This is a genomic window from Luteimicrobium sp. DT211, from assembly GCF_049844995.1.
Lineage (GTDB): Bacteria > Actinomycetota > Actinomycetes > Actinomycetales > Cellulomonadaceae > Luteimicrobium.
Window position 1 is genome coordinate 626,531 of the sequence record NZ_JBNCMC010000002.1, and the last position, 112,969, is coordinate 739,499.

At 73.3% G+C, this 112,969-nt stretch carries 98 protein-coding genes and 3 tRNA genes (2 of these 101 cut by a window edge); 37 read left to right on the forward strand and 64 right to left on the reverse strand.

Annotation, left to right across the window (positions count from 1 at the left end):
• The 4 genes in view from ACLQ14_RS07020 to ACLQ14_RS07035 are tightly spaced (at most 25 nt apart) and all read right to left on the reverse strand, a layout consistent with a single transcriptional unit that may run on beyond the window.
• Nucleotides 1–425: the 5' portion of a histidine phosphatase family protein gene (locus ACLQ14_RS07020; RefSeq protein WP_425811294.1), read on the reverse strand. 295 nt of this gene lie to the left of the window's left edge; only the first 425 of its 720 coding nucleotides appear in the window; its start codon is at nt 423–425; the stop codon falls past the left edge of the window.
• On the reverse strand, nt 422–1,171 hold the full coding sequence (locus ACLQ14_RS07025) for a zinc ribbon domain-containing protein (RefSeq protein ID WP_425811295.1): 750 nt from the start codon (nt 1,169–1,171) through the stop codon (nt 422–424). The genes ACLQ14_RS07020 and ACLQ14_RS07025 overlap by 4 nt, the downstream gene beginning before the upstream one ends.
• 20 nt (nt 1,172–1,191) lie before the next feature.
• On the reverse strand, nt 1,192–2,118 hold the full coding sequence (locus ACLQ14_RS07030; RefSeq protein WP_425811297.1) for a Nif3-like dinuclear metal center hexameric protein: 927 nt from the start codon (nt 2,116–2,118) through the stop codon (nt 1,192–1,194).
• Between the two features lie 25 nt (nt 2,119–2,143).
• A complete protein-coding gene (locus tag ACLQ14_RS07035) occupies nt 2,144–3,796 on the reverse strand; it encodes a bifunctional 3'-5' exonuclease/DNA polymerase (protein ID WP_425811299.1) in 1,653 nt (550 codons plus the stop codon).
• Between the two features lie 169 nt (nt 3,797–3,965).
• Here ACLQ14_RS07035 and ACLQ14_RS07040 point away from each other — a divergent pair, with 169 nt between their 5' ends.
• The gene (locus tag ACLQ14_RS07040) at nt 3,966–4,454 is read left to right on the forward strand and encodes a YybH family protein (RefSeq protein WP_425811301.1); all 489 of its coding nucleotides are present in this window, start codon (nt 3,966–3,968) and stop codon (nt 4,452–4,454) included.
• 10 nt (nt 4,455–4,464) lie between these two features.
• Here the strand turns inward: ACLQ14_RS07040 and ACLQ14_RS07045 are convergent, their stop codons facing one another.
• The 6 genes from ACLQ14_RS07045 to ACLQ14_RS07070 form a co-directional block, all read right to left on the reverse strand.
• Complete coding sequence (locus ACLQ14_RS07045; protein ID WP_425811303.1) at nt 4,465–5,274, reverse strand: HpcH/HpaI aldolase family protein; 810 nt, start codon at nt 5,272–5,274, stop codon at nt 4,465–4,467.
• Nucleotides 5,259–6,044 carry a 2-oxo-hept-4-ene-1,7-dioate hydratase gene (hpaH, locus tag ACLQ14_RS07050; RefSeq protein WP_425811305.1) on the reverse strand — a complete coding sequence of 262 codons (786 nt, stop codon included), beginning with the start codon at nt 6,042–6,044 and terminating at the stop codon, nt 5,259–5,261. The genes ACLQ14_RS07045 and hpaH overlap by 16 nt, the downstream gene beginning before the upstream one ends.
• 31 nt (nt 6,045–6,075) lie before the next feature.
• On the reverse strand, nt 6,076–6,792 hold the full coding sequence (locus ACLQ14_RS07055) for a GntR family transcriptional regulator (protein ID WP_425811307.1): 717 nt from the start codon (nt 6,790–6,792) through the stop codon (nt 6,076–6,078).
• Complete coding sequence (locus tag ACLQ14_RS07060; protein ID WP_425811309.1) at nt 6,774–8,270, reverse strand: fumarylacetoacetate hydrolase family protein; 1,497 nt, start codon at nt 8,268–8,270, stop codon at nt 6,774–6,776. The genes ACLQ14_RS07055 and ACLQ14_RS07060 overlap by 19 nt, the downstream gene beginning before the upstream one ends.
• A 64-nt stretch (nt 8,271–8,334) precedes the next feature.
• Nucleotides 8,335–9,279, reverse strand: coding sequence for a patatin-like phospholipase family protein (locus ACLQ14_RS07065; RefSeq protein ID WP_425811311.1), 945 nt, complete (start codon nt 9,277–9,279; stop codon nt 8,335–8,337).
• A gap of 157 nt (nt 9,280–9,436) precedes the next feature.
• Nucleotides 9,437–10,147: an IclR family transcriptional regulator gene (locus ACLQ14_RS07070; protein WP_425811313.1), complete on the reverse strand. Its 711-nt coding sequence runs from the start codon at nt 10,145–10,147 to the stop codon at nt 9,437–9,439.
• Between the two features lie 151 nt (nt 10,148–10,298).
• On the opposite strand from ACLQ14_RS07070, the gene ACLQ14_RS07075 reads away from it, so the two are divergent.
• A complete protein-coding gene (locus tag ACLQ14_RS07075; RefSeq protein ID WP_425811315.1) occupies nt 10,299–12,236 on the forward strand; it encodes an FAD-binding monooxygenase in 1,938 nt (645 codons plus the stop codon).
• A 33-nt stretch (nt 12,237–12,269) separates the two neighbouring features.
• A complete protein-coding gene (locus tag ACLQ14_RS07080; RefSeq protein ID WP_425811317.1) occupies nt 12,270–13,751 on the forward strand; it encodes an NAD-dependent succinate-semialdehyde dehydrogenase in 1,482 nt (493 codons plus the stop codon).
• On the opposite strand, the gene ACLQ14_RS07085 is transcribed toward ACLQ14_RS07080, so the two are convergent.
• Together ACLQ14_RS07085 and ACLQ14_RS07090 are read right to left on the reverse strand one after the other, a co-directional pair.
• The gene (locus tag ACLQ14_RS07085) at nt 13,729–14,700 is read right to left on the reverse strand and encodes a DUF389 domain-containing protein (protein WP_425811319.1); all 972 of its coding nucleotides are present in this window, start codon (nt 14,698–14,700) and stop codon (nt 13,729–13,731) included. The two genes, ACLQ14_RS07080 and ACLQ14_RS07085, sit on opposite strands and share 23 nt — an antisense overlap.
• A 54-nt stretch (nt 14,701–14,754) precedes the next feature.
• Complete coding sequence (locus tag ACLQ14_RS07090; protein ID WP_425811321.1) at nt 14,755–15,819, reverse strand: NAD(P)H-dependent flavin oxidoreductase; 1,065 nt, start codon at nt 15,817–15,819, stop codon at nt 14,755–14,757.
• 151 nt (nt 15,820–15,970) lie between these two features.
• Between ACLQ14_RS07090 and ACLQ14_RS07095 the strand changes: the two genes are divergently transcribed.
• Nucleotides 15,971–16,303: an EthD family reductase gene (locus ACLQ14_RS07095; RefSeq protein ID WP_425811323.1), complete on the forward strand. Its 333-nt coding sequence runs from the start codon at nt 15,971–15,973 to the stop codon at nt 16,301–16,303.
• 7 nt (nt 16,304–16,310) lie between these two features.
• Here ACLQ14_RS07095 and ACLQ14_RS07100 read toward each other — a convergent pair whose 3' ends face one another.
• From ACLQ14_RS07100 to ACLQ14_RS07115, 4 genes are all read right to left on the reverse strand, one after another.
• On the reverse strand, nt 16,311–19,943 hold the full coding sequence (locus ACLQ14_RS07100) for a discoidin domain-containing protein (RefSeq protein WP_425811325.1): 3,633 nt from the start codon (nt 19,941–19,943) through the stop codon (nt 16,311–16,313).
• Nucleotides 19,944–20,072: 129 nt separating this feature from the next.
• A complete protein-coding gene (locus ACLQ14_RS07105; RefSeq protein ID WP_425811327.1) occupies nt 20,073–21,452 on the reverse strand; it encodes a glutamate decarboxylase in 1,380 nt (459 codons plus the stop codon).
• A 73-nt stretch (nt 21,453–21,525) separates the two neighbouring features.
• Nucleotides 21,526–22,413: a hypothetical protein gene (locus tag ACLQ14_RS07110; RefSeq protein WP_425811329.1), complete on the reverse strand. Its 888-nt coding sequence runs from the start codon at nt 22,411–22,413 to the stop codon at nt 21,526–21,528.
• An 88-nt stretch (nt 22,414–22,501) separates the two neighbouring features.
• Nucleotides 22,502–22,575 (reverse strand) — tRNA-Val (locus ACLQ14_RS07115).
• A 170-nt stretch (nt 22,576–22,745) separates the two neighbouring features.
• Here ACLQ14_RS07115 and ACLQ14_RS07120 point away from each other — a divergent pair.
• From ACLQ14_RS07120 to ACLQ14_RS07130, 3 genes are read left to right on the forward strand one after another with little or no spacing between them, the layout of a single operon-like run.
• Nucleotides 22,746–23,771, forward strand: coding sequence for an ABC transporter ATP-binding protein (locus ACLQ14_RS07120; protein WP_425811331.1), 1,026 nt, complete (start codon nt 22,746–22,748; stop codon nt 23,769–23,771).
• Nucleotides 23,768–25,144, forward strand: a complete 1,377-nt coding sequence (locus tag ACLQ14_RS07125) for an ABC transporter permease (protein ID WP_425811334.1) — start codon at nt 23,768–23,770, stop codon at nt 25,142–25,144. The genes ACLQ14_RS07120 and ACLQ14_RS07125 overlap by 4 nt, the downstream gene beginning before the upstream one ends.
• Nucleotides 25,145–25,147: 3 nt before the next feature.
• Nucleotides 25,148–27,970, forward strand: a complete 2,823-nt coding sequence (locus ACLQ14_RS07130) for an alkaline phosphatase family protein (protein WP_425811336.1) — start codon at nt 25,148–25,150, stop codon at nt 27,968–27,970.
• Between the two features lie 97 nt (nt 27,971–28,067).
• Here the strand turns inward: ACLQ14_RS07130 and ACLQ14_RS07135 are convergent, their stop codons facing one another.
• The 3 genes from ACLQ14_RS07135 to ACLQ14_RS07145 are packed head-to-tail and all read right to left on the reverse strand — an operon-like array spanning nt 28,068 to nt 29,463.
• Nucleotides 28,068–28,541, reverse strand: a complete 474-nt coding sequence (locus ACLQ14_RS07135; protein ID WP_425811338.1) for a hypothetical protein — start codon at nt 28,539–28,541, stop codon at nt 28,068–28,070.
• Nucleotides 28,538–29,014 carry a peroxiredoxin gene (locus tag ACLQ14_RS07140; protein ID WP_425811340.1) on the reverse strand — a complete coding sequence of 159 codons (477 nt, stop codon included), beginning with the start codon at nt 29,012–29,014 and terminating at the stop codon, nt 28,538–28,540. The genes ACLQ14_RS07135 and ACLQ14_RS07140 overlap by 4 nt, the downstream gene beginning before the upstream one ends.
• Before the next feature lie 35 nt (nt 29,015–29,049).
• Nucleotides 29,050–29,463 carry a DUF3052 domain-containing protein gene (locus ACLQ14_RS07145; protein ID WP_425811342.1) on the reverse strand — a complete coding sequence of 138 codons (414 nt, stop codon included), beginning with the start codon at nt 29,461–29,463 and terminating at the stop codon, nt 29,050–29,052.
• Nucleotides 29,464–29,892: 429 nt separating this feature from the next.
• Between ACLQ14_RS07145 and aceE the strand changes: the two genes are divergently transcribed.
• Both aceE and ACLQ14_RS07155 read left to right on the forward strand, forming a co-directional pair.
• Complete coding sequence (gene aceE / locus ACLQ14_RS07150) at nt 29,893–32,646, forward strand: pyruvate dehydrogenase (acetyl-transferring), homodimeric type (protein WP_425811344.1); 2,754 nt, start codon at nt 29,893–29,895, stop codon at nt 32,644–32,646.
• A gap of 149 nt (nt 32,647–32,795) precedes the next feature.
• Nucleotides 32,796–33,212 (forward strand): hypothetical protein, encoded by a 417-nt coding sequence (locus ACLQ14_RS07155; protein WP_425811346.1) that lies wholly within the window; start codon nt 32,796–32,798, stop codon nt 33,210–33,212.
• Between the two features lie 139 nt (nt 33,213–33,351).
• On the opposite strand, the gene ACLQ14_RS07160 is transcribed toward ACLQ14_RS07155, so the two are convergent.
• Genes ACLQ14_RS07160 through ACLQ14_RS07175 form a run of 4 tightly spaced genes read right to left on the reverse strand, consistent with a single transcriptional unit; the run spans nt 33,352 to nt 37,401 of the window.
• Entirely contained in the window at nt 33,352–34,359 is a 1,008-nt protein-coding gene (locus ACLQ14_RS07160; protein WP_425811348.1) for a sugar phosphate isomerase/epimerase family protein, read from the reverse strand.
• The gene (locus ACLQ14_RS07165) at nt 34,356–35,513 is read right to left on the reverse strand and encodes a Gfo/Idh/MocA family protein (protein ID WP_425811350.1); all 1,158 of its coding nucleotides are present in this window, start codon (nt 35,511–35,513) and stop codon (nt 34,356–34,358) included. The genes ACLQ14_RS07160 and ACLQ14_RS07165 overlap by 4 nt, the downstream gene beginning before the upstream one ends.
• Nucleotides 35,510–36,628, reverse strand: a complete 1,119-nt coding sequence (locus tag ACLQ14_RS07170; protein ID WP_425811352.1) for a Gfo/Idh/MocA family protein — start codon at nt 36,626–36,628, stop codon at nt 35,510–35,512. Before ACLQ14_RS07170 ends, ACLQ14_RS07165 begins: the two co-directional genes overlap by 4 nt.
• Nucleotides 36,625–37,401 carry a sugar phosphate isomerase/epimerase family protein gene (locus tag ACLQ14_RS07175; protein ID WP_425811354.1) on the reverse strand — a complete coding sequence of 259 codons (777 nt, stop codon included), beginning with the start codon at nt 37,399–37,401 and terminating at the stop codon, nt 36,625–36,627. Before ACLQ14_RS07175 ends, ACLQ14_RS07170 begins: the two co-directional genes overlap by 4 nt.
• Before the next feature lie 133 nt (nt 37,402–37,534).
• Here ACLQ14_RS07175 and ACLQ14_RS07180 point away from each other — a divergent pair, with 133 nt between their 5' ends.
• Nucleotides 37,535–38,728: an ROK family protein gene (locus ACLQ14_RS07180; protein WP_425811356.1), complete on the forward strand. Its 1,194-nt coding sequence runs from the start codon at nt 37,535–37,537 to the stop codon at nt 38,726–38,728.
• Nucleotides 38,729–38,734: 6 nt separating this feature from the next.
• Here ACLQ14_RS07180 and ACLQ14_RS07185 read toward each other — a convergent pair whose 3' ends face one another.
• Entirely contained in the window at nt 38,735–39,424 is a 690-nt protein-coding gene (locus ACLQ14_RS07185; RefSeq protein ID WP_425811358.1) for a hypothetical protein, read from the reverse strand.
• Nucleotides 39,425–39,559: 135 nt separating this feature from the next.
• Between ACLQ14_RS07185 and ACLQ14_RS07190 the strand changes: the two genes are divergently transcribed.
• From ACLQ14_RS07190 to ACLQ14_RS07205, 4 genes are all read left to right on the forward strand, one after another.
• Nucleotides 39,560–40,747 (forward strand): PucR family transcriptional regulator, encoded by a 1,188-nt coding sequence (locus ACLQ14_RS07190; RefSeq protein ID WP_425811359.1) that lies wholly within the window; start codon nt 39,560–39,562, stop codon nt 40,745–40,747.
• Nucleotides 40,748–40,856: 109 nt separating this feature from the next.
• Nucleotides 40,857–41,807 carry an ACP S-malonyltransferase gene (locus tag ACLQ14_RS07195; protein ID WP_425811360.1) on the forward strand — a complete coding sequence of 317 codons (951 nt, stop codon included), beginning with the start codon at nt 40,857–40,859 and terminating at the stop codon, nt 41,805–41,807.
• A 124-nt stretch (nt 41,808–41,931) separates the two neighbouring features.
• Entirely contained in the window at nt 41,932–42,180 is a 249-nt protein-coding gene (locus tag ACLQ14_RS07200) for an acyl carrier protein (RefSeq protein WP_284294147.1), read from the forward strand.
• A 156-nt stretch (nt 42,181–42,336) separates the two neighbouring features.
• Nucleotides 42,337–43,581, forward strand: coding sequence for a beta-ketoacyl-[acyl-carrier-protein] synthase family protein (locus tag ACLQ14_RS07205; RefSeq protein WP_425811362.1), 1,245 nt, complete (start codon nt 42,337–42,339; stop codon nt 43,579–43,581).
• A gap of 560 nt (nt 43,582–44,141) precedes the next feature.
• On the opposite strand, the gene ACLQ14_RS07210 is transcribed toward ACLQ14_RS07205, so the two are convergent.
• Nucleotides 44,142–44,642 carry a DUF3145 domain-containing protein gene (locus ACLQ14_RS07210; RefSeq protein WP_425811364.1) on the reverse strand — a complete coding sequence of 167 codons (501 nt, stop codon included), beginning with the start codon at nt 44,640–44,642 and terminating at the stop codon, nt 44,142–44,144.
• A 142-nt stretch (nt 44,643–44,784) separates the two neighbouring features.
• Nucleotides 44,785–45,273: a peptide deformylase gene (gene def, locus ACLQ14_RS07215; RefSeq protein ID WP_425811366.1), complete on the reverse strand. Its 489-nt coding sequence runs from the start codon at nt 45,271–45,273 to the stop codon at nt 44,785–44,787.
• Between the two features lie 175 nt (nt 45,274–45,448).
• On the opposite strand from def, the gene ACLQ14_RS07220 reads away from it, so the two are divergent.
• The 7 genes from ACLQ14_RS07220 to ACLQ14_RS07250 all read left to right on the forward strand — a co-directional run bounded on the left by ACLQ14_RS07220 (nt 45,449) and on the right by ACLQ14_RS07250 (nt 53,840).
• Nucleotides 45,449–46,468 carry a LacI family DNA-binding transcriptional regulator gene (locus ACLQ14_RS07220; RefSeq protein ID WP_425811368.1) on the forward strand — a complete coding sequence of 340 codons (1,020 nt, stop codon included), beginning with the start codon at nt 45,449–45,451 and terminating at the stop codon, nt 46,466–46,468.
• A 127-nt stretch (nt 46,469–46,595) separates the two neighbouring features.
• Entirely contained in the window at nt 46,596–47,924 is a 1,329-nt protein-coding gene (locus ACLQ14_RS07225; protein WP_425811370.1) for an ABC transporter substrate-binding protein, read from the forward strand.
• Between the two features lie 76 nt (nt 47,925–48,000).
• On the forward strand, nt 48,001–48,990 hold the full coding sequence (locus ACLQ14_RS07230; RefSeq protein WP_425811372.1) for a carbohydrate ABC transporter permease: 990 nt from the start codon (nt 48,001–48,003) through the stop codon (nt 48,988–48,990).
• The gene (locus tag ACLQ14_RS07235; protein WP_425811374.1) at nt 48,990–49,892 is read left to right on the forward strand and encodes a carbohydrate ABC transporter permease; all 903 of its coding nucleotides are present in this window, start codon (nt 48,990–48,992) and stop codon (nt 49,890–49,892) included. The genes ACLQ14_RS07230 and ACLQ14_RS07235 overlap by 1 nt, the downstream gene beginning before the upstream one ends.
• Before the next feature lie 16 nt (nt 49,893–49,908).
• The gene (gene yicI / locus ACLQ14_RS07240; RefSeq protein ID WP_425811376.1) at nt 49,909–52,191 is read left to right on the forward strand and encodes an alpha-xylosidase; all 2,283 of its coding nucleotides are present in this window, start codon (nt 49,909–49,911) and stop codon (nt 52,189–52,191) included.
• Nucleotides 52,192–52,258: 67 nt separating this feature from the next.
• Nucleotides 52,259–53,686, forward strand: coding sequence for a GH1 family beta-glucosidase (locus ACLQ14_RS07245; protein ID WP_425811378.1), 1,428 nt, complete (start codon nt 52,259–52,261; stop codon nt 53,684–53,686).
• Between the two features lie 80 nt (nt 53,687–53,766).
• Nucleotides 53,767–53,840, forward strand: a tRNA-Ile gene (locus tag ACLQ14_RS07250).
• A gap of 225 nt (nt 53,841–54,065) precedes the next feature.
• On the opposite strand, the gene ACLQ14_RS07255 is transcribed toward ACLQ14_RS07250, so the two are convergent.
• Both ACLQ14_RS07255 and ACLQ14_RS07260 read right to left on the reverse strand, forming a co-directional pair.
• Nucleotides 54,066–54,296: a hypothetical protein gene (locus ACLQ14_RS07255; protein ID WP_425811380.1), complete on the reverse strand. Its 231-nt coding sequence runs from the start codon at nt 54,294–54,296 to the stop codon at nt 54,066–54,068.
• Nucleotides 54,297–54,321: 25 nt separating this feature from the next.
• Nucleotides 54,322–54,696 carry an SHOCT domain-containing protein gene (locus ACLQ14_RS07260; RefSeq protein WP_425811382.1) on the reverse strand — a complete coding sequence of 125 codons (375 nt, stop codon included), beginning with the start codon at nt 54,694–54,696 and terminating at the stop codon, nt 54,322–54,324.
• A 225-nt stretch (nt 54,697–54,921) separates the two neighbouring features.
• On the opposite strand from ACLQ14_RS07260, the gene ACLQ14_RS07265 reads away from it, so the two are divergent.
• From ACLQ14_RS07265 to ACLQ14_RS07275, 3 genes are all read left to right on the forward strand, one after another.
• A tRNA-Asn gene (locus tag ACLQ14_RS07265) sits at nt 54,922–54,994 on the forward strand.
• Between the two features lie 166 nt (nt 54,995–55,160).
• Nucleotides 55,161–55,940: a class E sortase gene (locus ACLQ14_RS07270; protein WP_425811384.1), complete on the forward strand. Its 780-nt coding sequence runs from the start codon at nt 55,161–55,163 to the stop codon at nt 55,938–55,940.
• A gap of 173 nt (nt 55,941–56,113) precedes the next feature.
• On the forward strand, nt 56,114–57,715 hold the full coding sequence (locus ACLQ14_RS07275) for a DUF222 domain-containing protein (RefSeq protein WP_425811386.1): 1,602 nt from the start codon (nt 56,114–56,116) through the stop codon (nt 57,713–57,715).
• Between the two features lie 155 nt (nt 57,716–57,870).
• Here ACLQ14_RS07275 and dnaG read toward each other — a convergent pair whose 3' ends face one another.
• Complete coding sequence (gene dnaG, locus ACLQ14_RS07280; RefSeq protein WP_425811388.1) at nt 57,871–59,847, reverse strand: DNA primase; 1,977 nt, start codon at nt 59,845–59,847, stop codon at nt 57,871–57,873.
• Nucleotides 59,848–59,857: 10 nt separating this feature from the next.
• Entirely contained in the window at nt 59,858–60,841 is a 984-nt protein-coding gene (locus ACLQ14_RS07285) for a helix-turn-helix domain-containing protein (RefSeq protein WP_425811390.1), read from the reverse strand.
• A 74-nt stretch (nt 60,842–60,915) separates the two neighbouring features.
• On the opposite strand from ACLQ14_RS07285, the gene ACLQ14_RS07290 reads away from it, so the two are divergent.
• Complete coding sequence (locus tag ACLQ14_RS07290; RefSeq protein WP_425811392.1) at nt 60,916–61,368, forward strand: VOC family protein; 453 nt, start codon at nt 60,916–60,918, stop codon at nt 61,366–61,368.
• A 122-nt stretch (nt 61,369–61,490) separates the two neighbouring features.
• On the forward strand, nt 61,491–61,634 hold the full coding sequence (locus ACLQ14_RS07295) for a hypothetical protein (protein ID WP_425811394.1): 144 nt from the start codon (nt 61,491–61,493) through the stop codon (nt 61,632–61,634).
• A gap of 25 nt (nt 61,635–61,659) precedes the next feature.
• Here ACLQ14_RS07295 and ACLQ14_RS07300 read toward each other — a convergent pair whose 3' ends face one another.
• The 7 genes from ACLQ14_RS07300 to ACLQ14_RS07330 all read right to left on the reverse strand — a co-directional run bounded on the left by ACLQ14_RS07300 (nt 61,660) and on the right by ACLQ14_RS07330 (nt 70,675).
• Nucleotides 61,660–62,532, reverse strand: a complete 873-nt coding sequence (locus tag ACLQ14_RS07300; protein WP_425811396.1) for a DUF1295 domain-containing protein — start codon at nt 62,530–62,532, stop codon at nt 61,660–61,662.
• Nucleotides 62,533–62,578: 46 nt separating this feature from the next.
• Nucleotides 62,579–63,877, reverse strand: coding sequence for a deoxyguanosinetriphosphate triphosphohydrolase (locus tag ACLQ14_RS07305; protein ID WP_425811398.1), 1,299 nt, complete (start codon nt 63,875–63,877; stop codon nt 62,579–62,581).
• A gap of 34 nt (nt 63,878–63,911) precedes the next feature.
• On the reverse strand, nt 63,912–64,814 hold the full coding sequence (locus tag ACLQ14_RS07310; protein WP_425811400.1) for a carbohydrate kinase family protein: 903 nt from the start codon (nt 64,812–64,814) through the stop codon (nt 63,912–63,914).
• Nucleotides 64,811–66,685, reverse strand: coding sequence for an alpha-amylase family glycosyl hydrolase (locus tag ACLQ14_RS07315; RefSeq protein WP_425811402.1), 1,875 nt, complete (start codon nt 66,683–66,685; stop codon nt 64,811–64,813). Before ACLQ14_RS07315 ends, ACLQ14_RS07310 begins: the two co-directional genes overlap by 4 nt.
• Nucleotides 66,682–67,614 carry a sugar ABC transporter permease gene (locus ACLQ14_RS07320; protein ID WP_425811404.1) on the reverse strand — a complete coding sequence of 311 codons (933 nt, stop codon included), beginning with the start codon at nt 67,612–67,614 and terminating at the stop codon, nt 66,682–66,684. The genes ACLQ14_RS07315 and ACLQ14_RS07320 overlap by 4 nt, the downstream gene beginning before the upstream one ends.
• 1 nt (nt 67,615) lies before the next feature.
• Nucleotides 67,616–69,250, reverse strand: a complete 1,635-nt coding sequence (locus ACLQ14_RS07325; RefSeq protein WP_425811406.1) for an ABC transporter permease subunit — start codon at nt 69,248–69,250, stop codon at nt 67,616–67,618.
• Between the two features lie 81 nt (nt 69,251–69,331).
• Nucleotides 69,332–70,675, reverse strand: coding sequence for a sugar ABC transporter substrate-binding protein (locus tag ACLQ14_RS07330; RefSeq protein WP_425811408.1), 1,344 nt, complete (start codon nt 70,673–70,675; stop codon nt 69,332–69,334).
• A gap of 179 nt (nt 70,676–70,854) precedes the next feature.
• On the opposite strand from ACLQ14_RS07330, the gene ACLQ14_RS07335 reads away from it, so the two are divergent.
• Nucleotides 70,855–71,889 (forward strand): LacI family DNA-binding transcriptional regulator, encoded by a 1,035-nt coding sequence (locus ACLQ14_RS07335; protein ID WP_425811410.1) that lies wholly within the window; start codon nt 70,855–70,857, stop codon nt 71,887–71,889.
• A gap of 143 nt (nt 71,890–72,032) precedes the next feature.
• Nucleotides 72,033–73,778: a glycoside hydrolase family 13 protein gene (locus tag ACLQ14_RS07340; RefSeq protein ID WP_425811412.1), complete on the forward strand. Its 1,746-nt coding sequence runs from the start codon at nt 72,033–72,035 to the stop codon at nt 73,776–73,778.
• Between the two features lie 101 nt (nt 73,779–73,879).
• Here the strand turns inward: ACLQ14_RS07340 and dusB are convergent, their stop codons facing one another.
• The 5 genes from dusB to ACLQ14_RS07365 are packed head-to-tail and all read right to left on the reverse strand — an operon-like array spanning nt 73,880 to nt 78,815.
• Nucleotides 73,880–75,061, reverse strand: coding sequence for a tRNA dihydrouridine synthase DusB (gene dusB / locus ACLQ14_RS07345; RefSeq protein ID WP_425811414.1), 1,182 nt, complete (start codon nt 75,059–75,061; stop codon nt 73,880–73,882).
• Nucleotides 75,062–75,095: 34 nt separating this feature from the next.
• On the reverse strand, nt 75,096–75,704 hold the full coding sequence (locus ACLQ14_RS07350; RefSeq protein ID WP_425811416.1) for a response regulator: 609 nt from the start codon (nt 75,702–75,704) through the stop codon (nt 75,096–75,098).
• Entirely contained in the window at nt 75,701–76,957 is a 1,257-nt protein-coding gene (locus ACLQ14_RS07355; RefSeq protein ID WP_425811418.1) for a sensor histidine kinase, read from the reverse strand. The genes ACLQ14_RS07350 and ACLQ14_RS07355 overlap by 4 nt, the downstream gene beginning before the upstream one ends.
• A gap of 50 nt (nt 76,958–77,007) precedes the next feature.
• The gene (locus ACLQ14_RS07360) at nt 77,008–77,820 is read right to left on the reverse strand and encodes an ABC transporter permease (protein WP_425811420.1); all 813 of its coding nucleotides are present in this window, start codon (nt 77,818–77,820) and stop codon (nt 77,008–77,010) included.
• Complete coding sequence (locus ACLQ14_RS07365) at nt 77,817–78,815, reverse strand: ABC transporter ATP-binding protein (protein ID WP_425811422.1); 999 nt, start codon at nt 78,813–78,815, stop codon at nt 77,817–77,819. The genes ACLQ14_RS07360 and ACLQ14_RS07365 overlap by 4 nt, the downstream gene beginning before the upstream one ends.
• Nucleotides 78,816–79,021: 206 nt before the next feature.
• On the opposite strand from ACLQ14_RS07365, the gene ACLQ14_RS07370 reads away from it, so the two are divergent.
• Together ACLQ14_RS07370 and ACLQ14_RS07375 are read left to right on the forward strand one after the other, a co-directional pair.
• The gene (locus ACLQ14_RS07370; RefSeq protein ID WP_425811424.1) at nt 79,022–79,633 is read left to right on the forward strand and encodes a SigE family RNA polymerase sigma factor; all 612 of its coding nucleotides are present in this window, start codon (nt 79,022–79,024) and stop codon (nt 79,631–79,633) included.
• The gene (locus tag ACLQ14_RS07375; protein WP_425811426.1) at nt 79,630–80,985 is read left to right on the forward strand and encodes a hypothetical protein; all 1,356 of its coding nucleotides are present in this window, start codon (nt 79,630–79,632) and stop codon (nt 80,983–80,985) included. The genes ACLQ14_RS07370 and ACLQ14_RS07375 overlap by 4 nt, the downstream gene beginning before the upstream one ends.
• 78 nt (nt 80,986–81,063) lie before the next feature.
• On the opposite strand, the gene ACLQ14_RS07380 is transcribed toward ACLQ14_RS07375, so the two are convergent.
• Nucleotides 81,064–82,449, reverse strand: a complete 1,386-nt coding sequence (locus tag ACLQ14_RS07380; protein WP_425811428.1) for a glycine--tRNA ligase — start codon at nt 82,447–82,449, stop codon at nt 81,064–81,066.
• Between the two features lie 176 nt (nt 82,450–82,625).
• Here ACLQ14_RS07380 and ACLQ14_RS07385 point away from each other — a divergent pair, with 176 nt between their 5' ends.
• The gene (locus ACLQ14_RS07385) at nt 82,626–83,021 is read left to right on the forward strand and encodes a Fur family transcriptional regulator (protein ID WP_425811430.1); all 396 of its coding nucleotides are present in this window, start codon (nt 82,626–82,628) and stop codon (nt 83,019–83,021) included.
• Here the strand turns inward: ACLQ14_RS07385 and ACLQ14_RS07390 are convergent.
• Genes ACLQ14_RS07390 through ACLQ14_RS07405 form a run of 4 tightly spaced genes read right to left on the reverse strand, consistent with a single transcriptional unit; the run spans nt 83,014 to nt 86,452 of the window.
• Nucleotides 83,014–83,610 (reverse strand): GNAT family N-acetyltransferase, encoded by a 597-nt coding sequence (locus tag ACLQ14_RS07390; protein ID WP_425811433.1) that lies wholly within the window; start codon nt 83,608–83,610, stop codon nt 83,014–83,016. The two genes, ACLQ14_RS07385 and ACLQ14_RS07390, sit on opposite strands and share 8 nt — an antisense overlap.
• Complete coding sequence (locus ACLQ14_RS07395; RefSeq protein WP_425811435.1) at nt 83,607–84,449, reverse strand: isoprenyl transferase; 843 nt, start codon at nt 84,447–84,449, stop codon at nt 83,607–83,609. The genes ACLQ14_RS07390 and ACLQ14_RS07395 overlap by 4 nt, the downstream gene beginning before the upstream one ends.
• Entirely contained in the window at nt 84,449–85,237 is a 789-nt protein-coding gene (gene recO, locus ACLQ14_RS07400) for a DNA repair protein RecO (RefSeq protein WP_425811437.1), read from the reverse strand. Before recO ends, ACLQ14_RS07395 begins: the two co-directional genes overlap by 1 nt.
• 36 nt (nt 85,238–85,273) lie before the next feature.
• Entirely contained in the window at nt 85,274–86,452 is a 1,179-nt protein-coding gene (locus ACLQ14_RS07405) for an epoxide hydrolase family protein (RefSeq protein WP_425811439.1), read from the reverse strand.
• Between the two features lie 105 nt (nt 86,453–86,557).
• On the opposite strand from ACLQ14_RS07405, the gene ACLQ14_RS07410 reads away from it, so the two are divergent.
• On the forward strand, nt 86,558–87,535 hold the full coding sequence (locus tag ACLQ14_RS07410; RefSeq protein WP_425811441.1) for a helix-turn-helix transcriptional regulator: 978 nt from the start codon (nt 86,558–86,560) through the stop codon (nt 87,533–87,535).
• 12 nt (nt 87,536–87,547) lie between these two features.
• Entirely contained in the window at nt 87,548–88,135 is a 588-nt protein-coding gene (locus tag ACLQ14_RS07415) for a tetratricopeptide repeat protein (RefSeq protein WP_425811443.1), read from the forward strand.
• Nucleotides 88,136–88,162: 27 nt separating this feature from the next.
• Here ACLQ14_RS07415 and ACLQ14_RS07420 read toward each other — a convergent pair whose 3' ends face one another.
• The 8 genes from ACLQ14_RS07420 to ACLQ14_RS07455 form a co-directional block, all read right to left on the reverse strand.
• Entirely contained in the window at nt 88,163–88,708 is a 546-nt protein-coding gene (locus tag ACLQ14_RS07420; protein WP_425811445.1) for a DinB family protein, read from the reverse strand.
• Nucleotides 88,709–88,715: 7 nt separating this feature from the next.
• Nucleotides 88,716–90,467, reverse strand: a complete 1,752-nt coding sequence (gene leuA, locus ACLQ14_RS07425) for a 2-isopropylmalate synthase (RefSeq protein ID WP_425811655.1) — start codon at nt 90,465–90,467, stop codon at nt 88,716–88,718.
• A gap of 330 nt (nt 90,468–90,797) precedes the next feature.
• Nucleotides 90,798–92,663 (reverse strand): hypothetical protein, encoded by a 1,866-nt coding sequence (locus tag ACLQ14_RS07430; RefSeq protein WP_425811447.1) that lies wholly within the window; start codon nt 92,661–92,663, stop codon nt 90,798–90,800.
• 143 nt (nt 92,664–92,806) lie between these two features.
• A complete protein-coding gene (locus ACLQ14_RS07435) occupies nt 92,807–94,408 on the reverse strand; it encodes a prolyl oligopeptidase family serine peptidase (protein ID WP_425811449.1) in 1,602 nt (533 codons plus the stop codon).
• An 82-nt stretch (nt 94,409–94,490) separates the two neighbouring features.
• Nucleotides 94,491–95,429 (reverse strand): GTPase Era, encoded by a 939-nt coding sequence (era, locus tag ACLQ14_RS07440; protein WP_425811451.1) that lies wholly within the window; start codon nt 95,427–95,429, stop codon nt 94,491–94,493.
• Entirely contained in the window at nt 95,426–96,763 is a 1,338-nt protein-coding gene (locus ACLQ14_RS07445) for a hemolysin family protein (protein WP_425811453.1), read from the reverse strand. Before ACLQ14_RS07445 ends, era begins: the two co-directional genes overlap by 4 nt.
• 7 nt (nt 96,764–96,770) lie before the next feature.
• The gene (ybeY, locus tag ACLQ14_RS07450) at nt 96,771–97,223 is read right to left on the reverse strand and encodes an rRNA maturation RNase YbeY (RefSeq protein WP_425811455.1); all 453 of its coding nucleotides are present in this window, start codon (nt 97,221–97,223) and stop codon (nt 96,771–96,773) included.
• Complete coding sequence (locus ACLQ14_RS07455) at nt 97,220–98,311, reverse strand: PhoH family protein (RefSeq protein ID WP_425811457.1); 1,092 nt, start codon at nt 98,309–98,311, stop codon at nt 97,220–97,222. The genes ybeY and ACLQ14_RS07455 overlap by 4 nt, the downstream gene beginning before the upstream one ends.
• A gap of 130 nt (nt 98,312–98,441) precedes the next feature.
• On the opposite strand from ACLQ14_RS07455, the gene ACLQ14_RS07460 reads away from it, so the two are divergent.
• Nucleotides 98,442–99,752, forward strand: coding sequence for an ammonium transporter (locus tag ACLQ14_RS07460; RefSeq protein ID WP_425811459.1), 1,311 nt, complete (start codon nt 98,442–98,444; stop codon nt 99,750–99,752).
• A 34-nt stretch (nt 99,753–99,786) separates the two neighbouring features.
• On the opposite strand, the gene ACLQ14_RS07465 is transcribed toward ACLQ14_RS07460, so the two are convergent.
• Nucleotides 99,787–100,131 carry a histidine triad nucleotide-binding protein gene (locus ACLQ14_RS07465; protein ID WP_425811461.1) on the reverse strand — a complete coding sequence of 115 codons (345 nt, stop codon included), beginning with the start codon at nt 100,129–100,131 and terminating at the stop codon, nt 99,787–99,789.
• A gap of 237 nt (nt 100,132–100,368) precedes the next feature.
• On the opposite strand from ACLQ14_RS07465, the gene ACLQ14_RS07470 reads away from it, so the two are divergent.
• A complete protein-coding gene (locus ACLQ14_RS07470; protein WP_425811463.1) occupies nt 100,369–102,048 on the forward strand; it encodes a sodium:solute symporter family protein in 1,680 nt (559 codons plus the stop codon).
• Nucleotides 102,049–102,065: 17 nt separating this feature from the next.
• Complete coding sequence (locus ACLQ14_RS07475) at nt 102,066–102,440, forward strand: hypothetical protein (RefSeq protein ID WP_425811465.1); 375 nt, start codon at nt 102,066–102,068, stop codon at nt 102,438–102,440.
• 79 nt (nt 102,441–102,519) lie between these two features.
• On the opposite strand, the gene ACLQ14_RS07480 is transcribed toward ACLQ14_RS07475, so the two are convergent.
• From ACLQ14_RS07480 to ACLQ14_RS07495, 4 genes are all read right to left on the reverse strand, one after another.
• Nucleotides 102,520–103,308, reverse strand: a complete 789-nt coding sequence (locus ACLQ14_RS07480; protein WP_425811467.1) for a 16S rRNA (uracil(1498)-N(3))-methyltransferase — start codon at nt 103,306–103,308, stop codon at nt 102,520–102,522.
• Nucleotides 103,309–103,315: 7 nt separating this feature from the next.
• Nucleotides 103,316–104,434, reverse strand: a complete 1,119-nt coding sequence (gene dnaJ / locus ACLQ14_RS07485) for a molecular chaperone DnaJ (RefSeq protein ID WP_425811469.1) — start codon at nt 104,432–104,434, stop codon at nt 103,316–103,318.
• Between the two features lie 75 nt (nt 104,435–104,509).
• Nucleotides 104,510–105,538 carry a heat-inducible transcriptional repressor HrcA gene (hrcA, locus tag ACLQ14_RS07490; protein ID WP_425811471.1) on the reverse strand — a complete coding sequence of 343 codons (1,029 nt, stop codon included), beginning with the start codon at nt 105,536–105,538 and terminating at the stop codon, nt 104,510–104,512.
• 61 nt (nt 105,539–105,599) lie between these two features.
• Nucleotides 105,600–107,117, reverse strand: coding sequence for an MFS transporter (locus tag ACLQ14_RS07495; protein WP_425811473.1), 1,518 nt, complete (start codon nt 107,115–107,117; stop codon nt 105,600–105,602).
• A gap of 86 nt (nt 107,118–107,203) precedes the next feature.
• On the opposite strand from ACLQ14_RS07495, the gene ACLQ14_RS07500 reads away from it, so the two are divergent.
• Nucleotides 107,204–108,091, forward strand: a complete 888-nt coding sequence (locus ACLQ14_RS07500; RefSeq protein WP_425811475.1) for a DUF3097 domain-containing protein — start codon at nt 107,204–107,206, stop codon at nt 108,089–108,091.
• Between the two features lie 12 nt (nt 108,092–108,103).
• On the opposite strand, the gene ACLQ14_RS07505 is transcribed toward ACLQ14_RS07500, so the two are convergent.
• The 4 genes from ACLQ14_RS07505 to lepA form a co-directional block, all read right to left on the reverse strand.
• A complete protein-coding gene (locus ACLQ14_RS07505; protein WP_425811477.1) occupies nt 108,104–109,177 on the reverse strand; it encodes a hypothetical protein in 1,074 nt (357 codons plus the stop codon).
• Nucleotides 109,178–109,372: 195 nt separating this feature from the next.
• Complete coding sequence (locus ACLQ14_RS07510; protein WP_425811479.1) at nt 109,373–109,849, reverse strand: DUF4190 domain-containing protein; 477 nt, start codon at nt 109,847–109,849, stop codon at nt 109,373–109,375.
• Between the two features lie 113 nt (nt 109,850–109,962).
• Nucleotides 109,963–111,240, reverse strand: coding sequence for a radical SAM family heme chaperone HemW (gene hemW / locus ACLQ14_RS07515; RefSeq protein WP_425811480.1), 1,278 nt, complete (start codon nt 111,238–111,240; stop codon nt 109,963–109,965).
• Between the two features lie 7 nt (nt 111,241–111,247).
• A protein-coding gene (lepA, locus tag ACLQ14_RS07520) for a translation elongation factor 4 (protein ID WP_425811482.1) crosses the window boundary here: on the reverse strand, nt 111,248–112,969 show its 3' portion. Its footprint extends 183 nt past the window's final position; only the last 1,722 of its 1,905 coding nucleotides appear in the window; the start codon falls outside the window, past its right edge; its stop codon occupies nt 111,248–111,250.

A 112,969-nucleotide genomic window follows, 5' to 3' on the forward strand; every position in this document is an offset into this window, starting at 1 on the left:
CACCCGGGGTCGCGCTCCTCGACGTCGGGGAAGCGCAGGCCCTCGTACGCGCCGAAGTGGATCTCCGCGAAGCGCGCGTCGGTCCGCACGGGAACCCCGAGCCGGCGCCCGACGGCGGCTGCGGTCTCCTGCGTCCGCACGATCGGGGACGCCACCACCGCGGACGCGCGGGGCAGGTCCGTCCACGCGGTGCGCCCGATCCGGTGCACGAGGTCCGCGGCCTGGGCGGCCTGCACGCGCCCGGCGGCGGTGAGCGACGGGCCGGGCTCGCCGGAGCCCGAGAACGCGCCCGCCACGGTCATCTCCGTCACGCCGTGGCGCACGAGAGCCACGGTGAGCGGCTCGGCGTCGTCGAAGCGGACGGTCACGCCGGACGGCCGCCGGGGCGCGGCGTCACCGGCAGCGGCCTCGGACGCGCTGCTCACGCGGGCTGCCCGGCGGGCTCGACGCGGACCAGGATCCGGCCGCACTCCTCGCAGCGCACGATCTCGTCGGGCCCCTTGCCGGCGATCGCCCGCAGGTCCCCGGGGTTGAGCTCGAGGCGGCAGCCCTCGCAGCGGCGACCGCGCAGCGCGGCAGCGCCGAGGCCCCCGCTCTGCGCGCGCACCCGGTCGTAGAGCGCGAGCAGGCCGGCGTCGAGGCCGTCGACCGTCTTCTCGCGGTCCGTGCGCACCTGCACGACCGTCTCGTCGATGTCCCCGACCTCTGCCGCGCGCTCCGCCTCGGCCGACTCCTTCTCGGCTACCAGCTGGGCGTGGGCCGACTCGAGCTCCGCGAGCGCCGACTCGTGCGCCTCGAGGCGCTCCATGACGTCGAGCTCGACCTCCTCGAGCGTCCCCTGGCGCCGGGCGAGGCTCGCGAGCTCGGCGACGAGCGCCTGCGCGTCCTTCGCCCCCACGGCGCCCGAGTCGAGGCGCTGCTGGTCGCGGGCCGCGCGCGTCCGGACCTGCTCGACGTCCTGCTCGGCCTTCGCGACCTCGCGCCGCAGGTCCTCGGCGGCCGTCCGCGACTGGACGAGCGACGTGTGGACATCGGCGAGCCGGCTCTCCACCTCGGCGACCTTCGCGATCGCGGGGGACGCCGCACGACGGTGCGCGAGCTGCTGAAGCCGCGTGTCGAGGGCCTGGACGTCGAGGAGGCGGAGCTGGTCGGACGCAGGAGCAGTGGCCACAACGGTCCTTTCGGGACGGATCAGGGCGACGGGAACCGGGCGGTCCAGGGGTCCGTCGGGCGCGTGCTGACGCGCACGTCCAACTTACCCGCGCCGGAGGCGCCGCCGGTCTCCCCCAGCAGGCGCACGAGGTCCCGGGCCGCGTGCGCGAGCCACGGCCACTCGGACGCGAAGTGCGCGACGTCGACCAGGAACGGCCGCGCGTCGCCGGGGTCGCGACCGGCCGCGCGGGCCTCGTGCTCCGCCCGCTCGCGGAGCTCCGACGCGGGATGGTGCCGGAGGTCCGCCGTCAGGTACACGTCGGCGCCGGACGAGCGGACGGCGTCGAACAGCGAGTCCCCCGCTCCCCCGACGACGGCGACGCGCTCGACGACGGCGTCCAGGTCGCCCGCGACGCGGACCCCCTGCGCGGTGGCGGGCAGCACGGCGGCGACCCGCTCGGCGAACGCGCGCAGCGGGACCGGCGCCTCGAGCCGCCCGACCCGCCCGATCCCGATCGCGGGCAGCGTGTGGTCGCGCGCGTCCGCGGGCACGAGGGGTTCGCCGCCGACGACCCCGACCAGCTCGGCCAAGGCCTCGGCCACCCCGCCCCGCGCCGCGTCGGCGTTGGTGTGCGCCGTGTACACGGCGACGCCCCGCCGGATCGCGCGGTGCAGGAACGCGCCCTTGAACGTCGTCGCCGCGACCGAGTGGACGCCGCGCAGCAGCAGCGGGTGGTGCGTGACGAGCAGGTCCGCGGCCCACTCGACCGCCTCGTCGAGGACCGCCTCCACCGGGTCGACGGCGAACAGCACCCGGCTCACGGGCTGCTCGGGGTCGCCCGCGACCAGCCCGACGGCGTCCCACGACTCCGCCGTGTGCGGCGGGTAGAGCGCGTCGAGGACGCGCACGACGTCGGCGAGCCTCACACGGTCGGGCGCGGCGGACGTGGCCTGAGGTGCGGTCATGGCCGCAGGCTACCGGCGCCGGGCCTCAGCCGCCGTCCTTGGCGTCGCCGTACGAGGCGGCCACGCCCACGGAGACCGGGAAGTCGACCGGGTAGTCCCCGAACAGCAGCCGCCCCGACGCCGCAGCGGCGTCGCGGACCTCGGCCGCCACGGCGTCGGCAAGGGCCGCGGGCGTGTGCACGACGAGCTCGTCGTGCAGGAAGTACACGAGGTGCGGCCGGCTCGTGAAGGGCGCGGCCGCGAGACCGGGCGTGTCGTCGTCGACGACGCCGAGCGCCCAGAGGCGGCGCCGCACCTCGGCGATCCAGCACAAGGCCCACTCGGCGGCGGTGCCCTGGACGACGAAGTTGCGGGTGAAGCGGCCCCACGCCCGGGTCTGGGCGCGCGCCTTCGACTCGGCGCCCGCGTCGGCGTCGTCGCTCTGGGCGAGCACCTGGGTCTCGTGCCACGAGGCGCCCGGCCGGGGCGAGGTGCGGCCGAGCAGGGTCGTGACGACGTCGCCCCGCTCCCCCGTGCGCGCGGCGTCCTCGACGAGCGCGAGCGCCTGCGGGAAGGCGCGCGCGAGCCGGGGCAGCACGGCCGCGCTCGCGCCCGTCGTCCCGCCGTACATGGCGCCGAGCATCCCGACCTTCGCGTGCGCGCGGGAATCGACGACCGCCGTGTCGACCATGCCCTGGTAGAGGTCCGTGCCCCGGCCCGCCTCGGCCATGCGGTCGTCGTGCGCGAGTCCCGTGAGCACGCGCGGCTCGAGCTGGGCGGCGTCGGCGACGACGAAGAGCCAGCCGGGGTCGGCGCGGACGGCGTCGCGCACCTGCTTGGGGACCTGGAGCGCGCCGCCGCCGCTCGACCCCCAGCGCCCCGTGACGACGCCGCCGACGACGTACTCCGGCCGGAACCGCCCGTGGTCGACCCAGGCGTCGAGCCATGCCCAGCCGTTCGCGGAGAACAGGCGCGAGAGCTTCTTGTAGGCGAGGAGAGGCTCGATCGCGGGATGGTCGACCTGACGCAGCTCCCAGGACCGCGTCGACGTCACTGCCAGTCCGGTGCGGCGCAGGGCGCGCAGGACGTCCGGCATGGAGTCGGGGTTGAGCGTGGGCGCGTCGAGCGCGGCGCGGACGTCGGCGGCGAGCCGCTCCATACGCTCGGGCCGCGCTCCCGGCCCCGGGCGGGGGCCGAGCTGGTCGCGCAGCACCTCGTCGTGGCGTCCCGCGTCCCACGGGACGCCGGCCCGGTGCATCTCGGCGGCAGCGAGCGCGCCCGCGGACTCGGCGGCGAGGAGCAGCCGCAGCCGGCCCGGCGCGCCGCTCGTCGCGACCGCGTCGAGCTGGGCGTCCAGCTCGGCGCGGCAGGCGGGCCCGTCGAGGACGACGTCCCGGCCACCGCCCGGCCCGGCCCCGCGCGGTGCCGGGTCGAGCTCGAACAGCGTCCCGCCGTCGTCGTCCGGGGGCTGGGTGCCGCCAGCCGGAACCGGCTGGAGCGTGTCCCACGGGTCGGCCTGGCGGCGCGCGAGCGCCGAGCTCGCGGACCACGCCGAGCCCCGCAGCACCCGGTGCGCGAGCCGGAGGTCGTGGCAGCGGTCGACGCGGACGCCCGCGCGCAGGAGCCCCGGGTACCAGAGGTTGGTGTCGGCCCACGTCCAGCGCGGGCGTGCGGCCTGCGCGGCCTCGGCTGCGGTCACGCCGCCGACGTGGACGGCGGCACCTGAGCCCGACGAGCTCGACGGTGGGGACGCGACGACGACATGCACGCCTCAGTGTCCCGCCCGCGTCCCACACGGGCGGGCGGTCACGTGCGGCGGCGGTCGCACGTCACCCTCGTGAGCCCACGACGACATCGAGGAGACGACCATGACCGAGCTGACGACCACCGAGCCGACGAGGGCGGGCGACGCGCGCGACCGGTGGCTGGACCGCGTGGAGATCGACGCGCTCCGCGCGGAGTTCACGGACGCCGTGATGGTCCACGACTTCGACCGACTGGCGTCGCTCTTCACGCCCGACGGCGCGGTGCGGATGCCCGACGTCCCCGCCGAGGCCGTCGGCGTGGACGCGATCCGGCGGTCGGTCGAGCGGATGCAGGGGATGTGGGAGTTCTTCGTCCAGGTGTCCACGCCGGGCGCCGTCGTGCCCGACCCCGACGACCCGGACGCCGCGTCCGGCCGCACGTTCCTGCGCGAGCTGGGCCGGCTGCGCGACGGCACCTCGCACGCCAACCACGGGATCTACCACGACCGCTACCGCCGGACGTCCGACGGCTGGCGCTTCGCGGAGCGCGTCTACGAGCTGCGCTACGTGGACGACACGCCGCTGCCCGGTAGGACGACCATCGCTCCGTGACCGGCCCGGCTCAGTAGCCGGCGCGGCCGGGGTCCTCGCCGCCCACGAACCGGGTCGCGAGCGCCTCCGACCCGCGCGCGAGCAGCGCGACGTCGGCCCCGACGAGGACGAACGACGCCCCCGCCTCGAGGTAGGAGTCGGCGACGGTCGGGTCGAACGCATTGACCCCGACGGGCACGCCCTGGCCGCGCACGGCGTCGAAGGCGCGCAGGACGGCGGCGACGACGTCCGGGTGCGTCTGCTGCCCCAGCAGCCCCATCGACGCCGCGAGGTCCGAGGGTCCGACGAACACGCCGTCCACGCCGTCGACCGCGGCGATCTCCGCGGCGGTGTCGACCGCCGCGGCGGTCTCGACCTGCACGAACAGCGACACGTGCTCGTCGGCGTCGGCGAGGTAGCCGTCGACCCGGTTCCAGCGGGCCGAGCGCGCCAGCGCCGAGCCCACGCCGCGCCGTCCGCGGGGCGGGTAGCGGACCGCCTCGACGACGGCCTCCGCCTCGGCGGCCGAGGAGACCATGGGCACGAGGAGGTTCTGCGCGCCGAGGTCGAGCACCTGCTTGATCGTCACCGCGTCGCCCGCGGGCACCCGCACGACGGGCGTGACGGGGTACGCCGCGACGGCCTGGAGCTGCGCGAGCACCGACTCGAGCCCGTTCGGCCCGTGCTCCATGTCGACCAGCAGCCAGTCGAGCCCGGCGCCCGCGCAGATCTCCGCGACGAGCGGGCTGCCCGTGCAGACCCACATCCCCGCGAGGGGTCGGTCGGCGGCCGCGAGCGCCGCGCGGAACGTGGGCGGCAGCGGGGTCACAGGAAGCGGCATGTCAGGGTTCCCATCGGTCCGTAGTCGCACAGGACGCTGTCGCCACGCTCGACCCACACGGGCCGCGTGAACGAGCCCGCGAGGACGATCTCGCCCGCCTCGAGGCGCGCCCCGTGCTGGTGCAGCTTGTTGGCGAGCCAGGCGACGCCGTTCGCGGGGTGGCCCAGGACGCCCGCGGCGACGCCGGTCTCCTCGATCGCCTCGTTGCGGTACAGCAGCGCGGACACCCACCGCAGGTCCACCCGGTCCGGCGCGGTCGGCACCCCGCCGAGGACCATCCCCCCGTACGCGGCGTTGTCGGCGATCGTGTCGACGATCGTCCTGCCCTCGAGCTCGATGTGGGAGTTGAGGATCTCGAGCGCGGGCGTCACGTACTCCGTGGCACGCAGGACGTCGAACACGGTGCAGCGGGGGCCCTCGAGCGGCGCCGACAGGACGAACGCGAGCTCGACCTCGATCCGCACGTTGGAGAAGGCGTCGAACGGGATCGTGGCGCCGCTGTCCCACACGGTGTCGTCGAGCATGACGCCGTAGTCCGGCTCGGTGATGCCGGTGGCGGCCTGCATGGCCCGCGACGTGAGGCCGATCTTGCGGCCGACGAGCCGGCGTCCGGCCTCGAGGGCACGGTCGCGCCACACCCCCTGGATCGCGTACGAGTCCTCGACCGTCGCGTCGGGGTAGCGCGCCGTGATGCGCGGGACGACGCCGCGGTCGCGCTCCGCCGCGGCCAGCTCGTCCGCGATGGCGGCGATCGTCTCCGTGGGCAGCATCCGTCCTCCGGGTTGTGGGGTGTTCTGTGGCTCAGCCGCGGTCGCCCGCGGCGACGACCTCGAGCGGCGCGGCCTCGCCGGGGTGCTCGTGGTGCAGGTACGCCTCGAGCGTGCCCCGGCGATGGCCGCGGACGGCCTGCTCGACGTCGTCCAGCGGCGCTCCGCTCTCGATGAGCCCGAGGATGTGCTCGTGCTCGCGCACGGACTCGCGCGCGCGCTCGGGCACGAAGGCGAAGATCGTGTCGCGCAGGTGCCCCAGCCGGGCCCACTCGGCCTCGACGATCTCGGTGAGCCGCGGGTTGGCGCAGCGCGAGTACAGGATGTGGTGGAACTCCTGGTTGAGCGCCGAGAACGCGCGCGGGTCGAACCGGGTCAGCGACGCCGTCATCACCTCGTTGAGCGCGCGGGCGCGGCCGAGGTCGGCGGCCGTGAGATTCCTGGCGGAGAGCGCGGTCGCGGCGCTCTCGACGATCCCGATGGCCTGCATCGCGAACCGGTACTGGGTGTCGTCGACCATCGAGACGCGCGCGCCGACGTTCCGCTCGTACGTCACGAGCCCCTCGGCCTCGAGCTGCCGGACGGCCTCGCGGACCGGCACGACGCTCATGTCGAGCTCCCGGGCGATCGTCCCGAGCACGAGCCGGAACCCGGGCGTGAACTCCTGGTTCGCGATCCGCTCGCGCAGCCAGCGGTACGCGAGCTGCGACTTGCTCGCGCCCTCGACGTCGGTCACCGCTCCGCGCGCCACGCCTCGTACCTCGCTCTCCACTCGGCGTCCATCGGGAAGAGGCCCTGCACCGGGTGCCCCTCGGCGACCCGCGCGGCGATCCAGCCGTCCTCGTCCTCCTGGGCGAGCGCCGCGTCGGCGACCTCCTCGGCGAGCGCGGGCGGCACGACGATCACGCCGTCCGCGTCGCCCACGACGACGTCGCCGGGCTGCACGGTGGTCCCGCCGCAGGCGATCGTGACGTCCGCCTCCCAGGGCACGTGCTTGCGGCCGAGCACGGCCGGGTGCGGGCCTGCGGCGAAGACGGGGATCCCGACCGCGGCGACCGCGTCGGCGTCGCGCACTCCCCCGTCGGTGACGATGCCGGCCGCCCCGCGGGCGTGGGCCCGCAGGGCGAGGACGTCGCCGAGCGTGCCGGCGTCGGGGTCGCGCCGGGCCTCGATGACGAGCACCTCTCCGGGCTCGACGGCGTCGAACGCGCGCTTCTGCGCGTTGTAGCCGCCGCCGTGGCTCGCGAACAGGTCCTCCCGGCCGGGGACGAAGCGCAGCGTCCGGGCCGTGCCGACGAGCTTCGCGCCCGGTCGCAGGGGGCGCACGCCGTCGACCGTCACCAGGTTGAGCCCGCGCTTACGAAGCTGGGCCGAGAGGCCGGCGACGGGCACGCGCTCGAGCTTGTCGCGCAGCTCGGGTGTCAGCGCGGGCGCGACGGGCGGCAGGCCCGCGGCCTCGCGGGACCCCCACGCCTCGGCGCGCTGGACGTCGTCGGCGGCGGGCAGGGAGCCGAGCGCGGCGTCGAACGGGACCTCGCCCTGCGTCACGGTCGTCACCAGGCGTCCGGTGCTCGGTGCGCCGGGAGCCGTCGGGGCGTCGACCTCGACCTCGACGACGTCGCCGGGCCCGACGACGCTCGACCCGGCGGGCGTGCCCGCGAGGATCACGTCGCCGGGCTCGAGCGTGAGGTGCTGGGACAGGTCGGCCACGACCTGGGCGAGCGGGAACAGCAGGCCGGCGGTCGTGTCGTCCTGCGCCGGGCGCCCGTTGACCCAGGAGCGCACGCGCAGCCCGGCCGGGTCGAGGGTGCGGGCGTCGAGCAGGCGGGGGCCGAGCGGCGTGAAGCCGTCGCCGCCCTTGGACCGCACGTTCGAGCCCTTGTCCGCGGCGCGCAGGTCGTACAGGCCGAGGTCGTTGGCGGCGGTCACCCACCCGACGTGGTCCCAGGCCGTGGCGGCGGCGACGCGGCGGGCCTCGGTCCCGATCACCAGCGCGACCTCTCCCTCGAACGCCAGGAGCTCGGTCCCGGCGGGCCGCTCGACGGTGCCGCCGCCGGCGGCCACGGAGCTCGACGGCTTGAGGAAGTAGGACGGCTGGGCGGGCCGGCGGCCGCGCTGGTCCGCGCGCGAGGCGTAGCTCAGGTGGACCGCGATGATCTTGCCCGGGCGGCCGGGGAGCGTCGCGAACCGCGGGTCGGAAGGTGCCGTCTCTGCCACGTCCGCGATCATATACGATCCATTGCCAGGCCGCCTTTCGCGACGTTGCGAATCGCATGCCTCCTCGATCCCGCGGTCAGGCCCAGAACGTCCTGAGCCGCGTGGCCAGCGCCTCCCCCTGCGCGTGACCGGCGCGCGCGGCGACCGGGCGGAGCGACGGGTCCATCGCGTTGGCGCCGAACAGCCGCTCCGCGTCGTCGTCGGGGACGATCGTCTCGACGGCGCTGCCGCCGGCGCGCAGCTCGGCGACCTGGGTGGCGAGGCCCGAGCCCCACGCGTGCGGATGGCGCGACCGGCCACCGAACGGCGACAGCACGAGAACCCGCGCGCACCCGGCCGCGAGGTCGGCGTTCTCGTTACGGCGGTAGCCGCCGTCGATGTACCGGTCGTCCCCGATCCGGTACGGGAGGCCGCTGGAGCAGCTGGCGGCGACGGCGTCCGCCAGGCCTATCCCGCTGCGCCGGTCGAGCACGACCGGCTCGCCGGTGCGGGCGTCGACCGCGGTGAGCAGCACGGCACGTTCCGGCCAGTCCTGCCGGGACAGCCGCGCGGCGACGGTGGCGCGCCACCGCTCCGACCAGGAGCCGTCCGACGCCGCGTCCAGCTCGAGCGCGGCCGCCCCCATCCGGCGGCGCATGTCGGCCACGTCCGAGGCGGCGTCGATGATGGCCTGCGTCCGGGCCATCTGGTCCGCGGCCGACCGGACCGAGCCTGGGGCGGGACGCGCCCCGGGCGCCTCCGGCCGGCCCGCCGAGGGCTGTCGCGGGGGCGCGGGCGCGAGGGCGGCGGCGACGAGCTCGGCCGGCGTCGCGCCGCCGAGCTGGGCCGCGGCTGTCGAACCGGCGGACGTCCCGACGGTCAGGTCGGCCGTGGTCACGTCGAGCCCGGCGTCGAACAGGCCGGCGACGACGCCGATCAGCCAGGCGTTGCCGGTCGAGCCGCCGCCGCCGAGGACGAGCGCGCGCTCGCCGCCGGGAAGCCGACCCGTGGCGTCGACGGGCGAGGAAGAGGTGGTGTTCATGGGAGTCGCCTTTCGCGATCTGCGTGGTGAGGCGCTCCCGACGGCGACTAGACCTGTCGCGTGATCGTGGGCTGCAGGGGAGCACCCGGTGCGGACACTGCGTTCACGGGTCTCACCTCCTGCGGTCGGGTCACGATCGCCCCGACGCTAGCACGGGTCATCCGCCGAGCGACTCCCGGATCGTCGCGGCCGACCGCTGCAGACGCGCCGCCAGCGCCGCCGGGTCGCGCGGGTCGGCGACGTGCACGACGGCGAGCGCCGCAGGCCGCTGACCCCGTGCCACGAGCGGGACCGCGACGGACGAGACGCCGGGGATCACCTCGTCGTGGCTGGTCGCGTACCCCCGGTCGCGCACCTCGGCGACCCTCGCGCGGACGTCGGTCGACGCGCCCTCGGGCCAGGCGTCGTCGGGCAGGAGCGAGAGCACGGCCCGGCCGGGCGCTCCCGCCGTGACGGGGTGGCGCGCGCCCGGGCGCTGGACGACGGTCGCCAGCGCGTGGCGGGGCTCGACGCTCACGAGGGTGATGCACTCGTCCGCGTCGAGGACGACGAGGAAGCACGTCATGCCCAGGTCGTTCGCGACGGCCGTGAGCTCGGGGAGGGCCTGGGCCTGGAGGTCGTGCGAGACCCCGGCCGCGAGCGTCGCCATGCGCGGGCCGATGGTGACGCGGCCGTCGGACCGGACGACGAGGCCGTGGTCCTCGAGCGTCCGGAGCAGGCGGTACGCGATGGACCGGTGGACGCCGATGCGGGCGGCGAGCTCGTCGATCGTCAGGGGCTCACGCGCGTCGGCGAGCGCCTCGAGGAGCTGGAGTCCGCGGCTGAGCGTCTGCGACGCGGCGGGCGCGCGGCTCGGTCGGTCGGTCACGGTGGCCCTCGTCTCGATTCATGGCGCCGCGGGGGATGGCCACGGCGCCGGGTGGTGGATACGATCGAGCAATTCGCTAAGCGAACGTCGTGTTCGATACTAGAACACGACACACCGCGTGGCAGCCAGACATCGACGTCCGGGAGTTCCCATGCAGTTCCACCACCACGGCTACGTGACCGGCGACCCGCGCGTCCTGCCCGCCAGCGGCACCGGACTCGACCGCCCCGACGACCTCCCGGACGAGGTCGACGTGCTCGTCGTCGGAGCCGGCCCCGCGGGCGTGATCCTCGCCGCCCAGCTCGGCATGTACCCCGGCGTGACGACGCGCCTCGTCGAGCGTCGCGCGGGCCGGCTCGAGATCGGCCAGGCCGACGGCATCCAGGCCCGCAGCAACGAGACGTTCCAGGCGTTCGGTTTCGCGAACCGCATCATCGAGGAGGCGTTCCAGCTCCGGGCGATGAACTTCTGGGCCGTCACGCCCGACCACCCCGACGGCATCGTCCGCACCCAGCGCACCGTCGACGACCCGGACGGCGTGAGCGAGTTCCCGCACATGATCGTCAACCAGGCGCGGGTGCTCGACTACTTCCAGGAGTACGCCGCGCACTCCCCCGCACGCCTCACCCCGGACTACGGCTGGGAGCTCGTGGGGCTCCAGGTCGCCGACGACGGCGCGTTCCCGGTCGCGGTGCGGCTGCGGCGGAGCGTGGGCGCCGTCGTCGGGCATCGCGAGTACGAGGAGGGAGAAGAGCGCGTCGTGCACGCGCGCTACGTCGTCGGGTGCGACGGCGCGCACAGCGCGGTGCGCGCCGCCATCGGGCGCCGGCTCGAGGGCGACGACGCGATGCACGCCTGGGCGGTCATGGACGCGCTCACCGTCACGGACTTCCCGGACATCCGCACCAAGTGCGCGATCCAGTCGCCGCACGGCAGCATCCTCCTGATCCCGCGCGAGGGCGGCTACCTCTACCGGATGTACGTGGACCTCGGCGAGACCGACGAGTCGAACCGCGGGACCGTCCGGCGGACGACCATGGAGGCCGCGGTCGAGCGCGCGAACGAGATCGTGCGCCCGTACCACCTCGACGTCCGACACATCGCCTGGTCGAGCGTGTACGAGGTGGCGCACCGGCTCACCGACAAGTTCGACGACGTCCCCGCCGAGCTCACCGGGACCCGCACGCCGCGCGTCTTCATCGCGGGCGACGCCTGCCACACGCACAGCGCCAAGGCCGGCCAGGGCATGAACGTGTCGATGCAGGACGGCTGGAACCTCGCGTGGAAGCTCGGCCAGGTGCTCACGGGGCTGAGCCCGGAGTCGCTCCTCGACACGTACTCGGGCGAGCGCTGGCAGATCGCGAAGGACCTCATCGAGTTCGACGGCGAGTGGTCGACGCTCATGACGCGGTCGCCCGAGGAGCTCGACCCCGCCGAGCTCGCGGCGTTCTACGTGGCCACGGCCGAGTTCCCGGCCGGGTTCATGACCCGCTACGAGCCGTCGATGATCACGGGGGACGCCGCCCACCAGGGCCTCGCGACGGGGTTCCCTATCGGCAAGCGGTTCCGGTCGGCGCCCGTGCGCCGGGTCGCGGACTTCTACGACGAGCACCTCGGTCACCATCACCGCGCGGACGGACGCTGGCGGCTGTACGCGTTCGCGGACGCCGCGGCACCGGGCGAGCCGTCGGCGCTCACCGCCTGGGCCGACTGGCTCGCCGGGTCGCCCGACTCCCCCGTGCAGCGCTTCACGCCTGCGGGTGCCGACCTCGACGCGCTGTTCGACGTCAAGGTCGTGTACCAGCAGCCCCACGACCAGGTCGACCTCGGCGTCGTGCCGCCGGTCTTCCTGCCGCGCGTCGGCCCGTACGGGCTGCTCGACTACGAGAAGGTCTACGCCGCCGACCCCGAGCGGGGCGACGTCTTCGACCTGCGCGGGATCGACCGGGCGCGCGGCGCCGTCGTCGTGGTGCGCCCCGACCAGTACGTCGCGCACGTGCTCCCGCTCACGGCGACCGACGAGCTGACCGCGTTCCTCGGCCGCCACCTGCTGCCGGTCGAAGGTCGGGGATCGTATATGATCCGGTGATGACGGTGGCGTCGGACGGACGAAGGAGTTCCCATGGGTGACCTGCTGAGCGCGCGCGAGACCGAGCTGCTGGCGCGCGTTCCCGACGGCCTGCTCGTCGGCGGGACGTGGCGCGACGCCGAGGACGGCGCACGTCTGCCGGTGCACGACCCCGCGACCGGCGCGCTGCTCAAGGAGATCGCGAGTGCCACGGTCGCGGACGGCGTCGCCGCGCTCGACGCGGCGTCGGAGGCCTTCCCCGCGTGGGCCGCGACCCCCGCCCGCGAGCGGGCGGAGATCCTGCGCCGCGCGTTCGACCTCCTCCAGGAGCGCAAGGAGGACGTCGCGCTCCTCATGACGCTCGAGATGGGCAAGCCGCTCGCCGAGGCCCGGGGCGAGGTCGCCTACGGCGGGGAGTTCCTGCGCTGGTTCAGCGAGGAGACCGCTCACCTCCAGGGCCGGTACGGCCCCAACCCGGAGGGCACGGGGCGCATGATCGTGACGCACCACCCGGTAGGCCCGTGCTTCCTCATCACGCCGTGGAACTTCCCGCTCGCCATGGCGACCCGCAAGATCGCGCCCGCGCTGGCCGCGGGCTGCACCGTCGTCGTGAAGCCCGCGACGCTGACGCCCCTGACCACGCTGTTCTTCGCACGGATCCTCGAGGACGCGGGCGTCCCTGCCGGCGTCGTCAACGTCGTCACGACCCGGCAGACCGGTCCGGTCTCCGAGGCGATCATCCGCGACCCGCGCCTGCGCAAGCTGTCGTTCACCGGCTCGACGCCCGTCGGGCAGAAGCTGCTCGCGCAGGCGGCGGACGGCGTCCTGCGCACCTCCATGGAGCTGGGCGGGAACGCGCCCTTCGTCGTGTTCGACGACGCCGACCTCGACCAGGCCGTCGACGGCGCGATCGCCGCCAAGTTCCGCAACATCGGGCAGGCATGCACCGCCGCCAACCGCTTCATCGTGCACCGGTCGGTCGCCGACGAGTTCGCGCGCCGCGTCACCGAGCGGGTCCAGGCGTTCCGGACCGGCCGCGGCACCGAGGACGGCGTCACGATCGGCCCGCTCATCGACGACCGCGCCGTCGCCAAGACGGGCGAGCTCGTGGCCGACGCCGTCGAGCGGGGCGCGACGCTGCGCACCGGCGGCACCGCGCTCGACCGCCCCGGCACGTTCTACGCGGCGACCGTCCTGTCCGACGTGCGGCCCGGCAGCGCGCTCCTGCGCGAGGAGATCTTCGGCCCCGTGCTCGCGATCGTGCCGTTCGACGACGAGGACGAGGCCGTGCGCCTCGCCAACGACACCGAGTACGGGCTCGTGTCCTACGTGTTCACGCGCGACCTGGCCCGCGGCCAGCGCATGATCGAGCGGCTCGAGACCGGGATGATGGGGCTCAACGTGGGGGTGGTCTCGAACGCCGCCGCGCCGTTCGGTGGCTGGAAGATGTCCGGGCTCGGGCGCGAAGGCGGCGCCGAGGGCATCCACGAGTACCTGCAGACCAAGTACACGCTCACACCGAGCCCCTTCGCCTGACGGTCCGGCGCCGCGGGCTGCGGGCGTTGCGCCGTCCGAGCCAGCGGCCGAACTGCAGCTGGACGAACAGCGTGGCCACCCCGGCGACGAGGAGCCCGGCGATGTTCAGCACGAGCTGGACGCCGGCGGACAGCGCCTCGTCCCACGCCCCGACGGCGAGCGTCAGCCCGATCGTCCCGACGGCCGGCACGGTGGTGATCGAGATGAAGACCCCGACGAGCGCGGACGACTTCGCGCTGGTCAGGGACAGCACTCCCGCGATCCCGGCGAGCACCGCGATGACGAACGACCAGCCGTCCGGGGACACGATGAACTCGGTGAGCGGCCCGGTCGTGGCGTCGTCGAACGTGAAGACCCCGGCCGCGTAGGCCGCCGCCCACACCGCCCAGGCGACGGCCGCGCACAGGGCGAACCCGCCGACGAGCGTCACCAGCGCGGTCCCGGCGATCCCCCGCTTGCGCCGGACGATGGCGTAGCAGATCGCCGCGATCGGTGCGAACTCCGGGCCGACGACCATGGCGCCGATGATGAGGATCGGCTGGTCCAGCAGCCGGCCGATCCCCGCGATGAGCGTCGCGAGCAGCAGGAACATGAAGAACGTCACCGACGGCCGCGCGTCCTCGCGGGACTTGTCGGCGAGCTCCGCCCACAGGACCCCGTCGGCGGGATGCCCCGCCGCCGCGCGCTCGGCCTCGACCGCGGCGTCGGACAGGACAGTGACGGGCTCGGTGACGACCACGCTGCCCTCGCCGGGCACACCGGCGTGACGCAGCTCCCGCATGATGTTGTTGGCGTTCTCTCGGGCCAGCTCGAAGAGCAGCACGTCGCCGCGCCCGTCCATCGCCACACCCGGGACCACGGTGAGGTCGGCGACGGTCGGTTCCTCGGCCAGCCTTGCGCGGAGCAGCTCGGCGACGTCGTGGGAGGCGGTCACCCGTACGGACAGCATGGGCTCATCCTCGCGCGTCCGGGCCGGTCCGCGGCCCGCGTCCTGCAGCGTGCCTCACGGCGCCGCGGGCACCCCGGCGAGCAGCTCGGCGAACACCGCGGCCGCGTCGTCGGCACGGGACAGCCCGGCCGCCTGCCCGAGCCAGAGGGACTGGAGCTCGCCGACGCCGCGCCGCGCCGCCTCGGCACGGAACTGCCCGGTCAGCCAGTTCTGCGCGGGGAACGGGGCGATCGCACCCGCTGCCTCGATGACGCGCACCGCCCGGTTCGGCAGGCCGCGCGCGAGCCGCCCGCTCATGGCGCGCGTCAGCACGCTCGCGTCGGACGCCGCGGACGCGATGGCCACGCGGTAGGCGTCGCTCGCCGCGGACTGCCGCGTCGCGAGGAACGCCGTCCCGACCTGCACGCCGGACGCTCCGAGCGCGAACGCCGCCGCGACGCCGCGACGGTCGGCCACGCCCCCGGCCGCGACCACGGGCACGTCGACGGCGTCGACGACCTGCGGGACGAGCGCGAACGTCCCGACGAGCGAGTCCTCGGGCGGGCGCAGGAACGAGACCCGGTGCCCCGCCCCCTCGGCGCCCGTCGCGACGACGACGTCGACCCCGCCGTCCGCGAGCGCCACTGCTTCCGCCACCGTCGTGGCCGTCCCGACGACGACGATCCCGTGGTCGTGCGCGCGCTCCACGACGTCGGGCGCGGGCACCCCGAAGACGAAGCTCACCGCGGCGGGCCGGGCGTCGAGGACGGCGTCGAGCTGGTCGTCGAACGAGGGCAGGAAGCGCTCGGGTGGCCGCGGGACCTCCAGGCCGAGCTCGGCGAAGAGCCCGGCGACGGCGGCGACGGCGGGCGCACCGGTGCCGACGTCGACGTCAGCCGGGAGGACCTCGTCGCCCGTGGGCAGCCACAGGTTCAGGGAGAACGGTCCGGACGTCGCCGCGCGCAGCGCCGCGACGGTCTCGCGGATACGGTCCGGCCCGTAGCCGTACAGCCCGTAGGAGCCCAGGCCGCCCGCGTCGGTGACCGTCGCCGTCAGCTCGACGGACGACACCCCGCCGAACGGCGCGAGCACGACCGGGTGCTCGATCCCCAGCAGCTCCCGCAGTGCACGTGCAGCCATCGCGCCCTCCGCTCTCGTCGCCCGGACACCCGACCGGGTCGATCCCATCATGCGTGCCCGGGCTCGGCCGTCGCGCCCCCTGACGCCGTACGCCCCCGACCAGTACGGTTCCCGTGACCGCACCGCGACCCCACGACAGGAGCCGATCCCGATGGCCACGGACGCCGCACCGCCCCAGGCACGATTCGTCGTGACCTACGACACGCCCTCGGACGTCGAGGCGTTCGAGCGCCACTACCGGGAGGTGCACATCCCGCTGGTGAAGCAGCAGCCCGGCCTGCGCCGGATGACGCTGAGCCACCGGCCGACCGGCGTCATCGGTCCCGCGCCTTACCTCGTGGTGATGATGGACTGGGACGACCTGGCTTCGCTGCAGGCCGACCTCGAGTCCGCGGCCGGACAGCGGACCGTCGACGACGCCACGACGAACCTGGCCCGGTACGCGACGTTCCGCGGGATCACCATGGAGCTCGCGGACGCCTGATCCTCGCTCAGCCCTGCGGGACGACCGAGAGCGCGGCGAGGCCGGCGTCGCCACTCTTCCAGGTCGTCGTGACGGCGACGTAGCGCGCGGTGGCGGAGACGTCCACGGAGCCTCGCCGCGCGCCCGCCGCGATGGTGCCGACGTCGTGGAACGAGAGCCCGTCGTCGCTGACCGACACGGTCGCGCCGGGGACGGCGGCGCCGTCCCAGGTGAGCCCGACCCGGCCGATCGCTGCGGCCTTGCCGAGGTCGACGACCATCCGCCCACCGGGCCCTGGGACCCACGACGTGCCAGCGTCGCCGTCGACGGCGCGGGCCGGGTCGGTCATGCCGGCCGGCAGCACGGACGCGGGGAAGGTCTCGCTGCTGAGCGCGAGGTCCGCGACCGGGTACGGGTGGGCGTCCTCCGTGACGACGGTCTGGACCTTGCCCGTCGGCGGCAGGCCCTGGCCGAGCACCTCCCCCGTCTCGAGGTTGCGCAGGAGCACCGAGCGGGCCGTGCCGTCGGACGAGACCGCGACGGTCCGCGCGTCGCGCACGTCGGCCGTCAGCCCGGCGGGCGCGGTGCCCTTCCCGGGCGTGACCGCGGTCGCGCGCGGCGCGAGCACCACGGCCGAGCCCGGGCGCAGCGTCACGTCCAGCACCGACGCGTGCGCCCCCACCCGCTGGGTGCCGGCGAACAGCGGCACCGCGCCGCCGTCGTGCGGGACCGTGACCTGCGTGGTCACCGCGTCGCCCGAGAGGTTGAAGACCACGAGGTAGCCGTCGACGAGTGCCGCGAGCGTGCTCGTGCTGGACGTCGTGGGCTCCTTGCGCGCCGCCTGGGCGGCGGTGGCCGCCGCGTCGCCCGGGATCATCTCCACGACTCGCGAGCCCTGCCCGCCGTCGGCGAGGCGGATGACCTGCTGGCTGTCGCTCGCCCGCGTGACCGTGATCGGCGCGTCGGTGCCGCGGACGACGAAGCCGCCCTCGTCGTCGACCGAGATCCAGCCGCCGTCGGACTCGACGACGCGGTCGCCGGTCTCCTCGTGGCGGGCGGCGTCCTGCCAGGTCTTGCCGTCGAGCGACGTCTGCACGACGTACTCGTCGCCCGCCGCGGCCTCCCAGCCGAGCTGGACCTGGCTGACGGCCGTCGGCGCGCCGAGGTCGACCTGGACCCAGGAGTCCGAGCGGGTGCGCTCGTCCTTCGACACGGCCCAGCGGGTCGTCGGGCTCCCGTCCGTGACGGCGCTCGCCGGGAGCGAGGGCTCGGCGCTCGAGGCCGTCGCGGGGTGCCCGGCGGCGGCGTCGGTGCCGTCCGGGCGGAACGCCCGGAGGTGGTAGAGCGAGTAGCCGTACTGCGCGTCGCCGCGGACGCCCTGCATCCGGACGTACCGCGCGGTGACCGGCGCCGGGTCCGACTGCCCGGGCGGCGTGAGGTCGACGGTGTCGAGCCGGGCGACGTTCACGTCCGCGGGCGCCTTCCCGTACGCGGCCGCGGTGCGCCAGGTCTGCCCGTCGTCCGAGACCTGGACGAGGTAGCGCAGGCCCGCGGCGGACTCCCACGCGACGCGCACCGAGTCGAGCTCGGTCTTCGCGCCGAGGTCCACCTGGAGCCACGAGTCGGCGCGGGTGCGCTCGGAGACCGCGACGGCCCAGCGGGTCGCGGGGTCGTCGTCCGTGGCTGCACCCGCGACGCGGTGGTTCGCCGTGTCCTCGCTCGACGCCGTCGCCGGGCGGCCGGCGGCCAGGTCCTTCGGCGCGCTCGCGCCGTCCGCGGGGCCGTAGGCGTGCAGCGAGTAGATCGAGTAGCCGTACGTCGCGTTGCCCTGCTGGCCCAGCACGCGGACGTACCGCGCGGAGGTCGGGGCGTCGAACGCGACGTCGTCGACGCGGGTCGCCTTCGCATCGGCCGGGTCCGCGGGGACCGTCGGCCGCGGCGCGACGACAGCCTGGCCCTCGGCCGTGGTGTACGTGCGGTCGCCGTCGAGCCCGAACGCGCCGCCCATGTCGAGGTTCCGGACGGACACGATGCCGTCGTCGCGGCCCGCGCCCGTGGACGCGTAGACCGCCGCGCCCGTCGGAAGCGTCGCCTGGCCCGCGTAGCCGGACCCGACCTGGAGGACCGAGGCCGTGCCGTCGAAGCCGTCGCGCGGCTCCGTGTACGTGGTGACGTCGCGGGACCCGACCTTCGCGCCCGTCGACGGGTACAGGTACGGCGTCGAGCCGGAGAGCTGGAACAGCCACGAGTCGTGGCCCGGCACCCAGGGGAACTTGACGTAGCCGGGCTTGCTGATCGCCGACGCCCACGCCGTCGTCGACTGCTGCATGACGATGCCCGCGTCGGCGCCGTAGTCACGGACGCCCGCGGTCGCGGCGAACGCCTGCGCGTCCGTGAGCGGCTTCACGGGTCCCTGCGCCGAGGAGTCGGCGTAGACGTGCAGCAGGTAGGAGATCGCGATCTCGGCGCGCGCCTCGGGCTCGTACTTCGGCTCGCCCGAGAACTTCGCGAGCCGGTACACGGGCGCGTACGACTGGTAGGCCGCGAGCCCGGACGCCATGCGCGCCTCCGCGGTCACGGCCTCGGGCCGGCGCAGCACCTGCCCGACGAACGCCAGCGGGATCACGTCACGGCCGTAGAGGAACTCGCGGTCGTCCTTCATGGGCATGAACGGCTCGCCCTGCGCCGACATGTCGAGCTGGAGCGAGTCCCACAGCTCGGCCGAGTTCGGCTGGCGGGTCAGGACCTCGGGGAGCGGCCGGCCGTTGAGCAGGAACTGGATCGCGTTCCGGCCGCCGGAGCGCCAGATGTCCGACTGGTAGTGCGGCTCGTACGACCCGTGGTTCTCCACGAGGTACGTATCGCTGATGTTGTGCATGGTGTTGCTGGAGATCGGAGCGCCACCCACGACCGCCGGGTTGTTGCGGTCGGCCGTCGGCTGGCCGGCGGCGTTCCGGGCCCACGTGTTGAGCTGGTCGGACCACTCCGTCGCGGCGGGGTCGTCGGGGGCCCACGCCAGGCCTGGCGCCAGGGACTGGGTATAGACGCCGGACTCCTCGAGCGCGGTGTCGCCCTGGTACGCACCGTCGGGCCAGCGCGCGTCCCAGCTGCCCGACAGCGGGTCCTGGCCGAAGTCGAGGCCGGCGGTGTAGGCCGCCTGGCCCTTGGCGATGGTCGTGAGGTTGGCCTGCGTGACGGGGTCGAGCTCGTCCCACAGCAGCCGGCCGGCGTCGAGGAAGTACGACTCGAACGTCGAGTCCCAGAACAGCGTCTTGCCCCACGTGCCGTTCGCGCGGACGAGCCGGTTGTCTGCGGCGAACTTCTTGATCGTCGCGAGCGTGTGGGCACGCAGCACGTCCTCGCTCACGCCCGCGAGCCCGGCGTCGTAGTCGCCGTGCGTCAGCAGGACCGCGTTGCCGAGGACGACCGCGAAGTCGAAGTCCTTGAGCAGGTACGCGCCCGACGCCGGGTCCCACACGGTCTCGACCCAGCGGGTGTGCCGCAGGAGCGCGGCGTAGTAGTCGGCCGCGATCGCGTCCGGGGCGCCGTAGCCCGGGGCGTCGTCGGCGACAGCTGCCGCGCCCGGCGGGACGACGGCGGCCGTCACGACGAGCGCCGCGGAGGCGGCGGCCGTCACGACGGCAGAGAGGAGCCGGCTCATGGGGAAGTTCCTTTCGCAGCGCGTCCTTGCACCGCGCTATGACAGCGCTGTCGTGGAGCGTAGACGAGCGCCGCGTGCACCACAAGCCGGCTGCCCCGTCGCCCCCCGTGGGCCGGACCTCCCGCCGGGTCAGTACCCGGTGCCGCTCTTGACCTGCTGGCGCTCCGCGGGGTGCGCGCCGCCCTTGAGGTCGAGGGTCGTGCAGGCGTCGTCGATGTCCTGCGTCAGACGGTCGACCATCCCCCGGCCCATCGTCTCCTTGACCAGCGCCCGCAGGATCTTCACGTCCTGGGCGTTCGGCGGCAGCGTGTAGGCGGGCAGCATCCAGCCGCGCTCGGCCGAGAGCTGCCACGCGATGTCCGACTCGTCGTACGAGTCGTGGTCGAGGAGGCGGAACGCGACGAGCGGAAGCTGCTCGGCGTCCTCGCCGATCACCTCGAACCGCCCGGTCGCGCGCAGGTTGTCCGCGAGGACCTTCGCGTTGTCCTTCATCTGCCGCATCACGTAGGTGTAGCCCTCGCGGCCCAGCCGGACGAAGTTGTAGTACTGGGCCAGCACCATCGCGGCGCCGGTCGAGAAGTTGAGGGTGAACGTGGCGTCCGTCTTGCCGAGGTAGTTCTCGTAGAAGACGAGGTCCTGCGCGAGGTCGGTCTCGTCGCGGAAGACCAGCCAGCCGATGCCCGGGTAGACGAGCCCGTACTTGTGCCCGGACACGTTGATGGACCGGACCTGCTCGAGCCGGAAGTCCCACTCGGAGTCGGGGTAGAGGAAGGGCCAGACGAACCCGCCGCTCGCGGCGTCGACGTGGATCGGGATGTCGAGCCCACGCTCGCGCTTGACGTCGAGGAGCAGCCGGTTGATCCCGACGACGTCGTCCATGTGCCCGGTGAAGGTGGTGCCGAGGACCGCCACGGCGCCGATGGTGTTCTCGTCGAGGAACGGGGCGACGTCGTCGGGTCCGATCGTGTACTTGTCCGGTGCGAGCGGGATGATTCGGGGCTCGACGTCGAAGTACCGGCAGAACTTCTCCCACACCACGTGGACGTCGCCGCCGAACACGAGGTTCGGCCGGTCCACGGACAGGCCGGCGGCCTGGCGCCGCTCCTTCCACTTCCACTTGAGCGACAGGGCGCCCAGCATGATCGCCTCCGACGATCCCTGCGTGCGGCAGCCGGTCGTGACGCCGGGCGCGTGGAACAGGTCGGCCAGCATGCGCACGCACCGCCGCTCGATCTCGGCGGAGATCGGGTACTCGGCGTGGTCGATGAAGTTCCGGTGCAGGTTCTCCGCGATGATCCGCTGCGCCTGGGGCTCCATCCACGTCGTCACGAAGGTCGCCAGGTTCCGCATCGGGTCGCCCTCGAGCGCGAGGTCCTCGTCCACCAGACGCATCGTGTCGGTGGGACTCATCCCCGTGTCCGGGAACGTGGTCGACGGCGCCTCCTCCGTGAGGAAGCGGTTGCCGTACAGCGCGGCATCGGCCCCGTCGTGCCCGGGCTTCTTGACCATGCCTTCGAGTCAAGCACCGCCGGGACACACGGTCGACCCGTGCACGACGCCGGCGCGAAGGTTCACCCCGTGCTCAGCCGTCCGGCCGCTCCCCCAGCTGCAGCGCCCCGCCGACGACGAAGCACACGGCGCCCGCGAACGTTCCCCAGTCGACCAGCCGCAGGTCGACCACGGTCGACGTCGCGGGCCGGACGAACGCGGCGACGCCGGCGAGGAAGAACAGCACCGAACCGAGCTGGTTGACGGCGACGATCCACCAGCCGAGCTCGTGCGGCCGGATCCCGATGCGGCCGTGGCACACCTCGAGCAGGGCCAGGTGGCCCGAGACGAGGAAGCACACGCACCCGGTGATGTCGGGGAGCCAGATCCAGCCGTCCGACTGACGTGCCGTCAGGTTCGACGCGAACGCAGCGACCAGACTGACCCCGAAGAACAGCGTCCCGGCGAACAGGACCGCGACGCTGAGCCAGCCGATCTGCCGAGGACGCCACGACCACCAGGTCCACGACGCCGCGCTCAACGACCCGCGCTCGTCGATCTCCGTCGGCGCGTTGGACGCCTGCACCACGGAGGCGTAGCCGCCCAGGCTGAAGAAGAGGCCGCCGACGAGGTACACCGTGTCGACGCCGCGGACGCCGCCGACGCCGGCCTCCGCCAGCAGCGGCCCGAGCGCGAACAGCGCGCCGCCGACGACGAACGCGACGCCCGCCACAGCGTTCGTCCTCGCGAGACGGGCGGCGGTGGTGGGCTCCGACCCGACGACGCGCGTGACGGCGCCGGCCGCGTCGCGGACCTCGAGCCGGCCACGCCGTCGCGCCGCTCGCGAGGCCCAGCGGACCGTCGAGCCGTCAGCGAGGTGCCACGTCATCCGCGTGACGAACCCACCCGACCGCTCGACGCGGCCCACCACCCACCGGGCCGGGCGGGTGATCCGGAGGCCGTGCTGGGCGTCGGTCGCCACCGCCTGAACGTAGTACCCACCGCGCCCGGCCGCAGCGGGACACGAGTCGCAGGGCGCGGGCCGCCATGCACGGCGTCCGGGTGGCGAGTGGGCCCGGAGGGACTCGAACCCCCGACTTCCACGGTGTAAGCGTGGCGCTCTAACCAGCTGAGCTACAGGCCCCGGAACGGCGTGGGACAGCGTACCGTCCGCGCCTCTCGGCGACCGAACGCGGCGACGCCGAACGGCCACGGACCGTTAACCGGACGTTGCGCTCCAGGCCGCCAGAAAAGCCCCAGAGCCCATCTATGTTGCCGAAGGTCTACTTTCCCGGCGACGCAAAGGAACCTCTGATGACGAGCCCAGCAGTCCGTGCCCGCGGACTCACCAAGTGCTTCGGTGAGGTGATCGCCCTGAGTGGCGTGGACCTGGACGTCCCCGCCGGCCAGGTGCACGGGCTCGTGGGACCGAACGGCGCCGGGAAGACGACGCTGCTGGGCCTCCTGCTCGGCCTCGCGGTCGCGGACGAGGGCTCGCTCCAGATCCTCGGGGAGCCCGTGGGTCGGGTGCTCGGCGTGCCCGACGGCGTCGCCGGGTTCGTCGACGGCCCGGGGCTCTACCCCGGCCTCACCGCCCGCCAGAACCTGGCCGCGCTGCTGTCGCTCCGCGGGGACGGCGGCCGCCGGGCGGGCGACGTCGACGAGGCTCTGCACGAGGTGGGGCTCACGGACGTCGCCGACGACCGGCTCCGCGGGTTCTCGCTCGGCATGCGCCAGCGCCTCGGGCTTGCTGCGGCGCTGCTCACCGAGCCTCGCCTGCTCGTGCTCGACGAGCCGGCCAACGGCCTCGACCCCGCCGGGAAGCGGCAGGTCCACCGCGTCCTGACGACGGTCGCCGCGAACGGCACGGCGGTGGTGCTGTCGAGCCACCGGATGGACGACCTCGCCGCGCTCTGCCACGAGGTGACGATCCTCAACCTCGGCCGGGTCGTCTTCTCCGGGCCGACGGGCAAGCTCGCCACCGAGTCCGGCGACCTCGCCTACCGCGTCGTGACGTCCGACCCCGAGGCCGCCCGCGCCGTCGCCGGAGAGACCGCGGGTCTCCGCCTCGCCGAGCCCGACCCCCGCTCCGCGGCACGGCCCGAGCCGGACGCGATGGTCGTGCGCGGCGCGGTCCCCGCCGTCGACGACCTCGTGTTCCGCCTGGTCGGCGCGGGCGTGGCGGTCCGCGAGCTCGGCCCGGTCGTGCCGCCCCTCGAGGCCGCCTTCCTCGCGCTCACGGGCGACGAGCCCGACGCCGAGGCCGAGCCCGACGCCCCTGCCGACAACGCTGCCGACGCCCAGCCCGACCGCCGCCTCGACGAGGAGATCGCCCGATGACCACGACCGTCGCGCCGCCCGCACCCGAGGCGCCGACCCGGACCCGCCCGGCCGCCCGCCCCGCGCCCCTGCGTTACGGCTACCGGTTCGAGCTCACGAAGCTCGTCTCGCAGTGGCGCATCCGTCTCGCCGTCCTCGCGTGCTGGATCGGCCCGGGCCTGTTCGTCGCCGTCGTCAGCCAGCAGACGACGCTACCCACCGACACGGTCTTCGGCCGCTGGCTGCTCGCGACCGGCTGGGCCGGCACGCTCGTCGTCCTCGGCTTCAGCTGCTCGTGGGTGCTGCCGCTCCTCACGTCCCTCGTCGCGGGCGACGTCTTCGCCGCGGAGGACCGCCTGGGCACCTGGCGCCACCTGCTCATGGCGGTCCGCTCGCCCCGCCGCATCTTCGTCGCGAAGGCCCTCGCGAGCCTCACGGTCATCGTGACGATGGTGGTCGGTCTGGCGGCCTCCGGGATCGTCGGCGGCCTGCTCGCCGTGGGCAACCACCCGCTCGTCGGGCTCGACGGCCACACGCTGGGCACGGGAGAGGCGGCCCGCACGGTCCTCCTGGCGTGGGCGGCCGTGCTCGCGCCGACCCTCGCGTTCGCCGGCGTCGGCCTCCTCGGGTCGGTCGTGCTCGGCCGCTCGCCGATGGGCCTGCTGGTCCCGGCCGTGCTGGCGATCCTTCTCAACCTCCTCGAGATGCTCCCCCTGCCGGAGGCCGTGCGCCTCGCGCTGCCGAGCAACACCTTCCTCGCGTGGCGTGGCCTGTTCACCGACCCCGCGCAGACGGGACCGCTGCTGCTCAGCATCGCGGTCAGCCTGTCCTGGGCGGTCGTGGCGACGCTCCTCGCCTACGCCGTGTTCGTCCGGCGCGACTTCACCGACCTCGCGTACGACGGCGCAGGTCGCCGGGCGCTCACCGCCACGCTCCCGCTCGTCGGGCTGGTCGCACTGACGGCGGGCGTGATCGCTGTCGCCACGCCGGCCGCGGGCACCGGCGTCACGCAGGACAAGCTCGAGGCGAACCTCGCGACCTCGTTCGCGCACCTCTACCGGCTGCAGTCCGCCGAGCTCCACCGGCCGGACTACACCGAGGCGCAGCTCGGCGCGACCGCCGACTGCGACAAGGGCGGCTCCCTCGTCGAGGACGAGGGACCTGGCAACGACTGGCGGTGTGTCGTCAGCTGGCACGTCCCCAGCTCGAAGACCCAGGGCTCCGCCATCTACCAGCTCGACGTCACCGCCGACGGGCGGTACGTCGCGGACGGCGACGGACCCAAGGAGGTCAACGGGTACTTCGTCGTCCGGACCCAGACAGGTGATGCCCCCAATCCCCTGTGGCAGTTCGACGGCAACGTCGATCTGCTGAACCCATCATCGAAGGGATGAGAGATGCAGGTCACACGCGTACGACGCGTCAAGCCAGCACGATCACAGCACCTCCGGACGACCACCGCCCGCCGGGTCCGCCTCGCCGCGGCCGGCACGGCGGCGGTCGCCCTCGCGGGCACCACCGCAACCGCCTACGGGACCACGGTCTCGTTCGGTGACCACCAGGTCGGCACTGAGTACGCCGACGGTCTCCAGGTCTCCGACAACCAGGTGATCAAGCCGATCGGTGACCGCCTGGTCACCCAGACCGGCAAGTTCATGGGCTCCACCGTGAGCCCCGACGGTCGCTACCTGGCGGCCACCAGCACGGACAAGTCCGTCGTGCTGCAGGTCTTCGACCTGGCCACCTACAAGGAGATCTGGTCGGTCGGCTCGGCCGCGAGCGTCAACCAGAAGATCACCGACGGCACCGTCGGCCAGGAAGGCCCGACGTACTCGCCGGACGGGAAGTTCCTGTGGCTGCCCCAGTCCGGTGGCCTGACCCGGTTCCCGGTCCAGGCCGACGGCACGCTGGGCGCGGGGACCGTCGTCTCGATCCCCCAGGTCGGCGGGCACGCCGCACTGACGGCCCAGTCGGCGTACTCGCCCGACGGCACCACCCTGTACGTCGCGGTGAACGGCCAGAACCGGGTCGTCGCGCTCGACCCGACGACGGGCGCGATCCTTAACAGCTGGGACGTGGGCATCGCCCCGCGCGAGCTCACCTTCGTCGGCGACAAGCTCTACGTGAGCGACGAGGGCGGCCGCCGGGCGAAGCCGCGCGACACGACGATGACCTCGTACGGCTCGGACGTCGTCTCGGACACGGTCCGCGGGACCTCGACCACGGGTGCCCTGAGCGTCATCGACACGTCCCGGCCCACGACCAGGGTCGGATCGATCGACGTGGGGCTGCACCCGACCGCGATGTACGCGGCCGAGGGCGCCCTGTTCGTCGCGAACACCAACAGCTCCACGGTGTCCGTCGTCTCGACCCGGAAAGACAAGGTCGTCCAGACGATCGCGACGCAGCCGTGGTCCGGCTCCAGCACGGGCTACTCCCCCACAGGGATCACGCTGACGAAGGACGACCGCCTGCTCGTCACGCTCGGCCGCGCGAACGCGGTCGCCGTCTACCGGTACGCGGGCAACCCGCAGGAGCCGGTGAGCTACGTCGGCCTGCTGCCGACGGACTACTACCCGTCGAACGTCGCGACCGTCGGCTCGCAGGTCGTCGTGACGAACACGCGCGGCATCGACGCGCGGGGGCCGCTGCTGACCTTCAACACCGGCCAGGGCACGACGCCGGCCACCGGTCACGGCACGCACGGCACCACCGCGTCCCTCACGAAGTTCACGCTGCCGACGGACCTGCAGATCGCCAAGCAGACGTCGACCGTCTTCGCCCAGAACGGCTGGGGCAAGAACGACGTGCAGGAGGCGAAGGGCGCCTCGGGCCAGCACAAGAAGGCCGTCCCGGTCCCGGCCAAGGTCGGCGACCCGTCGACCATCAAGCACGTGTTCCTCCTGGTCAAGGAGAACCGTACGTACGACCAGGTCTACGGCGACATGCCGCAGGGCAACGGCGACGCGTCGCTGGCTCAGTTCGGGGCGAAGGTCACCCCGAACCAGCACGCCCTCGCCACGCAGTTCGGCCTGTACGACAACACGTACGACGTCGGCACGAACTCCGCCGAGGGCCACAACTGGCTCATGCAGGGTGACAACCCGGAGTACACGGAGTCGAGCGCCGGCGAGTACACGAGGTCGTACGACACCGAGGAGGACGTGCTCGGGCACCAGAGCTCCGGCTTCCTGTGGACCGCCGTGCAGCAGGCCGGCAAGACGGCGCGCGACTACGGCGAGTTCGAGTACACCGAGGGCAAGCCGGCGGGCGCGACGTGGCAGCAGTACTACTGCGCCGCGACCGACGTCGAGAACGGCGGCGACCCCGCCCAGCTCTTCGACTCGTCGATCGCGTGGAACAACGGCTCGGTGATCCCGTCGCTCGACGCGATCAGCGACCACCAGTCCCCGTCGTTCGACACCGCGGTCCCCGACCTCTACCGCTACCAGGTGTGGAAGCAGGACTTCGAGAAGAACGGTCCCGCGAACCTCAACATGATGTGGCTCTCGAGCGACCACACCGGCGGCACGGCCGACCCGGAGGCGCAGGTCGCCGACGGTGACCTCGCCGTCGGGAAGATCGTCGACACCATCTCGCACAGCAAGTACTGGAAGGACTCGCTCGTCGTCGTGGTCGAGGACGACAGCCAGGCGGGAGCCGACCACGTCGACGGCCACCGCGCGCCCGTCCAGGTCATCAGCCCCTGGGCCCAGCACGCCACGACGGTCAGCACGTACTACTCGCAGATCTCGATCGTCCGCACGATCGAGCAGATCCTCGGGGCCCAGCCGCTCAACCAGAAGGTCGCCGCGGCCACGCCGATGTTCGACGCCTTCACCTCGAAGGCGGACGACACGCCGTTCGACGCGGTGCCGAACCAGGTGCCGCTCACCGAGGGCGTCGCGACCCCGCCGTCGTGCGGCGCCGACACCCTGGGCCTGACGGGCACTGCGGCGTCGAAGCTCGCGGCGACGCAGGCGGAGAAGGTCGCGGTACCGGCGGCGGAGAAGGACGTCGCCGCGGCCTGGTCCGCGTGGAGCAAGCAGCAGTACTTCACCGGCAACGGGGCGAAGGCCGACTACGCGAACCCGGAGCTCATGAACCGGTACACGTGGTACCAGACCCACCAGTGGAAGACGCCCTACCCGGGCGACGCGACGATCTACACGCCCGAGCAGGTTCCGGGCGGGTACATCCCGAGCGCCGACCAGGACTGACGTAGTCCGCTAGCACCACCCCGGGGCATCATCGAGAGAGCGGCCCGCCGGATCCACCGGCGGGCCGCTCTTGGTCATCGAGGTCGGGCGTCCGGGGTCAGACGTGCGGCGACGGCGGAGGCGGCGGTTCGTTGCCCCGCATCTTCTGCTCGGCCGCGTCGTACAGCTCGCCGGCCTTGCGCTCGAGGGCGTCGTCGAGCTGGTCGTAGACGATCCATCCCAGCAGGACGATGAACGGCGGCACCAGCCAGCCCCACAGGAACCCCGACACGCTGACGCTGGAGAACACGACCGTGAGGATCCAGATGAGCAGCGCGACCACGTAGCTCACGCCGTAGGTGAGCAGCTTGCCCTTGAGCCACGTCGCCCGGGTGTCCCGCAGGCGCTCGCCCTCGCTGAGCAGCACGCGGTGGAAGAACGGCTTGAGGAACAGGGTCGCGGCCGTGAACACGAGCGACGCCCACAGCACCGACCACCCGCCGTGCACCGCCGGCACCAGCCAGAAGATCACGAGCAGCACCAGCACGTTGAACACGAACGCGGTGCCGACCCGCACGAACCAGCGCCTCATGGTCGTCCGAGCCGCGCCAGCGCCTCCATGTAGCCCTCGAGGTCGCGGCGCTCTCCGGGCGGGTTCACGACGGTCCAGCGCACGACGCCGTCGGCGTCCAGGAGGAAGCTGCCCCGCACGGCGAGGCCCCGCGCGTCGTCGAACACGCCGTAGCGCGAGGCGACCTCGCCGTGCGGCCAGAAGTCCGACAGCAGCTCGAAGCCGTAGCCCTCCTGCTCCCGGAACGCTCGGAGCGTGAACATCGGGTCGCACGAGATGCCGAGGAGCGTCACGCCGGCCGTGTCGAACTGCGCGATGTTGTCGCGCAGCTCGCACAGCTCACCGGTGCAGGTGCCCGAGAACGCGAACGGGTAGAACACCAGCAGCACGGGCTTCCCGCGCAGGTCGGCCAGGTGCACCGGCGTGCCCTGCGTGTCGGACAGCGTGAAGTCGGGGGCCGGGTCGCCGACCCGGACGATCTCGTCGTACGTCATGGCACCATCCTGCCGCGCGAGCGACGCGGACGGCGTCAGCGTCCGCGGCCGCGGTGCGACAGCTGGGTCGCCGACCAGTCGGGCGCGACGGCGAGCGTCGACATCGCGTGCAGGCCGGCCGTCGTCGCGGCCTCCTGGATCTCCGAGTGGCTCGCGTGCCCGTCCCGGCCGGGCTTCGGCGTGAGCAGCCAGATCACCCCGCCGTCGTCGAGCACCGTCTGGACGTCGACGAGGAGGTCGGTGAGGTCACCGTCCCCGTCCCGCCACCAGGCCACCACGCCGTCCGTGACGTCGTCGTAGTCCTCGTCCACGAGGTCGGTGCCGGTGATCTCCTCGATGCCGAGGCGCAGGGCCTCGTCCGAGTCGTCCCCCCAGCCGAACTCCTGCACGACCTGCCCGGGCTGGAAGCCCAGGCGCTCCGCGGACACCGGGTCCGAAGACGCAACCACTCGCGACGATCCTTCCTGTCCATGCTCTCCGACGTGACGCTGCACACGTTCTCGGGCCCTTGCCCGGCCGCTGCGCGTCCCGCCGCTTCCGTCGTACCACGTCGGTCCGATGACCGCCGCTGGGCACAACGTAGCCCAGGACGTGCGCCTCCACCACGCATCCGGGCCCCGCGGCACCCCCGTTCACCCGTCCCGACGACGTCGCCGGGGCGCCGTCCGGCGACGTCGGGCCGGGTGCCCGCCAGCCGGACCGGTTCGACTCAGGTGGTCGCGGAGCGACAGAATGAGGGGAAACTGCACCCGCTGCCCACATGATCGCCACGACCTGGCGGACGTGCGCGTGGCGTCGTGCCCGTGACAGCCCATCCGCACGAGCACCCGGGGTCACCCAGATCCCCGCCGCGCTCACGAACCGATGTGAGGTTTTCAGTGGCTTCCGACGAGACGCGCCCGCTGATCAACGGCCTGCTCAGCCAGGTGCCCGACATCGACCCCGCCGAGACGGACGAGTGGGTCGAGGCGCTGGACGGCCTGATCGACGACCGGGGCGGTCCCCGTGCGCGCTACATCATGCTCAATCTCCTCAAGCGGGCCCGGGAGCGCAACGTCGCCATCCCGTCCACGCTGACGACGCCGTACGTCAACTCGATCGGCGTCCACGAGGAGCCGTACTTCCCGGGCGACGAGGCCGTCGAGCGCCGCTACCGCGGCTGGGTTCGCTGGAACGCCGCCGTCATGGTGACCCGCGCGCAGCGTGCCGGCCTGGGCGTCGGCGGGCACATCTCGTCGTACGCGTCGGTCGCGACCCTGTACGAGGTGGGCCTCAACCACTTCTTCCGCGGCAAGGACCACCCGGGCGGCGGCGACCAGGTCTACTTCCAGGGCCATGCCTCCCCCGGCGTCTACGCCCGCGCGTTCCTCGAGGGCCGGCTCTCGGCCGAGCAGCTCGACGGCTTCCGCCAGGAGCACTCGCACCCGGGCGGCGGCCTGCCGTCGTACCCGCACCCCCGGCTGATGCCCGACTTCTGGGAGTTCCCGACGGTCTCGATGGGCCTCGGCCCGTCGTCGGCGATCTACCAGGCGTGGGTCAACAAGTACCTCGACCTGCGCGGCATCAAGGACACGAGCCAGCAGCACGTCTGGGCGTTCCTCGGCGACGGCGAGATGGACGAGCCCGAGTCGCGCGGCATGCTCCAGCTCGCGGCGCAGCAGCAGCTCGACAACCTGACTTTCGTCGTGAACGCGAACCTGCAGCGTCTCGACGGGCCGGTCCGCGGCAACGGCAAGATCATCCAGGAGCTCGAGGCGTTCTTCCGCGGTGCCGGCTGGAACGTCGTCAAGGTGATCTGGGGCCGCGAGTGGGACGCCCTGCTCAACGCCGACAAGGACCGCGCGCTCGTCCACCTCATGAACGAGACGCCCGACGGCGACTACCAGACCTACCGCGCCGAGTCCGGCGCGTTCATCCGTGAGCATTTCTTCGGTCGCGACCCGCGCACCAAGGCGCTCGTCCAGAACATGACGGACGACGAGATCTGGGCCATGAAGCGCGGCGGCCACGACTACCGCAAGCTCTACGCGGCGTACGCGTCCGCCGTCGAGCACACGGGGCAGCCGACCGTGATCCTCGCGCACACGGTGAAGGGCTACCAGCTCGGCCCGAAGTTCGCGGGCCGCAACGCGACGCACCAGATGAAGAAGGTCGGGCTCGAGGACCTCAAGGCGCTGCGCGACTCGCTGCACATCCCGATCACGGACGCAGAGCTCGAGGCCAACCCCTACGAGCCGCCGTACTACCACCCCGGGATGGACTCGCCGGAGATCAAGTACATGCTCGACCGCCGCAGCAAGCTCGGCGGGTTCGTGCCGGAGCGTCGCGGCACGAGCCAGGAGCTCACGCTCCCGGACGACAAGGTGTACGAGGGTCTCAAGCGTGGCTCGGGCCACCAGGAGGTCGCCTCCACGATGGCGTTCGTGCGCCTGCTGAAGGACCTCATCAAGGACAAGGAGATCGGCAAGCGGATCGTGCCGATCATCCCGGACGAGGCGCGCACGTTCGGCCTGGACGCGATCTTCCCGACCGCGAAGATCTTCAACACCCAGGGCCAGCACTACCTCGCGGTCGACCGCGACCTCATGCTGAGCTACAAGGAGTCCGAGCAGGGCCAGGTGCTCCACACGGGCATCAACGAGGCCGGGTCGGCGTCCGCGTTCCAGGCCGCGGGCACGTCCTACGCGACCCACGGCGAGACGCTCATCCCCGTCTACATCTTCTACTCGATGTTCGGGTTCCAGCGGACCGGCGACCAGTTCTGGGCCGCGGGCGACCAGCTCACGCGCGGGTTCATCGTCGGCGCGACCGCGGGCCGCACCACGCTCACGGGCGAGGGCCTGCAGCACGCCGACGGCCACTCGCCGATCCTCGCCGCGACCAACCGCGCGATGGTCAGCTACGACCCGGCGTACGGCTACGAGATCCGCCACGTCGTGCGCGACGGCATCCAGCGCATGTACGGCGACGGCTCCGACGGCCGCGACCAGAACGTCATGTACTACCTCACGGTGTACAACGAGCCGATGGTCCAGCCGGCCGAGCCGGAGGACGTCGACGTCGAGGGCATCCTGCGCGGCATCCACCGCGTCGCCCCCGCCACCGACGTGCCCGACGGTGCCGTGCGGGCCCAGCTGCTCGCGTCCGGCGTGGGCGTGCCGTGGGCGCTCGAGGCGCAGGAGCTCCTGCGCGAGGACTGGGGCGTCCACGCGGACGTCTGGTCCGTGACCAGCTGGACGGAGCTGCGCCGCGACGCGCTCGACGCCGACCAGCAGGCCTTCCTCGACCCGAGCAGGGAGCGCCGCGTGCCGTACGTGACGCAGAAGCTCCAGGGTGCGCCCGGCCCGTTCGTCGCGACGAGCGACTACGACCACATGATCCCCGACCAGATCCGCGCGTGGGTCCCGGGAGACTACGCGGTCCTGGGCGCCGACGGCTTCGGGTTCTCCGACACCCGCGCCGCCGCCCGCCGGTACTTCAAGATCGACGGTCCGTCCGTCGTCGTCCGGACGCTGTCCGAGCTCGCGCGCCGCGGCGAGGTCGACGCCGGCCTGGTCGCCAAGGCGATCGAGAAGTACCAGCTGCACGACGTCACCGCCGGCACGTCCGGCAACGCGGGCGGGGAGAGCTGACCCCACCTCCCCTCCCCTGCCGAACACGGGCTGCGCGCCCGTCCGCTCACGCGGACGGGTGCGCAGCCCGTCGTCGTAGGGCCGCGAACCCGTTCTCGCGAGCGGGGCCGCATAGGCTCGCGGGGACACCCGACCGGAAGAGGTGGCACGTGCCCGAGCCCTCGATCCCCGAGCTCGCCGAGCGCCTGGTCGCGTCGTGCGGCGACGTCGTCGGAGAAGTGCACGCGTTCGGTCACGGCCGATGGGCGCTCGTGCGGATCCCGTCGCAGCCGGACCCGGTGAAGGTCACCGTCGACCTCGAGGGCCTCGAGCGGTACCTGCTCCGCGGGATCGCCGACGGCGCCGGTGAGGTGTGGGGCGGCGACGTCGACGACAGGACAGCCGCGTGGCGGCTCGCCTCGGTGAACCTCTGGGAGGAGCACGCCTCCGCGAACGCACGCGTGCACGAGATCTGGCTCGGCCGGTCGGGCGAGACGGGGCGGCGCGCCGACAAGCGGGTCGACCCGCTCGCCGGCTTCCCGCGCGGGGACGGCCACTGGTCGGTCGTGACCCGAGGCCCGGCATAGCCGCGAAGCGGGCCGAGCCGGTCGAGCACGGGATCTGCGCCCCACGACGACGGGGTCCGGGTCCCGCCGCGCCCGCGGGCGGGCCCGGGCCCCCGGTTCGGCACCAGGGGTGGTGGACCGGTGGCCGAGCGGGCGGTGGTCAGCCCTGGTTCGAGAACGCCGCGTCGAACGACGCGGTCGGCTGCGGCCAGAGCAGCGACCGCACGAACCCGACGGCCTGCGCCGCGCCGTGGAGCCGGTCCATCCCGGCGTCCTCCCACTCGACGGAGATGGGCCCGGCGTAGCCGATGGACTCGAGCGCCCGGAACGCGTCCTCCCACGGCACGTCGCCGTGGCCGGTGGACACGAAGTCCCAGCCGCGGCGCGGGTCGCCCCAGGGCAGGTGCGACCCGAGGACGCCGGCGCGGCCGTTCGACGGCCGCAGCCGAGTGTCCTTGCAGTCCACGTGGTAGATCCGGTCCGCGAACTCCACGATGAAGCCGACGGGGTCGATCTGCTGCCACATCATGTGCGAGGGGTCCCAGTTGAAGCCGAAGGCCTCGCGGTGGTCGATCGCCTCGAGCGTGCGCACGCTCGACCAGTAGTCGTAGGCGATCTCCGACGGGTGCACCTCGTGCGCGAACCGCACGCCCTCGCCGTCGAACACGTCGAGGATCGGGTTCCACCGCGTCGCGAAGTCCTCGTACCCGGCGTCGATCACGGACGCGGGCACGGGCGGGAACTGGGCGACGTACGGCCAGATCTTCGACCCCGTGAACCCGACGACGACGTCCACGCCGAGCTTGCGGGCCACACGCGCCGACCGCTTCATGTCCTCGGCGGCGCGCTGCCGCACACCCTCGGGGTCGCCGTCGCCCCACGTGGACGGCCGGACGATCGCCTGGTGGCGGAAGTCGATCGGGTCGTCGCACACGGCCTGGCCGGTGAGGTGGTTGGAGATCGCGAAGACCTGCAGCCCGTACCGGTCGAGGACCTCGCGGCGCGAGGCCACGTAGGCGTCGTCGACGTCGGCGCGCTCGAGGTCCAGGTGGTCGCCCGACGCCGCGATCTCCAGGCCGTCGTAGCCCCACTCCGAGGCGAGCCGCGCGACCTCCACGAACGGCAGGTCGGCCCACTGGCCGGTGAACAGGGTGACGGGGTGGCTCATGCTGCTTCTCCTGAGGTCTCGGTGGGGACGTCGACCCACGTGCCACCGTCGGCGGCGTCCATGACGGCCTCCGTGACGCGCGAGGCGCGCAGGCCGTCGTCGAAGCGCGGCAGGCCCTCGGGGTCGCCGCCGCGCACGGACGCGTAGGTGTCGGCGACGAAGCCGGCGAACGCGTCCTGGTAGCCCTGCGCGTGCCCGGCCGGCACGGTGACGAGCCGCGCGGCGTCGGGCGCGAGCTGGTCGGCGTCCCGCGGGACGATCGTGGTCCCGGCCCGCCGCCCCACCCACAGGGTCTCGGGCTGCTCCTGGTCGAACGCGAGCGACTCGGCCGTCCCCGCGACCTCGAGGTGCAGCCGGTTCTTGCGGCCGGGCGCGACCTGGGACACGAGCAGCGTCCCGACGGCGCCGCCGTCGGTCTCGAGGGTCACCGCCACGGCGTCCTCCGTGACGACGGCGCCGTGCCGCGCCCGCTCGGACAGGAAGGTCCGCTTGGTCGCGGCGACGCGGCGCACGCGGTCCCCGGTCACGAACTCGAGCAGGTCGACGAGGTGCGAGCCGATGTCGGCGAAGGCCCGCGAGCGTCCCCCGGTCGCGGGGTCGACGCGCCAGTCGTCGTCGGCGGAGGTGAGGAGCCAGTCCTGGAGGTAGGACCCGTGCCACGTGAGCACGGTCCCGGCCTCGCCCGCACGCACGCGTGCCCGGGCCTCGCGCACCATCGGGTGGTACCGGTACACGAACGGCACCGTCGCGGTGCGGCCGGCGGCCGCACCTCCGGGCGCGACGAGCGCGGCCAGCCGGGCGGCGTCGTCGGGCGTGGTGGCGAGCGGCTTCTCGCAGACGACGTGCTTGCCGGCCGCGAGGGCCGCCTCCGCCTGGCCGGCGTGCAGCGTGTTCGGGGTGGTGACGTGCACGACGTCGACCGCGTCGTCCGCGAGGAGCTCGTCGAGCGACGCGTAGGACCGCTCGAACCCCAGGCGGGCCGCGGCGTCCGCGGCCCGCTCCGGGGTCGACGAGGCGATGCCGACGAGCCGGGCCCGGGCCGCGCGCGCCGCCCGGGAGTGCACGGTCGCCATGAAGCCGCCGCCGACGACGGCGACCCCCAGCTGCTCGTCCACGCTCGGCACCGGGGCCTGGACGGGTTCGAGCGGGCTCATGCCTCGAGCGTCCGGGCCGTCGGGTCCCAGTCCTCGGGCAGCGCCGGCGCGAGGTCTACGGTGCTGGCCACCTCGACGACGGTCCCGGAGGACGCCGCCTCGATCGTCGAGACCATGACGTCGAGGACGTGGAACGCCTGCTCGCCGCTCGCCCGCTCCGGCACGCCTGCGCGCACCGCCCGTGCGAGCTCGACGACGCCGATCCCGCGCGTGCGCGTGACGCCGTGGGCAGCGATCGCCCGGGTCCCTGTCTCGCTGCTGCTGCCGCCGTCGTGCACGACGAGCTCGCCGTCGAACGTGTTCGGGTCCGGCACGACGAGCGTCCCGGCAGAGCCGGCGACCTCGAAGCTCGTGCGCCCCAGCTTGCTGTCGAAGCTGAAGATCGACTGCGCGCTGCGCCCGCTCTCGAACTGGAGCAGCGCGCCGACGTGCGTCGGGACGGTGACGTCGAACTGCTCGCCGGCGCGCGGGCCGGAGCCGATCGTGCGGCGCTCCGACGCCTTCGACGCCTGCGCGCTGACGCTCGCGACGGGACCGAAGAGCTGCACGAGCGCGGTCAGGTAGTACGGGCCGATGTCGAACAGCGGGCCCGCGCCCTCCTGGAAGAGGAAGTCGGGGTTCGGGTGCCACGACTCCGGACCGGGGCTCTGCATGAGCGTGAGCGCGGTGAGCGGCTCACCGACCTCCCCGGACTCGAGGAGGCGGCGGGCCGACTGGATCCCGGCCCCCAGGAAGGTGTCGGGTGCGGTCGCGACCCGCAGGCCGGCGTCGTGCGCGGCGTCGAGGAGCCGGCGTCCGCTGGACCGGTCGAGCGCGAACGGCTTCTCGCTCCACACGTGCTTGCCCGCCGCGAGCGCCTGGAGCGCGACGTCGACGTGCACCGCGGGGATCGTGAGGTTCACGACGATCTCGACGCTGTCGTCGGCCAGGAGCTCGTCCACCGTGCCCGACGCCGGGACGCCGTGCTTCTCGGCCTGCGCGCGGGCGCGCTCGGTGTCGAGGTCGGCGACGAACCGCACGTCGAGGTCGGGGAACTCGGTGAGGTTGCCGAGGTACTCGTTGCTGATGACGCCGGCGCCGATGACGCCGACGCCCACGCGTCCCGTGCCGCTCATGCCAGACCCTCCGCCACGAGGTAGGCGATCGAGTCGGCGACGGCCTGGAACCGGTCGCCGCGGGAGTCGTCGAGCTCGACGACGCGCAGCGCGTCGGGCCGGGCGGCCACGATGTCGCGCACCGGCAGGGTGCCCCGCCCGACGGCGACCTGGTCGAGCGGCTCGGGCGTGCCCGGGCCGTCCTTGACGTGGAGCGCGACGACGCGGTCGCCGAGGCGCTCGAGCAGCGCGACGGGGTCGGCACCGCCCACCGCGACCCAGTACGTGTCCACCTCGAGCGCGACGGCGTCGGGCAGCTGGGACGCGAGGAGCTCGAGCGCCGTCCGGCCCTCGAGCACGCTCGCGACCTCGTGCGCGTGGTTGTGGTAACCGACCCGCAGCCCGTACTCGGCCGCGACCTCGGACGCGGACGCGAGCTGGTCCGCGGTGCGCCGCACCTCGCCGGCGTCCTGCCACCGCTCGGGCGGGGTGAACGGGTCGATGATCGTCCGGACGCCGAGCTCGCGGGCGCGGTCGAACGCCGGACGCGGGTCGCCGCCCAGGAAGTTCTGGTGCGCGGTCGGCGCGGCGAGGCCCGCGGCGGCGAGGCCGTCCGCGAGGCCGTCGAACGTCAGGATGCCGAACGGCTCGACCTGCTCGAACCCGAGCCCGGCGAGCCGCGCGAGCGTCCCCGGGAGGTCGGCGGCGAGCGCCTCGCGCACCGTGTAGAGCTGGACGGAGAGCAGCGGGTGGCGCTGCTCGGCCGGTTCTGTCTGCTGTGCCTGCTGGTTCACGGAAGGCTTCATCCTCTTCGTCGAGTGGTGGTCGCGGACGGACCGAAGGTCGTGCGGCCATTCCAGCACCACTTCTGCCCGTCGTCAATCAAAAGTTCCTACGAACGTGTCAGAACCTGCGGACCGTGGTTGAATGTGCCGCGTGACAGGGCAGGACGGCGACAGCGCGGGCCCGCTCGTGGCGCCCGAGGCGAGGGCGCTCCTCGGCGTCCTGCGCGCCGCGGGCCCCCTCACCCGGGCCCAGCTCGCCGAGCGCACGGGGCTCGCCCGCACGACGCTCACCGTCCGGCTCGAGACGCTGCTCCACGCCGGCCTCGTCGTGCCCGCCGGCGGCGCCGCCTCGCGCGGCGGCCGGCCGCCCGGGCTGCTCGCGTTCCGTGCCGACGCCCGCCTGCTCCTCGGCATCGACCTCGGCGCGACGCACGCCGTCGTCGGGCTCACCGACCTGACCGGGACGGTGGTGGCCACCCGCGCCGAGCGCCTCGCGGTCGCCGACGGCCCCCGGACCGTGCTCGGTCGGGTCAGCGCCCTCGCGCGGACGCTCGTCGAGGGCGGCTCGGGGCGCCCCTGGGCGGACGTCGTCGGCATCGGCGTGGGCCTGCCCGGCCCGGTCGAGCACTCCACGGGCCGCCCCGTCCGGCCGCCCATCATGCCCGGCTGGGACGGCTTCGACGTCCCGGCGCTGCTGCGCGACGAGCTGGGCGTCCCCCTCGTCCTCGTCGACAACGACGTCAACCTGCTCGCGCTCGGCGAGCACACGAGCGCCTGGTCGGCGACCGACGACCTGCTCTTCGTCAAGGTGGCCACCGGGATCGGCGCGGGGATCGTCGCGGGCGGGCGCCTCCAGCGGGGCGCCCAGGGGTCCGCCGGCGACCTGGGCCACGTCCGCGTCCCGTTCACGCGCGACGCGCCGCCCCACGGCGACGCCGACGCGGACCTCGAGGCGCTCGCGAGCGGCCCGGCCGTCGCTGCGGCGCTGCGCGACCAGGGCGTGCCCGCGCGCGACGCCGACGACGTGGTCGACCTCGCGCAGCGCGGGCTCCCCGAGGCGGTCCGCGCCGTCCGGCAGGCCGGCCGCGACCTGGGAGCCGTGCTCGCGACCGTGGTGAACCTGCTCAACCCGGGGGTCATCGTCGTCGGCGGGACGCTCGCGGGCGCGGGCGAGCACCTGCTCGCCGGCGTGCGGGAGACGGTCTACGGGCGCTCGACGGCGCTCGCCACGCGCGACCTCACGATCGTTCCCGCCACCTCGGGCGAGGCCGGCGGCGTCCTGGGTGCCGCGGTCATGGTGAGCCAGCACGTCCTCGACGGGCCGGCCGAGGCCTGACGCCCGTCAGGCGCCGGCCATGCGCTGGCGCGACTGCTCGATCCGGCTGTCGAGCTCGGCCGAGAACGCGCGGACGTCCGCCTTGTGCGGGGTCGACGCGACGAGCGCGTCCAGCTGGAGGCGCGCCTCGAGCGGGCGCTCCGCGTCGAGGGCGGCGAGGACGACCTGACGCCCCGCCTCGGCCACGTGCTCGCGCGGCCGCCAGTGCCCGACGCCGAGCCCGAGCGCATCGACGGGCATCCCCGCCTCGCGCAGCAGCTCGAGCCCGCTCGCGAGCGCCTGCCCCGACGGGTCACGCTCGGCCGCCGTGGCGAGGCGTCGCAACGTGCCCTCGTGGTCGTCCCCGATGGACAGCCGGGCCAGCTCGAGGAGCGGGTACCAGGCCTTGGGGTTGCCGGCGAGCTCCTCCGCGAGGGCCCACTCGGCGAGGTCGGCCTCCCGGCGACGCGTCGGCGCGTCGGACTCCGCCGCCAGCGGGTCCTCGTCGGTGTGGGCCTGCGCGGCGTGCCGCCGCACGATCTCGGCGAGCGCCTGGAACGCGCGCTCGTCGTTGGGGTTCTCCGACAGCACCGCCCGCAGGGCGTCCTCGTGCACCGTGTCCCCGCGCCGGCGCGACGACGTGGGGCGTCGCGTGCCGACGGTCGAGGCAGAGCCGGGCCGCCGCAGGAGCTGACGCAGACGGGGCATGAGGGCCATACCTTCGACCTTAACCTCTTGAACGGTCCATGACCCAGGCTCGGCTCGAACCAGGGAACGGGAGGCCGGGGTGAGTCCGCAGCCCTCCCGCCCCCGTTTGTGGACCGTCCACAATCGCATCCGTATGCTCTACCCGTGCCGACGACCGGGAACCCCGACAACCTCCAGCGCGTCAAGGACGCCAGCGGCCTCCTCACGAGCGCGACGCTGCGGCGCATGGAGTCGGAGCTCGAGTGGTACCGCGGCCTCTCCGCGCAGGAACGCTCCTGGGTCGGCCTGCTGGCCCAGTCCGCCATCACCGCGTTCACGCAGTGGTTCGCGGCGCCCGACCGCCCGCCGCACGGCGCGAACGAGATCTTCGCGGGCGCGCCCCCCGAGCTCGCCCGCTCGATCTCCCTGCAGCACACGCTCCAGCTCGTGCGGATCGGCGTCGAGGTCGTCGAGCAGTACTCCGACCAGCTCGCGATCCCGGGCACCGAGCGGGACCTGCGCGAGGCCGTGCTGCGCTACTCGCGCGAGGTCGCGTTCTCCGCCGCGGAGGTCTACGCCCGGGCCGCCGAGGTCCGCGGCGCCTGGGACGCCCGGCTCGAGGCCCTCGTCGTGGACGCCCTGCTCCGCGGCGAGGGCGACGGCGGCGACCGGTCGCTGCGCTCGCGGCTGTCCGCGCTCGGGTGGAACGGCCAGGGCGCCGTCCTCGTGATGGTGGGCCCGGCCGTCGTGCCCCTCGACGAGGTGAGGACCGCCGAGCTGCGCCGGGTCGCACGCCGCGCGGCCGGCGACGCGCTCGTCGGCATCCACGGCGACCGGCTCGTCGTCGTGCTCGGCGGCCGCGAGGGCGACGGCGAGGGGCTCGTCGCCGCGGCGACCGCGCTCCTGTCGCGCTTCGGCGACGGGCAGGTGGTGATCGGACCCGTCGTCGACGGGGTAGACGACGCCGGCCGGTCCGCGCAGGCCGCGCTCGCCGGCCTCGCCGCGGCGCCCGCGTGGCCCCAGGCCCCACGCCCCGTGCTCGCCGACGACCTCCTGCCCGAACGGGTCCTGACCGGCGACGCGAGCGCCCGACGCACGCTCGTCGCCCAGGCCTACCGCCCGCTCCAGGAGGCCGGCGGCTCGGTGCTCGAGACCCTGTCGGCCTACCTCGGCACCGGGCGGTCCCTCGAGGCCGCAGCCCGCACGCTCTACGTCCACCCGAACACCGTGCGCTACCGGCTGCGCAAGGTCTCCGAGATCACGGGGTGGGACCCGCTCGACGCGCGCGAGTCGTTCGTCCTCCAGGTCGCGCTCGCGCTCGGCCAGGTCGAAGCGCCCCGCCGCGGGCACTGACCGGCGCCGACCCGGCACCTCCCACTTGTAGGTTTGGCACAAGAGCCCTTCTCAAGGTTCGTGCGCGTCGCGACGGCGCTCACGCCCCCTGGAGGGGCACAGTGGTGAGGTGCTCGCCGTCGTCTGCCCTGGACAGGGCTCCCAGACCCCCGGAATGCTCGCCCCCTGGCTCGAGCTGCCCGGACTCAACGAACTCCTCGGCTCGTGGTCCGAGCTCGCGGGCGTCGACCTCGTCGCCCACGGCACGACCTCCGACGCCGACACGATCCGCGACACCGCGGTCGCCCAGCCGCTCATCGTCGGGGCGTCCCTGCTCTCCGCGCACGCGATCCTCGGCGACGCCCCGGCGGCCGACGTCACCGCGGGCCACTCCGTCGGCGAGTTCGCCGCCGCCGCGCTCGCCGGCGTCCTCAGCCCCGAGCAGGCGATCCGCCTCGTCGGCGTGCGTGGCGCCGCGATGGCCCGCGCCGCCGCGTCCGAGCCGACCGGCATGAGCGCGGTCCTCGGCGGCCAGGCCGACGACGTGACCGCGCGCCTGGACGAGCTCGGCCTCGTCGGCGCGAACGTCAACGGTGGCGGCCAGGTCGTCGCCGCCGGCTCGCTCGACGCCCTCGCAGCCCTCGCAGCCGAGCCGCCCGCCCGGGCCCGCGTCATCCCCCTCCAGGTCGCCGGCGCGTTCCACACCGAGACCATGCGCCCCGCCGTCGCCGAGCTGCAGGCCGCCGTCGACGCGCTCCCCGAGGCGGCCGGCGACGGCGCGCCCCGCGTCGCGCTCCTCTCCAACGCCGACGGCGCCGTCGTCTCCGGCCGCGACGACGCGCTCGCGCGCCTCGTCCGCCAGGTCGCGAATCCCGTGCGCTGGGACCTGTGCCAGGCCACGCTGGCCGAACGGGGCGTCACCGGGCTCCTCGAGCTCGCGCCCGGCGGTGTCCTCACCGGCCTGGCACGGCGTACCCTGCCGGGGGTGGAGGCGTTCGCGGTGAAGTCCGCCGACGACGTCGACGCCGCCCGTGAGTTCGTCGCCCGCCACGCCGGCGCCGGCACGAGCCGCGGAGCCTGACCGCCCCGGCGCCAGGCAGCACCGCCACCCCAGGCAGCACCGGTCACCCCACCCGCGGACACGCCGGAGCCGCCGGCCCGCACGCCGGGTCGCACCGACCGCACAACACAAGGAGAAGCACACGATGGCCTACACCGAAGAGGAAGTCCTCGCCGGCCTCGCCGAGATCGTCGCCGAGGAGTCCGGTCAGCCGGCCTCCGCCGTCGTCCCGAGCGCGTCGTTCACCGACGACCTCGACATCGACTCCCTGTCGATGATGACGATCATCACGCACGCCGAGGACAAGTTCGACGTCCGCATCCCCGACGAGGACGTCAAGAACCTGTCCACCGTCGGTGACGCCGTCAGCTACATCGCGAAGGCCCAGGCCTGACGCGAGCCAGCACGGGGCCCATCCGCCCCACCCCGTGGGGGGGGGGGGGGGGGGGCGCGGCGCCCCCCCCCCCCCCCCCCCCCCCCCCGGGGGGGGGGGGGGCCCCCCCCCCCCCCCCCCGCGCCGCGTCCCGGACCGTGACACCTAGGAGACCCGATGACCCCCCGAACCGACGTCGTCGTCACCGGCCTCGGCGCCTTCACCTCGCTCGGCGCTGACGCGCCCAGCACCTGGCAGGCCGCCCTCGCCGGCACCTCCGGTGCCCGCACCCTCGACAACGACTGGGCCGAGACGTACGGCATCCCCGTGAACTTCGCGGCCACGGTCATCGGCGACGTCGAGGAGCGGCTCACCCGGCCCGAGACCAAGCGCATGGACCCGTCCGCCCAGTACGCGCTCGCGTCCGCCCGCGAGGCGTGGGCCGACGCCGGCAGCCCCGAGGTCGACCCTGTGCGGCTCGGCTCCGTCGTCTCGTCCGGCATCGGCGGGATCATCACCACGCTCAACGCCTGGGACACGCTGCGCGAGCGCGGCGCCCGACGCATGCTGCCCACGACGGTCCCCATGCTCATGCCGAACTCCCCCACCGCCTACATCTCGATCGACTTCAACGCCCAGGCCGGCGCCCACGCGCTCGTCTCCGCGTGCGCGTCCGGGGCCGAGGCCATCGGGTACGGCGTCGACATGATCCGGAGCGGCCGCGCCGACGTCGTGATCGCCGGCGGCACCGAGGCCGTCATCCACCCGATGCCGCTGGCGTCGTTCGCCGCGTCGCGCACCCTCTCGCTGCGCAACGACGACCCCCAGCGCGCCTCCCGGCCCTACGACGTGGACCGTGACGGCTTCGTCATCGGCGAGGGTGCTGCGATCGTCGTCCTCGAGTCCGCCGAGCACGCCGCCGCCCGCGGCGCCCGCGTCTACGCGAAGATCGCCGGTGTGGGCCTGTCAGCCGACGCCTACCACATCACCTCGCCCGACCCCGACGGCCAGGGTCAGATCCGCGCCATGGGCGACGCGCTCGAAGACGCCGGCGTCACCGCCCGCGACGTCGTGCACGTCAACGCCCACGCGACGTCCACCAAGGTCGGCGACATGATCGAGGCGCGCGCCATCCGGCACCTGTTCGCCGCCGAGGCCGACCACATCGCGCTCTCCGCGACCAAGTCCATGACCGGGCACCTGCTCGGCGGTGCGGGGGCCCTCGAGACCCTCTTCACCGTCCGGGCCGTCTCCGACCGCAAGGCGCCGCCCACCATCAACGTCGACAACCCGGATCCCGAGCTCGACGTGCCGCTCGTGCGCGACACCCCGGCCAACCTTCCCGCCGGCGACATCGCCGCCGTGAACAACTCGTTCGGCTTCGGTGGCCACAACGTAGCGCTGGTCGTGACGAACGTCTGAGGCGCTTCGTGCGAAGGCCCGCGTGGTCGCCTCCGGGTGACCACGCGGGCCTTTGTCGCGCCGTCTTCCATCCGGCCGCTCGTCCCTCGCGGCCTCCCGCCAGTCCCGCCACGACGGCGCGACAAAGCCCCACCCGGTCACCCTGGCGCATCGACGCCCGCAGTCGCGCGGTCTCCCCTCGCAGCGATTCGTCCTCCTGCTACCCCGGGAGACGGCGGGTCATCTGGGAACGCGGGTCCACGGGCGTGGAGCCGACGCCGACCCGGAGAACTGGCGCTCACGGAACCCCGCGGGTCTCTCGAAGCGCTCCCCGAGCGGGGACGGCCGGAGACACGGACGCGGGCGCGCCGGAAGCAGCGGACGGCGCCGCGCGGACCCGAGCCCTGCCCGGGGAGAGCCACGATGGTGCAGGAGGGCGGCCGGGCGGGGTTGTTGCGCGCGGTCGTGGTGGGTCTGGCGGGAGCCGAAGCGAGGAACGAGCGAGGCGGATGGAAGACCGCGCGCAACAACCCCGCGACGCCGCCCGGACGCAACCCCGAAGCACCGACCCCCGGAAGAGCTCAGCCCACGCGGTGCAACCACCGCACGGGAGCGCCCGCCCCCGCGTACCGGAACGGCTCCAGCTCGTCGTCCCAGGCCTGGCCCAGCGCCAGGTCGAGGGCCTCGCGGAGCGCGTGGTGGTCGAGGCCGGCGACGAGGGCCGAGCGGACCCGGTCCTCGGGCACCACGACGTTGCCGTGCACGTCGGTCACGGCGTGGAAGATCCCGAGGGACGGCGTGTGGGACCACCGGGCCCCGTCGGCGCCGGCGCTGGGCTCCTCCGTGACCTCGTAGCGCAGCCCCGCCCAGCCGCGGAACGCGGACGCCAGGCGCGCCCCCGTGCCCTGGGGTCCCTGCCACGAGTGCTCGGCGCGCAGCAGCCCGGGGCCGGCGGGCTGCTCGATCCAGTCGAGCGCCACCCGTCCGCCCAGGACATCGCTGGCGGCCCACTCCAGGTGGGGGCACAGCGCACGGGGCGCTGAGTGCACGAAAAGGACACCGCGGGTGTTGGCACCTGCCATGTCGTCCTCCCAGGGTCGAGGTTCGCCTTCCCCAACGGCCTCGCCTGGACTGCGTCACGGCAACGGGTGTGTGGCCCGTGCACGGCGTTCTGCGCCCATTCTGCCCGACGACGCGTACACGCGCGAGCAGGAAACGCAAGGATCAGAGCTGCTCGCGCAGCGCGCGCATCGCCTTCTTGCGCACGGCGCGGTCGAGGCGGTCGAGGTAGAGCATGCCGTCGAGGTGGTCGGTCTCGTGCTGCAGGCAGCGGCCCATGAGCTCGGTGCCCTCGACGACGACCTTCTTCCCGTCGAGGTCGACGCCCTCGACGCGCGCGTACCAGGCGCGCCGCGTGGGGAACCAGAGCCCCGGGACGGACAGGCAGCCCTCGTCGCCGTCCTGGTACTCGTCCTCGGACAGCTCGACGATGCGCGGGTTGAGGACGTAGCCGACCTCGTCGTCGATGTTCCACGAGAAGGCCCGGAGGCTCACGCCGATCTGGTTGGCCGCGAGCCCGGCGCGGCCTTCGTCGTCGACCGTCTCGAGGAGGTCCTCCACGAGCGCACGGACGCCGTCGTCGATGTCGGTGATCTCGGCGCACGGGGTGCGCAGGACGGGGTCCGGGAGCGTACGGATCTCGCGCATAGCCATGGCCCGCATTGTTTCATGCGTCTGCCTGCTCCCGGAGATCACGACGCGGCCACGACGGACTCGGGACTTGACGCCGGCGTTTGTTCGATGAATACTCCTAACCTATCGAAGCGCTTCGACGAAGCGCTTCGACGGACACCGGCCTCGGCGAGGCCGCACTCGAGGAGGAGGATGCATGGCCACCATGCAAGACGTCGCCCGCCACGCGGGCGTCTCGCTCTCCACCGTGTCCTACGCCCTCAGCGGCGCTCGCCCCATCGGCAAGGAGACCCGGGCTCGCGTGCTGGCGGCCATCGAGGAGCTCGGGTTCGAGCGCAACGCCGCCGCTCGCAGCCTCGCCGCCCGCCGCAGCCACGTCCTCGCGCTGGTCCTCCCGACGGTCGCCGGCGGCCTGTCCGGCACGCTCGGCGAGTTCGCGCAGTCGGCCTCCCAGACGGCTCGCGACGCCGGCTATCACCTCGTGATCTGGCCGTTCGACCGCGAGGAGCACGGCGAGGTACGCGACCTCGTCCGCCAGGGGCTCGCGGACGGCGTCCTCGTGATGGAGGTCTCCCTCGAGGACGAACGCATCGACGCGCTGATGGCGTCGCAGGTGCCCTTCACGATGATCGGGCGGACCGCGGAGCTCGACGGGCGCTCGTGGGTCGACATCGACTTCGAGCGCACCCTGACCGAGGCCGTGGACCACCTCGCCGACCTCGGCCACACCACGGTCGCGTTCGTGAACCACTCCCAGCGCTCGCTCGACACGGGCTACGGACCGACCGTGCGGGCGCGGGACGCGTTCCGCGCCGCCGCGGCCGCGCGCGGGCTCCATGCGACCGACGTGACGAGCGACGAGTCGCCGCTCGCCGGCCGGCTCGCGACGAGCGCCATCCTCGACGAGCGGCCCGGGACGACCGCCTTCGTCACCATGAACGAGACCGCGACGTTCGGTGTCACCCAGGCGCTGCGCGACCGCCGTCTCCGCGTCCCCGACGACGTCTCGGTGCTCGCCGTCGTGACGTCGCCCGAGGTCGGCGCCATGTACGACCCGCCGCTGACCACCATGCGGGCCCCCGGGCGCGAGCTCGGGCGCCGTTCGGTCACCGAGCTCCTCGCCGCGCTCGAGGGCACCACGGTGCACGAGGCCCCTCGCCTCGTCACCTGCGAGCTGTCCCCCGGCGCGTCGACGGGGCCCGCCCCGAGACGCTGACGCCGCGGCACGCCGCGGCGAGAGCACCACCCCATCCCTGCACACCGACGTCCCGCACGACCCCACTGGCATTCCCACCCCGCAACGACGCATCGCTGCAACGACGCACCCAACGGAAGGACACACCGTGAAGCGCAAGATCACGGCCGGCGCACTCGCCGCCGCCCTGGCCCTGCCCCTGACCCTCGCCGCCTGCTCCGGAGGCTCCGGCGGCTCCGGGGGCGGCTCGGACGACGCCACCAAGAACGCCGACGGTAAGACCCTGACCATCTGGGACTACGAGACCGACGACTCGGCGATGGGCCAGGCCTGGGCCAAGGCCATCGACATCTTCAAGGAGAAGCACCCGGGCGTCACGGTCAAGAAGGAGAAGCAGACCTTCGAGCAGATCCAGAAGAACGCCAAGATCGTCCTCACCGGCGACGACGTGCCCGACGTCATGGAGTACAACAAGGGCAACGCGACCGCCGGGCAGCTCGCCTCGCAGGGCCTCCTGACGCCGCTGACGGACGTCGCCAAGGACCGCGGCTGGGACAAGAAGGTCACCGGCTCGATCGCGACGACCGCCCAGTACGACGAGAACGGCCTCATGGGCTCGGGCGACTGGTACGGCATCCCGAACTACGGCGAGTACGTGACGGTCTACTACAACCAGGACCTGTTCAAGAAGTACGGCGTCACGGTCCCGACCACGCTCGACGAGTTCACCGCGGCCCTCGCGAAGTTCAAGGCCGCCGGCGTGACTCCGCTCAACCCGGCCGGCGCCGAGTACCCGCTCGGGCAGCTCTGGTACCAGCTCGCGCTGACCAAGGCCGACCGCTCCTGGATCGACTCCTACCAGCTCTTCAAGGGCGACGTCGACTGGCAGGGCGAGCCCCTCACGTCCGCGACCGACACGATCAGCGACTGGACCAAGAAGGGCTACATCCCCAAGAACTCGGCCGGCCTGACCGCCGAGGACATGGGCACGTCGTTCATCTCGGGCAAGTACCCGATCATGGTCTCCGGCTCGTGGTGGTTCGGGCGCCTCGTCAACGAGGTCAAGTTCAACTGGGGCCAGTTCGCCTTCCCGGACTCCGACTTCGCTCTGGGCTCGTCGGGCAACCTCTGGGTCGTTCCGCAGAACGCGAAGAACAAGGGCCTCGCGGAGGACTTCATCGACATCACCCTGAGCGACGAGGTGCAGAACATCCTCGGCCAGAAGGGCGGCCTGCCGATCGCCGGTGACGCCTCCACGATCACCGACCCGAAGACGAAGACCTTCACCGAGCAGTTCCAGAAGATCGTGAAGGACGACGCCCTGGCCTTCTACCCCGACTGGCCGGTCGCGGGCTTCTACGACCAGATCGTCAGCGCCCTCCAGTCCGTCGTGAACGGCTCGAAGTCCACCTCGGACGTGCTCAACCAGCTCAAGGAGCAGTACGAGTCCGGCAAGGACGACCTCGTCAACGGCTGACGCGAACGGGCCCGGACGCTCGCACGAGCGTCCGGGCCCGCCCCGCCGGCCCCCGCCGTCACCAGAGAGAGAACCGATGTCTTCCGCACCCGCCACCCTGCCCGCGCAGGATCCCTCGGCGCCGACGCCGGCGCCACGCGCCGCCCGGCGCGGCTCCGGTCGACGGCGCTGGGTGCCGTCGACGTACTGGCTCTACCTGATCCCCGGGCTCGCCGCGTTCGTCGCGATCATCGGGATCCCCTTCGTCCTCAACATCTGGTACTCGCTGCACAAGTGGCGCGGGGGCATCACCCAGATGAAGTGGGTCGGGCTCGAGAACTACGCCGACCTCATGCACGACGACCAGTTCTGGCAGTCCTTCCAGAACTCGGTCTGGATGATCATCGCGATGGTCATCATCCCGACCGTCATCGGCCTGCTGCTCGCCTCGCTGCTGTTCGACTACATCGGCAAGCACTTCAACGGCCGGGTCGCGAGCGTGCTGCGCGCGACGTACTACCTCCCGCAGATCCTCCCCGTCGCCGTCGCCGGCATCCTGTGGAACTGGGTCCTCAACGCCCAGACGGGGGCGCTCAACCAGATCCTCACGTCCCTCGGCGTCCAGAACCCGCCCGACTGGCTGGGAAACCCGTCGACGGCGCTCCCCTCGGTCATGCTCGTCCTGATCTGGATCCAGATCGGCTACCCCACGGTGATCTTCATGTCGGCGCTCCAGCGCGTCGACCCCGAGCTGTACGAGGCGGCCGAGCTGGACGGCGCGAACTGGTGGGCCCGGTTCCGCGCGATCACCCTGCCGCAGATCAAGCCCGAGACGTTCGTCATCACCCTCACCTGCACGATCGCCGCGCTGAAGGTGTTCGCGCCGATCTACGTGCTGACCCGCGGCGGGCCCGAGGGCTCGACCCTCGTCCCGTCGTACTACTCGTACCTGAACTTCTTCGACAAGTCGAAGGTCGGCTACGGCGCGGCCATCGCGACCGTCCTCACGGTCATCATCATCATCGTCGCGTCGGTCATCCAGTACCTGCAGAACCGAAGCGCTCGCAAGGAAGAGAGGGGTGCCTGATGGCCACCGTCACCGAGACCCTCCCCGAGTCGCCCGCCGCCCGCACCGGGACGCCGGGCCGCCGTCCGCGCGACCGGTTCCACCGTGGGCCGCTGCGCTGGGTGCTGCTCGTGATCAGCGCGCTCGTCGCGCTGCTCATGGTCGCTCCGTTCGTGATCATGCTGCTCAACGCCTTCAAGTCGCCCGACGACTACTCGTCGAACGGCCCGCTGTCGTGGCCCACCGAGTTCTACACGCACGGGCTCAAGGTCTTCTGGGACCGGGTCGACTTCCCGGTCAAGCTGTGGAACTCCGTCTGGACGTCCGGCCTGGTCGCGATCTTCGGCGTCGCGCTGTCGCTGCTGTCCGCGTTCGCGATCGGGATCGGCCGCGTCAGGGGCAGGCTCTGGATCGTCGGCGTCTTCCTGCTCGCGAACATGCTGCCGCAGGAGGTGCTCGTCTACCCCCTGTTCCGCATGATGCAGAACATCGGCCTGAACAACTCGGGCTGGTCCATCGTGCTGATCTTCACGGTCATCCAGGCGGCCTTCGGCACCTACCTGCTCTCGTCCGTGCTCGGGACCTTCCCGCGCGCGCTGCTCGAGGCCGCCTCGCTCGACGGCGCGAACCGGTGGCAGATCCTGTGGCGGGTCATCTTCCCCGTCGTGCGCCCCACCCTGTCCGTGCTGCTGATCTTCTTCTTCATCTGGACGTGGAACGAGTTCTTCATCCCGCTCGTCATGCTCACGACCAACGACACGCAGACCGTCCCGATCGCGCTGTCCTCGCTCCAGGGCGACAAGACGCTCGACGTCCCCACGCTCAACGCGGGCACGCTCGTGTCCCTCATCCCGACCCTGCTGTTCTTCCTCTTCTTCCAGCGGACGCTCACCCGCGGCATCACCGCAGGCGCCGTCAAGTAAGGAGCACCACCCCACCATGAAGTTCACCGACGGCTACTGGCAGCTGCGTCCCGGCGTCGAGGTCCTCCACCCGGTCGAGGTCGACGACGTGCGCGCCGACCCCGAGGCCGGGACCCTGACCGTCTGGGCCGCCACCAAGCACGTGCGGGGGCGCGGCGACACCCTCAACGCCCCGCTCCTGACGCTCACCTACTCGAGCCCTGCCGCGGGCGTCGTCAAGGTCCGCGTCGAGCACTGGGCGGGCGCCCGCCCGCGGCACCCCGAGTTCGCGATCCGCCGGTCCGACGTCGCGGTGACGACCCACGTCGACGACGAGGCAGCGGTCCTCACGACGGGCGACCTGTCGGTCCGCGTGCACCGCACGGGCCCGTGGCGGGTCGACTTCGAGTCGCGCGGGAAGGTCCTCACGTCGAGCCTGCCCAAGGGCTCGGGCGTGGCGACCACCCCGGACGGCCCGTTCGTCCACGAGCAGCTCGCGCTCGGCGTCGGCGAGAAGGTCTACGGGATGGGCGAGCGGTTCGGCCCGTTCGTCAAGAACGGCCAGACCGTCGACATCTGGAACGCGGACGGCGGCACGTCCAGCGAGCAGGCGTACAAGAACGTCCCGTTCTACGTGACGAGCGCGGGGTACGGCGTGTTCGTCGCGCACCCCGAGCTGGTCTCGTTCGAGGTCGCCTCCGAGATGGTCGAGCGGACCCAGTTCTCGGTCGCCGGCGAGCACCTCGAGTATTACGTGATCGACGGCCCGACGCCCAAGGACGTCCTCGAGCGCTACACCGCGCTCACCGGGCGCCCCCCGCAGGTCCCCGCGTGGTCCTACGGACTGTGGCTCTCGACGTCGTTCACCACGAGCTACGACGAGAAGACGGTGTCGTCGTTCATCGACGGGATGGCCGAGCGGGACATCCCGCTGTCGGTGTTCCACTTCGACTGCTTCTGGATGCGCGAGTACCAGTGGTGCGACTTCGAGTGGGACCCGCGCACGTTCCCGGACCCCGAGGGCATGCTCGCCCGCTACAAGGAGAAGGGCCTGCGCGTCTGCGTGTGGATCAACTCCTACATCGGGCAGAAGTCCGCCCTGTTCGCGGAGGCCGTCGAGAAGGGCTACCTGCTGCGGACGACCGACGGCGGCGTCTGGCAGTGGGACCTGTGGCAGGCCGGCATGGGGCTCGTCGACTTCACCAACCCCGCCGCGGCCGCGTGGTACGCGAGCAAGCTCGAGGCCCTGCTCGACATGGGCGTCGACTGCTTCAAGACGGACTTCGGCGAGCGCATCCCCGTCGACGGCGTCGTCTGGCACGACGGCTCCGACCCGCAGAAGATGCGCAACTACTACACGCACCTCTACAACCAGACGGTGTTCGAGCTGCTCGAGCGCAAGCGCGGCAAGGGCCAGGCGGCGCTGTTCGCGCGGTCCGCGACCGCGGGCGGGCAGCAGTACCCGGTCCACTGGGGCGGCGACAACGACTCGACGTTCGTCTCGATGGCGGAGACCTTGCGCGGCGGCCTCTCGCTCGCCATGTCGGGCTTCGGCTACTGGAGCCACGACATCGGCGGCTTCGAGGGCGACCCCGACCCCGCCGTGTTCAAGCGCTGGCTCGCGTTCGGCCTGCTGTCCTCGCACTCGCGCCTGCACGGCTCGAGCTCGGTCCGGGTGCCGTGGGCGTTCGACGACGAGGCCGTCGACGTGGCGCGGCGCTTCACCCGGCTCAAGCTCTCGCTCCTGCCCTACCTCGGCGCGGCCGCCCGCGACGTCGTCCGGCACGGCACGCCGCTCATGCGCCCGATGGTGCTCGAGCTGCCCGAGGACCGCGGCGGCTGGGACGTCGACACGCAGTACCTGCTCGGCCCGTCGCTGCTCGTCGCGCCGGTCTTCAGCGCGGAGCGTGAGACCGCCGTCTACGTGCCCGAGGGCACGTGGACGTCGCTGCTCGACGGCGAGGTCGTCACCGGCCCTCGCTGGGTCACGCAGCGGCACGGCTTCGACTCGCTCCCGCTGCTCGTCCGCCCGGACACCGTCCTCCCGGTCGGCGCCCGGGACGACACGACCGACTACGACTGGGCCGACGGCGTCACCCTCCAGCTGTTCGAGCTCGCCGACGGCCACGACTCCACGGTCGTGGTCCCCGCGGCCGACGCCGGCGTGGGCGCGAGCGACGCCGAGTTCCACGTGCGGCGCACCGGCGACGAGGTCGTCGTGACGACGACGTCCGACCGGGCGTGGTCCCTGCGCTCCGGCGACCGCGTCGTCCGGTTCGAGCCCGGCACCGCCGAGGGTCGCCTGGGTCTGGCACGATGAACCGACGGCTCCGGGGCAGTGCCCTGCATCCTGACCACCACAGCATTCCCGGCCTCCGAGGAGAAGCATGAGCACGCCACGACGGTTCCCCGACGACTTCGTCTGGGGTTCCGCGACCGCCGCCTACCAGATCGAGGGCGCTGCGGACGAGGACGGCCGCGGGCCGTCGATCTGGGACACCTTCTCGCGCACCCCGGGCAAGGTGCTCGACGGCGACACGGGCGACGTCGCCGACGACCACTACCACCGCTGGGCCGAGGACGTGCAGCACATCCGCGACCTCGGTCTCGACGCCTACCGGCTGTCGATCTCGTGGCCGCGCGTGCAGCCGGGCGGCTCGGGCGACTTCAACGAGGCGGGCATCGCGTTCTACTCGCGCCTCGTGGACGCGCTGACCGAGGCGGGCGTCAAGCCGGTCGTGACGCTCTACCACTGGGACCTCCCGCAGGAGCTCGAGGACGAGGGCGGCTGGACCAACCGCGCCACCGCCTACGCGTTCGCCGAGTACGCCCGCCGCATGGCGCAGGAGCTCGGCACCCGCGTCGACACCTGGACGACGCTCAACGAGCCGTGGTGCTCGGCGTACCTGGGCTACGGGTCGGGCGTGCACGCGCCGGGCCGCACGGAGGGCGAGGGCGCGCTGCGCGCGGTCCACCACCTCAACCTGGCGCACGGCCTCGCGGTCCAGGCCGTCCGCGACGTCCTCGGCGACGAGGCGCGCACGTCGGTCACGCTCAACCTCCACGTCGTGCGTCCCGACACGGACAGCGCCGAGGACGCCGACGCGGTCCGCAAGATCGACGCCCTCGCGAACCGCGCGTTCCTCGGCCCGCTGCTCGACGGCGCCTACCCGGCCGACCTGCTCGAGGACACCGCGCACGTGACGGACTGGTCGTTCGTCGAGGACGGCGACCTCGCGATCACCCGGCAGCCGCTCGACGTGCTCGGCGTGAACTACTACTCGACGGCGCGCGTCCGGCACTTCGCCGGCGAAGGCGCGCCCGAGCAGAACGACGGCCACGCCGAGTCCGCGGCGAGCCCGTGGGTTGGCGTCACCGACGTCGAGTTCCTGCAGCAGCCCGGCCCGTACACCGCGATGGGCTGGAACATCGAGCCGCAGGGCATGACCGACCTGCTGCTCTCGCTGCACGCCACCTACCCCGACCAGCCGCTCATGGTCACGGAGAACGGGGCCGCGTTCGAGGACGTCGTCTCGCCCGACGGCGCCGTCCACGACCCGCAGCGCGTCGCCTACCTGCACGACCACGTCGAGGCCGTGGGCAGGGCCATCGACGCCGGCGCCGACGTGGGCGGGTACTTCGCGTGGTCGCTGCTCGACAACTTCGAGTGGAGCTACGGCTACTCCAAGCGGTTCGGCATCATCCGGGTCGACTACGACACGCTCGTCCGGACGTGGAAGGACTCCGCGCACTGGTACCGCCGCCTGGCGACCACCCGGACGCTGCCTGGCGTCGACGAGGTCTCGCCCGCCTGACGCCGATCGCCGTCCGACGCGACCACCGGCCCGCGCCGCTCCCCGCACGGGGAGGGCGCGGGCCGGTACGCTGTCGGCGCGGGGCAGTAGCTCAGCCGGTCAGAGCAGCGGACTCATAATCCGTCGGTCGTGGGTTCAAGCCCCACCTGCCCTACTCACGTGCCGAGGCACGCCGCCCGTCGAGGGCACATGCCGCTCTCCCCCCGGGCCGCCGGGGTCGTCGTGACCTAGCGGGACGGCGCGACCGAGCTCAGGCGGTTCTGGGTCGAGCCGGGAGCCGCCGGACCGGGCCGGGCGGGAGGTTCGTCGCCGCTGAGACGCCTCCACCGAGACGCGGAAGAGGCCCGCACCCTCCAGGGTGCGGGCCTCTTCGTGCCGGTCACGCGCCGGGCGTGCCGTTCTCCTCCAGGTAGAACACCTGGTCGGGGCCGTCCCACGTCTCGATGACCTCGCCGTCGGACCGGACCAGCGTGATCTCGCCCCGGAACGGGCCGATCTCGCCCGACCGGATGCGGGCCTTGACCGCGGCGATCGCGTCGTCGTCGTACTCGGCGCGGACCAGGGTGCCGCGGTGGTCCCCCGTGACGTCACGGATCCAGTACTCGAACATCCCCGCTCCTCCCGCGGCGCCGCGCTCAGGCGAGAGCGGCGGCCTTGAGCTTGTCGAACTCGGCCTGGTCGATCGCGCCCGAGTCCAGGAGCTGCTTGGCGGTCGCGATCTGGTCCGCGGGCGACGCGCCGGCCACGTCGCGGATGTAGCCGTCGGTCACGGCCTTGGCCTGCTGCTGGGCCTGCACCTGGCGCTGGGCCATGCCGTTCCCGCGTGCGATCACGTACACGAGCGCGGTGATGAGCGGGAAGATGATCAGGCAGATCACCCACAGGGCCTTCCACCAGCCGGAGAGCTTGTGGTCGCGGAACAGGTCGCTGATGATCATGAACAGCACGACCAGGTACGCGAAGAAGAAGAAGATCTCGACGACGAGCCAGAAGTAGTTCCAGAAGCTCACGGTTGCCTCCTCGGGCGGTGAAGATGTCCGGGTCGTGACGCAAGCGCCCACGACGTCCGCCTCACGATGCTTCGGAACGTAGCACCGGAGTGGGCGTTTGGCGCGGGAAGCGCCGGGACTGTCCGTTCAGTTCACCCGGAAGGGATGAGGGCTTCTCGGGGGTGTCGCGGCGGTCCGGCGACGGTCGGAACCACCCCGTCCGGGCTGCTAGGCTTTATCCCGCGATCCTGCGTAGCTCAGTTGGCAGAGCATCCGACTGTTAATCGGACGGTCGCTGGTTCGAGTCCAGCCGCAGGAGCTTCGCCACCACGGCACGAAGGCCCGGGACCTCTGGTCCCGGGCCTTCGTCGTACCGCGAGCAGCCGCCCGTCGGGCCCGGTCACCGGACCCAGGGACCGGCCAGCGGCGTCTCGTATCCTTGCCCTGCCCCGCCGACGCGCGGGACCCGACCGCCGCGAGGAGCCATGACCGCACACGCCCGTCGACGCCGCCGTTCGCCCGTCGGCGCCGTCATCGGGACCGTGGGCGAGATCCTCATCACGCTCGGCGTCATCCTCGGCCTGTTCCTCGTGTGGGAGCTGTGGTGGACGAACGTCCAGTCGGCCCAGGCGCAGGCCAAGGACGTCGCAGCGCTCGGCTGGGCGTTCGAGCCGCAGGACGCGCCCGCCGAGCCGGCGTACCTCACGCCGTCGACGAAGACGCCCAAGGTGGACAAAGAACCCGCGCTCCTCACCACGTTCGCGACCCTGTACGTGCCCCGCTTCGGCGACGACTACGCCAAGACGATCACCGAGGGCACCGACAAGGCGACCGTCCTCGACACCAAGGGCATCGGGCACTACGTCGGGACCGCGATGCCCGGCGCGGTCGGGAACTTCGCGATCGCCGGTCACCGCACCACCTACGGCAAGCCGTTCCACGACATCGACAAGCTCAAGACCGGCGACCCGGTGATCGTCCAGACCAAGGACGGCTGGTACGTGTACGCGGTCACCGAGCACCTCGTCACCGGGTGGCGCAACGGCGAGCAGGTGGCGCCCGTGCCCGGCGACACCACCGGGACGAAGAAGCCCACGAAGCGGCTCATCACCCTCACCAGCTGTCACCCGGTGTGGCAGCCGATCCACCGGTACATCGTCCACGGCGAGCTCGTCTACTGGGCGCCGCCCGACGGCAACAAGGTGCCGAAGGAGCTCGTGACCGGAAAGTTCGACGCCGGGACGCTCGACGACGTCCTTGGTTGACCGTGAGGATCGCGTCGGCGACGCCGCGGTCTCCTCGGCCCGAAGACCCCCGCGCCCCCTCGCCTGACTGGCTTCGTGTCGGGCCCCTCGTGTCGCGGGCGTCGACAGCGCTTCCTATTCGAACATATGTTCGATAGGATCGGAGAGTCGTCGAGCGTACGCGGGAGGTGGAGATGGGCACGGTCGAGGCGCCGGAGCGAGAGGCGCTCGGTCGCGCGGCGCCTTCCCCTGAACTTCTCGTGCCGCCCGACCCGCACCCGGCCCTGACCATCGAGCCCGACGCGTGGGAGGCCGATCTTGCGGTGCTCGAGGTCGTGATCGACGCGGTGTGTGCGCGGGCCTCGCGTGCCGGCGCCACGGACACGGAGCCGGCCGCCCTCGCGACCGCCGCGACCCGGCTGCGTGAGCTCACCGCACGCCTGGACGCCGCCCGCCTGTGCGTGCTGCCGGCGCTGGAGGCCGACGGTCGGTGGGCCGTGGACGGGTCCCGTTCCTTCGCGCACTGGCTCGCCCGCCGTGACGACGTCGCCCTCGCGACCGCCCGCCGCGACGTGCGTACTGCCCGGGCGTTGCGTGACACCGTCCCCGCGACGCGCGACGCCGCACTCGCCGGGGAGCTCGGCGCCGACCACGTGCGGACCATGGTCGACGTCGCCGCGACCTCCGACCCCCGCAGGCAAGCCCTCACCGCCGTGGTTGACCCGGCGTCCGAACCCCGCACCCCCGACGCAGCCGCCGACGACACAGCGGTGGATGATGCAGCGGCCGACGGCGTCGCGCGGGTGACGGTGACCGGAGAGCAGGCGCTCCTCGACGTCGCCCGGAAGTTCTCGCTGACCGCGTTCCGGCGAGCCGTGCGGTACTTCGCGCACGTCGCGGACCCCGGCGCCGATGAGCGCGGCTACACCGAGGCCACCGAACGCGAGTTCTTCGAGCTCTCACCCACCTGGGGCGGGTACCACCTCGCCGGGTTCCTGACCACCGAGCACGGCCGGCTCCTGGACGAGGCGACCCGCGCGGTGCTCGGTGTCCCGGCAGCCGGCGACCGGCGGACCGCCACCCAGCGCCGCGCCCAGGCCCTCACCGACCTCGCCCACCTGACTCTCGACCACGGCCTCGCGGGCGCCGGCGCCGCCGTCCGGCCGCACCTGGTCGTTCACGTCTCCCACGCCGAGCTCCACGACCTCGCGGCAGGCGATCCGCGGGACCGCGAGACCGGCGCCGACGACACCGGCGCCGACGACGGCACCGGCGCGGGCATCCCTGGCATTCCCGAGGGCACCGGTCGCACCGCGCACGCCGACGTGCACCGCCTGCTCGCGAACATCCGGGCCGCGCTCGACGGCCCGGGCCCTGCGCACTGGCAGGACGACCCCGACCTGTTCACACCCGTCCCCCGACCCGTCCTGCGCCGCCTGCTGTGCGACTGCGAGGTCACGCGCGTCGTCTTCGGCCCGGACTCCACCGTCCTGGACGTCGGACGAACCCAGCGGACCGTCCGCGGCCAGCTCCGCCGGGCGGTGATCGCCCGTGACCGACGCTGCACGTACCCCGGCTGCGACCAGCCACCCTCGCGGTGCGAGGTCCACCACGCCAAGACCCACTGGGCCGACGGCGGCACCACGTCCGTCGACAACGCCGCACTCCTGTGCTGGCACCACCATGACCTCGTCGACGCCCGGTCAATCACCATGACGTGGACGACCGCCGGATGGATCTTCACCCGGCAGGACGGGACCGCGATCGGGCGACCAGACCCCCCGGCAAGCCCGTGACGCGGAGCACCGCCGCGACCTCGGCGGCCAAGCGCGCACGACCCGCGCTGCACGCGAAGCGCACGGCACACGAAGCGCACGGCACATGAGGCATGCGCGCGGGGGCGCCTGACGCTAGAAGGAAGCCGCGGGCGGCGATGGTCCGTCCGTGCGCCTCAGGCGACGGACTCGCGCAGCAGCCGCCGCTCGTGCTCGAGCTCGAGCAGCGCCTGGAACGTCCGCGCGTAGCCGTCGGCGTCGGCCGCGGGGTCGGTCCGCTGCAACCGGCCCCTGAGGTCCGCGATCCGACGGGTCAGCCCCAGGTCGACCAGCGAACGCACGACGCCCTGGGCGTACGAGGCGAGCGCGTCCGGCCGGTCCTCCGGCAGGGGCGTCACGGCGAGCTCGGTGATGAGGGGGCGCACCGGCTCGGGCGCCTGCTCCCCCACGAGCTCCACCCAGGCCGACTCGGGCTGCGCGGCGGCGGCGGTGAGGCCTCCGGCCGCGCGGACGGCGTCGTGCACGGCGCGCCACGCCGGGACGGCGAACGTCTCGGGTCCGAGCGCGTCGAACTGGGCGGCGTCGAGCGCGTGCGGCACCTGGAGGACGACCTCGAGGGCCTGGCGCTCGCGCGCGGCGACGGGGTCGCGGGGGTTCGGACGCACGAGCGTCGGGACCGGGGTCGCCGCCGGCCGCGCGTCGTCGGCCGGATCGCCCTGCCGCGCGCCACTGCCCTGCTGTGCACGACCGTCCTGCCGGGACGGCCGCTCGATGCGGTCGTCGGCCAGGCGCGGCGGCTTGGCCGACGACACGGCCCGCCGGACCGTGTCGGAGTCCATGCCCAGCCAGCCGGCGAGCAGCCGCGCGTACTCCGGCCGCAGCGCGGCGTCCCGGATGCCGGCGACGACGGGCGCCGCCTCGCGCAGCGCGCCGACCCGGCCCTCGGGCGTGCCCAGGTCGTAGCGCGTGATGGTCGAGCGGATCACGAACTCGAACAGCGGCTGACGGCCGTCGACGAGGGCGCGGACCGCCTCCGGGCCGCCCGCGAGCCGGAGCTCGCACGGGTCCTTGCCCGTCGGCTCGACCGCGACGAACGTCTGCGCGTAGAAGCGCTGGTCCTCGCCGAACGCGCGCAGCGCCGCCTTCTGGCCCGCGGCGTCGCCGTCGAACGTGAAGATGACCTCCCCGCCCACGGACTGGCCGCTCGCGAGCTGGACGCCGCCGCCCGCGGAGGTGTCGCCCAGCAGGCGGCGCACGATCCGGGCGTGGTCCGAGCCGAACGCCGTCCCGCAGGTCGCGACGGCCGTCGTCACCCCCGACAGGTGCGCGGCCATGACGTCGGTGTACCCCTCGACGACGACGGCCCGGCGCTGCTTGGCGATCTCCCGCTTGGCGAGGTCGATCCCGTACAGGACCTGGGACTTCTTGTAGAGCGTCGTCTCCGGGGTGTTGAGGTACTTGGGGCCCTGGTCCTCGTCGAACAGGCGTCGGGCGCCGAACCCGACGACCTCGCCCGTGACGTCGCGGATCGGCCAGACGAGCCGGCCGCGGAAGCGGTCGTAGACCCCCCGCTGCCCCTGGGTGACGAGTCCCGCGGCCAGCAGCTCGGCGTCGGTGAACCCGCGGCCGCGCAGGTGCCGGTGGAGGTTGTCCCAGCCCTGCGGTGCGTACCCGACGCCGAACGTCTCGGCGTCGGCCCGCTCGAAGCTCCGCTCGGCGAGGAACGTCCGCGCCGTGGCGGCGCCGGCGCTGACGAGCTGCTCGGTGTAGAAGGCCGAGGCCTGGCGGTTCGCGTCGAGCAGGCGCTGCCGGCGGCCGGGCTCCTCGCGGGTGCGCGGGCCGCCGCCGTCCTCGTACTGGAGCTGGATGCCGACCCGGCCTGCGAGGTACTCGACGGCCTCGGTGAACCCGAGCCCGTCGACCTTCTGGACGAACGAGATGACGTCGCCGCCCTCGCCGCAGCCGAAGCAGTGCCACCGCCCGACCTGAGGCCGCACGTGGAACGACGGGGTGCGCTCGTCGTGGAAGGGGCACAGGCCCTTCATCGAGCCGACGCCCGCGGTACGCAGCGTGACGTGCTGGCCGACGATCTCCTCGATGCGGGTGCGGTCGCGGACGGCGTCCACGTCCTCGCGTCGGATCCGGCCTGCCACGCCTCTCATCCTAGGGGCGCGCAGCGAGGGCGGTGGCGGCCGTCCCCCGTCCGCTCGCCGTCCGCAGGGGGTCCCCGCCGTGCGCGACCCGGCCCGGGCCCAGCCGGGCGAGGCTCGCGGCGCAGCGGCGCGCGTACGCGCCGGGCGTCGTCCCCGTCGCCGTCACGAAGTCGCGCGTGAAGTGTGCCTGGTCGTAGTAGCCGACGCCCTCCGCGAGGGCCGCGAGGTCCTGCGCGGGATCGATCGCGAGCAGCTCGGCCGCGCGGTGCACGCGCTGGCGCTGCAGCACCCACTTGGGCCCGACGCCGACGACGCGCTCGAACGCCCGCTGCAGGGCGCGCACGGACACCGCGAGGTGCCGTGCGAGCACGTCGACCGTCTCCCCCGGCCCGACCGTCTCACGGGCCGCCTCGACCGCCGCGCCGACCAACGCCAGGTCCCGCCAGGAGCGCCGCGCGTCGGGAGCGGTCCGCCGCGCCTCGACGACGGGGCGCAGCAGAGCGTCGAGGAGGGCGACGGCGTCGTCGACGCGCCCGGCCAGGCCGGCCTCGACCGCGGCCTCACCGGCCGACGCGGCGGCAGGGCCGAGAACGCTCGTCGCCGGCATCGTGCGCGCCGGGGCGCCCGACGACGCACCCACGGCGGGCGCGAGCGTCGCGCCACCGCTCAGGACGGCGAACGCGCCCGGCCGCAGCATCGCTGCGACCGCCACCCCGTGACCCGTGAGGCGGCGCTCGTCGACCGTGGGGACGAACCCGTGGGCGGCGAACCCCTGCGGCTCGGCGACGAGGTTCACGACGGGGTGCGCGATCACGGGCTGGACGTGCGCCCGCTCGCCGAGGTTCCAGTGGCTCACCCAGTACCAGCCGACGACGTCGGCGAGGTCGGGCGTCGGCGCGCGCCGGTCGAGCGTGAACCACGCCCGTGCGCCCGTCGGGTCGACGATGCCGTCCGTCGCGCGGGGGGTGGAGCCGTCGTCGAACACCTGTCGCATTCCTCCAAGACTGCCAGGCCACGCCCACACGAGCATGGGAGACGTCCCGTTCCGACGTCCCGAGGAGACTCCCGATGCAGACCTCGACCCTGCACCCGAACCTGACCGTCACCGATGCCCGCGCCGCGATCGACTTCTACGTCGGGGCGCTCGGCGCCGAGGTGGTCGACGAGATCACCGCCGGCGACGCGATCATCCACTCGGACCTGAGCCTCGGCGGGTCGACGTTCACCGTCGCCGCCGCCTTCCCGGGCTCGTCGGCGGCGCCGGACGCGTCCGCGCCGTCGTCGGTCTCCTTCACGGTCAACCTGCCGAGCGCCGACGACGTCGACACCACCTTCGCCCGGGCCGTCGCCGCGGGCGCGAGCGCGGTCGCCGAGCCGGCCGACTGGTTCGAGGGCTTCCGTCAGTCCGAGCTGCGCTGCCCCTTCGGCCACCGCTGGTTCCTCGTCCACGTCGCACCGCAGATCACCGCGGCGGACGTCCAGCGCGCCTCCGACGCCTGGATGGCGACCGAGGCGGGCTGAGCCGGGCACGAGAGGTCACGAACAGCACCCGGGGTGCGTCTTTCCCGCAGGACGTGACCTCTCGTGTGGGTGCCGCGCACCAGGATGACGAGCACCCACCCCGATCTGCCGAAGGAGTCCCCATGTGCGAGCACCCCGTCGTCGCCCTAGAGCCCGAGCGCGTCGACTACGGCACCTGGTCGGCCGTCGTCTGGCGGTTCCGGTGCACCGCCTGCGAGGTCGAGGCCGCCTACGTCGAGTACGACGACGCTCCGTCCCGCAGGTGAGCGCCGGTTCCCCGGCCCTCCGACCTCAGCCGGCGGCGACGCGCCGCGGCCACCACGGGACCAGCATCGACGTCCGGCGCTGGTACGAGGCATAGGCCGGGTACTTCGCCGACGTCAGGGACTCCGTGAACCGGGTCGACCCGACGAACAGGCCGGTCAGGGCGACCGCCCCGAGGACCGTCCAGCCCCAGTCCTGACCCCGTGCGACCACGGCGAACAGCCAGACGACCCACCACTGCGCCTGCTCGCAGAAGAAGTTCGGGTGGCGCGACCAGCGGAACAGCCCGGTGTCCAGGAAGCCCGGCTCGAGGGTCTCGCCGCGGGCCGCGGCGGCGCGCTTGCGGCGGTGGAAGACCCACTGCTGCTGGTCCGCGACGGTCTCGCCCACGAGGAAGAGCACGAACAGCGCGACCAGGAGGACGTCCCAGCCGCCGACCGGCCGGAGATCGGACAGAGTAGCGGCGAACGTCCCGCTGTGGAGCGGCGCGTAGGACGTCCAGCCCATGGCCGTCCCCTCGGGGAACCGCCCCATGCTCCACACCGGAAGCGTGATCGCGACGAGCAGCGCGTTCTGGAACCCGGAGACGAACACCGGAACGAACAGCTGCCACTGCCACGGCTTCAGGCGGGCGCGCAGCACCGGCCACCGGTAGTCCTCGGTCCCGCTGTACCCGCCCTTGCGCGCGAAGTTGAAGGTCAGGCGCGCGCCCCAGCAGGTGATGAGCACGGACACGAGGACGGCGCGCGCGTCCCAGCCTCCGGTGCCGGTGAAGATCCAGGCGTAGGCGACGGGGACGATCGACCAGATCCGGTCGACCCAGGACGCGTCGCGGGTCACGACCGCGAGCAGCCAGGTGGCCAGGGTCACTCCGAGCGCGGTCCACAGGACAGCGTGCACCGGTCCTCCTTCGGGGTTGGGCGTCGTCCGGCGGGGCGCCGGCGGGTCAGGGGCGGACGAGGCGCGCGTGCAGCTGCATCGCTGACAGGTCGGTCAGCGACGCGACCTGGTCGACGACGACGCGCAGCCGGGCGGCGTCGTCGGGTGCGGCGTCGAAGTCCTCGGCGAAGTGCGTCTCGAGGGACGAGGGAGCCCGGTCGAGGAGCACACGCGCGAGGTCGGCGATGATCTCGCGCTGGCGCAGGTACAGAGGCTCGGACTCGCGGGGCGCCATCACGTAGGCGACGGCGACGCCCTTCAGCACGAGGATCTCGGCGGTCGTCTCGTCGGGGACGACGAGACGCGCCGCGTAGCGCGTCAGGCGGCCGTCGCCGTACGTGTCGCGCGTGGCGTCCTGGGCGGCGCGGCTGAACCGTCCGATGAGCTGGCTGGTCGCGTCCTTGAGCGTCGCGAGCGCGCGGCGAGACCCGTCGAACCCGGTCACGAGGTCGCCGGTCGCAAGGAGGCGACCTATCGCCGCCTCGAGCGCGGCGGCGTCGAACTGGCGGCCGTACCAGGCGTGCACGGCGTCGACGACGCGTGCCTGCGCCTCGCCACCCTCCAGCACCGCAAGGTCGAGGCGCCCGCCGACGACGGCGTCCTCGACGTCGTGCACGCTGTAGGCGATGTCGTCGGCGAGGTCCATGACGTCGGCCTCGATGCACCGTGCGTGGCTGTGGGGACCCCCGGGGACGCCGTCGCGCAGCCAGCCGAACACCTCGCGGTCGTCGTCGTACACGCCGAACTTGGGCGTGGGGGTCCCGTCGCGGCGCGCGGGTCCCTCCCCCGGGCCCCACGGGTACTTGGTCGCGGCGTCGAGGGTCCCGCGCGTGAGGTTGAGGCCGACGGACCGGCCGTCGGGGGTGACGCGCTTGGGCTCGAGCCTGGTCAGGATCCGCAGGGTCTGCGCGTTGCCCTCGAACCCGCCGATGTCGGCGGCGACCTCGGCGAGCGCGCGCTCCCCGTTGTGCCCGAACGGCGGGTGGCCGAGGTCGTGCGCGAGGCACGCGCTGTCGACGACGTCGGGGTCGCAGCCGAGCGCCTTGCCGAGCTCGCGCCCGACCTGGGCGACCTCGAGGCTGTGGGTCAGCCGGGTCCGGACGAAGTCGTCGGTGCCGGGCCCCAGCACCTGCGTCTTGGCGCCGAGGCGGCGCAGGGCGGACGAGTGGACGAGCCGGGCCCGGTCGCGCTCGAACGCGCTCCGGGCACTCGACTTGGGCGGCTCGGGCAGCCAGCGTTCCTGGGCGGCGTCGTCGTAGCCCGCCACGGGGGCCCCGGCGGCGGGCCGCGGCGGATCGGTGTGCACGGTCACACCTTAACGACGTCGGCGCCTGCCGCCGTCAGATCGCACGCCGACGGTGCTCCACCTCGGACCGCGCCGGAGCGAGACCCTCGCTCGTGACGACGTCCGCGGCGTGCCGGGCCGCCACCGCGAGCGCCTCCGGGACGTCCGCGCCGTCGAGCGTGGCGTCCACGAAGCCCGCGACAAACCCGTCTCCCGCGCCGTTGGTGTCGACGACCCGCTCCACCGGGACCGCGTCGACGTGGTACCACCGGCCGTCGGCGTCGAGCGCGGTCGCCCCGTCGGCGCCGTGCGTGCACACGACCAGGCGCGCGCCCGCGGCGACGCGCTCGCTCATGAGCGCGCGGTGCTCGGGCAACCGTTCGGAGCTGAGGAACAGGTACGACGCCGCGTCGACCCACGGGCGGTGGAACGCGGCCCGCGAGTCCCAGTCGTGCACGTCCGCCCACACGGGCACGCCGCGGCGCGCGGCCTCGGCCAGCAGGGGCTGCGCGTGCGGCGCCAGGTCCACGACGACGGCGCGCGCCTCGTCGAGCGCGGCCAGCGTGCGCTCCCAGCCCGGGTCGGACGTGGGGACGTCGGACGGTGCGTGCAGGTACACGGACAGCCGCTCGGAGCCCGACCCCATGAGGTTGAGGTGTCGCTCGGTCCGGCCGTCCGCGGCTGCGGCGGCGGCCAGCTCGAGCCCCGGCACCGCGAGCGCCGCGCGGGCCGAGCGTCCGGCGTCGTCGTCGCCGAGCACGGTGCGCAGCAGCACGCGGCGGCCGAGGGCCGCGAGGTTGAGCGCCTTGCCCGCCGACGTCCCGCCGACCGTCCGGTAGGAGCCGTTCGCGAAGACGGTGTGCGGGACCGCGTCGGGCAGCGCGTCGAGGTGGACGATCTCGTTCCACGAGACCGGTCCCGCGACCACCACGTCGGGGACCTCGGGCGCATGCTTCATGCGAGCCGCCACACGTGCGCGGCCGGACCGTCGCCGGGCAGCTCGAGCACCCGGTCGGCGCCCGAGCCCGAGACGCGCAGCGGCGCGTCGCCGAGCAGGGTCTCGGGGACGTCGGCGCCGAGCAACGTGCCCGCGGGCAGGCGCGCGCCCGGCCACGGTGCCCGCGCCACGAGGACGAGCACCCGCTCGTCGGCGGTCTCGCGGACGTACGCGACGGCGTCGTCGTCGACCACGACCCAGCGCAGGCCGCCCTCGCGGAGCGCCCGGCTCGAGCGCCGCAGCCGGGCGAGCGTCGCGTAGTGCGCGAACGTGGCCTCGTCGCGGTCTCCGGGGCGGTCCCACGGCATGGGCGTGCGCGACTCCTCGCCGTTGCGGCCCTCGAGCCCCAGCTCGTCGCCCGCGAACACGACGGGCGTGCCCGGGTAGGTGAACAGCATCGCGGCGGCCGCGTGCGCGAGGTCGGCGGAGCCGGCGATCGTCCGCAGGCGCGGCGTGTCGTGCGAGGCGAGCATGTTCCACTGCGACCGCGTGACCGCCCACGGCACCGCGGACGCGAACTCCCGCATCGTGGCGACCGTCGCCCTACCGTCGCGACGAGCGATCGGACCGGGCAGCTCGAGCGAGCGGACGGCGCCGTGGGGCGTGAGCCACGACCACAGCGGCCGCGTGAACGCGGAGTAGTTCATGACGGCGTGCCAGCCGTCGCCCTGCGCGTCGGCTCCGGCGTCGTGGAAGTGCTCGCCCACGAGCAGCGCGTCCGGGCGGACCGCCGCCATCGTGGAGCGGATCTCCCGCGCGACGCTGTGCGCGCGGTCCGCGTCGCGGTAGCGCCCCGTCATGTTGGCGACGTCGATCCGCCACCCGTCGAGGCCGGCGTCGAGGTCACCGCCGCCCGCGAGCCAGCGCCCGACGACGGAGCCCGGCCCGCGCACGAGCCGCTCGGCCAGGCCAGGGGCGCCGTGGTCGAGCTTCGGGAGGCTGGCGTGGCCGAGCCACCCGACGTGCCCGTCGGGCGTCCAGTAGTAGTAGTCGTGCTCGGGCGAGACCGGGTCCGCGAGGGCGCGACCGAACCACTCGTGTCCGACGCCCGTGTGGTTGGTCGTGAGGTCGCCCATGATCCGCATGCCGCGGGCGTGCACGGCCCGGGCGAGCGCGGCGAGCGCCGCGTCGCCGCCCAGCAGCGGGTCGATGCGGTCGAACGTCGTGGCGTCGTAGCGGTGGTTCGAGCGGCCGGGGAACGTCGGCGTGAGGTACAGCACGTCGACGCCGAGCCGCTCGAGGTGGTCGAGCCGCTCCGCGATCCCCCACAGGTCGCCGCCGTAGAGCTGGCGGCCCGCGCCGGGACCGAAGCCGTCGACGGGGTCGTCCCAGCGGCGCGGCTCGGCCCAGTCGGGGGTCTCGTGGGCGTCGGCGCGGGCGGAGCGCGCGAACCGGTCCGGGAACACCTGGTAGACGAGCGAGCCCGTCCCCCACCCGGGCGGCGGCGCGTGCGTGCTCAGCCGGAAGTCCGACGCGTCGGGCACGTCGCGGGTCGCGACCCCGCGGCCCGTGAGCCAACGGTGCCCGCCGGGCCTCGTCGACGGGCCCAGGAAGAACCGGTACGACGTGACCGGGTTGTGCGCGACGACATCCGCGACGAACCACGTCTCGTGCTCGTCACGACGCTCAGGCCGCGCCTGCACGAGGAGCGGCTCGCCGTCCTGCACCACCCGGACCCACACGTCGTCGTCGCCGGGAGCGTCGGGCGCGTGCGGCACGCGGACGCGGACGGGGACGGCGTCGCCGAGCGCCGGCGCGCCCGCGGGCACGTACGCCTCGGAGCCGTCGTGGTGCGGGAGGTCGGTCAGGACACGGGTGCGGCCGCCGGTCATCCCTTGACCGAGCCCGAGGTCAGGCCCCCGACGATGTACTTCTGCAGGAACAGGAACAGCAGGATCACGGGGATCGCCGCGAGGACGGCCCCTGCGGCGAACAGGCCCCAGGGCGCGTTGCGCTCGTCGGACGCCCACTGGTAGAGGCCGATCGCGAGCGTGAACTTGTTCGTGGACTGCAGCACGGTGCTCGCGATGAAGAACTCGCCGTACGTGCTGATGAACGACAGCAGGCCCACGACCACGAGGATCGGCGTCACGAGCGGCATGATGATCGTCCAGTAGACCTGGCCGTGGGTCGCGCCGTCGATGCGGGCGGCCTCGTCGAGCTCCTTGGGCACCGTGTTGAAGAACCCGTAGAGCAGGAACGTGTTCACGCCGAGCGCGCCGCCGAGATAGACGGCGATGAGCCCGGGGATCGAGTTGAGGCCGAGGACCGGGAACACGTCCTTGAGCTGCAGGAGCAGCAGGAAGATCGCGACCGCGGCCAGCATCTGCGGGAACATCTGGACGAGCAGCAGGCCGGTGAGCGTCGAGCGGCGCCCGCGGAACCGGTAGCGCGAGAACGCGTACGCCGCGGCGGCGCCCATGAGCACGGTCCCGATCGCCGTCACCACGCAGATGATCAGCGAGTTCGCGGCCCACCGGCCGAACCCGCGGTGGAACAGCTCCGTGAAGTTGGAGAGGCTCACCGACGAGAACAGGTCGTTCGAGCCCGTCAGGCTGCCGTTCGGGTTGAGTGCGGCCGACAGGACGTAGAGCAACGGCAGGATGCAGAAGGCGATGGCCAGGACGCCCACGACGTGGCGCCAGCCGACCTCCTTCCACCACCGGCCGCCGCGGAGGCGGGTGTCGTTGACGGGCCCGCCGGCGTCGTCGGCGCTCTCGACCCGGGCGATCGGGGTGCGGGTCGGCTCGATGGCGGCCATGTCAGAGCTCCTCGAGGGTGCGCGTGCGACGGAAGCCGAGCCACGAGATCAGCCCGACGACGATGAAGATGAGGATCGACACGGCGCTCGCGAGGCCGTAGTCGTTCGATCCCGTCCCGAAGGCCACCGAGTAGACCATCGAGATGAGGATGTCGGTGCTGCCGACGGGGATCGGCGCGCCCACGAAGTCCGGCCCGCCTCCCGTGAGCAGGTAGATCAGCGAGAAGTTGTTGAAGTTGAACGCGAAGCTCGAGATCAGGAGCGGCGCGACGCTCACCATGAGGAGCGGGAGCGTGATGGAGCGGAACGCCCGGAACGGGCCGGCGCCGTCGACGCGCGCCGACTCCATGACGTCGCCCGGGATGGACTGCAGCGCACCCGTGCAGATGAGGAACATGTAGGGGAAGCCGAGCCAGAGGTTCACCCCCAGCACCGACAGCTTCGCCAGCCACGGGTCGCCGAGCCAGTCGATGTTCGCGCCGCCCAGGAGCACCTGGTTGACGAAGCCGAACTTGGAGTTGAGCATGCCGCTCCACACCAGCGCGGCGAGGAAGCCGGGGAACGCGTACGGCAGGATCAGCAGCGAGCGGTAGATCTTGCGGCCCCGGACCCGCGGGTCGTTGAACACCAGCGCGAGGAAGAGGCCGAGGAAGAACGTCGTCGCGACCGACAGGAACGCGAAGGCGAACGTCCAGAGCGTGACCTTCAGGAAGATGCCGGAGATCCGCGAGTCCGTGAACATCTTCGTGAAGTTCTCCCAGCCGACGGTGACCCGCCAGCCCGGCTCGAGCCTCTCGCCCTTCGCCGACACGAAGTTGCCGTGGTCGCTCGGCGTGTACGTCACGCCCGTCTTGGTGTTGGTGAACGTGTCGGTCTTCGCGTCGTACTCCATGACGGGCGAGAAGACGTAGGCCACGGAGCCGTTCTGCGTGCGCAGGGTGCCGTCCGCGGCGTCGTCGGAGACGGGGACCGCGAGCGCAGTGACGTCCTTGGCGCGGCCGGCGATGTCGGCGAAGGTCAGCACCTGCCAGCCGGGGACCGCGGTGACCTTGGTGCCGGCGACCGTCGCGCCGTCCGCGGGGGCGAGCGGGTCGTCCGCGGTGCCGATCTCGGCCTTCCCGTCCTGCACGACGGCGAAGCCCAGCTCGTCGCCGCGGCTCACCACCGCGACGGGGAAGGCCGCCGAGCCGGGCAGCCGCACCTGGTTCTGCGTCTCGATCGCGGAGATCGCGTCGGACTTGGTGGAGTTGTGCCCGTCGCCGTAGTTCGTGAACGCGATGTACCCCGTGTACGCCATGACGAAGAGCTGGTACACGAGGAGGAACAGCATCCCGGGCACCAGGTACTTCGCGGGGATCGCGCGCTTGGAGAAGTACGCCCAGTTGACGACGGCGAGCGCCAGCACGAGGAACGCGACGATCCCCCAGCTCTGGACGCCGGCCGCCGCGACGATGCCGTAGAGGCCCAGCGCGTCGACGAGCCCGACGAGGATCAGCTTGGCGATCCAGCCCGGGCTGAACCGCCGGGCGTGCGACTCGGGGCGCGGGGGGACGGTCGGCCGCGGGGCGGGTCCGTCGGCGCCGCCGTCGCCGGGTGCGGCGTCCGGAGCGCGGGGGGCGAGCGTCTGCTCGGTCATCGTCGTCTCTTTCGTGCGGTGCGTCGGGCGTGAACGGGACCGGCCCGCCCCGACGGTGCGGGGCGGGCCGGTCGGGTGGCGTCAGCCCTTCGACTTGTCGATGGCCGCCTGGATGTTCTTGATCATGGTGTCCCACGCAGCGTCGGGGTCCTTCGCCTTGCCGGAGATGATCTGCGCCTCGGTGGTGCCCCAGAAGGACCAGACCGAGTCCATGGCCGGGATGGCGGGCATGGGCGTCGTGCCGGCCGCGTCGGTGAAGCCCTTGATGATCGGGTCGTCGACCTTGTCCGCGGCCGCGGTCAGCGCGGGCATGCGCTGACCGGCCGTGTACAGCTCGGTCTGGACCGCCTCGGAGCCGAGGAAGTTGGTGACGAAGTCGTTCGCCACGATCGGGTTCTGCGTCTTGGCGCTGATGTACGCGCCCTGCACGCCGACGAACGGGTTCGACTTCTCGCCGCCCGCGCTCGGGAGCGGCAGGACGGTGATGTCGAGGCCGGCCTTCTTGAACGCCGGGGTGTTCCAGGGACCCGTGAGGATGTACGGGGTCTGGCCGTGCGAGAACGCGTCGGTGGCCTTCTGCGAGTCGATCGCGGTGTCGAGGACGTCGTCCTTGCCGAGCTTCGCGAGGTACTGGGCGAACTTGTGGCCGGCGTCGCCGCCCATCGTGAGCGTGTCGGTGTACGAGCCGTCGTCGTTCTGCTTGAAGACGGGCGCCCCGAACGACGTCTGGAACGGGTACAGGTGGTACGGGTCGCCGTCCTTGCCCTGCTGGACGACGAACGGGTACTTCACCTTCGCGTTCTTCGCCATGACCTGCTTGCCCTGGGTGACGAGGCCGTCGAACGTGTCGGGCGTGCTGCTCGCAAGCTTGTTGTTGCGCACGAGCGCGAGGTTCTCGATGGCGTACGGCACGCCGTAGACCTGGCCGTCGTAGGTGAAGGCCGAGATGGTCACGGGCGAGAACTCGCTCGCCTTGTCGCCGAGCTCGATGGGCTGCACCGTGCCGTTGGTGACGAGCTGCCCGGCCCAGTCGTGCGCGCCGACGACGATGTCGGGGCCCTCGCCGGTCGGCTCCTGCTTGACGAAGTCGGCGCGGATGTCCGCGGACGCCTTCTGCACGACCGTGACCTTGACGCCGGACTGCGCCTGGTACTCCTGGCCCAGCTTCTTGAAGGCGTCGATCCGCGTCTCGTCGGTCCAGATGGTCAGCGTGCCCGTGAGCTGGGGCGCTGCGCTGCTGGCTGCGGCCGACGGCGAGGACGGCTTGTCGCCGCTGCCCGAGTCGGACGAGCAGGCGGTGAGCGCGAGAGCCGCGCCGAGGGCGACCGCCGTCGCCGAGAAGATGCTCCGTCGCATCGGTGTGTCTCCCATGAGGTCGAGGGTGGCCGCGCGGCGTCGCACGCCGACGTCGGCCTTGGATGGCATGACCGTAGGCGAAGGTGGCCCCGCTGTGCAACCGCTTGCAGCAAGGCCGTCGCCGTCGTTACAGTTTCGTTGCAGTCCAGCGCTCCGCCGACGACGGCGGACCGTGCTCGCCGGCCAGACGGCCGGCCAGAAACCAGCGACAAGGAGGTCCTGTGCGCCGGACCACTACGCTCGTAACCGTGCGTACCCGTCTTGCAGACCTGGCCCAGCTCGCGGGCGTGAGCACCGCGACGGTCTCGCGGGTCCTCAACGGCAAGTCCAACGTCTCCCGCGAGACCCGCCAGGCCGTGCTCTCCGCGCTCGACCAGCTCGGCTACGAGCGGCCCGAGCGGCTCAAGCACCGGTCCGCCGGGCTCATCGGGCTCGTCGTGCCGGAGCTCGTCAACCCGGTGTTCCCCGCCTTCGCGCAGGTCATCGAGGACCATCTCGCCGACGCCGGGTACACGCCCGTCCTCTGCACCCAGTCGCCCGGCGGCACCACCGAGGACGAGTACGTCGAGATCCTCATGGAGCACGGCGTCGACGGCATCGTGTTCGTCTCCGGGCTGCACGCCGACACCCAGGCCGGCCGCGACCGCTACGTGCGGCTGCGCGAGCGGGGTATGCCGATCGTGCTCGTGGGCGGCTACGCGGAGGGCATCGACGCGCCCTTCGTGTCCGCCGACGACGCCCGGGCCGCCGAGCTCGCGGTGCGGCACCTGGTCAGCCTGGGGCACCGCCGGATCGGCCTGGCCGCGGGCCCGACGCGCTTCGTCCCGACCCAGCGCAAGCAGGAGGGCTTCGTGAGCGCCCTCGTGCAGCACGGCCTCGCCGCAGACGCGGCCGAGGCGCGCACGCACGTGGTCAACACGCTGTTCACGCTCGAGGGCGGGCAGGCCGCCGCGGAGGAGCTCCTCGCGAGCGGGCACACCGCGGTCGTGTGCGCGAGCGACCTCATGGCGCTCGGGGTGACGCGCGCGGCGCGCGCCCGCGGCCTCGCCGTCCCCGGGGACATGTCGGTGGTGGGCTACGACGACTCGCCGCTGATCGCCTTCACCGACCCGCCTCTGACGACCGTGCGCCAGCCCGTCGCGGCGATGGGGCGCGCCGCCGTGGCCGCGCTGCTGACCGAGATCTCGGGCGACCGCGCGCCCCGCAGCGAGCTGCTCTTCCAGCCCGAGCTCGTCGTGCGCGAGTCCACGGGGAGCGCGCCGGTGGACGTCCCGGTCGCCTGATCCGCGGCGGGCGGCCGCCCGCGACCTCGGTTGACGGGCGCGGGTCGGCCTGTGCAAGGATGCTGCAACGTACATCGCAGTCTTGCCGTGCTGACCACCCAGCGAGACGCCTCCCTCCCCGACGATGCGAGGACAGCCCTCCCATGACCCGAATCGATGCGACGACCGCGCCAGCGACCCAGGCCGTCACCGTCCACACTGCCGACGACGCGCAGGGCAGCTGGTGGCGTGACGCGGTGATCTACCAGGTCTACCCGCGGTCGTTCGCCGACGCGGACGGCGACGGCGTCGGCGACCTGCCCGGGATCACCGCGCACCTCGACCACCTCGTCGAGCTCGGCGTCGACGCCCTGTGGCTCTCGCCCTTCTACCGCTCGCCGCAGAACGACGCCGGCTACGACGTCGCCGACTACCGCGACGTCGACCCGCTGTTCGGCACGCTCGCCGACTTCGACGCACTGCTCGAGGCCGCGCACGCGCGCGGCGTCCGCGTCGTCGTCGACCTCGTGCCGAACCACACGTCCGACCAGCACGTCTGGTTCCAGGCGGCGCTCGCCGCGGACGAGGGCTCGCCCGAGCGCGCGCGCTACCTGTTCCGTGAGGGCCGCGGGACGACCGGCGAGGAGCCGCCGAACAACTGGCAGTCGATCTTCGGCGGCCCGGCCTGGACGCGCACCACCCGCACCGACGGGACCCCGGGCCAGTGGTACCTGCACCTGTTCGACTCGTCGCAGCCCGACCTCGACTGGTCCAACCCCGAGGTCCGCTCCGAGTTCGAGGACGTCCTGCGGTTCTGGCTCGACCGCGGCGTCGACGGGTTCCGCGTCGACGTCGCGCACGGCATGGTGAAGGCGGACGGCCTGCCGGACTGGGACGGCCGCGTCGCGATGGTCGACGGCACCGAGAGCGCCGACGGCACCGAGGCCGTGAACGGCTCCGGGAACTCCGGTCCCATGTTCGACCAGGACGGCGTCCACGAGATCTACCGCGCCTGGCGCCGGATCCTCGACGAGTACGACGGCGACCGCGCGATGGTCGCCGAGGCGTGGGTCGAGCCTCTGTCGCGGCTCGCGCGCTACGTCCGCCCGGACGAGATGCACCAGGCGTTCAACTTCTCGTTCCTCGCCGCCGGCTGGGACGCCGCCCGCCTGCGCGGCGTCGTCGAGTCGTCCTTCCGGGCCAACGACGCGGTCGGCGCCCCCACGACGTGGGTGCTGTCCAACCACGACGTCGTGCGGCACGCCTCGCGGCTCGGCCTCGCCGAGCCCGAGAACCGGCCCAACGGCCTCTTCGCGACCGACCCGCAGCCCGACGCCGAGCTCGGCCTGCGCCGCGCCCGCGCCGCGAGCCTGCTCATGCTCGGCCTGCCCGGCTCGGCGTACGTGTACCAGGGCGAGGAGCTCGGCCTGCCCGAGCACACCACGCTCGACGCCGCGGTCCGCCAGGACCCCGCGTTCTTCCGCACCGGCGGGTCCGAGGCGGGCCGGGACGGCTGCCGCATCCCGATGCCGTGGTCCGCGGGCGCCCCCGCGTACGGCTTCTCCCCGACGGGCGCCGCGTGGCTTCCGCAGCCCGGGTCGTACGCGGCGCACGCGGCCGACGTCGAGCGCGCCACCGCCGGCTCCACGTTCGACCTGTACCGGGCGGCCCTGCGCGTGCGGAAGGCCGAGGCGCTCGGCACCGGCGACCTCGCCTGGCTCGACGTGTTCGCGGACGACCCGCAGGTGGTCGCCCTCCGTAACCGCGACGTCGTCGTGGTCGCGAACCTGGGCGACGCGCCCGTCGCGCTGCCGCAGGGTGCCGAGGTCGTCGTCGCGTCGGGCGAGCTGGCCGACGACGCCGGCACCGTGGCCGTCCCCTCGGACACCACGGTCTGGTACCGCGCCTGACGGCTCTGACGACGCAGACCGGCGGGGCCGGCCCCCCCCCCCCCCCCCGGGGGGGGGGGGGCCCCCCCCCCCGCCGGTCTGCCGGGGTACGAGAGCCGGCCTCAGCCGCCGGAGACGCTCAGCTCGGCCTCGACCAGCTGCTGCCGGTGCTCGGGGGTGAGCTCGCGCGAGTCCAGCCAGCCGTACGGCAGGTGGGCGGTCTTCGGGGTGCCGGACCGCCCCCGAGGACCCTCGGCGCCCTCGCCGGGGTACGGCTGGTCGAGGTCGAGCGCGTCGAGACGTTCGCGCAGCTCGGCGAGCGTCGAGACGAGCGCGAGCGACGCGCGCGCCTCACCCCCGACCGCGTAGCCCTTGAGGTACCAGGCCATGTGCTTGCGCAGGTCGCGCATGCCCTTGCCCTCGTCCTCCCAGTAGTCGACCTGCAGCTCGCCGTGCCGGTAGATCGTGTCGGCGACCTCGCGCAGGCCCGGGCGGATCCGCGCGTCGGACCCGGCGAACGCGGCAGCGAGGTCGGCGAACAGCCACGGCCTGCCCTGGCACCCGCGGCCGACGACGACGCCGTCGGCGCCCGTCACCTGCACCATCCGGACGGCGTCCTCCGCGGACCAGATGTCGCCGTTGCCGAGCACGGGGATGCTCCGGACCGTCTCCTTGAGCGTCGCGATCGCGGCCCAGTCGGCCGTCCCAGAGTAGTGCTGCTCGACGGTCCTGGCGTGGAGCGCGATCGCCGCGGCGCCCTCGCGCTCCGCGATGAGGCCGGCGTCGAGGTACGTGAGGTGCTCGTCGTCGATGCCCTTGCGGGTCTTGACCGTCACCGGGACGCCGTAGGCGCCGCCCGCCTCGACGGCGCCCGCGACGATGCGCGTGAAGAGTTCGCGCTTCCAGGGCAGCGCGCCGCCACCGCCGCGCTTGGTGACCTTGGGCACGGGGCACCCGAAGTTGAGGTCGACGTGGTCGGCGAGCCCCTCCGCGGCCAGGAGCCTGACTGCGCCCGCGACCGTGGCGGGGTCGACGCCGTAGACCTGGGCCGAGCGGGGCGACTCGCCGTCGTCGAAGGTGACGATCCGCAGGGTGGCCGGGTGCCGCTCGACGAGCGCGCGGCTCGTGACCATCTCCGCGACGTACAGGCCGGCGCCGTGCTCACGGCACAGGGTCCGGAAGGCCTTGTTCGTCACCCCTGCCATGGGCGCGAGCACGACCGGGGTGTCGATCGTGTGCGGCCCGATGCGCAGCGGGGGCAGCAGCGTGCTGACGGTGGAGGTGGGGGCTGTCACGTCCCCCATTCTCCCATCCGTCCACCGGCGGCCGGAAACAGGGCTACAGCCAGCCGTTGTCCTGCGCGATCCGTACGGCCTCGGCGCGCGTCCGGGCGCCCGTCTTCCCGATCGCCGACGACAGGTAGTTGCGCACGGTGCCCTCGGACAGGAAGGCCGCCCTCGCGATCTCGGCGACGGTGCCGCCGTCGGCCGCGTGGAGGAGGACATCGCGCTCGCGCTCGGTGAGCGGGCTCTCCCCCACCGTGAGCGACTCGACGGCGAGGTCGGGGTCGACGACCCGGAGCCCGGCGTGCACCCGGCGGACGGCGTCGGCCAGCTGCTCGGCGGGGGTGTCCTTGACGACGAACCCGCTCGCACCGGCGTCGAGCGCCCGGCGGAGGTAGCCCGGTCGACCGAAGGTCGTGACGATGAGCGACCGGCACTGCGGGTAGCCCTGCCGCAGCGCGCCGGCGGCGCCGATGCCGTCCAGCCCGGGCATCTCGACGTCGAGCAGGGCGACGTCGACGCGGGCGGCGCGGGCCGCGTCGACGACCTCGTCACCGCGCCCGACCTGCGCGACGACCTCGAGGTCGGGCTCGAGATCGAGGAGTGCGGCGAGCGCGCCGCGCACGAGGGCCTGGTCGTCAGCGAGGAGGAGCCGGATCGTCACCGCCCGATCCTCGCACCCGTCGGGGCCCCCGACCGACGGCCCCCCGCGCGCACGGCGAGGCGGAAGCCGCCCAGCGTGCTCGGGCCCGTCTCGACGACGGCTCCCGCCGCCGCCGCCCGCTCGCGCAGCCCCGCGAGCCCGTGCCCGGGCGCGTCGCCGGGCGACCCGGCGCCGTCGGGGCAGGGACCACCGCCGCGGCCGTCGTCCTCGACGACGATCCGGTCCGGCGCCAGCGTCACGACGACCCTGCCGGCGGCCGCGTGCCGCAGGACGTTCGTCGTGCCCTCGCGGACGGTCCACGCGAACAGCTCGCGCAGGTCCTCCGGGACGGCGTCGACGGCGCCGGGAAGCTGCGCCTCGATCGCCGCCGCGTCGAGGGCGCGCCGCGCGGCGGCGAGCTCGCCGGCCAGGGTGACGTGCCGCGTGGCCGCGACCATGCCCCGGACGTCCGCGAGCGCCGACCGGGCGAGTGACTGGATGTCGGCGACCTCGGCCGCGGCTCGCTCCGGGTCAGCCGTGACGAGCCGGCCCGCGAGCTCGGACTTCACGGAGATCACCGTCAGCGAGTGACCGAGGACGTCGTGCATGTCGCGCGCGATGCGCTCGCGCTCGCGCGAGACGGCGAGCGCCGCGACCTCCTCCTGTGCGAGCTGGAGCTGACGGTTCCGTTCGACGAGCTGGCCGAACCCATAGGTCGCGAGGGTCGCGAGGACGAGCGCCGCGATGTTGCCGTCCTCGGGCTGCCAGCCGGGGATCACGCGCGGCAGCACGAGCATGACGACCGCGAGGCCGACGGTGACCAGGAGGGCGCGGGGCGTGCGCAGCAGGTACACGGCCGAGACGCTGATGAACACCAGCCCGACGAGCCCGTGCTCCTGCGCAGCGAGGCAGGCGAGCACCACGCCCACGACCTGGAGCGCGACCGACACCACCGCCCACCGCCGGACGACCCGGCCGTCCCGCACGAACGTGGCGCGGAGCAGGAACACCGACATCACGAACCCGAAGGCGCTGAGCGCGACGCCGAGGATCCCGCACCAGCGGAGCACGGGGTCGGGATTGGCCCACGACTCGCGGGCCGGCTCGCTGAGGAAGACCACCCAGACCGCGCCGAAGAGGGGGCCGACGAGCCGCCACACGCGCCGCTGGCGCTCCTCGGACGACCCCGGGCCTGCGACGGCGAAGGCGAGGGCACGGCCGAAGACGTGGCGGTCGTCGTCGGCCTGCGACGGAGGTGGGGACGGCGCGCTCACGCGACCCACCGTAGTGGTGGGCCGCGTGCGCGCGCCGGAGAACGGGCTGGTCACACCCGTGCCGTGTCCTTGCGGTAGCGCCAGGCGGCGCCGAGCGCGAACACCACGGCCCAGGCGACCACGTTGAGGACGGCGAGCCAGGAGAAGCCGTCGCCCAGCGGGGCGCGGGTCAGCTCGGCGAGCCCGTAGGTCGGCATGACCTTGGCGACGTCCGCGAACCAGCTGTCGCCGAGCGGGACGAACAGTCCGCCCGCGAAGGACAGCAGCGCCAGCACCGGGCCGAGGATCTGCATGACGTTCTCGGACGGGAGCAGGTAGCCCATGAACAGGCCGAAGGCGGCGAACACGAGCGAGCCGACCCAGGCGATCAGCGGCGCGAGGATCCACGCGTAGAACGGCATGTCCGCCTTGCCGAGCGCCAGCCCGACGGCCATGGTGACGAGCACGGAGACGGCGCCGAGGGCCATGGTCGCGGCGATCTTCGTCACCACGTACGCCCAGGGGCGCAGCGGGGTGAGCCGGAGCTGCCGGGTCCAGCCCTGGGCCCGCTCGACCGACACGCTGGCCCCGCCCGAGGTCGCCGTGAGCAGCGCGCCGTAGAGCGCCATCGAGACGAGGATCCACGCCGTGACGTTGCCGTTGCCGGCCTGCTGCGTCGTGTAGTCCGACGAGAGGCCGAAGATCAGGAAGAACACCGGCGGCATCACGAGCGAGAAGATCAGGGTCCGGCGGTTGCGGACGAACCGGCGCAGCTCGAGCCGCAGGTACGTCGCGCTGATCCCGCGCCCGACGGCGGGCGTTCCGATCCGGCTCGCGGCCGGTCGGGCGGGGCTGGGCGCGGAGCTGGGGGCCAGCGTGCTCATCGGAGGGCTCCTTCGGTGACGGTGACGGGTGCCGGCGCGGCGGCGTGGGCGGACGGGCCGGCGGAGGTGAGCGCGACGAACGCCTCCTCGAGGTTCTCGGCGGTGACCTCGAGGTCGCGCGCCTTCGTGCGCGTGAGGAGGTAGCGCGCGACGGCGTCGGAGTCGGAGGTGCGGACGATGAGGCGGCTGCCCCGCTCCTCGACCGTGTCGACGCCCGGGAGCGCGCGCAGCGCGTCGAGCACCTGACCCGGCTCGGCCTCGACGTCGAGCAGCGCCGTCACGGTGCGGCCCGACGCGAGGTTCTTGACCTCGGTGGACGAGCCGTCCGCGACGATCCGGCCCTGGCTGACGAGGACGATGCGGTCCGCGTACGCGTCGGCCTCCTCCAGGTAGTGGGTGGCGAACACGACGGTCCGGCCGTGCGCGGCGTCCTGGCGGATCGCCGCCCAGAACTCGCGGCGGCCCTCGACGTCCATGCCTGTCGTCGGCTCGTCGAGCAGCAGGAGGTCCGGCTCCGAGACGAGCGCCATGGCGAACCGGAGCCGCTGCTGCTGGCCGCCCGAGCACTTGCCGACCATCCGGTCGGCGATGTCGGCGATGCCCGCGCGCTCGAGGTACGGCGTCGGCGAGCCGGTGCGGCCGAACAGCGAGGCCGTGAGCTCGACGGTCTCCGCGACCGTGATGTCGCGGAGCAGGCCGCCCGTCTGCATGACGGCGGCGATGCGGCCCGCGGCGATCGCGTCCTCCGGGCTGCTCCCGAACACCTCGAGCGTGCCGGACGAGGGCCGCGACAGCCCGAGGACCATGTCGATGGTGGTGGTCTTGCCGGCGCCGTTCGGGCCGAGGAACGCGACCACCTCGCCCGGCATGATCGTGAGGTCGATGCCGTTGACGGCACGCACGGCGCCCGACGGCGACGAGAACTGCTTGTGCAGCCCGTGCAGCGCGAGCGCGGGCGTCGTGGGGAGGGCGTGGGACCCCTGCGGTGTGCTCATGTCTCCATCCTGGACGGAGGCGCTGGTCAGCGGCACCGACGACTGTCACAGGCGCCTCATGACATCTGTCATGAGGCGGCCACGCCACGTGCCGCCGCCGCGGGCCCGGCGCTCCGTTCCAGGCCGGCTCGTACGGCAGACTCAGGTCGGACCCCGCCGGGACTCAACTTTGGGGCCCGGTCGTGCGTGTGAAGGAGGTGACGACGATGACGATCGCACCTCAGCCCGGAGACGGCACGCGTCCCGGCCCCACCGTGCGGGTCCACGTGACCGAGTCGACGGCCCCGGCGGACCCGGCCACCGACAGCGAGAAGCCCGACCGTGACCGCGCCTTCACCGCATTCATGGAGAGCCATGCCGACGACCTCCTGCGCACCGCCTGGTTCCTCAGCGGCGACGCCCACCGCGCCGAGGAGCTCGTGCAGCAGGCGCTGGTGCGGACGTACACCGCCTGGCACCGCGCCGCGGCCACCGACCCCCTCGCGTACGCGCGGCGGATCCTCGTGAACCAGCGCATCGACACGTGGCGCCGACGACGACGCGAGGTGCTCTCCGAGCCGTCCGACCTCGCCGCGCTCACGCCCGCGGGGCGCGACGAGCACGCGTCGGCGGACGACCGCGACCAGCTCACCCGCGCCCTCGCCATGCTCTCCCCCCGCGCGCGGCGCATCGTCGTCCTGCGCCACCTCGTCGGGCTGCCCGAGGCCGAGGTCGCGGCCAGCCTCGGGATCAGCGTCGGCACCGTCAAGTCGACCGCGTCGCGGGGCCTCGCGACCCTGCGAGCCACGCTCACCGAGACCGAGAGGAGCGCGTCATGAGCACCGACGACGAGTTCGCCCGTGCGCTGCGGGAGCGTGCCGACGCCGCCGTGCCGGCGATGTCCCTCGATCCCGCCGCCACCCTGCGGCGCGGACGGCGGCACGTCCGCACCCGCCACGCCTGGCAGGTCGGGTCCGTCGTCGCCGCCGTCGGTGTGGTCGCCGTCGCGGTCGCCCCGACGCTGCCGATGTCCTCGCCGACCAGCAACGACGCGACCGCGCAGGTGGGGGTGTCGTCGCAATCGCCCACCCCGCACCCGTCGTCGACGTTCACCGGGCGCGTGGCCGGCCCCGACTCAACCCTCGCCTCCGCGCCGGGGAGCAAGCGGGTCGCGATCGACAGCGCGACCGTGCTCGGCGCATCCGTCGTCGCCCAGGCGAAGGAGCTCCAGCAGGAGATGTTCGACGCGATGGACACGCCCTACGACGCGGCCGTGTGGGACGACTTCAGCTACCGCCTCGACGCGCTGGTCGCGAAGGCCGACGCCGCCAACGCCAGGCACCCGCACTCCGACGCCGTCGAGCTGGGGTACTTCGTGTTCCCCGACCGCTACACGCACCGGTTGACCTCGTGGATCGGGTGGGACAACGCGAACCGCATCACCCTCGCCTGGGACGCGGACCACGGGATGCTGCGAAAGAGCGCCATCTCTCCGCAGGGGGTGAACAGCCTGGACTCCTTCGTCGACGCGGTCGGCTCGGGCGCCCTTGAACTTGTGGTGCACGACTACGACCGCGGCCTGCACGACGGATCGGAGCTGACCTACCAAGATCGCAGGGGAAAGCACTACACGTACGACGTCTTCAACGGATGGGTAGGGATCGCCACGACGGCCATGGCGCGACCCGCGCCTGCGTCCGGGTACACCGTCGACGTCACACCTGACCAGCGCACCAAGCTCGAGTCCCTGAGCGCGCAGTCGATGTCGTCCGGCTCCGGCCTCTCGGCGGCGAACGAGCTCGAGCCGCTCATGAGCGCCGTGGCCTCCACCCGGCACCCGAAGAAGGACACCGGTGATCATGACGTCGTCACGGCCGGCCTCACACCGTTCGGGATCGACGCACCCCATGGCTCCGTCATCGTGCCGACCAAGGACGCCCAGTGGAACGGCTGGGTCGACGGGCGCACCACCGTCGTGATCGCCGGTGCCAAGGCAGACCCGGACACGGCGCAAGCCACGTCGACGGGTCAGATCCGGCTCGTCGCCGCCGGAAACGAGGAGGGGACGCCCTACTCGATCAAGGGCACCGGCTCTCTGACGCTCGAATCGGAGTCGCAGGGCGTCCTGACGCTCCGCGACGCCCACGGCGCGACCCACCGGTTCGACCTCGCGACCACGGGCTGGATCTGACTTGCGCCCGGTCCGGGTACGGCGCCGGCCGGCGACCACGGGGCTTCCCCGTGGCCGCCGGCCGGCGGTCGTGCGCGGTCAGGCGCCGACGAGGTGCGTCGCCAGGTACGCGGTGACCTGGTCGAGCGCGACGCGCTCCTGCTTCATGGAGTCGCGGTGCCGGATCGTGACGGCCTGGTCGTCGAGCGTGTCGAAGTCGACGGTGATGCAGAACGGCGTGCCGATCTCGTCCTGGCGGCGGTACCGGCGGCCGATGGCGCCGGCGTCGTCGAAGTCGACGTTCCACGCCTGGCGCAGCTCGGCGGCGAGGTCGCGCGCCTTGGGCGAGAGGCTCTCGTTGCGCGACAGCGGCAGGACGGCGGCCTTGACGGGCGCGAGGCGCGGGTCGAGCCGGAGCACGGTGCGCTTGTCGACGCCGCCCTTCGCGTTGGGGGCCTCGTCCTCGCTGTACGCCTCGACGAGGAACGCCATGAGCGAGCGCGTGAGGCCCGCGGCGGGCTCGATGACGTACGGGACCCAGCGCTCGTTCTTCTCCTGGTCGAAGTAGGACAGGTCCTTCCCGGAGTGCTCGGCGTGCGTCTTGAGGTCGAAGTCCGTGCGGTTCGCGATGCCCTCGAGCTCGCCCCACTCGGATCCCTGGAAGCCGAACCGGTACTCGATGTCGACGGTGCGCGTCGAGTAGTGGGAGAGCTTCTCCTTCGGGTGCTCGTAGCTGCGCAGGTTCTCGGACGAGATGCCGAGACCCGTGTACCAGGCGGTCCGGGTGTCGATCCAGTACTGGTGCCACTCGGCGTCGGTGCCGGGCTCGACGAAGAACTCCATCTCCATCTGCTCGAACTCGCGCGTACGGAAGATGAAGTTGCCGGGGGTGATCTCGTTGCGGAACGACTTGCCGATCTGGGCGATGCCGAACGGCGGCTTCTTGCGCGCGGCCGACGACACGTTGCCGAAGTTCACGAAGATGCCCTGCGCGGTCTCGGGCCGCAGGTAGTGCAGGCCCGACTCGTCCTCGACGGGGCCGAGGTACGTCTTGAGCATCATGTTGAAGTCGCGGGGCTCGGTCCACTGGCCGCGGGTGCCGCAGTTGGGGCAGGCGATCTCGGCGAGGCCGCCCTCGGGGGCGCGGCCCTTCTTCTCCTCGAACTCCTCGATCATCTGGTCCTCGCGGAACCGCTTGTGGCAGTGGAGGCACTCGGTGAGCGGGTCGGTGAAGACGCCGACGTGGCCGGAGGCGACCCAGACCTGGCGCGGGAGGATGACGGCGGAGTCGAGGCCGACGATGTCGTCGCGGCTCGTGACCATCGCCCTCCACCACTGGCGCTTGATGTTCTCCTTGAGCTCGACGCCGAGGGGTCCGTAGTCCCAGGCGGAGCGCGTACCGCCGTAGATCTCGCCGGACGGGAAGACGAAGCCTCGCCTCTTGGCGAGCGAGACGACGGCGTCGAGACGGGAGACAGGGGCCACGGGGCACTCCTCGAAGACGGCTGCCCGCATGGCGTGCGGGCAGGTGGGGGGTTCGTTCGGAGGTCTCAGCCTACCGGGCGGCCTCCAGGCGGCCCGCGCTCTTTGACACCGTTCACCCCGCTAGATGAGAATGAGAATCGACAAGCAGCCCGCCCGACGACCGCCGGAGACCAGCCGTGCAGCGCATCACCAAGCAGCGCGTCGCCGTCCAGCACGCGCTGGACGACCTGGACGACTTCCGCTCCGCCCAGCAGCTCCACGAGCTGATGCGCGCGCACGGCGACGGCGTCGGGCTCGCGACCGTCTACCGCACCCTCCAGTCCCTGGCCGACGACGGCGCCGTCGACGTGCTGCGCACCGAGGGCGGCGAGAACGTGTACCGCCGCTGCGCCAAGCAGGACCACCACCACCACCTGGTCTGCCGCACGTGCGGCCGCGCGGTCGAGATCGACGGGCCGAGCGTCGAGGCGTGGGCTGCGTCCGTCGGTGCGCAGCACGGCTTCACCGAGATCCAGCACACGGTCGAGCTGTTCGGCACCTGCGCGGACTGCCGGGCCGCCGCGGTCAGCTGAGGGCTTCGTCGCCGACGAGCGCCGCGACGACGTCCGCGGTGAGCTCGCGGTCGGCGAACAGCAGGCGGACGGCCGCCGGGTCGGGGTTGTCGCGGTCCGGGCCGCGCCAGGCGAGCGTGAGGCCGGCGCGCTCGACGACGGCCCGCGAGCGCACGTTGTGCTCCAGCAGCCGTGCCACGACCGGACGGTCGGGGTCGGCCTCGGCGGCGCAGGACCGTGCCGCTCGCACGAGCTCGCTCGCGTAGCCCTGACCCTGGGACGCCGGGCGCAGGCGGTAGTAGAGGTTCCACGCGACGTCACCCGCGCCCATGCAGCCGCCCGCGCCGAGCAGGATGCGCGAGCCCGGGTCGCGCAGGGTCCAGTAGCCGAGCCCGTCCTGGTCCCACGACGCGGTGCAGAGCGCGACGAACCGCTCCGTCTGCCCCCGGTCGACGTGGCGGCCCGAGGGAAAGTGCCACCACACGGCCGGGTCGGTGTTGAGGACGAACAGGTCGTCGACGTCGCCCGCACCCACGGCGCTCAGGAGGAGGCGCTCGGTGTGCACGACCCACGGCGACCCGCCCGTCCCGGCCCCCGGCGACGCGCTCATCCCTGCTCCGCGGGCCCGGACGCGACGGCGTCCACCGCTCCGCCGTACCGGCGGTCGCGGCGCGCGTACTCCTCGACGGCGCGCCACAGCACCCGGCGGTCCACGTCGGGCCACAGCTCGGGGACGAACACCATCTCGGCGTACGCCGACTGCCACGGCAGGAAGTTCGACGTCCGCTGCTCCCCGGACGACCGCAGGAACAGGTCGACGTCGGGCATGTCCGGGTCGTACAGGTGCTTCGCGATGGTCTTCTCGGTGATCCGTGACGGGTCGAGGCGCCCGGCCGCGACCTCCGCGGCGACCGCCCGCACGGCGTCGGTGATCTCGAGCCTGCCACCGTAGTTCACGCACAGGGTGAGGGTCAGCCCGTCGTTGCCCGCGGTCTGGCGCTCGGCGACCTGCAGCTCCTTGACGACGCTCCCCCACAGGCGCGGCTGCCGGCCGGCCCACCGGATCCGGACGCCCCACGAGTCCCACAGGTCCCGACGCCGCCGGATCGTCTCGCGGTTGAAGCCCATGAGGAACCGGACCTCCTCGGGCGAGCGCTTCCAGTTCTCCGTCGAGAACGCGTACGCCGACACGTGGGAGAGGCCGAGCTGGACGGCGCCCGCGACCACGTCGTTGAGCGCCACCTCCCCCGCCTCGTGCCCTGCGGTACGCGGCAGCCGCCGGGCGTTGGCCCACCGCCCGTTGCCGTCCATGACGATCGCGACGTGCCGCGGCAGCACCTCGGCCGGGATGGCCGGCGGCCGGGCGCCCGACGGGTGCGGCGCGGGCGCGGCCCGCGGGATCCGGGCGGACGCCGACGTCGGCGGGGTACGGCGGGAGGCTCGTGCCATCACAGGAAGGTGGTCTCCGTCTCGCGGGTCGTGGTGAGGTCGGCCGCGTCCTGGCGGTCGGGCTCGCGCTCGACCAGCCGCAGGGACCGGAGCCGGCGCTCGAGGTGGAACTGGGAGTACGCCGCGACGAGCCCGCTCGCCTCGCTGCGGTGCCGCGCCGACGACGCGTCGGCCGTCGCCCAGTCGCCGGCGAGCAGGGCGGCGAGCAGGGCGAACGTCTCGGGGGCGGGCGCCGTCGAGCCGGGGGGCCGGCACCGCGGGCACACGGCGCCGCCCGTCCCCACGGAGAACGCGGTGTGCGGGCCGGGCTCGCCGCAGCGCGCGCAGTCGGTGAAGCTCGGCGCCCAGCCGGCCACGGACAGCGCGCGCAGCAGGTAGGAGTCCAGGACGAGGCCGGCGGCGTGGTGGTGCTGCGCGAGCGCGCGTACCGCGCCGGCGAGGAGCCAGAACTGCTGGACGGCGGGCTCCCCCTCCTCGGTGAGCCGCTCGGCGGTCTCGAGCATCGCCGTCCCCGCCGTGTAGAGCGCGTAGTCGCGCGCGATCTCGCTCGCGTACGGGCCGACCGTCTCGACCTGGGTCACGACGTCGAGCGTCCGGCCGACGTAGAGCTGGGCATCGACGAACATGAACGGCTCGAGGCGCGCGCCCACCCGCGACGACGTGCGCCGCACCCCCTTGCCGACGGCGCGCACCTTCCCGTGCTCGCGCGTCAGGAGGGTGACGATGCGGTCGGCCTCGCCCAGCTTCTGGGTGCGGAGGACGAGCGCCTCGTCGCGGTAGACCGGCATGCGCACCATTCTCCCCCGCCGGGCCGACATCGGTGGTCAGAGCGACGCGAAGAACTCCCGGACGTCGCCGACGAGCACGTCGGGGTCCGTCACGGCGGCGAAGTGCCCGCCGCGCGGCAGCTCGGTGTACCGGACGAGGTGAGTGGACCGCTCCACGCACGTACGCAGCGAACGGAAGTCCTCGGGGAAGACTGCGACGGCCGTCGGGACCGGGTTGGTCAGGTCGCGGTAGCCGGCGCCGCTCCGCGCGTTCTCGAGGTAGTGCCGCGCGGCGGAGCCCGCCGTGCGGGTGAGCCAGTAGATCGTCAGGTGCGCGAGGTACTCGTCGGCGTCGACGGGCTGCGTGCCGAACCCGCTCCACAGCTCCGCGTTCCACGCCAGGAGCCCCGCGGGCGAGTCCTCGAGCGCGAACGCGAGCGTCTGCGGGCGCTTCTCCTGGATCGGCTGGTAGCCCGCCTTCGCCCGGAATTCGGCGGTCGAGCCGGACGTGAGGCTCACGCGGTCCTTCTCGTCGAGACGCGCGACGTCGGCCTCGTCGGCCGGGAAGGCGAAGATCTGCTGCACGTGCACACCCACGAGCCCGTCCGGCGCGAGGATCCCGAGCTCGCGCCCCACGAGGGAGCCGACGTCGTTCCCGACGACGCCCCACCGCTCGTAGCCGAGCCCCACCATGAGCGCGGCGAGCGCCCGGGCGCTGCGCGCGCTGTCCCAGCCGGTCTCCGTCGTCGGGCCCGAGAACCCGAAGCCCGGCAGCGACGGGACGACGACGTCGAACGCGGGGGCGCCCGGCGCGCCGTGCGCCGCGGGTTCCGTGAGCGGCCCGACGACGCGTTCGTACTCGAGGAGCGTCGACGGCCAGCCGTGCAGCAGCAGGAGCGCGGTCGCGGGCGAGCCGGACGGCCGGGCGGAGCGCACGTGCCAGAAGTGGACGCGCTGCCCGTCCACGGTCGTCGTGTACTGGGGGTGGGCGTTGACGCGCGAGGCGACCTCGTCGAGGTCGAGCTCGCGCCACCGGTCGGCGAGGGCGCGCACCGTCGCGACGGGCATGCCCTGGTCGGCGCCGACGCCCGCGGGCTCGACCGGCCACACGGTGCGGGCGAGCCGGTCACGGAGATCGGTGACCCGCTCCGGGTCGACGACGACCTCGAAGGGCTCGAAGGCGGTCGGGGGCTCCGTCGGGGTGACGGTCTGCTGGTGCTGCTCCTGCACGGTCATCGCGGGCTCCTCGTCGCCGGCCCGGTGCGTCTCACCGGGGACACGCACCAGCCTCGTGGGCATTCAGGTCAGCTTGTGTCCTGAATCAGCGTGAGGATGGATGCCATGCAGGAGACCTCCGCCCGGCTGCTCGAGCTCCTCTCCCTGCTCCAGGCGCGCCGCGAGTGGACCGGCCGCGAGCTCGCCGGGCGGCTCGAGGTGGGCGAGCGCACGGTGCGCCGCGACGTCGAGCGCCTGCGCTCCCTCGGCTACCCCGTCGCCGCCACGCGCGGCGTCGCGGGCGGCTACCGGCTCGAGGCGGGCGCGGCCATGCCCCCGCTCCTCCTGTCCGACGACGAGGCCGTCGCGATCGCGGTCGGCCTCCGCACCGCCGCCCGCCACCCGGTGAGCGGGATCGACGAGTCGGCGGCGCGGGCGATCGCCAAGCTCGAGCAGGTGCTCCCACCCCGCCTGCGTGCACGCGTCGTGGCGCTCGCCGGTGCGACCGTCGACGTCCCGCCCGACGGTCCCGCGGCCGTGGTGGACGCCGACACCCTCGCCGCGTTCGCCGCGGCCGTCCGCGACCACGAGACGGTCCGCTTCGACTACGCCCGCCACGACGGGACCGACTCGCGCCGACGGGCCGAGCCGCACCGGCTCGTCGTCTGGGGGCGGCGCTGGTACCTGCTGGCCTGGGACCTCGACCGCGGCGACTGGCGCACGTTCCGGCTCGACCGCTGCGGCAGGCCCGGGTCTCCCGCCGGTCCGAGGTTCGCCCCGCGCGAGCTGCCGGACGACCCGGCGGACCTCGTGCGCCGCGGTGTGTCCGCCGCGGGTGCCAGGGTCCGGGCGCGGGTCCTGGTGCACGCCCCCGCGGACGTGGTGCTGGCCCGGGTGAGCCCGGCCGTCGGCACTGTCACGGCCCGCGACGACGGCTCGTGCGTGCTCGACGCGGGCGCCGACTCGCCCGCCGCGCTCGCCCGCTACCTGGCCTGGCTCGACGCCGACTTCGAGGTCGTCGAGCCGGACGAGGTGCGCGCCGAGGTGCGCGCGCTCGCCGCCCGCTACGCGCGGGCGGATGCCGGACGCGGCGTCCCGTCGTGATGTGATGGCACGATGACCGCACTCCCGAAGCAGCCGCCGACGCCCGCCGACGACGCCACCACGGAGGCCGGGCACAGCGCTCCCGCCGGGTCGTGGGAGGAACGCATCGCCGCCGCCTGGTACCGCGCCCGTACCGAGGAGGTCCCCGACGACGAGCTCCGCGACACCGTCGGCACGCTGGTCGCCGAGCTTCCCGCCGGGCACCCCGTCGCGCTCTACGAGACCGGCAGCGCCTGGGACTCGACCGGCGTCCCCGACCAGGCCATCGCGTTCTACCGCGCCGCCCTCGACGCCGGCCTGCCGCCCGACCGCCGCCGCCAGACCGTGATCCAGCTCGCGAGCTCCCTGCGCAACGTGGGCCGCCCCGACGAGGCCGTGGCCGTCCTGCGGGACGAGCGGCGCGAGCGCTCCGACGACCTGGACGCCCAGCTCGACGCGTTCCTCGCGCTCGCCCTCGCCGACGCCGGGCACGCCCGCGAGGGCGTGGGCGTGGCGGTCGCGGCGCTCGGCGGCGTCGTGCAGCGCTACCACCGCTCGCTCGTCGCCTACGGCGAGGAGATGGAGCGGAGCGCCCGCGCCGACGCGGCCGGGCGCGCCTGACCGCGTCCGGACGGCCGCGCGGCGCCGCTACTCGCCGACGAGGCCGTCCACGTTCTCGCGCAGCAGGTCGGCGTGACCGTTGTGCCGCGCGTACTCCTCGACGAGGTGCACGACGATCCACCGCAGCGTGAAGCGCTCGCCCGTGTGCCGGTCGGCACCGGCCGAGGTGGCGTCGAGGCCCCCGGAGGCGAGCGCGGCCGCCACGATCGCGTCGGAGCGGGCGACCGCGGCGTCGAAGCCCGCGCGCAGCTCCTCGGGCGAGTCGGCGGCCGCGCTGTGCCACTCCCAGTCGCGGTCCTGGGACCAGTCGACGGCGGCCCACGGCTCGCTCGGCTCGCTCCCGAGCCAGACGACGCGCCACCAGTTGTCCTCGACGTAGGCGAGGTGCTTGAGCAGGCCGCCGAGGGTCATCGACGACGGCGCGAGGGGGCGCCTCAGGTCGACGGCGTCCAGCCCGGACGTCTTCCACCGCAGCGTGTCGCGGTGGTAGGCCAGGAACCCCAGGAGCGTCTCGGCCTCACCCGCCTGCAAGGGCGGGTCGAGGCGGACGTCGGCGGCCTGCTCGAAACCCATCGTCGGCTCAGCGGCCGACGGACGCCGGGTCGGCCGCGCGACCCTCGGCCTGCACCCGCTCGTACCGGTTCACGGCCGAGACGATCGCCTTGAGGGACGCCGTCGTGATCGACGGGTCGATCCCCACGCCCCAGAGCACGTCGTCGCCGACCGAGCACTCGACGTAGGCGGCCGCGGCCGCGTCGGAGCCCGCCGAGAGCGCGTGCTCCGCGTAGTCCAGGACCAGCACGTCGTGCCCGACCTGGCGCAGCACGTCGAGGAACGCGTCGACCGGGCCGTTGCCGGTCCCCGTGACGGTCCGGGCGCGGCCCGCGTCCACGAGCTCGACCTCGAGCGTGTCGGGCCCCTCCTCCGACGACGACGTCCGCGTCGACACGAGGCGGAGGCGACCCCACGGCTCGAGCCCCGAGTCGGGCTCGACGGGCAGGTACTCGTCGGAGAAGATCCGCCAGATGTCCTCGGCGTTCACCTCGATGCCGCGCGCGTCGGTGTGCTCCTGGACCGCGCGCGAGAACTCGATCTGGAGGCGGCGCGGGAGGTCGAGGTTCCGCTCCGACTTCAGCAGGTACGAGATGCCGCCCTTGCCGGACTGGGAGTTCACGCGGATCACGGCCTCGTAGCTGCGCCCGACGTCCTTGGGGTCGATCGGCAGGTACGGCACGCCCCAGACGATGTCCTCGACGGTGGCGCCCTGCGCCTCCGCGCGCTTGGCCATGGCGTCGAGGCCCTTCTTGATCGCGTCCTGGTGCGACCCGGAGAACGCCGTGAACACGAGGTCGCCGGCCCACGGGTGGCGCTCGCCGACCGGGAGCTGGTTGCACTGCTCGACGGTCCGGCGGATGCGGTCCATCTGCGAGAAGTCGATCTCGGGGTCGATGCCCTGGCTGAACAGGTTCATGCCCAGGGTGACCAGGTCGACGTTGCCGGTGCGCTCGCCGTTGCCGAACAGGCAGCCCTCGATGCGGTCGGCGCCGGCCTGGTAGCCCAGCTCGGCGGCCGCGACCGCGGTGCCCCGGTCGTTGTGCGGGTGCAGCGACAGGATGACGTGCTCGCGGTGCTCGAGGTGGCGGTTCATCCACTCGATCGAGTCGGCGTAGACGTTCGGTGTCGCCATCTCGACGGTCGCGGGCAGGTTGACGATGACGGGGCGCTCCGCCGTCGGCTCGAAGACCTCGAGCACCTCGTTGCAGATGCGGACCGCGAACTCCAGCTCGGTGCCCGTGTAGGACTCCGGCGAGTACTCGTAGTAGATCCGCGTCTCCGGGATCGTCTCCTCGAACTTGCGGCACAGCTTCGCGCCCTCGAGCGCGATGTCGACGATGCCGTCCTCGTCCGTGCGGAACACGACCTCGCGCTGCAGCACCGACGTCGAGTTGTACAGGTGGACGATCGCCTGCTTCGCGCCGCGCAGCGACTCGTACGTGCGGGCGATGAGGTGCTCGCGGGACTGGGTGAGCACCTGGATGATCACGTCGTCAGGGATGAGCTCCTGCTCGATGAGCTGGCGCACGAAGTCGTAGTCCGTCTGGGACGCGGACGGGAACCCGACCTCGATCTCCTTGTAGCCCATGTCGACGAGCAGGCGGAACATCGCGAGCTTGCGCTCCGCGTTCATGGGCTCGATGAGTGCCTGGTTGCCGTCGCGCAGGTCCACGGCGCACCAGCGGGGCGCCTTGGTGATGCGCTTGTCGGGCCACGTGCGGTCCGGCAGCGACACGTCGATCTGGGCGTGGAACGGCTCGTACTTGTGGACCGGCATGCCCGACGGGCGCTGCTGCGCGTGGGCCCAGCGGGGGTCACCGGCGGCGGGGCCGGCGGGGCTCTGGGGGGCGTGGTTCGTCACGGGAGGTTCCTCACGGTCGTGCGGTTGGTTTCGTCAGCCGGCACACCAACCACCGCGGCGAGGAACCGGCTCAGCGAGCCTCGCCGCGGCACCGAAGGAGGAGGCTGCCCGTCGTGACCGACGGGCGCAGCTCGGGGGTACGCACGCCGCCACTGTACTCCACGGACCCAGGACGCCCGCGAGCGGGGCGCGACGAGCGCCGCGCCCCGCTCCCGGTCCGGGCCGGGCCGGTGTCCAGGCGTCCCGTCAGCGACGACGGTCCGGGCGGGCCTGGAGCGCCGCGTCCACCGCGGGGTCGCCGAGCGCGCCGAGCCAGTCGAGCAGCGCCGTGTACGTCGAGGGGTTGGACGCGACGTAGGGACGCAGCGCGGGAGCGTGCTCGGCGATCTGGGCGAGGACCTCCAGCGGCGTGCTGGGGTCCGCGGCCTGCTCCGCCGTGTAGCCGGCGACGGGGAGAACCGTCGTCGACTCCTGGTCCGCCGGCGCCGACGCGGCGCGCTCCGGCTCCGGCTCCGGCTCCGGCTCCGGCTCACGCTCGGCGAGGGGCTCCGGCTCGGCGAGGGGCTCGGGCTCGACGACGGGCTCCGGCTCGGGCTCACGCGTCGCAGCCGGCTCGGGCTGGGGCTCCGGCTCCGGCGCCACGAACGGCTGCGCCTCGACGGGCTCGGACTGCGGCTCGACGGGCTCCGTGAACGCCTCCTCCGTGGCAGGCGCGTCGACGGGGCGGGCCGGCACCGCGGGCTTCGCGGCGGGCCGGCGCGGCGCGCGGCGCGGGGTCCACTCGTAGGCGGTGCGGGGCCCGGGCACCTCGACGCGCGTCCTCGCCCCCCACTCGCGGACTGCCGGTCCGAGCAGCGCGAGCCCGAGGATCACGGGCAGCCCGTAGGCGATGACGGCAAGCTCCACGGGCACGCCGACGACCTTCCACGCGTCCACCGAGACGGCGACGCTCCCGAGGACGACCGCGACCGCGACGACCAGCCACGCGAGGCCCCTGCCTGCGGCCGCCGAGCTCCGGTACGCGGCCCACGCGACGGCGGCGAGCACGGCGACCGCGCCCGTCGCCACGAGCGTCACGACGACGCTCGTGGGGTGCGCGCCGTCCGCGACCACGACGACGCGGGCGATCGCGACCAGCGCCGACACGACGGCGAGCAGCAGGAGAGTCGCCCGGGCGACGGCGTCGCCGACCACGCCGTCCTCGGGGGCGGTAGCCAGCCCGCGACGGAACGCGGCACCGGCCGCGACGGCGCCCAGCGCCGGCACGAGGACCAGCCCGAACCGGAGCGTGTGGAACGACTCGAAGCGCAGCAGGTCGGGTGCCGAGCCGGCGCCGACGACAAACAGCACGGCGAGCGCCGCGCCGACACCCACGAGCACGTCGGACCACGGCCGGTCACCGCGGAACGCGCCCCACGCGGGGAGCGCGCCGATCGCCAGGATCACGGCCGTCCCGAGGATCGCGAACAGGAGCTGAGCCGCCCCGTGCCACGGGCCGCTGGCGAGGAAGATCACGAGCGCCGCCAGCGCACCGACCACGAGGGCCGCGCCGATCACGCCGAGGACGAGGCGCCAGAGGCGCACGACGGCCGCGTCCTCGTCGTCGGGGCCGAGCTCGGCCTGGCGCGGCTGGGCGACGAGCAGGGCGCCGGCCAGGCCCAGGGCGAGGCCCGTGCCGACGCCGCGGTCGCCGAGCGACGTCCCCGCGAGCAGGTCGAGCAGCAGGTAGACGAGTGACACCACGACGTACGGCGCCGCGGCCCACAGCCGGACCGTGCGGGTGGTGTGGACGCTCCAGCCGGTCGGCAGGACGCCGGCCCGCGCGAGATACGGGAGCGGGATCGCGGCGAGCGCCACGACGACGGACAGCACGACCTCGACCCGGGAGGACGCGCCCGCCCGGATCGTCCACGGCAGCGCGAGGCTGGTCAGCAGCGCGACCGCGGCGACGACGTCGCGCACGACGTCGAGCACAGGGACCCGGCCGGACGGCACGGCGTCGGCGGGAACGGCGCGGTCCTCGTCCCGGTCGTCCACGGTCTCGGCCGTCGGCGTCACCTGCTCCAGGTCCGGCGTTGCGTCGGGCGTGCCGGGCGGTTCGGCGATGCTCACATGGGCTCCTTCGGTCGGGCGAGCGGCGAGGCGGCCCCGGTCGGACACCGGGGCGCAGGCTCCGGCCGCTCGTCTACGCTACGTGGTCGTTTCTACCGGTCCGGACGGATCGGGACAACCGTGCCTCGCCGGGCGGGCGGCGATCAGATGCCGAGCTGGAACACGCCCCAGTACGCGGTGGTCAGCAGGAGCGTGACGACGGCGAAGGCGAGCGCCGCCGCGAGGGCCCAGCCGCCGATCCCGCGCGCGACGGGCTGGCCGGCGCGCACGCCCGGCACGGCCGAGTGTCCGCTGGGCGCGTCGCGGCCGACCCGCTCCCGCAGCCACAGCAGGACGCTGCGCCGCGCCTCCCGGCGGTCCGAGAGCCGGTTGACGACGACCGCCACGGGGACGAGCGACGCGAGCCCGATCGCGCGGACCCCGAGCCAGCCGCCCTGGACGACGAGGGCGTTCTGCGAGTAGTTGAGCGCGATCTTCGCGATCGCGACCAGGTACACGACGAGCGCGAGCATCGTCAGCACCGCCCCGAGCGAGGCGAGCAGCATCGGCACGCGCAGGTCGCGCGCGAGGCCGCCGACGTGGCTGCGGAAGCGCCACCTCCGCGTGCCGAGCGCGACGAGCATCCACACGAGGGGGGCGCCGATCGCGAGCGACACGGCCGCGATCGTGAAGCCGAAGACGGCGTCGCCGTCCCCGTACCAGCGCGGGCTCGGGACCGCCTCCGCGAGGTAGCTCTGGTTGGGTTGGGCGCCCGCGATCTGCGGCGACGCGCCCGCCGTGCCCGGCAGGCCGGCGACCCAGTCGGCGAGGTCCTGCTGGAACGCCGCCGACACGGCGCCGGCCCCGCCTCCGAGGTGCAGCCCGTGGTCGGCGCCGTCGTAGTAGCGGACGGTCACCTCCTGGTTCCCGGCCTTCGCGGTGTCGGCCAGGATGTCCTGCGCGCCCTGCTCGATCGGCATCGAGACGTCGGCGTCGCCGTAGACGACGAGGGTCGGCTGGGTCAGGCGCTCGAGGTACGGCCGCACGTCGAAGTCGGCGTAGTCGAGGCCGCCGTCGGGCAGGTCCATGCCGACGGCGCGGGGGATCGCGCGGAACACGCCCTGCGGGACGCCCGTGTTCCGCAGGTAGTTGTCGACGGCGAACGCGGCCTGCTCGCGGGGCCTCACGACGGGCGCGGACACGAGTGCGGTGAACGCGATCGCCGGGTCCTGGGTCGCCATCACGGGGGCGATCCACGTGCCCTCGGACTCGCCGTAGACGCCCACGCGCGTCGGGTCGACGCCGGGCTCGGTGCGCAGCAGCTGGACGGACCGGTCGTAGTCGCCGGCCTCCTGCACGTAGTCGCGGTGCTGCAGCGAGTAGCTGGTGAGGTTCTTCGACGGGACGAGGGTCACGACGCCCGCACTAGCGAGGGCCCACGCCTGCGGCGCGAACGCCGTGGCCGAGTCCCCGGTGCCCGCGCCGTGCACGAACACGACGCCCGGCAGGTCGTCGCCCGCGCCCACCGGCTGACGGATCTGTCCCGTGACGGTCGTGTCCTCGAGCTGGATCGCCACCTCGCGGGACACCACCGGGTAGGTCCCGACGGCTACCGGGTCGTGCGTCCCCCCGATCGTGGTGTCGGTGGTCTGGGTGCGGATGTGGTCCGTCACCGGTTGGGGGTCCCACTCCGGCCCGGCGAAGGCGCCGACGGCGGCGAGACCGATCGCGAGGACGGCCGTCGTCGCAGCTGTCCTGAAAGTCACGCGTCGATGCTACGTCCCGCGGCGCCGCGGCACCGGGAGGCGAACCCCCGGAGGCGACGGGGGCGGCCCCGCACGAGCCGGCTCAAAATCCCAGCCGCCGCAGCTGCTTGGGGTCCCGCTGCCAGTCCTTCGCGACCTTCACGTGGAGGTCGAGGTAGACCCGCGAGCCGAGGAGGGCCTCGATCCCGGCACGGGCCCGCGTGCCGACGTCGCGCAGACGCGACCCGCCGCGGCCGATCACGATGGCCTTCTGCGAGTCCCGCTCCACGTAGACGTCGACGCGGACGTCGAGGAGCTCGTCGCCCTCGCGGCGCGGGCTCCCGTCGGCTCGCGTCCGGGGCACGATCTCGTTCACGACGACGGCCAGCGAGTGCGGCAGCTCGTCGCGCACGCCCTCGAGCGCCGCCTCGCGGACGAGCTCCGCGACCATGACGGCCTCGGGCTCGTCCGTGAGCTCGCCGCCCGGGTAGAGCTCGGGGCCCTCGGGCAGGTGCCCGACGAGCACGTCCGTGAGCAGGCCCACCTGGTCGCCGCGCACGGCCGAGACCGGCACGACGTCCGCCCAGTCGCCCAGCGCCGAGACCGCGAGCAGCTGCTCGGCGACCCGGTCGCGCGGGACGGTGTCGGTCTTCGTGACCGCGACGACCACGGGCGTTCCCCGCCGCCCTCGCGTCATGTCGGCGAGCTGCGCGGCGATGTACCGGTCCCCCGGGCCGACCTTCTGGTCCGCGGGGACGCAGAACACGATCACGTCGACCTCGGTCAGCGTGTCGCGGACGAGGTCGTTGAGGCGCTCGCCCAGCAGGGTCCGCGGGCGGTGCAGGCCGGGCGTGTCCACGAGGACGAGTTGCGCGTCCGGCCGGTTCACGATGCCGCGGATCGTGTGCCGCGTGGTCTGCGGCCGGCCCGACGTGATGGCGACCTTCTCGCCCACGAGCGCGTTGGTGAGCGTCGACTTGCCCGCGTTCGGGCGGCCGACGAGGCACGCGAAGCCGGAGCGGTGGGCGTCGGCGGTGGTCATGAATGTCCTCTCGTGGCGGGTGGCTGCGTGGGAGACGGACCAGCAGCCGCGGTCCCGTCGTCGGTGTGATCGTCGTGCTCGGGCCTCTCCGCGCGCCCCACGACGAGCGTGGCGAGCAGGCGGCGCCTGCCCTCGACCCGGTCGGCGACCAGATGGAGGCCGTGGGTGTCCGCGACGGAGCCTGCGAGCGGGACCTTGCCGAGCGCCTTGGCGAGCAGGCCGCCCGCCGTGTCCACGTCGTCGTCCTCGATGCGGACGCCGAACAGGTCGCCCAGGTCGTCGAGCGCGAGCCGCGCGGGCACGCGGAAGCGACCGTCGCCGAGGCCCTCGATCTCCGGGCCCGAGCGGTCGTGCTCGTCGGTGAGCTCGCCGACGATCTCCTCCAGCGCGTCCTCGATCGTGACGAGGCCGGCGATGCCGCCGTACTCGTCGACGACGATCGCGATGTGGTTGGCGGCGGCCTGCATCTCGCGGAGCAGGTCGTCGACGGGCTTCGACTCCGGCACGAACACCGCGGGGCGGGCCGCGTCGCGCGCGAGCCGCTGCGCTCCTCCGTTGCCGTCGGTCACCAGCCGCGTCACGTCCTTGAAGTAGAGGACGCCGAGCAGGTCGTCGACCGAGCGGCCGACCACCGGCACGCGCGAGTACCCCGAGCGCAGGAACAGGCGCAGGGCCTTGTCGAGCGTCGTCGTGGCGGTGACGGTGACCATGTCGGGGCGCGGGACCATCACCTCGCGGACCATGGTGTCGCCGAGCTCGAACACGGAGCGCAGGAGCTCGCGGTCGTCGTCCTCGAACGCGTCGGACTCGCCGGCGCGCCGCGCGAGCTCGCGCAGCTCCTCGGCCTCCTCCTCGGGCCTGGGCGGCGGAGGGCGGACCACCGGGCTCAGCCAGCGCGTCGCCCGCACCACGACCCACAGCAGCCCGGAGAGGGTGCGGAGGACGGCGGGCGCGTGGGTCCGGCCGAGGCTGCGGGGGCTGAGCCGCACCAGCCCCACGGCGACGACGGCGCTGATCACGAGCGACACGAGCAGCACGGCCCACCACGGGTCGAGCCAGGCACCGACGGCCAGCGTGATGGCCGCCGTGGCCGCCATCTCGGCGAGCACGCGGACGAAGCTCGCGGACGCAGCGGCCCCGCGGGCGTCCTCGAGCAGGACCGCGACCCGGCGCGAGCGCACGTCGTCGGCGTCGGACTCGTCGCTCTCCTCGCGCGCGTGCGCCGAGAGCGAGCCCTGGCGCAGGACCGCCGTCTCGCCCGCGCTCAGGGCGGCCGCGAGCAGGATCCCGACGACGGCGACGAGGACGAGCAGCCAGACGGGCTCCCCGTTCATGCGGCACTCATCGGGAGGCGAGGAACGTCAGCAGGAGCTGGCGCTGGAGGCCGAACATCTCCTTCTCCTCCTCGGGCTCCGCGTGGTCGTAGCCGAGCAGGTGGAGGATGCCGTGCGTCGTCAGCAGGAGCATCTCCTCGACCGTCGAGTGCCCGGCCCTCGCGGCCTGCTCGACGGCGACCTCGGGGCACAGCACGACGTCCCCCAGCAGGCCGGCGGGCGTGACCTCGCCCTCGCGGCCGGGCCGGAGCTCGTCCATCGGGAACGACAGGACGTCCGTGGGGCCCGGCTCGTCCATCCACTTGACGTGCAGGTCCGTCATCGTCGCGGTGTCGACGAACAGGATCGAGAGCTCGGTCTGCGGGTGCACGTGCATCTGGTCGAGCACGAAGCGCGCGAGCGCGGCGAACTCGGCCTCGTCGACCTCGAACCCCGACTCGTTGTTGACCTCGATGCTCATGCGCGGGCTCCTCGGTTGTCGCGGCCGGGACGGTCGTCGCGGCGGTCGTGGCGGCGCTGTCCGGCGCCGGAGGCGACGTCCCACCGCGCGTACGCGTCGATGATGTCGCTCACGAGCCGGTGCCGCACCACGTCCGACGACGTCAGGCGGCAGAACTCGACGTCCTCGACACCCGTCAGCACGTCCTCGATGACCCGCAGGCCCGACGTCGTGCCGCCGGGCAGGTCGACCTGCGTCACGTCGCCCGTGATGACCATCTTCGAGCCGAAGCCGAGGCGGGTCAGGAACATCTTCATCTGCTCGGCGGACGTGTTCTGCGCCTCGTCGAGGACGATGAATGCGCTGTTTAGCGTACGGCCCCTCATATATGCCAGGGGCGCGACCTCGACGGTGCCGTTGTCGATGAGCCGCGGGATCGAGTCGGGGTCGACCATGTCGTGCAGCGCGTCGTAGAGCGGGCGCAGGTAGGGATCGATCTTCTCCGACAGGCTGCCGGGCAGGAACCCGAGCCGCTCCCCCGCCTCGACCGCCGGGCGGGTGAGGACGATCCGGTCGACCTGCTTGGCCTGCAGCGCCTGCACGGCCTTCGCCATCGCGAGGTACGTCTTGCCTGTACCGGCGGGGCCGATCCCGAACGTGATGGTGTTGGCGTCGATCGCGTCGACGTAGCGCTTCTGCCCGACCGTCTTGGGCCGGATCTGACGGCCCCGGCTGGACAGGATGTTGAAGGTCAGGACGTCGGCGGGGCGGCTCGCCGTCGGGGCGGTCAGCATGCCGATCGAGCGCCGGACCACGTCGGGCGTGAGCGGCGTGCCGGACTCGGCGATCTCGACGAGCTCGTCGAGCAGGCGCGAGACGAGCGCGACCTCGCCGGGCCCGCCGGCGACCGCGATCTCGTTGCCGCGCGCGTGCACGTCGACGCTCGGGAAGCCGTCCTCCACGGCGCGCAGCACCGAGTCACGGCTGCCGAGGACGGCGACCATGGGGACGCTGGGAGGGACGACGATGCGGTGCTCGATCCGAGGGCTGCTCGCGGCGCTGCCCTGCGCGGCGGGGTCGGGGGCCTCGGGACGGGGTGTCGATGTCATGAGCCGGCTGACGCCGTCGCTCTCCTTCGGATCTCGGGGACGGCTCGATGTGCCGAGTCGTGGAACCCCATCCTATCGACGCCCGTCCACCCTGTATTTTGACGCCGCCCACCCGAGAGGAACGCCCGCCATGACAGCCCTCCCGCACGCCCTGCTGTCCGCAGCGCCGGCGCACGTCGACGCCGGCGACACCGCCTGGGTCCTCGCGTGCACCGCGCTCGTCCTCCTCATGACGCCGGGCCTCGCGTTCTTCTACGCCGGCATGGTGCGCTCCAAGCACGTGCTGGCCATGATCATGCAGAGCTTCGCGTGCATCGCGATCGTCTCGGTGACGTGGGTGCTGGTGGGCTACTCGCTCGCCTTCGACGACGACGCCGGCGGCGGCCTCGTGGGCGGCCTGCACCTGGTCGGGCTGGCCCACGCGACGGCGGGGGTGCCGGGGACGGACCTCACGATCCCGCCGCTCGTGTTCGTGCTCTTCCAGCTGCTCTTCGCGGTCCTGACGGCGGCGCTCCTCACCGGGGCCACGGCGGACCGGATGCGCTTCGAGCCGTTCGTCGTGCTCGTCGCGGTCTGGTCTGTGGTCGTCTACGCGCCCGTCGCGCACTGGACCTTCTCGCCCGACGGCTGGCTCCACCGCCTCGGGCTCCTCGACTTCGCGGGCGGCACCGTCGTCGAGACGTGCTCGGGTGCGTCCGCGCTGGCGCTCGTCCTCGTCCTCGGCCCCCGGCGCGGCTGGCCGCGCGAGATGATGGCGCCCCACAACCTGCCCCTCACGCTGCTCGGCGCGGGGCTCCTCTGGGTCGGGTGGATCGGCTTCAACGCCGGCTCCGCGCTGAGCGCCGGGACGCTCGCAGCGAGCGCCGCGCTCGCGACGCACCTGTCCGGCGTCGGCGGCATGATCGGCTGGCTCGCGCTCGAGAAGCGGCTCACCGGCAAGGCGACGACGCTCGGCGCGGCCTCGGGCGCGGTCGCGGGCCTCGTCGCGATCACGCCCGCGGCCGGGTACCTGCAGCCGCTGCCCGCGCTCGCGGTCGGGGTCGTCGCCGGCGCGGTCTGCCTGTTCGCCATCCGGCTCAAGTTCCGGTTCCGCTACGACGACTCGCTCGACGTCGTCGCGGTGCACTACGTGGGCGGCGTCGTCGGGACGCTCTGCGTGGGGCTGTTCGCCGCGGCCGCCGTCAACCCCGCCGTCGCGCACCAGGGGCTGTTCCTCGGCGGCGGGCTCGAGCAGCTCGGCACCCAGGTGGTGGGCGTCGTCGCTGTCTCCACGTTCGCGTTCGCCGCGACGTACGCCATCGCGCGCGTGCTGCACGCGACCATGGGGCTGCGCGTCACCGCCGACGACGAGCACGCCGGCCTCGACGCCAGCCAGCACGCCGAGACGGCCTACGAGCTGACCACCACGTCGACCCTCGGGCGCGGGCACGGCCACGGCTGACCACCGACGGCGGCGGCGCGGGGCTCGCGTCGGGTCAGGCGGGTGTCCAGCCCAGCCGGGCGCCCGCGAGCACGTGGCCGTGGGTGTGGAAGACGCTCTGGCCCGACCTGGCCCCGGTGTTGAAGATCAGCCGGAACTCCCCCTCGTCGAGGTCGGTCGCGACCTGCTGGCCGAGCGCGACGACGTCGGCCAGGAGCTGCGGGTCCGCGGCCGCGAGCGCCGCGACGTCGCGGTGGTGCTCGCGTGGCACCACGAGCACGTGCACCGGTGCCTGCGGGTCGATGTCGCGGAAGGCGAGCGCGCGGTCCGTGGAGGCGACGACGTCGGCCGGGATCTCGCCGGCGACGATCTTGCAGAACAGGCAGTCGGGCTGGCTCATGGGTCGCCACGCTAACGCCCCGTCGGCCCTCGCGCGCGCGACGGCGAACGCCGTGCATCCCTCGCTCACCGCCCCGGTCGGGCATCGTCACCGACCGATCAGCTCCGAACACCTCCAGACCGTTTCCTGAGCGCAAAGTTGCTACATGTCCACGGTCCGTCGTAGCGTGCCGGAGCCCCACGGCGGCGCGTCGACTGTCGCCGGCGCTCCGTCGTCCCGTCAGCACGAAGGAGCCGCATGAGAGTGCTCGCCGAGACCACCTCGGGCATTCACCTCGACCTCGGATGGGTCGACTACCTGATGGTCGTCGTCTACTTCGGGGTCGTCATCGGCATCGGGTTCGTGGCCCGGCGCCAGGTACGCACGAGCATGGACTTCTTCCTGTCCGGCCGCCGGATGCCCGCCTGGATCACCGGTCTGGCGTTCGTCGCCGCGAACCTCGGTGCCACGGAGATCATCGGCATGGCCGCGAACGGCGCCCAGATCGGGATGTCGACGCTCCACTACTACCTCGTGGGCGCCGTGCCCGCGATGGTCTTCCTGGGCCTCGTGATGATGCCCTTCTACTACGGCTCGAAGGTGCGCTCGGTGCCGGAGTTCATGCTCCGCCGCTTCGGCAAGGCGCCCCACGCGGTGAACTCGATCGCGTTCGCGGTCTCGAACGTGCTCATCGCCGGCATCAACCTCTACGCCATGGCGATCGTCATCGAGGCGATGCTCGGCTGGTCGCTGTGGGTCGCCATCCTCGTGTCGGCCGGGTTCGTCCTGGTCTACATCACGCTCGGCGGCCTCTCCTCGGCGATCTACAACGAGGTGCTGCAGTTCTTCGTCATCCTGGCCGGCCTCATCCCGCTCACGATCGTCGGCCTGCACCGGGTCGGCGGCTGGGGCGGGCTCCAGGACTCGTTCGCCAAGACCGACCCGCTGCACCTGTCGGCATGGAAGGGCACCGGGATCGGCGACGTGACCAACCCGATCGGAGCGAACTGGCTCACGATCGTGCTCGGCCTCGGCTTCGTGCTCGGCTTCGGCTACTGGACCACCAACTTCACCGAGGTCCAGCGCGCCTTCTCCGCGAAGAACATGTCCGCGGCGCGTCGCACGCCCCTCATCGCGGCGTTCCCCAAGCTGTTCATCCCGTTCATCGTGGTCATCCCCGGCCTGATCGCGGCCGCGGTCCTCGGCAACCAGCTCAGCGGCGCGGACAACTCGGGCCTCACGTACAACGACGCCATCCCGAAGCTCATGCAGATGTACCTGCCGACGGGCGTGCTCGGCGTTGCCGTGACCGGGCTGCTCGCCTCGTTCATGGCCGGCATGGCGGCCAACGTGTCGAGCTTCAACACGGTGTTCACCTACGACATCTGGCAGCGATACATCAGGCCGAAGATGCCCGACGCCCACTACCTCAAGGTGGGTCGGCAGGTCACGGTGGTCGGCGTCCTCGTCGGCATCGGCACCGCGTTCATCGCCTCGCGGGCGGAGAACATCATGACGTACATGCAGACGCTGTTCTCGTTCTTCAACGCGCCGCTGTTCGCCGTCTTCATCGTCGGACTGCTGTGGAAGCGCATGACGGCGTCCGCCGCGCTCTGGTCGTACCTCGCCGGCATCGCCGCGCCCACCGTCGTCTGGATCGCCTACCTCAACGACGACACCCTGTTCTCGTCGGCCACGGCCGAGACCATGTACGGCGCGATCATCTCGTTCGTCACGGTCCTCGTGGTCGCCGCGATCATCACGCCGCTCACCAGGCCCAAGGACGTGAGCGAGCTCAAGGGGCTGGTCTACGGCGTCGGCAGCATCGACATGCGGGCAGGCGCGGTGGCCACCGACACCGCCTGGTACCGCTCGCCCGCCCTGCTCGGCACCGTGGCGCTCGTCCTGTGCGTCGTCCTCTACCTGCCGTTCCTGTGACACCCGAGGAGCATCCCGTGAGCCAGAACAGCAGCCCCCTGCACGAGCGCGTGCCGGCCGGCATGGTCTCCCACCACGCCGAGCTCACGACCGAGGAGCAGGAGGCGCACGTCCGCTCGACCCGCCGGTTCGACCTCCGGCGCATCATCGGCGCGATCTTCGTCTTCTACGGCGTTCTCGTGCTCGTCGTCGGCCTCGCCGACCCCACGGCCGACAAGGCGAAGACCGGCGGCATCGCCATCAACGTGTGGACCGGGCTGGCGATGCTCGTCGTCGGAGGGGTCTTCTTCCTCTGGGACCGCCTGCGGCCCGTGCCCGCCGAGGACATCCTCGCGAGCTATGAGGAGGAAGAGGAGGAGCGGGCCGTCGGCGAGGGCCGCGACCTGGGCTGAGCCCTCGCGACGGTCCTCGGACCGACGCACGAGGACGCCGCGCGGCACGGCCGCGCGGCGTCCTCGCTCGCGGGTCGGATCAGGCCCAGCGCCCCAGGCGCTCGCACAGCAGCGTGAGCGCGACGGGGCCCGCGGTCGAGGTCCGGAGCACGTGCGGGCCCAGCCGGACGGGGCGCCCGCCCGCCTCGGTGAGGCGCTCGAGCTCGGCGTCCGAGATCCCGCCCTCCGGCCCGACGACGACGAGCACCTCCGGGGTCGGGGCGCCCGGCGCGCCTGCCTCGGGCAGGGCCAGGGTGCCGAGCGGCTCGGTGGCGTCCTCGTGCAGCACCGCGACCCGGCCGCCGGCCGCGACGGTCTCCCGGACGACGTCGGCGAGCGCCGTCGTCGTGACGTCGGTCCGCACCTCGGGCACGCGGGCCCGGCGCGACTGCTTGGCCGCGGCCCGCACGGTCGCGAGCCAGCGCGCCCGGCTGCGGGCCGCGCGGTCGCCGCGCCACACCACCACCGAGCGCTCGGCCTGCCACGGCAGCACCGCGTCGACGCCCACCTCGGTCGCTGCCTCGATCGCGAGCTCGTCGCGGTCGCCCTTCGCGAGGGCCTGGACGAGCACCAGCCGGACCGCGGGCTCGGGCTCGGTCTCGACGGCCTCGACCCTCAGCTCGAGCGTGTCCCGCTCGGCCCGCACGACGACGGCGAGCAGGCGGGTGCCCTCGCCGTCCACGACGTCGACCCGCTCCCCCGCCCGGCGGCGCTGCACGACGCCCGCGTGACGCCCCTCGGCGCCGTCGAGCACGTACGTGTCGCCCGGCTCGACCCGCGACAGCGGGTCGGCCGCGCTGCGCTCGGCGAGGAAGACGGGCGCGCTCACGCGCCGCTCACCGCCCGGAGAGCTTGTCGCGCAGCCGCGAGAACACGCCCGGGTGGGCCGCCGACAGGCGCGGCTCCGGCTTCTCCTCGCCGCGCAGGCGCGCGAGGGAGCGCAGCAGCTCGGCCTGCTCCTCGTCGAGCGTCGTCGGGACCTGGACGTCCACGTGGACCTGGAGGTCCCCACGACCCGACCCGCTCAGGTGCCCCACGCCGAGCCCGCGGAGCGTCACGACCTGCGCGGGCTGGGTGCCCGCCCGCAGATCGACCTCCTGCTCGCCGTCGAACGTGTCGAGGGTCAGGTTCGCGCCGAGCGCCGCCGCCGTCATCGGGACCTCCAGCGTGCAGTGCAGGTCGTCCCCGCGGCGCACGAAGGTCTCGTGAGGGCGCTCGCGGACCTCGATGTAGAGGTCGCCCGCGGGGCCGCCGCCCGGGCCGACCTCGCCCTGCGCGGTCAGGCGTATGCGGGTGCCCGTCTCGACGCCGGCGGGGACGTTGACGGAGATGGTCCGGCGCTCGCGCACCCGGCCCTCGCCGCCGCAGTCGACGCACGGCTCGGGGATGACGGTGCCGAAGCCCTGGCACGCGGCGCACGGCGCCGTCGTCATGATCTGGCCGAGGAACGAGCGCTGGACACGCTGCACGACGCCCCGGCCCTTGCAGACCTCGCAGGTGTGCATGCTCGTGCCCGGGCGGCAGCAGGTGCCGCCGCACGTCCGGCACACGACGGCGGTGTCGACCTGGAGCTCGCGCTTTGCTCCGAACACGGCCTCCTCGAGGTCGACGTCGAGCCGCACCAGCGCGTCCTGGCCGCGGCGCGAGCGCGGCACCGGCCCCTGCTGCGCCTGGCCGCCGCCGAAGAACGTCTCGAAGATGTCCTGGAAGCCGAAGCCGCCCGAGCCGCCCATCCCGCCGCCCGGGGCGGTGGGGTCGACGCCGAGGTCGTACTGCTGGCGCTTGTCCTGGTTGGACAGCACCTCGTAGGCGCGGGACACGTCCTTGAAGCGGTCCTCCGCGTCGGGCCCGGCGACGTCCGGGTGGAGCTCGCGCGCGAGCTTGCGGTAGGCCTTCTTGATCTGGTCGGCGCTCGCGTCGCGCGGGACGCCGAGGATCTCGTAGTAGTCGTTCACCAAGTCACTCTCAGGCACGGGTGCGGGCAGGGATGTGGTCGGACGAAGCAGTCGGGGGCAGGGTCGCGGGCACGGTCAGTTCGCGAGGATGCGGGTCAGGTAGCGCGCGACCGCGCGCACCGACGCGATCGTCGCCGGGTAGTCCATGCGGGTGGGGCCGATCGAGCCGATCGCCGCGACGACCTCGCCCTCCGAACCGTAGCCCGTGGTCACGACGGACGTCTCGGAGAGGCCGTCGTACTGGGTCTCGTGGCCGATCCTGACGCGGACGCCCGACCGGTCGCCCGCGTCCTCGGCCATCTCGGTGAGCAGGCCGAGGAGGACCACCTGTTCCTCGAGCGCCTCGAGGACGGGACGCAGCGCGTGCTCGAACCGCATGCCGGTCCTCGCGAGGTTCGCGGTGCCCGTGAGGACGAGCCGTTCCTCGCTCTCCTCTGCCAGGGTCTGGACGATCACGTCGGCCACGCGTCGCGCGAGCTCCTGCACGCCGTCCTCGAGGCCCTGGGCGACGTCCTCGAGCGCGGAGCCGAGCAGCGGCAGCCGCTTGCCGGCCGCGGCGGCGTTGAGCCGTGCGCGCAGGACGGTCAGGTCGCTCTCGTCGGGCACGGACGCGACCTCGAGCATCCGCTGCTCGACGCGGCCGGTGTCGGTGATGATGACGACGAGCAGCCGGGTCTGCCCCACTGCGACGAGCTCGAGGTGCCGCAGGCCCGAGCGGCGCAGCGACGGGTACTGGACGACGGCGACCTGGCCCGTGAGCTCGGCCAGCAGGCGGCCCGCGCGGGCCACGACGTCGTCCAGGTCGACCGCGCCGTCGAGGAACTGCTCGATCGCGTGGCGCTCCGGCTGGGAGAGCGGCTTCACCGTGGCGAGGTGGTCGACGAAGAGGCGGTAGCCCGTGTCCGTCGGGATCCGGCCGGCCGACGTGTGGGGCTGGGCGATGTACCCGGCCTCCTCGAGGGCCGCCATGTCGTTGCGGATCGTGGCGGGCGAGACGCCGAGGTTGTGCCGTTCGGTGAGCACGCGCGACCCGACGGGCTCGCGCGTGCGGACGTAGTCCTCGACGATCGCACGCAGCACGTCGAGCCGTCGCTCCTCGCTCACGCGTCCTCCTGTCGCAGCCGGCCCGGGGACGGGTGGCACTCTCACCCCCGGAGTGCCAATCCTACGCCGCCCGGGTGCGTCCGTCGGGAGCCTCGCCGTCGTCCGCGCCGTCGCCGCGGTCGTCGGCGCGCACCCGGCGGCGCGCGTCCAGCAGCGCGACGACGAGCGCGCACAGGACCAGCCCGATCGTGATCAGGAGCCCCCGGCCGACCGCGGTCGCGCCGCTCGCCCCGGACGCCCGGGACCCGTAGTAGACGGACAGGACCGCCGAGATGCCGACCGCCGAGCCGACGCGCTGCCCGACCTGCAGCATGGAGCCCGCGACGCCCGCCCGACGCACGGGCACCTCGGCGAGCGTGAGCGTCTGGTTGGGCGCGATCACCAGTCCTGAGCCCGCGCCGGCGAGGCACTGCGTCGTGGCGACGACGCAGCACAGCAGCACCGTGCGGCCCGGCTCGTCGCCGATGATGCGGATCGCCAGGTCCGTGCCCGCGAGGCCGACCACGACGACGCAGAGCGCCACGACCACCACCGGTCGGCCCCAGCGCGCGACCGCCCGCCCCGACGCGAGCGCCGAGATGCCCGACGCGACCGCGAAGGGCAGCCCCACCAGGCCGGCCTGCAGCGCGGTCAGCCCCAGGTCGTTCTGCAGGAACAGCGTGACCACGAGGAACACGCTCGTGAAGCCCGCGAAGTAGGCCAGGCCCAGCAGCGCCCCGAACCGGAACGAGCGGAGCCCCAACACCTCGGGCGACAGGACCGGGTCGCGTCCCCGCCGCTCGTACCGGCGCTCCCAGCCGACGGTCGCAGCACCCAGCGCGGCCGCGAGCGCCAGGAACCACCAGCGCGCGGGCGCGTCGCCGGAGCCCGTGGTCAGCACGAACGGCGTCATGAACGCGACCGTCGCGGCCGCGACCCCGACCAGCCCGACAGGGTCGAGGGCGCTGCGGCGCACCGCCACCGGACGCGGCACGACGCGCAGGCCGTAGACGAGCACCACGGCGACGATCGGGACGTTGATGCCGAACACCCAGCGCCACCCGTCCTGCTCGCCGAACGCCTGGATCAGGAGGCCGCCGAGCAGCGGCCCGATCGCGGTCGCGACCCCGACCACGGCGCCGAACATCCCGAACGCCCGCGCCCGCTCGAAGCCGCGGAACTCCTGCTGGATGTACCCGGTGACCTGCGGGCTGACGACGCCCGCGCACGCCCCCTGCACGAGCCGCGCGACGGCGAGCCACTCGTCGCTGGGCGCCAGGCCGGCGGCGAGGCTCGCGAGCGCGAAGGCGACGAGGCCCGCCAGGAACAGTCCCCGCCGGTGCCCGGCGTCGCCGAGGCGGCCCGCCGGCACCAGCACCAGGCCGAACGCCAGCGTGTAGCCGGCGACCACGAGCTGCAGGGCCGTCGCCGACGCGTCCAGGGCGTGCTGGATCGACGGCATAGCGACGTTCACGATCGAGACGTCGAGCAGCGTGACGAAGCCCGCCGCGAGGCAGACCGCCAGGACCCGCCACCGCTGCGGGTCGGTCTGCAGGTCGGTCTGCTGGTCCGTGCCGTGCCCGGCGGCGTCCGACGTCATGGTTCCGGTGCTACCACGACGGGCCCGTCCTCGCCTGCGGCGGGTCGCTCACCGCCGTCGTCCGCGGCGAAACCTAGGGTGTCCGGGTGAGCTTCGACCGTTACGGCCCCGACGTCCTCGCCCCCGCCGCCGGCGCGGGCCCCGGCCCGGTGCGCGGCTCAGCGCACCACCGCCCCCGGCCCTCCTCGCGCCCCGTTCCCGCCGAGCGGGGGCTCGTCGTCGAGGACGTCGAGTCCGGCTGGGTGGGCGCCGTCGTGCGGGTCGAGAAGTCCGGCGGGATGCACGTCGTGGTGCTCGAGGACCGGCGCGGGCGGACCCGCACCTTCAGCCTCGGCCCGGGCTTCTGGCTCGACGGCGCACCCGTCGAGCTCGTCCCGCCCACCGCCCCGGCCGCGCCCCGGGCGCCCGCGCGGACCGCGTCGGGGTCGCGCGCCGTCGTCGGGCAGCGCGCCCGGGTGGCCCGCGGGTCGCGGATCTGGGTCGAGGGCAAGCACGACGCCGAGCTCGTCGAGAAGGTCTGGGGTGACGACCTGCGCGTCGAGGGCGTCGTCGTCGAGCTGCTCGACGGCGTCGACAACCTCGCCGACGCCCTGGCCGACTTCGCGCCCACCCCGGAGCGGCGGGTCGGCGTGCTCGTCGACCACCTCGTGCCCGGCTCGAAGGAGCGCCGCCTCGCCGACGAGGCGCTCCGGACGGTGCCGCGGGGCACGGTGCTCGTCCTCGGGCACCCGTACGTCGACGTCTGGCAGGCCGTGCGACCGCAGCGGATCGGGCTCGACGCATGGCCCGTCATCGCGCGCGGCACCGAGTGGAAGCTCGGGATCCTCCGCGAGCTCGGCTGGCCCGCCGACGGTCCCGGCGCGACCGGCCGCGCGTGGCAGCGGATCCTCGGGACCGTGCGCAGCTACGCCGACCTCGAGCCCAGCCTCCTCGGGCGGGTCGAGGAGCTCATCGACTTCGTCACCGCGGGCTGACGCACCACCGGATCAGAGCGGCATCGCGCCGGTCAGCCGGCGGTACGTGAACGCGTACGCGAGCAGGCCGATCGGGATGGCCGCGAGCAGGCCGACCAAGCAGACGATCGCGCCGAGGATCACGATGCCGATGGCGGCGAGGATGAGCACGATCACGACGCCCGGGTTCTCGCCGACCACCCTGAAGCTCGACCGGATCGCCGTGAACGCGTCCTGCCCGGCATCGAGCACGAAGTACAGCGCGAACGTCAGGAAGAACTCGAGGACCAGCAGGACGATCGGGCCGACGACCGGCAGGTAGCCGAGGACGAACGACAGCACGCCCACGACGACCGCGAGCAGGACGACCTGGCCCACGTTCCGGAGCCTGAAGAAGTCGCCGAACCGGGCGCGGCCCTTGTACGTGGTCGCCAGCGCCCCGCTCACGAGGAACGCGAGGACGACGTACGAGAGGATCGAGCCGACGGCTGCCAGCAGCACGTTCCCGAACCCGCGTGCGTCGTCGAGGCGCTGCTGCAGGTCCTCCGTGGACGAGCCGCTGAACGCGGCCCGAAGACTCGCGCTGAAGATGAGATTGATGACGACCGCGATCACGAACACCACGAGCACCGCGCCGATCCAGACGCCCGCGTTCGACCAGAACTTGCTCCAGCCGTACGAGACCGCCTGCCCGACCGTGACGGGGGCGCCCGTCGCCCAGCTGGGCTGGGTCGTGCCCGTCGCGGGCGGCGCCGCCGGGAAGCCCCCTGGAGGCTGCGGGTAGCCGCCGGGAGCCTGCTGGCCGTACGCGGGAGGCTGCTGGCCGGGGGGCGGATAGCCCCCGGGCGGCGGGTACGCGCCCGGCTGGGCGGGGGGCTGCTGACCGTACGGCGGCTGCTGCCCTGGAGGCGGGTAGCCACCGGGCGGCGGATAGCCGCCGGGTTGGCCGGGCGGGGCCGTCGGCGGCTCCGGCGGCTCGGTCGGCTGCGCGGGCTGAGCCGGCTGGCTGGGCGGCGCGGGCTGAGCGGGCTCCGTCGGCTCCCCGGGCTCGTACGGGGAGGTCGGCTCGTTCGGGTCGCCGCCAGGGCCGTTCGGGTTGTCGCTCATGTCGTCCTCGTCCTCGTCGCGTGGATCAACGGGGCCGGTGGACGCAGGACATCCGCCCCGGGGCCCAGCATGGCGCAGGACGACGGCGCTGTCGCGGGGGACGTGCGCCACCGGGGACGGATCGTCGCCGTCATCACCCGAGCGCCGCGGGGCACGTCGACCGTACGGGCTCGACGTGCCCGGCGGCGGTCCGCCTCACTGGGAGACGCGGTAGACGACGCCGATCACGGAGACCACGGTGCCGATGATCCCGAGGACGATGCCCGCCTGGGCCGCGCCGCGGTTGGTCGCCAGACCCTGCGCCACCGCTGCCTTGCCCTTGTTGCCGAGGACGATCGCGGGGATGCCGGCCAGGAGACCGAAGCACACGATCGACAGGATGCCCAGCACCAGGGCCCAGGTGCCCAGGTTGTTCTTGCTCGTCGCGGTCGGCGCCCCGTAGCCGGCCGCCGGGTACTGCGGCGCGGCCGGCGGGTAGGCACCCTGCGGCGGGAACCCGGGCTGCCCGGTCGGCTGCTGGGGCGGCGGGTACGCCCCAGGCGCCGGCTGCGCCGGTGGCGGGTAGGCGCCCGGCTGCACCGGGGGTGCTGCCGGCGGCTGCTGCGGCTCGTTCGGCTGCTGCGGCTCGTTCGGGTCTGCGCCCTGACCGGGGCCGTAGGGGTTCTCGCTCATATCGTCCTCGTCGCGTCGATGGGTGGGTCCCGTGAAGGTCGGGACATTCGCCCCGAGTGCCCAGCATCGCGCAGCAGCGTCGCGGTGTCACGGGTGGCACGCGGCGGGTCGGCTCAGTCCGTCAGCTCGCGGACCACGGCGTCGGCGAGGAGCCGGCCCCGCAACGTGAGCACGACCCGGCCCCGGACGGCCTCGCGTCCGTCGAGCAGACCGTCGGCGACGAGCCCCGCGACGGCGGCTCGTGCCCTCGTCGAGAGGTCGGCTGTGGGCAGGCCGTCGTGCAGCCGGACGGCGAGCATGACGCGTTCGAGCCGCGCGTCGTCGGCGGTGAGCAGCTCGCGCCCGGCCGCGGGGCTGCGGCCGGCCTCGAGGGCTGCGGCGTAGGCGCGGGGGTGCTTGACGTTCCACCAGCGCACACCCGCGTGCTCCGGCTCGGGCTCGTGCCCCGCACCCGGGGCCCCGACGTACGAGTGCGCGCCCGGCCCGACGCCCCACCAGTCGTCGCCGCGCCAGTAGGCGAGGTTGTGACGGCTCGCATGCGGGCCGTGCTGACCGCCGCGCGCCCAGTTGCTCACCTCGTACCACTCGAGCCCGGCGGCCGAGAGCAGCGCGTCCGTGAGCTCGTACTTGGCGGCCTGGTCGTCCTCGTCGGGCAGCGCGAGCTCGCCGCGCCGCACCTGGGCGAACATCCGGGTGCCCGGCTCGACGACGAGCGCGTACGCCGACACGTGGTCGACGCCGGTCGCGAGCGCTGCCTCGACACTGGCACGCCAGTCGGCCACGCTCTCTCCGGGCGTGCCGTAGATCAGGTCGAGCGACACGTCCAGGCCGGCGTTCCGGGCCCACGCCACGACCTCGGGGATCCGGCGCGGGTCGTGCGTGCGCTCGAGCGTCGCGAGGACGTGCGGCACGGCCGACTGCATCCCGAAGCTCACGCGCGTGAACCCCGCGTCGACCAGGGTGCGGAGGGACGCCGGGGTCACGGAGTCGGGGTTGGCCTCGGTGGTCACCTCGGCGCCGTCGGCGAGGCCCCACGTGTCGCGGACGCCGCGGAGCAGGCGCGCCAGGTCGTCGGCCGGGAGGACGGTCGGCGTCCCCCCGCCGAAGAACACGGTCGACACGGGCCGCCCGCCCAGCCCGGCATCGTCGAGCACGCGCGCGGCGAGATCGAGCTCCCGGAGCGCGGTGTCCGCGTACGCGACCTGCGAGGCTCCCCCGCCGAGCTCGGCCGACGTGTAGGTGTTGAAGTCGCAGTACCCGCACCGCACGGTGCAGAACGGCACGTGGACGTAGACGCCGAACGCACGCTCGGCTGGTGCGGCCGGTCGCACCCAGGCCGGGAGCGCGCCGTCGTCGGGGACGGGCTCACCCTCGGGCAGGGCGGGGCTCATGACTGCGTCACTTCTTCTTCGCGTCCTTGTCCGCGGTCTTGCCGCCACCAGCGGCGTCGGAGGACAGCGCGGCGATGAACGCCTCCTGCGGCACGTCGACGCGGCCGATGGTCTTCATGCGCTTCTTGCCCTCCTTCTGCTTCTCGAGCAGCTTGCGCTTACGCGTGATGTCACCGCCGTAGCACTTGGCGAGGACGTCCTTGCGCATCGCGCGGATCGTCTCACGAGCGATGACGCGGGCCCCGACCGCCGCCTGGATGGGCACCTCGAACTGCTGGCGCGGGATGAGCTCCTTGAGCTTCGCCGTCATCATGACGCCGTACGCGTACGCCTTGTCCTTGTGGACGATCGAGCTGAACGCGTCGACCTGCTCGCCCTGGAGCAGGATGTCGACCTTGACCAGCTCGGCGACCTGGTCGCCCTGGGCCTCGTAGTCGAGGCTCGCGTAGCCGCGGGTGCGGGACTTGAGCTGGTCGAAGAAGTCGAACACGATCTCCGCGAGGGGCAGCGTGTAGCGCATCTCGACGCGGTCCTCGGACAGGTAGTCCATGCCCAGGAGGTCGCCGCGCCGGGACTGGGAGAGCTCCATGACGGCGCCGATGTACTCGGCCGGGGTGAGGATGGTCGCGCGGACGACGGGCTCGCGGACCTCGCGGATCTTGCCCGCCGGATACTCGCTCGGGTTCGTGACCGTGACCTCGCTGCGGTCGTCGAGCGTGACGTCGTAGATGACGTTCGGGGCCGTGGAGATGAGGTCGAGGTCGAACTCGCGCTCGAGGCGCTCGCGGACGATCTCCAGGTGCAGCAGGCCGAGGAAGCCGACGCGGAAGCCGAAGCCGAGCGCGACCGACGTCTCCGGCTCGTAGACGAGCGCCGCGTCGTTGAGCTTGAGCTTGTCGAGCGCGTCCCGCAGCAGCGGGTAGTCCGACCCGTCGATCGGGTACAGGCCGGAGAACACCATGGGCTTGGGGTCCGAGTACCCGCCCAGCGCCTCCGACGCCGGCTTGCCCGCGTTGGTGACGGTGTCGCCGACCTTGGACTGGCGCACGTCCTTGACGCCCGTGATGAGGTAGCCGACCTCCCCGACACCGAGCCCCTTGGTCCGGATCGGCTCGGGCGAGATGACCCCGATCTCGAGCAGCTCGTGGTGGGCCCGCGTCGACATCATGACGATGCGCTCGCGCGGGCTCAGGCGGCCGTCGATGACGCGCACGTACGTCACGACGCCGCGGAACGTGTCGTAGACCGAGTCGAAGATCATGGCGCGCGCCGGCGCGTCCGCGTCCCCGACCGGCGGCGGGACGAGCTCGACGATGCGGTCGAGGAGCGCCGCGACGCCCTCGCCCGTCTTGCCCGAGACCTTGAGCACGTCCTCCGGGTCACCTCCGACCAGGCCGGCCAGCTCTTCCGCGTACTTCTCGGGCTGCGCCGCGGGCAGGTCGATCTTGTTGAGGACCGGGATGATCTCGAGGTCGTTCTCCATCGCCAGGTACAGGTTGGCGAGCGTCTGCGCCTCGATGCCCTGCGCGGCGTCCACGAGCAGCACCGCGCCCTCGCACGCCGCGAGCGACCGCGACACCTCGTAGGTGAAGTCGACGTGGCCGGGCGTGTCGATCATGTTCAGGGCGTAGGGCACGGAGGCAGCGCCGGGCGTGGGCGCGACGGCCCACGGCATCCGCACGGCCTGCGACTTGATCGTGATGCCGCGCTCGCGCTCGATGTCCATCCG

What these genes read in the sequence shown, in the direction of transcription:
- ACLQ14_RS07030 (WP_425811297.1), bottom strand. Translation starts at nt 2,118, where the DNA reads ATGACCGCACCTCAGGCCACGTCCGCCGCGCCCGACCGTGTGAGGCTC.
- ACLQ14_RS07040 (WP_425811301.1), top strand. Translation starts at nt 3,966, where the DNA reads ATGACCGAGCTGACGACCACCGAGCCGACGAGGGCGGGCGACGCGCGC.
- ACLQ14_RS07045 (WP_425811303.1), bottom strand. Translation starts at nt 5,274, where the DNA reads ATGCCGCTTCCTGTGACCCCGCTGCCGCCCACGTTCCGCGCGGCGCTC.
- hpaH (WP_425811305.1), bottom strand. Translation starts at nt 6,044, where the DNA reads ATGCTGCCCACGGAGACGATCGCCGCCATCGCGGACGAGCTGGCCGCG.
- ACLQ14_RS07060 (WP_425811309.1), bottom strand. Translation starts at nt 8,270, where the DNA reads ATGATCGCGGACGTGGCAGAGACGGCACCTTCCGACCCGCGGTTCGCG.
- ACLQ14_RS07065 (WP_425811311.1), bottom strand. Translation starts at nt 9,279, where the DNA reads ATGAACACCACCTCTTCCTCGCCCGTCGACGCCACGGGTCGGCTTCCC.
- ACLQ14_RS07075 (WP_425811315.1), top strand. Translation starts at nt 10,299, where the DNA reads ATGCAGTTCCACCACCACGGCTACGTGACCGGCGACCCGCGCGTCCTG.
- ACLQ14_RS07080 (WP_425811317.1), top strand. Translation starts at nt 12,270, where the DNA reads ATGGGTGACCTGCTGAGCGCGCGCGAGACCGAGCTGCTGGCGCGCGTT.
- ACLQ14_RS07085 (WP_425811319.1), bottom strand. Translation starts at nt 14,700, where the DNA reads ATGCTGTCCGTACGGGTGACCGCCTCCCACGACGTCGCCGAGCTGCTC.
- ACLQ14_RS07090 (WP_425811321.1), bottom strand. Translation starts at nt 15,819, where the DNA reads ATGGCTGCACGTGCACTGCGGGAGCTGCTGGGGATCGAGCACCCGGTC.
- ACLQ14_RS07095 (WP_425811323.1), top strand. Translation starts at nt 15,971, where the DNA reads ATGGCCACGGACGCCGCACCGCCCCAGGCACGATTCGTCGTGACCTAC.
- ACLQ14_RS07100 (WP_425811325.1), bottom strand. Translation starts at nt 19,943, where the DNA reads ATGAGCCGGCTCCTCTCTGCCGTCGTGACGGCCGCCGCCTCCGCGGCG.
- ACLQ14_RS07105 (WP_425811327.1), bottom strand. Translation starts at nt 21,452, where the DNA reads ATGGTCAAGAAGCCCGGGCACGACGGGGCCGATGCCGCGCTGTACGGC.
- ACLQ14_RS07120 (WP_425811331.1), top strand. Translation starts at nt 22,746, where the DNA reads ATGACGAGCCCAGCAGTCCGTGCCCGCGGACTCACCAAGTGCTTCGGT.
- ACLQ14_RS07125 (WP_425811334.1), top strand. Translation starts at nt 23,768, where the DNA reads ATGACCACGACCGTCGCGCCGCCCGCACCCGAGGCGCCGACCCGGACC.
- ACLQ14_RS07130 (WP_425811336.1), top strand. Translation starts at nt 25,148, where the DNA reads ATGCAGGTCACACGCGTACGACGCGTCAAGCCAGCACGATCACAGCAC.
- ACLQ14_RS07135 (WP_425811338.1), bottom strand. Translation starts at nt 28,541, where the DNA reads ATGAGGCGCTGGTTCGTGCGGGTCGGCACCGCGTTCGTGTTCAACGTG.
- ACLQ14_RS07140 (WP_425811340.1), bottom strand. Translation starts at nt 29,014, where the DNA reads ATGACGTACGACGAGATCGTCCGGGTCGGCGACCCGGCCCCCGACTTC.
- ACLQ14_RS07160 (WP_425811348.1), bottom strand. Translation starts at nt 34,359, where the DNA reads ATGAGCCACCCCGTCACCCTGTTCACCGGCCAGTGGGCCGACCTGCCG.
- ACLQ14_RS07165 (WP_425811350.1), bottom strand. Translation starts at nt 35,513, where the DNA reads ATGAGCCCGCTCGAACCCGTCCAGGCCCCGGTGCCGAGCGTGGACGAG.
- ACLQ14_RS07170 (WP_425811352.1), bottom strand. Translation starts at nt 36,628, where the DNA reads ATGAGCGGCACGGGACGCGTGGGCGTCGGCGTCATCGGCGCCGGCGTC.
- ACLQ14_RS07180 (WP_425811356.1), top strand. Translation starts at nt 37,535, where the DNA reads ATGTGCCGCGTGACAGGGCAGGACGGCGACAGCGCGGGCCCGCTCGTG.
- ACLQ14_RS07185 (WP_425811358.1), bottom strand. Translation starts at nt 39,424, where the DNA reads ATGGCCCTCATGCCCCGTCTGCGTCAGCTCCTGCGGCGGCCCGGCTCT.
- ACLQ14_RS07200 (WP_284294147.1), top strand. Translation starts at nt 41,932, where the DNA reads ATGGCCTACACCGAAGAGGAAGTCCTCGCCGGCCTCGCCGAGATCGTC.
- ACLQ14_RS07205 (WP_425811362.1), top strand. Translation starts at nt 42,337, where the DNA reads ATGACCCCCCGAACCGACGTCGTCGTCACCGGCCTCGGCGCCTTCACC.
- ACLQ14_RS07210 (WP_425811364.1), bottom strand. Translation starts at nt 44,642, where the DNA reads ATGGCAGGTGCCAACACCCGCGGTGTCCTTTTCGTGCACTCAGCGCCC.
- def (WP_425811366.1), bottom strand. Translation starts at nt 45,273, where the DNA reads ATGGCTATGCGCGAGATCCGTACGCTCCCGGACCCCGTCCTGCGCACC.
- ACLQ14_RS07220 (WP_425811368.1), top strand. Translation starts at nt 45,449, where the DNA reads ATGGCCACCATGCAAGACGTCGCCCGCCACGCGGGCGTCTCGCTCTCC.
- ACLQ14_RS07230 (WP_425811372.1), top strand. Translation starts at nt 48,001, where the DNA reads ATGTCTTCCGCACCCGCCACCCTGCCCGCGCAGGATCCCTCGGCGCCG.
- ACLQ14_RS07235 (WP_425811374.1), top strand. Translation starts at nt 48,990, where the DNA reads ATGGCCACCGTCACCGAGACCCTCCCCGAGTCGCCCGCCGCCCGCACC.
- yicI (WP_425811376.1), top strand. Translation starts at nt 49,909, where the DNA reads ATGAAGTTCACCGACGGCTACTGGCAGCTGCGTCCCGGCGTCGAGGTC.
- ACLQ14_RS07245 (WP_425811378.1), top strand. Translation starts at nt 52,259, where the DNA reads ATGAGCACGCCACGACGGTTCCCCGACGACTTCGTCTGGGGTTCCGCG.
- ACLQ14_RS07255 (WP_425811380.1), bottom strand. Translation starts at nt 54,296, where the DNA reads ATGTTCGAGTACTGGATCCGTGACGTCACGGGGGACCACCGCGGCACC.
- ACLQ14_RS07270 (WP_425811384.1), top strand. Translation starts at nt 55,161, where the DNA reads ATGACCGCACACGCCCGTCGACGCCGCCGTTCGCCCGTCGGCGCCGTC.
- ACLQ14_RS07275 (WP_425811386.1), top strand. Translation starts at nt 56,114, where the DNA reads ATGGGCACGGTCGAGGCGCCGGAGCGAGAGGCGCTCGGTCGCGCGGCG.
- ACLQ14_RS07285 (WP_425811390.1), bottom strand. Translation starts at nt 60,841, where the DNA reads ATGCGACAGGTGTTCGACGACGGCTCCACCCCCCGCGCGACGGACGGC.
- ACLQ14_RS07290 (WP_425811392.1), top strand. Translation starts at nt 60,916, where the DNA reads ATGCAGACCTCGACCCTGCACCCGAACCTGACCGTCACCGATGCCCGC.
- ACLQ14_RS07295 (WP_425811394.1), top strand. Translation starts at nt 61,491, where the DNA reads ATGTGCGAGCACCCCGTCGTCGCCCTAGAGCCCGAGCGCGTCGACTAC.
- ACLQ14_RS07310 (WP_425811400.1), bottom strand. Translation starts at nt 64,814, where the DNA reads ATGAAGCATGCGCCCGAGGTCCCCGACGTGGTGGTCGCGGGACCGGTC.
- ACLQ14_RS07315 (WP_425811402.1), bottom strand. Translation starts at nt 66,685, where the DNA reads ATGACCGGCGGCCGCACCCGTGTCCTGACCGACCTCCCGCACCACGAC.
- ACLQ14_RS07320 (WP_425811404.1), bottom strand. Translation starts at nt 67,614, where the DNA reads ATGGCCGCCATCGAGCCGACCCGCACCCCGATCGCCCGGGTCGAGAGC.
- ACLQ14_RS07325 (WP_425811406.1), bottom strand. Translation starts at nt 69,250, where the DNA reads ATGACCGAGCAGACGCTCGCCCCCCGCGCTCCGGACGCCGCACCCGGC.
- ACLQ14_RS07330 (WP_425811408.1), bottom strand. Translation starts at nt 70,675, where the DNA reads ATGCCATCCAAGGCCGACGTCGGCGTGCGACGCCGCGCGGCCACCCTC.
- ACLQ14_RS07340 (WP_425811412.1), top strand. Translation starts at nt 72,033, where the DNA reads ATGACCCGAATCGATGCGACGACCGCGCCAGCGACCCAGGCCGTCACC.
- dusB (WP_425811414.1), bottom strand. Translation starts at nt 75,061, where the DNA reads ATGGGGGACGTGACAGCCCCCACCTCCACCGTCAGCACGCTGCTGCCC.
- ACLQ14_RS07360 (WP_425811420.1), bottom strand. Translation starts at nt 77,820, where the DNA reads ATGAGCACGCTGGCCCCCAGCTCCGCGCCCAGCCCCGCCCGACCGGCC.
- ACLQ14_RS07365 (WP_425811422.1), bottom strand. Translation starts at nt 78,815, where the DNA reads ATGAGCACACCGCAGGGGTCCCACGCCCTCCCCACGACGCCCGCGCTC.
- ACLQ14_RS07370 (WP_425811424.1), top strand. Translation starts at nt 79,022, where the DNA reads ATGACGATCGCACCTCAGCCCGGAGACGGCACGCGTCCCGGCCCCACC.
- ACLQ14_RS07375 (WP_425811426.1), top strand. Translation starts at nt 79,630, where the DNA reads ATGAGCACCGACGACGAGTTCGCCCGTGCGCTGCGGGAGCGTGCCGAC.
- ACLQ14_RS07390 (WP_425811433.1), bottom strand. Translation starts at nt 83,610, where the DNA reads ATGAGCGCGTCGCCGGGGGCCGGGACGGGCGGGTCGCCGTGGGTCGTG.
- ACLQ14_RS07395 (WP_425811435.1), bottom strand. Translation starts at nt 84,449, where the DNA reads ATGGCACGAGCCTCCCGCCGTACCCCGCCGACGTCGGCGTCCGCCCGG.
- recO (WP_425811437.1), bottom strand. Translation starts at nt 85,237, where the DNA reads ATGCCGGTCTACCGCGACGAGGCGCTCGTCCTCCGCACCCAGAAGCTG.
- ACLQ14_RS07405 (WP_425811439.1), bottom strand. Translation starts at nt 86,452, where the DNA reads ATGACCGTGCAGGAGCAGCACCAGCAGACCGTCACCCCGACGGAGCCC.
- ACLQ14_RS07410 (WP_425811441.1), top strand. Translation starts at nt 86,558, where the DNA reads ATGCAGGAGACCTCCGCCCGGCTGCTCGAGCTCCTCTCCCTGCTCCAG.
- ACLQ14_RS07415 (WP_425811443.1), top strand. Translation starts at nt 87,548, where the DNA reads ATGACCGCACTCCCGAAGCAGCCGCCGACGCCCGCCGACGACGCCACC.
- ACLQ14_RS07420 (WP_425811445.1), bottom strand. Translation starts at nt 88,708, where the DNA reads ATGGGTTTCGAGCAGGCCGCCGACGTCCGCCTCGACCCGCCCTTGCAG.
- leuA (WP_425811655.1), bottom strand. Translation starts at nt 90,467, where the DNA reads ATGCCGGTCCACAAGTACGAGCCGTTCCACGCCCAGATCGACGTGTCG.
- era (WP_425811451.1), bottom strand. Translation starts at nt 95,429, where the DNA reads ATGACCACCGCCGACGCCCACCGCTCCGGCTTCGCGTGCCTCGTCGGC.
- ACLQ14_RS07445 (WP_425811453.1), bottom strand. Translation starts at nt 96,763, where the DNA reads ATGAACGGGGAGCCCGTCTGGCTGCTCGTCCTCGTCGCCGTCGTCGGG.
- ybeY (WP_425811455.1), bottom strand. Translation starts at nt 97,223, where the DNA reads ATGAGCATCGAGGTCAACAACGAGTCGGGGTTCGAGGTCGACGAGGCC.
- ACLQ14_RS07455 (WP_425811457.1), bottom strand. Translation starts at nt 98,311, where the DNA reads ATGACATCGACACCCCGTCCCGAGGCCCCCGACCCCGCCGCGCAGGGC.
- ACLQ14_RS07460 (WP_425811459.1), top strand. Translation starts at nt 98,442, where the DNA reads ATGACAGCCCTCCCGCACGCCCTGCTGTCCGCAGCGCCGGCGCACGTC.
- ACLQ14_RS07465 (WP_425811461.1), bottom strand. Translation starts at nt 100,131, where the DNA reads ATGAGCCAGCCCGACTGCCTGTTCTGCAAGATCGTCGCCGGCGAGATC.
- ACLQ14_RS07470 (WP_425811463.1), top strand. Translation starts at nt 100,369, where the DNA reads ATGAGAGTGCTCGCCGAGACCACCTCGGGCATTCACCTCGACCTCGGA.
- ACLQ14_RS07495 (WP_425811473.1), bottom strand. Translation starts at nt 107,117, where the DNA reads ATGACGTCGGACGCCGCCGGGCACGGCACGGACCAGCAGACCGACCTG.
- ACLQ14_RS07505 (WP_425811477.1), bottom strand. Translation starts at nt 109,177, where the DNA reads ATGAGCGACAACCCGAACGGCCCTGGCGGCGACCCGAACGAGCCGACC.
- ACLQ14_RS07510 (WP_425811479.1), bottom strand. Translation starts at nt 109,849, where the DNA reads ATGAGCGAGAACCCCTACGGCCCCGGTCAGGGCGCAGACCCGAACGAG.
- hemW (WP_425811480.1), bottom strand. Translation starts at nt 111,240, where the DNA reads ATGAGCCCCGCCCTGCCCGAGGGTGAGCCCGTCCCCGACGACGGCGCG.